The sequence below is a fragment of the Gemmobacter lanyuensis genome, assembly GCF_014652355.1.
In the GTDB taxonomy this organism is placed as follows: Bacteria; Pseudomonadota; Alphaproteobacteria; order Rhodobacterales; family Rhodobacteraceae; genus Gemmobacter; species Gemmobacter lanyuensis.
On record NZ_BMYQ01000010.1, the window covers coordinates 1 to 115343 of the forward strand.

A 115343-nucleotide genomic window follows, 5' to 3' on the forward strand; every position below is an offset into this window, starting at 1 on the left:
CTGAAACGCCGACACCCGAAAAACCAAAAAACAGGGAATAACTGTCGAAGTCCGGGGGGCAGGGGGCGTCTCTCCGGTCTTTTTCGCGTGACGGCGGGCCTCCGCGTGACGGGCGCCGCGGACGAGCCCGAGAGCGGCAAAATGTGCTCCTGCCAGATCCTGGGCGTGTTCATAATCTTTGAGGAGCGGCTGGCTGGAGGGCTGCAACACCCGTTGTGCACCTCGGTTCGCCGAAATCTTCGTGTGCCACGGCGCGACGATAAAATGCAGATGGAGGGCCTCTTCGTCGTAGTCCATCCGCGCATGAACAATCGCTGCGCCAAAATACGTGCGCAGGAAGCTGGGGCCGTGATCTCGGAATGCCGCGATTTTTTCCGGATCCCAGTTCGCGTAGCCCGGCGCACCAAACCATGCAGCGTTTACACTCAGGATGCCCTCTCTGAGCGGCCCCTCTTTCGATGGCGCCCATGGATTGACAGGCCCACGTGCGGCGACTTTTGCGGCCTCTGTGGGGCGCTGGCGTTTCAGGCGTGCGGCGATTTCCGCGGCAAGGTTGGCTTCGGCTGCGCTGCGGATCTCGGCACGCAGTTCTGAAAGCCAGTCAGGGCTGCCGATCAGAGTTTCGTTGCGGTGGCTCACGGCAGGATCGATATGATCGAGCGCTCCGCCCGCACGGTCAGCGTGCATCTTGAACTTCCCGAGGTGGCGCGGAAAAAGGCCTTTGAATCTCAAAACGATGGAATATGGGTTTTCTTTCGATGACATGAATTTGTCCTCCTCTTGAGAACAAATTGGCGTCTTCTTGCAATCAACAACTATTTTTTGCAGCCTTTTCGTGCGAAAAAATATTTTAGCTGCAAGTGCAGTACTTACTAGGCGTTTTGCGGTAAAAATCTCAAGCTGCATCAAGAGAGAAGGGTGTCTGGCATGGCGGTTGGTTTTCCAATCCAAAGACATGCATCTATTTTACGGTCGATATTCAGGGCAATCCCCAAATATCTTTTGTGTCTCAAAGTGGCTGCGCGCCAAGGAGCACCATTTTTATCACATGCTCGAGCATTTTTGCAGGAACCGGGCTCTGCTGAAAACGTGAGCCCGGTAACTGGAGTTGGCCTCACAATAGGAGCCCACAATGCCCCGCAAACTGAACGAACTCAGCCCCGTCGATGTGGCCGTCATCAATTATTTGTACAGCCTCGTCGAGCCCCTCGATTTCAACGAATATCTCCGGATAAAATATCACGCTGAACTCGACGCGGCGTTGCTGTTCATGCTGCAAACCCGCAAGCCCGTCGCACCTGCGTCAACTGTTCTGGAGGAGCTTCTCGTCAAGGCGCTCTCGAAATGGCATCCGAACCCGCGCAGCATCCTCCATCCCGACCTTGCCCACAGAGCCTTCGCAGGGCTCAAAGGGATTGTCGTCTTCGCCAGCGAAGCACTCGCCCTTCACCCTGGTTCCCTGCATAAGGCGATGGCGGAGGCAGCTGCCCTTCAGAAATCAACCGAGATTCCCGTAGAATTGCTCCTGCGTTTGTTGATCCGACATGTGATCTTTGAGCCCGAGGTGGCGGGGCTCGCGAACCCCTACCACGCTCCTGCTGTATGGCGCCCCAAGGATGCTCTCCATGACGAGGATCTCCCCAAGGCGCAGATCTGGGCGTTCGTTCAGGAATCCCTTTGGGACGGGATTGTCGGCATCTCGGAGCAGATGTCCGACGTCGTTATGCGCGGGCAGTATGCTGTGGCTTGGGCCGGAGCGAGGGACAGGTAGCGGGTGGTGGCCGACCGATCTGCCACGGAACGTTCACGCAGCGGCGATCGAAGCCTGTCCCAGCCCCCCGGTGAGGCCATTTCTTGGGTGTAGCTCCATACTAAGGTCCTGCCCTGAGCAAAGGCTGGGGATCGGATCACGATCCTCAAGGACTCTCATTGTGGACTAAAGGCAGCCAAGGGGCAGGGGAGTGCCGGAAAGCGCAATCCTCGCGCTATTGCTGCTGGGGCCAGCATTGAGCGACGAATGATCTTTGTGTCATTCATGCCTCTGCCGACCTCGCAGTGGCAAAAAGAAGCTTCCGGAAACTATGTGAGAGCTATTTAAAAAAGTTCACGGCGCCATCGAGAAATGCCGCCGTGGTCGCCGAGTGGGCCCGATGCAATCTCTTTAGAATCCAAGCGTGGCCAGGTCCTGCCTGGGTTCAAAGTGTTCGGCAAAGAGTTCGCTGATATTGTCTTCCGTTGCCAGCCTTAACAGGTGATCAAGCTCTTCTAGGTCCGTTGTTTCGAAAAACTGCTCTGCTGCTGCCCGATCGAATGTCACCCAGCCGATATGTGAGATATCTGAACTGGCCATGTCGCAGAGATACTCATAACTATGGACCTCGTAGCCTGACACGATGCGGACCATATTATGAACGCCGCCGCGGTAAGACTCGAGGTAGATGTGAAAGACGATCGGATCGGTGCCGGTGACTGGATGTTCTCCGCGAGGCAGGCCAGGCGTCCCTGATTGGGCGGGTCCAAGGCCTTGCAGGAACCTCTGACACGCTTCTTCTGAAATCTTTACTACAAAGGGTAGTGTTTCTTGTTCTTCCATTTTCAATTTACCTTTTAATATGCAGGCGCCATGATGCCCGCATATTAAATATATGCGATCGCGGTATAAAAATGATTAAAAATTACAAAATAAATATTGACTCATGATTATTTTTATATATTAAGGGGGTCATCTTATTTCATAAGGAGATTAAATATGAAAAATGAGATCACGAAAATTCATGAGTCGGTACGTATTGCAATGCGCAGTCATTTCGATGCGGGCAGCCTGAATCACGCCCAGGCGATCGATCTGACGCTTGCATTGTTTGAAGAGTTTGCGATGCTTTATGCGCATAAGGAGGAAGGTGCTTCGGCGTGCCAGCCCGATCTGGAAGAAGCAAAACCAGTTCCTGCGGTCCCGATCGAGGAGTCGGTGAACGATGAGTTCATTGTCTGCCTGAAATGTGGGGGCCGCTTTCAAATGCTGAAGCGTCATCTGCGTGATGCCTATGCAATGACGCCAGATCAATATCGAAACAAATGGGGGCTCCCGTCAAATTACCCCATGACGTCGCCTAACTTTTCGCACAGCAAGGGGCAGACCGCTCGGCGACTTGGTCTGGGGCGGTACAAGAGGTGATGTGTAACAGCCCGGTTGGCACCGCCCGCCTGATGGCAGGGTGATCGTGTAAGGCATGTGCATAACGACTTGTTTTATGCGGGTCTTGTGATGCGTGGGGATATTCTTCGGCTGGAGCGCCGTCGTCGTTGGTGCGGCGAGGAGCAACTTGAGATCGTTTTGTCGGTTGACGTGGGCGGTGCAACGGTGACGCAGGTTGCACAACGGAATGAGGTGACGCGGCAGCGGATTTACGCTTGGCGGCATGCGTTGCAGCAGAAGTGCCTGCTTTCGGCCTTGCCCGAATGTGACCCTGCTGGCTGGAGTGTCTGAACATCTATATATCTGAACGGGCCCATGATGCCTCAAGGGTAGACCCGCCTGCCATTCCAGAGCCATCAGCGCCACAAGGAGGTTTGAAATTCAACACTTCGCTGGTGGGTGTCGTCAGTCCTACTCGTCCAACGTCCGAGCCTGACAGCCAGCAGAGTTTCACAAAGCCTCGGCCGTTCGCGCCGGTGGCTGTTCAAATTTATGGCTCCGGGAACAAACCCGGCATCCAGTCGTTCGCCAACCTCGCCGGGAAGCTCAGCCGCAGAGGCGCGCGTTGGGTGTCGGACTTGAGCGCTCCTACCGCCAGCAGTTCCGCCGTGACCTTTCGCGCCTGGCGGTCGCTGACGCCGAGAAGGCTTGGCACTGCTCTGCGTTCGACCTCGCCGGAGAGTAACGCTTCGCGCATCACGACATCTGCGCCCTTGGCCAGCGTGCCCTTTGCCATCTCACCTTTGCACCAGGTCATGATCCGCTCGCGCAGGCGTTGCGGTTGCATCAAGGTTTCCATGAAACGGACCTGGTCGATGCAGGCGTCAAGGAAGAAGGTTGCGAATTCGGCCAGGCGCTGTTCGGAGAGGTTGCCTCGGCCGTCAGCACCGCCATGGCGGGGTTCGTCGGCAGCCATGAGGCGCTGTTTGTATTCGGCGTCCCTGCGGGCGAGGCCCCGGGCAGCGGACCAGAGGCCATCTGAACCGACGGTATCGCGCAGCATGGCATGTGCGACCATGCGCGAGACGCGGCCGTTCAGGTCAATGAACGGATGGACCCAGACAAGGCGATGGTGGGCGCAGGCTGTGGCGATGATTGCGCCGCTTCGGCCTTGAAGCCCGTACATCTTGCGCATGTGCGCCAGAAGGCGCGGCACAGCGCCGGGGCTGGGGGCGACGTGCTTGCCGACCTGAACGAAGTCTGTACGGAATTCGCCGGGGACAATCGGGATCTCCGTGCCGTCCGGTCTGTGCACGACGAGCAATTCCGGGGGCAGGTTCTGGCAGAAGCGGCGATGGATTTCGCGCAGGCTTTCCAGGGCCAGCGGGTGGTCGGTCAGGCCGCCCGTGTCGATCCAGCTTTGCACCTCGATGTGGGCGACGGCTTCAAGCTGCAGGTTCCGCTTCTCGGTATCGGCGCTGAAATCCTTGTTGAGGGCGCGCTCGATGTCGATCGGGTGGGTGTTGTGGCCCTCGATCAGGTTTGAATAGTAGCAGTTCATCGATCGGACGAGATCGGCCAGCGGCGCGCGGATGCCTTCCGGCAAAGACGATCGCAGCCCTGACGACAGGCTGGCCAGCTCTACGGCCAGGTCGTTCAGAGGGGCCCGATGCTTTGACGCGTCCTCAGGTATTAGCGGCTCTACGATGGTGATCGCTTCGCCCTTGTCTGTTATGGTATCGGTCGACATGGTGCCTCTTGATGCAAGGCTTGTTGGCCCTGTGCGAGTTCCGGTTTGCTTTCCGGATTCGAAAGGGAGTTTATTGCACTTAACCACAGAAAAGTAGATAGAAAATCTCTGAACTTGCCTCAGAGAAAGCCCACTCTGTTCCGCTATAAGTTCCGTTTCGAGTTCCGGTTCTGGAGTGACCCGAAAGCTCATGCCTCTAGTCCAGCTCCCTCAGCGTCGCCTCGTCCGTTCTTCGGCGCAGCACGCGAGGCGCAATCCGCCCTGTTGGTCTTTGCGCTGGAACACTGGCTGCGGGACCAAAGAGCGCTTCTGTCGAAGCACGCCAAGGTCGGCAAGGCGATCGACTATCTGTTGTCGCCCGATCATTGGCCGGGCTTTACGCGGTTCCTCGACGACGGGCGGATCTGCCTTACGAACAATTCCGCCGAACGATCCCTGCGCGGCGGACACCGTGCAGCCTTCAAATCTTCCATGATCGGCACCGAAAAATTGAACAACATCGATCCACAGGCTTGGCTCGCTGATGTCATCGCATTGATATCCGACCTACCAGTATCGCGCTTGCCTGAGTTGCTGCCGTGGCAGTGGACGTCGCAACAGAAAGCCAAGGTCAACGCTATCCGCGGATGATCCGCGTCGATCAGGGCAGCGAGTTCGTCTCACGCGACATGGACCTCTGGGCCTACCAGCGCGGCGGCGTGCTCGACTTCTCGCGTCCAGGCAAACCCACCGACAATGCCTTCATTGAGGCATTCAACGGCTGGTTCAGGGCCGAATGCCTGAACCAGCACTGGTTCCTGACCCTTGCGGATGCAGCGGAAAAGTTGGAGGCTTGGCGTAGATACTACAACGCAGAACGGCCACACGGCGCGATCGGGAATAAGGTGCCGATCGCGCTGACGAAATCGGGGGATGCCACCACCCCGTCACCCTGAGCGAAGCGGCAAAACTCTGGCCAGCAGTGGTCCAAGGTTGGGGGGCAGATCAGTCGGGCTGGCAGGATCGCCGTGCCGTAATGTTCCGCCATCTCGGCATAGGTCCGGTTCAGTCCGGGATCGTAGCGGTCGGGCTTCAGCACGGTCGACTTCAGGTTGTCGGGCACCACCACCTTGGGCACGCCACCCAAGAAGGTGAACAGCCTCACATGGGCACTGATCCAGTCTTCAAGGCCCTCCGAGGCGACCGCTTCGGCATAGGTGTAGTTCGATGCGCCCATCGCGGCGACGAACAGCTTCATGGGCTGCACTTCACCGCTTGCCGGGTCTATGACGTCGATCGTGTCGCCGGCAAAGTCGACGAAGACCTTCTCGCGCCAACATGCGTCTGCCGCATCGTCGGGCGAACCCGCCCTTTCCAGGCGTCGAAATGGGTGCAGAACCATGTGTAGCCAAAGCCTGCCGGATGGGCCGCACGGTATTCTTCCCACAGCAGCATCCGGGTCACCCCGGGACGGCGCAGCTCTCGGTCGATGCTGATCCAATCCGGAACCGGCCGCTCGGGGTCGGGCACGGTTGGCGCTGCGGGAAACAGCAAAAGCTCCAGCCCGTCATCATCGAGACCCTGTGGCAAAGGCCAGGTCAGACCCGCCTGCCGCGCCCGGTGCAGATAAGTCCCCACGCTCGTTTTGCTCAGCCCCAGCGAGGCGGCAACCTGCCGCTCGCTCAGGCCCTGGCCAAACTTCAATGGTAAAACATCGCGTATCCGCCGCATGTTCAGTCGTCCCATCGGTATCCTGCCCCCCTCTCTTCAAGGAGCACAGCTCTATCCTCTCTTTGCCGACCAAGCCTGCCCGCGATGACGCGAAATCGCTGCCCGCGATCGCGCGAAACGGGCGCCCGCCATCATCGGAAATTACTGCCCGCCATCACGCGAAACACGCACCCGGGTAGGGGGCGACTTCACCCTTGGCGCGACATTGACGGACCACGGACCGTTTCGATCCACGCCCCCGGGTAGGGGGCGACATGACGGCCAGTACTTCTTCGATACGGATCACCCGGTGGTTTCGATCCACGCCCCCGGGTAGGGGGCGACTATGTCTATGTCGGCCAGTCCGACCGTGGCTGTGAAGTCGTTTCGATCCACGCCCCCGGGTAGGGGGCGACATGGCAGGCCGATCAGCTCAGCCCCATTGACGGTGTTTCGATCCACGCCCCCGGGTAGGGGGCGACTAACCGACACGACCGCAGCGTCAAGGCAATTCAAGGTTTCGATCCACGCCCCCGGGTAGGGGGCGACCCGGCGGCTGCAATCCCCTCCTGCACCATGATGATGTTTCGATCCACGCCCCCGGGTAGGGGGCGACGTTCCGGTTTGGTATGGATTGCCGTGGGTCGGGTCCGTTTCGATCCACGCCCCCGGGTAGGGGGCGACAACAGCTTCCTGCCGCGCTTCGTCCGACATACACAGTTTCGATCCACGCCCCCGGGTAGGGGGCGACCGTTGTGGGGTGGGCTTGGGTTGCCCGCGTTTGCGTTTCGATCCACGCCCCCGGGTAGGGGGCGACACGGCGGGATATTCGCGGGCAGCAAGCACCCCGGTTTCGATCCACGCCCCCGGGTAGGGGGCGACCGGGCAAGATCGGCAAGTCGGCGACCGATCTGGGCGTTTCGATCCACGCCCCCGGGTAGGGGGCGACCGGATCGTCCAGCCGCGCTGTGCCTGTAGGGTTTTGTTTCGATCCACGCCCCCGGGTAGGGGGCGACGATTGCCTCCTGTTAGCCTTTGGGCAGGCTTTAGTGTTTCGATCCACGCCCCCGGGTAGGGGGCGACCGGCCGTCCTGGCCGTAGATATGCGGACTGGCGAGTTTCGATCCACGCCCCCGGGTAGGGGGCGACCAACCACACCATCATCGTCTCGCACACGTTCACCGTTTCGATCCACGCCCCCGGGTAGGGGGCGACCGGGTGTCGTGGACAGTCCCATCGACTGCCGACCGCGTTTCGATCCACGCCCCCGGGTAGGGGGCGACCTGCGGAAATCTTTAGATACGCGCTGAGGTTTGTTTCGATCCACGCCCCCGGGTAGGGGGCGACCGGTCAGGAACGCACCGCCAGCGGCAATGTCTATGTTTCGATCCACGCCCCCGGGTAGGGGGCGACCACTGCGCTGGAGGCGCGATTACATGGCTTTCGATGTTTCGATCCACGCCCCCGGGTAGGGGGCGACGGCCGGGGGGCATAATGGACAAGCAATGGGCACAAGTTTCGATCCACGCCCCCGGGTAGGGGGCGACTGCGCAGCTGGAATTCGTGCGCTTTGCCGTCGCGGTTTCGATCCACGCCCCCGGGTAGGGGGCGACGGCGCGGGCCAAAAGCTTGGCCTCTTCCATGTCGAAGTTTCGATCCACGCCCCCGGGTAGGGGGCGACCGGGGCCGCCGCGCGCGCCGCCGCCCATTATCAGTTTCGATCCACGCCCCCGGGTAGGGGGCGACTGCCGTACTCCGTGCGGATCAGCACAGCATCGGCAGTTTCGATCCACGCCCCCGGGTAGGGGGCGACCAACGCGCCCCTACGAAACCATTACCCGATCTAAGTTTCGATCCACGCCCCCGGGTAGGGGGCGACATCCGTCCGTATCGCGTGGCCCTGACGTGACCGCGTTTCGATCCACGCCCCCGGGTAGGGGGCGACATCGCAGGCGTTATTGGCTTTTCCCGGTCATCGCAGTTTCGATCCACGCCCCCGGGTAGGGGGCGACGGCTGGTGGCCGCCAGACCCAAGGGCTTTCGCAAAGTTTCGATCCACGCCCCCGGGTAGGGGGCGACACCCCAAGATTTCAACTGATCCCTGACTTCATTGGTGTTTCGATCCACGCCCCCGGGTAGGGGGCGACCGCCTGTGTCTAGAGGTTTGTTTTCGCATCACAAAGCACTTTCGGAATGCGAAAGTACTCGAGACTGGAGGTACACGCCGGACAGGCCATGGTCCGGCTTGAGAAAATCCTACGATTTCAAAGAACTGGCGCGATGCGAACCTCGGCGGGTTCTCAAGCACGATGCAGGTTCGCAGGACTAGATGATCAGCGGACCATTCAGGTCTGTTGCGGGTTTGGCCCCAACGTGTTCGATCTTCCGGGTCCAGTTTGCCCCGAGGTAGTAATAACGCAGGCTATCGACCTCGGGTCTGATGGCGGTCTCGAGACGGTTCTTGAGCTTGGCCCATTGGCCGGGATCAACCTCGATCTCGAACACCGAAAACTGCACACGCTGACCATAATCTTCGCAGGCCTGGGCCACCTTGCGCAAGCGCTTCTTGCCGCCCTCGTCGAGGGTGTTCACGTCATAGGTGACCAAGACCAGCATCTCAGCTCCAGTACCATGGGGGATAGGCGTCAATGTCGCCGCGCAGATGGCGGGCCAGCATCTGGGCCTGAAGGTAGGGCACCAGACCGAAAGGAGCCTTCTCTTGCAGGAAAGGATGGAGGCGTTCTTCGCGTTTGCGGTCTTGCCAGGCGGTCAGCACGAGTTTGCGGGCGTCATCGGTCAGCAGGACGGCCCCGCTTTCGACCCTGCGAAAGTCGGCGGCGCGCAATTGGCGTCGGTTGACCAAAGAAAGTGCCAGACGATCGGCCACGGGCGCGCGCAATTCCTCCATCAGATCCAGTGCAAGGCTTGGACGGCCAGGGCGGTCACGATGCAGGAAACCCACAGCGGGGTCGAGTCCCACGGCCTCTGCGGCCGACCGGCAGTCATGGGTGAGGAGGGTGTACAGAAAGGACAAGAGCGCATTCATCGCATCCAGGGGCGGGCGGCGCGAACGGGTGGTCCAGCGCAGCTCCGGGTCTGGACTGCGGATCAGATGATCGAAAACGGCGAAGTAGAGGTTGGCAGCCTCACCCTCTGACCCGCGCATTTCATCGATGCTTGTATCGGAAAGCTGCACCCTGCGCAGGATCATCGCCATGCGGTCAGTGGCGGTTTCCAGCGCGGCACGGGCTGGCGCATCCATGTCATCGCTATAGTCGCGCAAAGTTCTGCGGATGACGGCGCGCTGGTTGGCCACCTTGCCCAGCACAAGCGACCGCACAATGTCCTCGGCGCTGTCGGCAAGCCGGTACTGGGCGCGGCGCAGCAGCACATTTCCTGAAACTGGCCCTTCAATGCGCGCCTGAAATCGGCCCATCCGGTCCAGAAGGGCGATGGTAATGCCCCGTTCTGCGCATACCCCCATCAAGGCGGGGGAGATGAGGATCGGGCCGAAGGCGACGACCGAGGCCAGCATGTGCAGGGGCACACGGACCTTTTCGGAGCCCTCCACCTCAGCCACCAGGTTTTCGCCGTCTTTCTTCAGCGCGGCGCCTTCTGTGGTGACATAGACGGTGTTCAGAAGCTTTTTCATGGTCCGCCCAAAGATTGGGAAAGCATGCGATCGCGCCAAGCCTTGACCGGGCGGGCAAAGGTTTCCGGGCGGCAGAGTTCATGCAAGGAACAGCCCCGGCAGCGGGATTTGTGCGGGGTTGGGGCGGGGGTCTGGAGCGTGGCGAATACCTGCGCCAAGGCTGCGACCGTCGCTTCCGTCAAACTGCGCAGGTCGGCGTCAAACGGCACCGTTACCCGGCGATGGGTTTCGGCATAGTAGAGCGCACCTTCGGGCACCGGCTGGCCGGTCATCTCTTCAAGACACAAGGCTTGGGCGCAAAGCTGCACTTCATCGGCGCGGTGCAGCTTGGGCTTGCCGCGCTTGTATTCGACCGGAAACGCGCGCTCCCCGGTCGGACCGGGCGAAAACTCCACCAGATCAGCCATGCCTGTCAGGTTGAGCCGGGTCGAGGCAAGCGGCAAAGACATCGCCCGCCGCACCCCGCGACCGCGCCGGGTGCCGCCCTTGTCGGCCACCGCATGCAGGACATCGCCTTCGGCGGTAAAGCGGTTCTCGGCCCAAAGCCGTTCCAGATGGATCAAGGCTGCCTGCCGCAAACAATAAACCGCATGCTGCACCGCCGAGAGGGGGATGGGCTCCGTTTCGGCGGGCAGGTGTGGCATGGCTCAGATCAGGTCAAGGATTTCGACGCCGACGGGCAGGCCCTCGCGGTCGATGGTCACGATATAATCGCTGAACTTGCGGGCAGGGGGAAGGTTGCCCAAACCCTTGTCACCGAGGGAGCGGAAGTCGCCGTCGACATTGCGGCCCACCTTCACCCGATCGAACAGGGCATGGGCAGGGGCATTGCCAAGGGCGTTGTCGTGGCTGAACACGATCAGCTTGCGGGTGGTCATTTCGCCCCGCGCGGCCGAGCGGTCATGTTCGAACATGTTCTTCAGGGCTTCGAACAGCAATTCAAGATCAGCATCGGAAAAGCCGGTGCGTTCGGCGAACTTGGCCGAGATGAAGCCATGCGCCACATAAAGCCCATAGGGCACGATATGCTTGCGACCCATAGTGCGGTTGTCGCTGCGCTGGTCGGTGTCGCCGCCTTCAGCGGCTTTCTTCTTTTCCGCCTCATTGGTGGCGGCCATGCGGGTAACGGTGATTTCCACCGGCAGGATGGGTTCGACCGAATTGGCAAAGGTGATCTGCACCGGGCCCTTGACCTGACCGCAATTGATGCCGGTCGACATCACTGCCCCAAACGTGCGCACGTCGAAGAAGTTCTTGCACATCCAGTCACGCAAAGCATGGGCTTCCGTGTCGTCCTTCGGGTTCAGCTTGGCGTCCTTGGCCGCCTTGGCATCATCGGGGCGCAGGGCCACATAGGCCTGCCGATGCTTTTCGTTCAGGATCGCACCCTCCTGAACATAGATATGATGCCCTGCCTGAGCCTCGCGCGCCAAGTCCACGTAGTTCCTGATCTTGCGCTTCAGGCTGACATCACTGACCAGCCCGTGGTTGGTTTCGGGGTCCAGCCGGGGCAGGTTGCCGGCGTCTGGGTCGCCGTTTGGGTTGCCGTTTGTCACATCGAAAATCAGCACGAAGTCATGGCGGCGGGAAAGCGTAGTCATTGGGCGGACTCCGTCACATTGGGTTCACTGTCATCATGTTTGCGGAAGAAATCGCTGCGTTGATGGTAATAGCCGATGCCGAATAGCGCCTGCTCGTGCGAGGCAAGCGATACCGGAATCGGATCATCGCCGGGTGCCATCAGATCGGTGATGGTCATCAGCAGTTTCTCAAGATTCACCGCCCGACCGGGGCTTTGCTTTTTCAGCTTGGAAAAGTGGTTCTGTGACCCTGAACTGAGGGCGGCAAACACCTTTTGCGGCGTGGCCGAGGCCGAACCATAGAATTTGTCCTTGATCGTGGCGTTGACGTTTCCGCCCAGGGCCGCGCGCTGTACCTCTTCATACACGGCGAACAGCCGCCCAAGGATATACCCCTTGTTGGTATTGGACGGATCAAGCGCCACGGGAACCTCCACTTTCAGATTTCGGATCAGGACAGATTTGACGATGGCCGCGCGCAGCGCGTTGATTTCGCCGTCCGAGCGCATCCGCATCAGCGCGGTTGACAAAAGCGTCATCGGATAGGGCGTGCCGGTCAGGATGGCACGCATCCAGTCGCCGGCGAGATTGGGCGGCACGTTTTCCGATTTGCCCAGGACCGCCAGTTCCCGCAGATAGCGCCACAAGGGCGGCCAGCCCTCGCGCGGGGGCGGGTCCAGTCGGGTATCCTCCACGTAACGCTGATAGTTGGTGGCCACTTGGCCGAAATCGCTTTCCCAATAAAACCGGACCGACAGCCGCGCGGCATTGGGCGCAAGGCCCAGCACATGAAACCGCACGCCTTCGTTCAGGTCGGGGGCAACCTTGGCCAGAGGTTTGCCGCTGCGAATATCCTCCAGCCGCGCGCCGATGGCGCTGGCCGCCAGCTTTTCCTCGGTTTGCTCGTCGAAAAACGCACTGAACAGGCTTTCCGCCGCAAGCGCCTCGGCCTCGGTCGCCTCCGCCCAGAACACGGTTGAGGCATCGCCGATCTGAATGCGGTGGCCGCTGCCCTTCTCCAAGAAGCGATTCAGGGTGGTGGTATAGGCGAAGGTTGCCGCTTCGGACACTGGGGCATTGTCGCCCTGGTCGTGGCCGTAAGAGGTGAAGGCGTCGAGGTTAAAGGACACAAGGCTTGCGCCAGAAGATTGCGCGCCCCAGACGCCCTTGATGGAAGGATGCAGGCGGGCAACCGGTCCGGATTGGCCTGACACCAGACAGATTTTCGCCCCTGACGCCCCTGCAGCACCGATCCTCTGCCACGCTTCACGCGCGGCGGGGCGGTCATGCAGATATCGGTCTCGGTATTCGGTCGACAGGGCGAAAATCAGGTTCTGATCGCGCATATCATCGGGCCAGAGCGGCGGGGTGAAGGCCTCGGGCGTCCAGCTTTGCAGGAAATGGGTCAGGGCCAGAAGGCCTTCGTCTTCGGCGCCCTCCAGCCATTCCAGATGCCGGGCGCTAAAGGTTGCGTGCTCTTCGGCGGTGCGCTTACCTTCGCCTGCAGTCACGCCCAGAACATAGGCGGTCTTGTCCCACAAGAAGTTCGGGGCGATGCCGACGGTGCGTTTCACCGCCTGCGGCACCAGCAGCATACGCGGGCTGCGCTTCTTGTCCGTATTCCGCAAATCCACCACTTCCGCCACCGAACCATCCGGGTTCAGCAGTACGCAGAAGCCGATTTTCTCGGTGGAGAACCCATAGGGCGGGGCGTCGGGCAGGCGGTCATAGGCGCGGGCCAGGGCGGCGAGCAGGCTCATCTGCGTACCTCGGGGCTATCCACGGCGGGCACCTCCATCACGCCGTCGCGCAGGGTGGCGCGGAAGAACAGCGAGGGACGGCCGGGGGCGGCGTGGTCGATGTCCCACAGCATGAAGCCCAGATCGCGCGGGGTGCCAAAGCCGTGCTCGGCGTTGCGTGTGGCCTCGTCGCGGTCGGGTAGGGGGGCACCGGGGGGCACGAGTTCAAAATGCGCGGCGAATTCGCGGGTGCCAAGACAGGGCTGGTGAAAGCATTGCCCGCGTTCGGCCCGGCGCTTGAAGATATCCAGATGCTTGCCTTCGCTATCCTCGGCCCCAGCCTTTGGCGTCAGCTCAAAATGCGCCTCGATCAGATAACGGGGCTGCACCAGTACGGTCGAGGCGCGCTGCTGGCGGTCCTCATCGACCAAAAGTTGCAGGCCTTCCAGATCGCCCCGGTTCATCGCCTGCTTGATCTTGCCTGCCGGGGCCTTGTGGCCCACCTCATTGCGGCGGATCGACTGAAAGCGGATCGGATTCAGCACATGGATACGGTCGATGCGCCAGACAATCGCCGGTTTCCAGTGGATCGCCTCAAGAATGCCCCGCGCGGCGGACGGAGTCATCAGATCATAGGAAACCCGTTCAACCTTCATTTCAGGTCGGGTGAACAGCCCATGCTGCCCCCAGACCTTTAATCGAACACCGTAAGCCATTCTTACACCTCAATATCAGGCCAGATTAATCTTCCAGTAGAATCTGGCAAGAGTAATATTCCCTTGGATTGTGTGTCCTGCCCGATCGAAAGATTGGGCGCCGCTTCAGATCACCCAATTCTCCGCCGCCAGAAACTCGGCCTCTTCCCAGTGCAGGCCGGTGTCGTCGTGATAAAGCGATGGCTCGTCCAGCACGAAGAACTGATCGCAGCGCTGTCTGGGGTCGTGGAAACTGCCCTTGCCGTTCTCGCGCATGAGGTCGCGGGCCTTGAGCGGGATTTGTACGGTGTAAAGCTGCAAGTCGCGGGCGAGTTTACCAGAGGGGATATGTTCAAACCGAAGTTGGCGTACCGATTCTGCCGCCTTGTCATCCTGCGGGATGATCACCGGAACCATCGGGCTGTCGATCATGCGATAGGCCTCAGCGACCGTGCGGAAGGGGAAATCGGTGCTGCGCCCCAGCACGAAACTCTCCGCCATCTTGGCTCCCAGCCGTGCGGGCTGCGCCTTCCAATAGACTTCCTCAAACCAGTCCTGAATCGCGTTGGGGGAGAGCACATCGTCGAACTTGCCCGCCGTTGATCGCATCGCTTTGGCCAGTTGCGCCACCTCGGTCGGGGCTGGGTTGTCGGGAGCTGTGAAGACGGTCAGGGTGCTGTCTTGCCAAGCGCGCTTACCTTCGCGGTTGATGCGGCCTGCGGCCTGCACCACGGAATCCAGGCCAGCCTCGGCCCGCCACCCGATGGGAAAATCGACATCGACCCCAGCCTCCACCAAACTTGTCGCAATCAGGCGGCAGGGTAGGCCAGCCTTCAACCGCTCTTTCACCATCGCCAGAATCCGCCGTCGATGGGCCGGGAATTGCCGTGTGGTCAAGTGAACCAGCCCCTCCAGCCCTTCGGCCTGCGCTTGGCTGTAAAGTGCCAGCGCGTGTTTGCGGCTGTTGACGATCACCAAAGCTTGTGGCTGCGGGCGCAGTGCGGCGATCAGGGCGGGATCGTCCATCATATCGCCCTGCACGATCCGCGCCCGGCGCAGGCGTTTGGCCAACCCGGCAGGGTCCGGTGCCAATTCCCGCCCCTCAAGGGCCAGACCGCCACCTTTCAACTGACGGCTGTCAAAGGCGGGCTGGGTGGCGGTGCAAAGCACGATGCTGCAGCCATAGTGATGCGCCAGCGTGTCGATCATCCGCAGGGTTGGCAGCAAAAGATTGCGCGGCAGGGCCTGCGCCTCGTCCAACACGATCACGCTGCCTGCGATATTGTGCAACTTGCGGCAACGCGAGGGGCGGGCGGCGAACAGGCTTTCGAACAGTTGCACATTGGTGGTGACCACAATCGGCGCGGCCCAGTCCTCCATGGCCAGCCGCAGCTTGTCACGGCCTGCGGCACCGGGCTGTTCCGGCTCGATGGCGGAATGATGTTCCAGCACTATATCTCCGAACATGTCGCGGAACTGCTTGGCGGTCTGGTCGATGATCGAGGTATAGGGGATGGCGTAGATGATGCGGCGATGGCCGTACACGGCGGCATGATCCAGCGCAAAGCCCATCGAGGCCAGCGTCTTGCCGCCGCCGGTGGGCACGGTCAGGGTGAACAGGCCGGGTGGAAGCGGGGCCCGAGCGCGCACGTGAGCCAGGATCTGTGACCGCAGGCGGTTCAGCTCATTGGCATCCGTGAACAGGGCGATGCTGCTGTCAAAGGCCGCTCGGAGTTGCGGCAGCAGTGTGGGCAGGTCAGGCCAGACCCGGTCCGGTTCAGTGCCCTTGAGCCGGGCATAAAACGCCTCGGTATCGCGGAAGTCGGCATCGACCAAGCATGAAAAGACCATGCGAGCGACAACTGACGCGTCAAAGCCGCAGGGGGCCCCATCTCGGATCAATGCCCGAACTTCGCGCGCTGCTGCGGTGAAGTCAGGCTGGCAGGCGTCTTGCACCCACTGCGGGATACGATAATTGTGGTTCGCCAAGCGCTCGGCCATGGAGCTTTCGCCCCTCTGGCGGTCGGGCAAGCCCGCGTGGTGGCCGAGAATGGCGTAGGCCAGCATTTCGGCTGCAGGCCTGAGGGCCTGCGGCGCGCGATCTAGCAGCAGTTTCGCCCCGGCCGTCGAGTGATCCACGCGCTCTTTGGCCCCAGTCAGCATCCGATCAAAGGCCGGGTCATACTTGCCAAGATCGTGATAGGCGCCCGCCATCGCCGCCATTGCCGACAATCTCAGCGGCCGGCCACGCGCATCCGCCAGCGCCGCGGTGCTGGCCAGATGATCTGGCAAGAGCTGCCAGTCCCCTCGATCCTCCTTGATGCCAGAATGGGCGTAGAACCGCTGCTCAGTCAATTGCTGCACCTGATGATGGCGATGTAAGATTATGAAATACAATCAAAGGATGATTTTCGCGCAAAGGCAACGGGAATACTTCGGCACAATTATAATACATAATCTTCATTCTCCGCTTTTCACGTGTAGGCGGGGCACATTCTATTTTTACTTGCGACAAACGTGTAACATCAGAGGGTTATATGGAGGTTTCCGTGCCCCGCTCACACGTCGAACTGAGTCTCGAAGAGCGCAAGATTCTAGGACGCCTGCTCCACCACAAGACTCGCGTTGCCGCAATCGCCCATGTGCTGTCAGGGCATCGCTCGACGATTTATCGCGAGATCCGGTGCAACTGGTGGCACGATGCCGAGGTCCCGCAGGCCGATGGTTATCGGTCGCTGACGGCGCAGAAATTGGCGGCAGATCGTCGCGATCGCAAGCTTATCCGCCATCCCGACCTTCTGGAGGCTGTCGTCGACCGCTTTAAGACGGGCTGGTCACCCGAGGAGATAGCCGGCCGGATGAATGCCGAACCAGGGTCGACGCACCATCTGTGCCAACCTCGTACACTTGGGGTAAAACTCTGCCTCCTCCCGGATTCTCCTGCCATGGCCCGCCCGCACAAACCTGAGCATGAACTGCGAAAAGTCTGGGATGAGCTGCATGTCCCCCCGGCTGAACGCGCCAAGGTAACGGCGACGGCAGTGGCGGCGGGTCATTGCCTTGCAGCACCAGCAGCTTGAGGTCCGGCACGAACTCCGCTGTCTAGCTTCCAGCCACGCCCCGACAAATGACACTGCAGGATGCGTCCGTTTGGACAGTTTGACCCTGACCTCCTTTTTGCAGGACGCTTGTCTATGGATGTCAGCCCGGGCCATTGCGGCCAGGCCCGCACCAAAGCTTTTAAGCAGGAGCACTTTTGTCATGGCGACCGTCACATTCACTGAATCTTTCACCTATTTTCAGGATTGGCCCGGGCAGCTTTTCCGCGGCGATGCACATGCAACAGTCACAACTCGGACCAGCACGCGGTTCGTTTACGAGTTTGGTGCTGGCGCAGGGGAGTTTGCCGACTACCGGGTCGAAGTGACCGGCACAGAGTTCACCTACAACCGCGACGAGCCAATTGGCGGCACCATGAACCGGGTTCGAGTGTTGGATCCGTCAGGAACGGCAATCCTGACCTACAGCAATCTTGGATCGCATCCGATTTCGCGCGACCTCGACCAATTCTACGCCAGCATCTTCGGGACGATGGCGGATGACGGCCAAGGCATCGAGGCCAATCCTTATGTCGCCGCCAGCTTGCTGATGGCTGGAAATGATACGATCACCGGATCGGAGGGCGAGGATGGTCAGGGTGTCATCGGCTTTGACCTTGGTGATGACGTCTACTTCATGCGGGGTGGTGACGATTGGCTCACCGCGGGGATGGGGAATGACACGCTCGACGGAGGGGATGGCTTCGACACCTATACCCTGACGGAAAGCAACTACATCATGGGGGGCGTCGCTTTTCGCGGGGCCACCGTAAACCTGCAGACAGGCATTGCACAAGATCCATGGGGCGGGACAGACACCCTGTCGAATATCGAAGCCGCACGAGGATCGCGTTTTGGGGATGTTCTCATTGGTCAAAACTGGGATCGTTCGAGCCTGATGGGGCTTAGGGGGCGCGACACGCTAGATGGTGGGGCGAATACCTATACGCTATCCGGGGACATCGACGACGATCGTCGTGATGAAGTGCGCTATGATCGCGATGCCAAGGATGGCGGGCGGCGCGGGATTGTCGTCGACCTCGAAACCAATTTTGACAACAACTCGATCACCGGCACGATCCGTGACGGGTTTGGCAATGTGGACAGGGTGCGGGATGTCGAACGTGTCATCGGTACGCGCTTCAACGACAGCTTTGTCGGCTCTCAGGTCGGGAATGTTTTTGCCGGAGGTGAAGGGATCGACAGTTACGACGGGCAGGCCGGGTTCGACAGCCTCAACTTCGATCGGAATACCGGCGACGCCGGGCCGGGCAGCGGGATCGTTGTAAACTTTACCCTGACCTCGGGGCAGATCAGGAACGACGGTTATGGAAATATTGAAACGGCGCGAAACATCGAGAGTATCTGGGGTACCGCGTTGAATGATTGGGTCAAGGGCAACGCCCGCGCAGAGGAATTCTGGCTTTCAGAAGGGCGAGATACCATGATCGGTGGTGACGGCAGTGACCGCTTCGTTTGGGAGTCGACCACCGAGTTCGGCGACGGCGACCGCATCGCCGATTTTCAGGCCACCGGGGCCGGAGCGGACCGCCTGGCATTCGACACCCCAGGGATTGACGCGATGACCACCGAGCTGACGCTGGTCAATGGGCCTGCAGCGGTGGAAGCTGGGGTGGGGACGTTCATCTTTAATAGGGCAAATGACACGCTGTTCTGGGATGCGGATGGCGCAGGCGGCGCCGCGCAGGTCGCGATTGTGGTCTTGCCGGGGGTCAACAGCCTGACATCAGCCAATTTTGACCTCTGGGGATGATACGAGGCATCTGGGCTTTTCAAAAACCGCCATCCATTGACCCAGGTTTGACCCACGCAACAGCGTCCCTGGGGGATACTTGAGGCCATAGGCCGTCGTTGATCTGGGTTATTTCCTGAACACCAAAAAGGAACGTGGCCTGAAGTGCATCGTTGGAATACTCGGCAATTGCCGAAGCTGCGGGCCGTCTTGTTTCCTTCGGGGAATAGGTCGTTGTGTGTCTTGATGGTCTGACAGTCCACGCGGTCCTGCATATGGCGACCATCGAAGCGCTCGATCGAATTTGCATGGCCAATCCGTCTGATGGCTGGTTCACCGCTGTGGATTGCGCCATGAGATCCGTGAGTTCTGTCATGGATTGCTCCAAGCGGACGGACAAAAGCGGACTGGGGGGGTCGCGCGATGCCGCAGCAGCTGACCGGGTTCAGTGATCCGGCTTGACGCCAAGAAGCTCCATCCCCGGCACCGAGGCGGCCTTTCGGTCAAAGGTGGCCGTGGCGCGGCAGCCTGCTGCATGACCGGCCAATGCGACCATCTGGTCGGCAAAGCCCGGACCGCCCTTGCGATAACGGTCGGCGGCAAGCGAGACCCGGTCTGCCGCCTCGATCTGCAATTCCCGCGCCTCCAGCAACCCGTCCAGCGCCCGCGCGATATCGGCCCGTCCCAGATGATAGGCGCGCTCCAACACCCAGACCAACTCGACCAGCACTTCCCGGCTGACAAAGCCAGGCGCGGACTCGGTCAAGCTGCCAATCAGCGCGGTGGCAGCCTCGGCCTGCCCCGCATCGTCCTGCACCAGAAAGCGGACCAGAACATTTGTGTCGAGCCCGAGGGCAGCAGCCGTCGTGGTCATTCCCCGGTCGCACCGCCTGCGATGGCTGCCTCCATCTCGTCCAAAGTGACCACCCGATCGCTCCGTCCCTTGAGAAGCCCGGCCAAGCCCGATACCGGGACACTGCGCACCAGCCGCACCTCACCCCCATCGAGAATGAGATAGCGCACCCGATCACCCGGCGCGAGCTGCAACGCCGCGCGCACATCCTTGGGCAGCGTGGTCTGACCCTTGATCGTTACGGTGGATTCCTGCATCGCGCCCTCCAATTCAAAATGGGTCCGTGCATTACATATTGGATAAACGCATTACAATTTCAAGCCGCCGCAGATGGGTGGCGGGACAGTCAAGACCGGTATCACGGAGCGTTAGCGTTTCGAGGCAGGGCCAGAAATCTGTTGGAAAGCCTCTGCCTGGCCACCGCTGGATATCGCTCTGCTGGGGTTGCGGTGCGATTGTCCGACGACTGTCATGCAAGATTTCGGGCAATGCACTGCAGAGAAAACGCGTGGGAACGGAATTTTCGGCGAGCGCACCAAGCATGGTGCTTCTGTCAAAGGGCCTCCAAGGTCGCGCAGAATCCTGCAGCGTGTCCGAACGCGGAGCTGACATGCCTTTTGCCGGATCGGAGTGCCAGACTGACCAAGAATATCGCAGGCCCTGATCCGCGGCCCCTCCTGCTTGGACTGTTTCCGGTCAGGTCAAAGCGGAAGGCGGCCGGGATTTCGGCATCGAGCCGGAGGGCGGATGGGCGTGCCCGATCAGGGTGGCCGCAAAGCCGCGCACGGCCCAGATGCCATCCGTTTGGATGGATAAAATCTTTATATACTCGGCCGTTGGCAGTTTTGACCACTTGGGAAAAAGTTTACCCTGCGGTTGCTGTGGCAGGTGGTTGACACATCTTGGCCCCGCCACGCCCCGCAGCTTCATCCCGGACGGGTACCCTGAGTGGAACTGAAACCTCCGTGCACCTGCGACGGAAAAAGGAACATCTTTGTGGGCATTTCGATAAAATTGAAGCTGATCGCGACCTTCCTTCTGACCTTTGTTTTGGGGGGCGTGGCGCTGTATGTCGCCTTCAGCAACATGGAACACTACAATGCGGCACTCGACGATATCATCGACCATGACATGCACCGGGTGCTGCTGGTCGAAGATCTGCTGACGCAAGAGCTTATTGTCCAGACGCATGCGCGCGAGGCTCTGATGGAAACCGCGCTGCCGGATTCGGACCGCTTGCCGCATCTGACCGAGGCGATGCAAACCGCCGGGGCCGCCGTATTGGCAAATATCGAAGCACTGCGCCCGATTACTGCATCCGAGGATCTGGATCTGGTTGATGAACTCCAAGCCAGCCACCATGAGCTGGAAGGCATCATCACCCAAGCCATTGCCCTGCGCGCGGCCGGGCAGCGTGCAGCCGCCGGGGACCTGATGCTTCTGGAAGGAAATACAGCCTACGAACATGTGCTGACCGCCGCCCAAGACCTTCGCAAGATCGCGGGTGACGATGTGGAGTCTGCAGAGCTTGTGGTCGATCAGGAATTTGGTGCGGCGCAGCGTGAACTGATCCTGATCAGCCTTGCCGCGGTCACGCTCTCGGCGCTGTTTGCGGGGCTCTTGGTACGCTCCATCGTGCGGCGCCTGTCGCGGACGGTTGCGCTGGCACGCAATGTGGCCGGGGGCGATCTGCGGCAGGTGATCGCGGTGCAAGGCCGAGACGAGATCTCTGACCTGCAACGTGCCGTGAACGAGATGGTGGTCCAACTGCGTGGCATCGCAGGCAGCGTGGCCGAAAGTGTTCGCAGTGTGGCCGCAGGGGCCACGCAGACCGCTGCCACGTCGGAGGAGATGTCGCAGGGTGTGACAGAGCAGGCGTCCTTCTCGGAGGAGGCCTCGGCATCGGTCGAACAGATGGCGGCGGGCCTTCGGCAAGGCGCACAGGACGCGGCCGAGACGGAACGTCTGGCGACCCGGTCGGCCGAGGATGCCCGCGTGGGCGGTGCCGCCGTGGCCGAGGCGGTGGCGGCCATGCAGTTGATTGCTGAACGCATCCAGATCGTGCAGGAAATTGCCCGGCAAACCGACCTGCTGGCCCTGAACGCCGCCGTCGAGGCCGCCCGGGCCGGTGAGCATGGTCGGGGCTTCGCCGTGGTGGCCGATGAGGTGCGCAAACTGGCGGAACGCAGCCAGGTGGCCGCTGTCGAGATTGCCCAGATGTCGACAGCGACTGTGCAATCGGCAGCGCGCGCGGGCAACCTGCTGGAAGGGTTAGTGCCCAATATCGCCGAAACCTCGGGCCTCGTGGCGCGGATCGCTGCGATGATGCAAGAATTGTCGACCGGATCTTCGCAGATTTCGGCAGCGATCCAGCAGCTGGACAAGGTCACACAACAGAACAGTTCTGCGGCCGAGGAGCTTTCGGCGGGGGCCGTGCAATTGGCGGGGCTGGCGGATGAACTGACCGAGGTGGTGGACTTCTTCAAGGTCGATGTCGAGAGCGCGGCACCCGAACCCGCGTCCAGTCACGTTCGTCAAAGTGACCTCGATCCAAATCTGCAGTTGCTTGCTGCATGACACCCGGCACGGGGGCGGGGATCAATCGGCTTTGCCCCTCCCCCGCAGAGGCTGGAACAGCTTTGCAATCGTGTCCTGATCCATGACGAAGCCGTCGGCGGATCGACCTTCAAAAAGAGTATCCGCCAGCGCTTGCTTATGGGCCTGGAGGCGAAGGATGGCCTCCTCGACCGTGCCTTCAGCGACAAGGCGGTAAACGAAGACAGCCTTGGTCTGACCGATACGATGGGCCCGATCCATGGCTTGGCGTTCGACGGCAGGGCTCCACCATGGGCCATAGAGGTGTTGATTTCCACTGCGAAATGATCTGCGGGAAAGGGGCGGTGCACTGGCCCCTGTTTCGACCGGACACCGGAGCAAGACCAGGGAGGCTGATGGCGAGCCGGATACAATTTGCATTCTCAAGCATCTTGTTGGCCAGCGCCAAAGCGTTGCACAGGCCACCCACGACCTAACACCGCCCCCGCCAAACCAAGGGTCACCGCCGCGAGGAGAACATCACCCAGCGTGCAGTGGATAACCGCAAAGCAATCAGGCCAACCGTTCCGGCTGGCCTGATCGTGTAAAGCGGGACATGCGCGCCTTCCTGTAGCAGAGTGTCCACCGCCATGACTGCGCGGTCGCGCAGGGCGGCGCGTCTTCGCGGCGGCAGAGCGGGGGCCGCAGTCATATTGGCGTCAATCTGTTGCGGCGTTTGTCCATGTAGCGCCGCCATCGTCAGAAAAGATCAGCTGTCCCTTCGCGGAAAGCGCCGAAAGGCGGTGCGGGTCGGCATGGGTCGACGCTAGGAACAACAGATAGCCGTCGGGCAGCTCTGGCGACAGCACCGACACCGTGCCCTTCGCATCGATGGACAACAACCCGCGTCCAAGCTCTGCCGCACGCAAAAGACCATCTGCGCCGACATCGACCGACGTGACCGGCGCGCCTGCCGTCACGCCCTGCCACGTCGCGCCCTTGTCCGGGCTTACGAAAAGACCCGCCTCCGTTGCCGCGTAGATCGTGTCGGAATCGGTGTAAGAGGTCGCGATGTCGATCAACTCTCCGGGCGCTTGTCCGGAAACCTCCCAGGTCACGCCGCTGTCGGCACTCCGCTGGACCGTGCCATCATGAATGATGCCGTAGATCACTGCAGGGTCGGCGCGGCTGACCTCCAAATTGTGAAAATCGACAGGCCCGTCGAGACCATCCGAGACATGGGTCCAAGTCGCACCACCGTCATCCGTGCGGATGATGCCGATATTGCCGCCCATCGCCGGATGCCCGCTGGCAAAAGCCTGGCCTGCGTCGCCCGACACGACCGAATACCCCATGAAATCATCCGCAGAGGTGCCTATCCTCGTCGCAGTCCCCGTTGCCAGATCGACGGACCAGAGCCCGTGATGGGAGGCAAGGGTGACACTATCAAGGCCACCCGTTCCCCCGGCAATGCCATGGACATGCGTTGCGTCCAACAAATCGCGCAGCGGGATGGCTTCCTGTCCGATGGCGGGAGAGGCCGCCAGGGCGAGAAGTGCAAAGCGAAGCATGACGGTGTCCTTCCTTAGGCCGAGATAACGAATTCGGTCATCATACCGGTGGCGAGATGCGGCATGTGGTGACAATGAAGCATCCAGCGCGCTGCCTCGCCTGCATCCAGCGCGATACTGACCATGCTCATGGGTGGGATGTGAACGGTATCGCGGATGGCGCCGCTGACCTTGCGCCCATTCAGGGCAACAACCTGGAAATGATGTCCGTGCAGATGCATCGGATGGGCCATCATTGACATGTTGTGAAAGGTCAGCACGACCCGTTCGCCGACGCGCGCCTCGACAGGACGATGGCGGCCCCAGCCCTGACCGTCGATCGTCCAGCGATAGGGCATCATCGAACCGCCGAGCATGAGGTTGTCGATCCGGTCGCTGTTGCGATCAGGCAGCGGCGAAACGGCGCTGAACTTCGCCTCTTGCGACAGGTCTGCCGAGAAAGCGGGATGGGGATCAACCGCCGTATTCGCAAGACGATCCACCCTTGCACCCGGCGTGGCCAGGATGAGCCCCGTGCGTTCGACCGCACCTTCGCGCAGGGCGAGGATCGGAAAGGCGCCACCTTCGGGCGGCAGGTCGAGTTCGAGGTCAAGCCGTTGGCCCATCGCAAGACCGAAGCGCATGCCGCTGACCGGCCGGATCGGATTCCCGTCTGTCGCCACGGCGCGCGCTGACAGCGCCCCGGTATCAAGCCAGAAGACGGTCGCAGCAGCGCCGTTGATGACCCGCAGCAGAACGCGCCCGCCCTTTTCGACGCGCACCACCTCGGGGTCATCCAGTGTTCGGTCATTGGCCAGATAGGCGTCAAAAGCGAAATCGTTCAGGTCCATCATCCCCGTTGGGGCCATATCATGCCCCGACATGTCATGGCCCATGCCTTCCATTGCCGCCCCGCCGGTCATGTCGGCCAGAACCTCTGCGGCGGGACGGAAACTGAGGTCGTGCAGCATGAGCGTCACCTCTTGCCGGTCGGCCGTGAGGTCCTCGGTCCGCCGCACGATCAACGGCGCAGCAAGAAGCTCCATCTCTTGCGCGGGGATATGCGCGTGCATCCAGTGTGTGCCGGGCGTGGCGGCAAAATCATAGGTCCGCCGTTCGCCAACTTGCATGACGGGCCGCGGAGAGTCCGGCACCCCGTCTTGCAGGTTCGGGGGGATCTGCCCGTGCCAATGCAGGATGGTTTCCGTCTCGAGGCCGTTTTCAAGCTCGACGTAGAAGCGTTCGTCAGGATTGAGAAACAAGCCGCTCCGCCCGTTTTCGTCGAGAATGCCTTTCACGGTGATAGCCCGGCCCGCGATGTCGAGTGTCCGCGTCGTCGCCCGCAGGCGCAGGGCGGGCTGGGCTGCAAGCGACCGATGGGGAAGAAGGAGGGCTGCAGCTGATACTGCGCTGGCGCCAAGAAAACCGCGCCTGGATAGAAGTGCCATGGGATTGCTCCGAAAAGATGCGCTGGCGCACCTTGTGAACCTGAAGGGCGAAGGGATCAGGCCAGATATTTCGGAGGTCTTTCATCCGGCGCGGTTGGCCGCGAGGGGGAAAGATGGGCCGCGGTGTCGGGAACCGCAAGCCGGGGTTCGGATACGTCGGTCACGACCAGGGGCGGCAACAGCGCCAAAAGGGCAGTGCAGCCATGTTTGCAAGGTCCGGGCATCGCATCATGGCCGTGATGTGCGATACGAACGCTGGTGTTGGTATCCGCCGCCGCGCCTTGGCGTTCGTGAGACGCCTGTACAAGGTGCGGGACCGGCGCGGAGGAACAAGCTGCCCTCGCATCAAGGCGCAGGCCAAGGCCAAGCGTCATCACCACGATGACAACGAGGCCGAAGACGAGACGTGCGATGATGTCGAACATCTGCCTGGCGCTTTCCTTTCGCACGAACCCGAAGATCACGCCGGAGAGAAACCGGCCTCGGCCAATGCCTTGCGCAACGCTGCTTCGGCAGCCACGGATTCAACTGTGACGAAACCTGCGTTCAAGTCCGCCTCAACCTTGGCAGCGCCATCGACCTCACGAATCGCGGCGACGACACCACGGGCGCAGCCGCCGCACGTCATATTAGGGATATGGAACGCGATCATGGTTATCTCCAATTTCCGGCGCATCTGCTGCGCTATTCCCGAACATGGGGTTTCCACCTGCTGGAAGGTCAAGGGCCGCGGAACAACGCTTCGTGATCGATAACTTTCCCCAAGTCAGGAGGAGTGAGGCGGATTCGTGGGCGAAAAGCATTGACGCAAATCATGTGTGGCGACAGCCGCCGCCGAAGAGGTCGAAATGACGCAGGACAGTCGCCGCAATTAATCAGGTCGGCGCCCCGTCGTTTCGGGAACAGCGATGCAGATCGCGGTCGTCGCAGCAGGCTTACCACCTTGAAACGGATGGGCGCCATCAGGGCGCCCTTTCTTTGTCTGGCACCGATGGCGCGACGGGGCCGAAACGCGTCTTCATGACCGGCCGGGATAAGCACCCGGGCCGGTCAGCGGTGCGGGGCGGGCCATCTCCCAGCCGCGATTTCCGTTGAAGTGGCTGGCACCGTTGCAACCGCCACTATTCACCAAAGCTGGTGAACATGGGGCGCGATCCGCGCCTGATAAAGTCGGCGCAACTCGGCCATGACTTCGGGCGGCAGGGGGGCCAGATCGGCGGCTTGCGCGTTTGCCGTGGCCTGCGCTGCCGTCTTCGCCCCCGGAATGACAACGCTGACCGCCTCTTCCATCAGGATCCAGCGCAGCGCGAATTGCGCCATCGGCAGGCCCTGCGGAACCAGCGCCCGGATCTCATCGACAACCGCCAGCGCAAGGTCGTAGGGCACGCCCGCAAAGGTTTCCCCCTTGTCGAAAGCCTCGCCGTTGCGGTTGAAGGCGCGGTGGTCATCCGGGGCAAAGGCGGTGGCCGCGGTCATCTTGCCGGTCAGCAGCCCCGAGGCCAGCGGCACCCGCACGATCACCGCAATATCCCTGGCCTTTGCTTCGCGGAAGAACAGCCCTGCGGGACGCTGCCGGAAGATATTGTAGATGATCTGCACCGAAACGACACCGGGGTATTCGATCGCCTTCAGCGCCTCTTCGACCTTTTCGACCGAAACACCATAATGCCGGATCTTGCCCGCCTGTACGAGCGCCTCCATCGCCTCGAAAACCTCGGGGCGGTAATAGACATCGGTCGGCGGGCAATGCAGCTGCACCAGATCGAGGCAATCGGTTTCCAGATTGCGGAGCGAACGGTCCACGAAGACCGTCAGGTTTTCTGCATTATAGCCCTCGGCCACATGCGGCGACAGCCGCCGCCCGGCCTTGGTCGCCACGAAGGGGCGCGGGCCACCACGGGTCTTCAAGACTTCGGCGATGATCCGTTCGGACCGCCCATCCCCATAGACATCTGCGGTGTCGATGAAATCGGTCCCCGCATCCAGCGCCGCATGAAGGGCGGCGCGGGCATCGCCTTCGGATACCTCGCCCCAAGACCCACCAATGGCCCAAGCGCCAAAACCGATTTCCGAAACGCTGCGCCCGGTGTGACCAAATTTGCGATGCTTCATCTCTCGACACTCCATCAGGTATCCCCTTGCCGAAACTGATAGCGGTTGCCGGGGCGGAAGGGGCATGGTTTATGATGAGATTGAATCAATCTTGATGTGAACCAAGTTCATAATGGATCGTGCCGACCTTGCCGACCTGCGACTGTTTCTGGCCATCGTGCGGCGGCGCAGCTTCACCGCCGCCGCCATCGAATTCGGCCTGACCCCCTCGGCCGCAAGCCATGCTGTCCGGCGGCTGGAAGGGCGGTTGGGCATCAAGCTGCTGAACCGCACCAACCGGGCCATCACACCGACCGATCTGGGCCGCGATCTGGCCGACAGGCTGGCGCAGGGGTTCGATGCCATTGATGCTGCGGTGCAGGCGCTCGATACCCCCGGGGCGGCAAGCTTTGGCACCCTCCGCATCAACGCTTTCGCCGATGCGGCCCATCTGCTGCTGGCCCCTGCCCTGCCCGATTTTGCGCGGATCTGCCCGCAGGTGAAGCTGACCCTTGTGGTCGAGGATCGCCCCATCGACATCGTGGCCGAGGGGTATGATGCAGGGATCCGCTATGGCCATCTTGTACCCGAAGATATGGTGGCCGTTGCACTGACCGGGCCGCAACGCTGGGTCGTGGTGGCTGCACCGAGCTATCTTGCAGCGCGGGGCATGCCGCGCACCCCCGCCGATTTGCGCGATCACACCTGCCTGCAACTGCTGCTTGGCGATAACTCCAGCTTTCGCTGGGAGCTTGGGGAAGGCGCCGATCAAAAAGCATGGCGCGTGCCCGGCCTGATCACCATCAACGATACGGCCACCACCATCACGGCAGCAAAGGCCGGGCTGGGGTTGGCCTATGTCCTTGAGGCACGCGTCGCCACCGAACTGGCAGACGGCAGCCTGCAACGGGTGCTGGAGGCTTATGCAGCCCCCGGCGATCCGTTCCACATTTACTATGGCAGCCGCCGCCACACTCACCCCGGCCTGCGCGCGCTTATCAACCTGATCCGATCCCGGAACGGTTTGACGCGCCTTTGACAGTCCATCTTGCACCCGTTGCGCCGGAACAGGGTGCTGCCGGCGCTGCGAGATGTGGCGCCCGTCATGCAGATGCACGGCGCACAACAGCGCAACCCCGCGCCAACAGCGGCTGACCCAAGGTTGATTCCCAGCCATCGGAGGCCGGCCTGAACGATTGGGCTGCCGCGAATCAAATTTATAATAGTGATTGAAAATAATGACTTGACGATAGCCATGCGTCCAGAAAATCAAAATTCATAACATCGTTGACAAAGTTCAAATCCCAACTAACTTACATTTGTCGATCAATTCCTGAATATTGATAGATGCCTGTGGGAGGGAGCGAGAATGTCGGCACTGCTGGAGGTCACGGATCTCGTCAAAAGCTTTTCAGGCGTGCCGGCTCTGCGGGACGGCCGGTTCCGCTTGGAACCGGGATCGGTCCATGCGCTTTGCGGCGGGAACGGTGCCGGGAAATCGACCTTCCTCAAGATTGTCATGGGCATCCAACCGCGCGACGGCGGCATGATCCGCAGACGGGGCCAGGAGGTCAGCTTTGCCAGCCCGGCCGAGGCACTTCAGAACGGCATTGCCATCGTCGAACAGGAACTCTCGCCCGTTCCGGCCATGTCGGTGGCCGAGAATATCTATCTGGGCCGCGAACCCGTGGGGCGCTTTGGCCGCATTGATTTCGCCACGCTGAACCGCCAGACGCAGAACTTGCTGGATGGCTTCGGCTTTGCAATCCGGGCCACCGATCTGATGATGGACCTGACCGTCGCGCAGACCCAGTTGGTCGAGATCGCCAAGGCGCTGAGCTATGACGCCGAGGTCATCATTCTGGATGAACCCACCTCGGCCCTGGGCGAGGCCGAGGCCGAACACCTCTTTGCCGCCATCGCCACCCTGAAGGCGCGCGGCAAGGGCGTGATCTATGTCAGCCACCGCCTGTCCGAGATCTTTTCCATCGCAGACAGCTATACCGTGTTCCGCGACGGTCGCTTCGTCCAGACCGGCGCCATGGCCGACGTCACCAAGGATCAGCTGATCCAGCTCATCGTCGGCCGCCCCCTGACCGAGGAATTCATCAAGGAAAACACCCCAGGAACGGAAATCGTGCTTGAGGTGCGCGGCCTGTCTGCGGCGCGCGGAGTGCGGGATGTGTCTTTCACGGCACGACGCGGCGAAATCCTGGGCCTTTACGGCCTGATGGGCGCGGGCCGGACCGAGATTTTTGATCGCCTCTTTGGCCTTTCAGATGTGACCGGGGGCGAAATTTTTGTGGAAGGCGCCCCCGTCGCGCTCCGCAGCCCGGCCGAGGCGATTGCCGCAGGCATCGCCTATGTGACGGAAGACCGCAAAGGCTCGGGCCTCGTGCTGTCAGGCAGCGTGCGCGACAACCTGTGTCTGGCCACGCTGGGGGCATTGTCCCGGGCGGGCGTGATGAATGGCACCGCGGAAGGGGGCGCCGCCGCGCGCATGATTGAGGCACTGAAGATCAAGACGGCAGGCGACGCACTGGGTGTGGCCCAGCTCTCGGGCGGCAATCAGCAGAAGGTCGTCTTGGGCAAATGGTTTCTGACCGCGCCACGCATTCTTCTGCTGGATGAGCCGACGCGCGGGGTCGATGTGGGCGCCAAGCGGGAAATCTACCGCGTGATGTCGGACTTCGCGCGGGGCGGAGGGACGGTGCTGATGGTGTCATCGGAAACCGATGAAATGCTGGGCATGGCGGATCGGGTCATCGTGCTGAAGAACGGCCGGCTGGCCGGCGAACTGGGCCGGGACGCGCTCTCGGCGGAAGGATTGCTGCATCTGGCCGCATGACGCCAGAGGCAGGGGGAGGATATGGATATGGAACTGAAGGCTAAGACACCGGCGGGCGGCAGCCTGTCGGGCGGGCAGATCGTGCAAAGATACGGCATCGTCATCGCACTTCTGCTGGCCTGCCTGACGCTGACCCTGATCAGCGACAACTTTCTGACCACGCGCAACGTGCTGAACGTGCTGCGGCAGACCTCGATCAACGGGGTTCTGGCCATTGGCATGACCTTTGTCATCCTGACGCGGGGCATTGATCTGTCGGTGGGATCGGTCGTGGCGCTGAGCGGGGTGGTCGCGGCCTCATTCGCCACCACATCATCAGCGGGCTTCATTCCCGGCGCCCCCTGGCCTGCGGGCATCGCCATTCTGATCGGGCTTGCCGTGGGGATGGGCTGCGGTGCGGTGTCGGGCGTGATCGTGGCACGCTATCGGGTTCCGGCCTTTGTCGCCACCCTGGGCATGCTGTCGGCCGCGCGCGGGCTGACGCTGCTCTATTCCGGGGGCCGTCCGATCCCCGCGCTGAGCGAGACCTTCCGCTGGATCGGAACCGGCAGCATCCTGGGCATTCCCGTGCCGATCTTCCTGCTGCTGGGCACCTTCGCGCTGGCGCATTTCGTGCTGACCCAGACCCGCTTTGGCCGCCATGTCTATGCCGTGGGCGGCAACCCGCATGCAGCCAAGGTATCGGGGCTGCCCGTGAACCGGATCCGGTTCCTCGTCTATGTGATCTCGGGGGCGCTGGCGGGGCTTGCGGGGATGATCCTTGCCGCGCGGACTGGGTCGGCGCTGCCGCAGGCGGGCATAGCCTATGAACTGGATGCCATCGCCGCAGTGGTGATCGGCGGCACCAGCCTTGCAGGCGGTGTGGGGCGGGTTTCCGGCACGCTGATCGGGGCGCTGCTCATTGGCGTGATGAACAACGGGCTCGATCTGATGGGGGTCGAATCCTACTACCAGCAGGTGATCAAGGGCTTCCTGATCGTGGCGGCCGTGATGCTGGACCAATCCAAGAACAAGCAGGACTGACGTCCCCGGCTTGCCGGCGCGGGCCTGTCGCCCGCTGCCAAAACCACGCGTGATCCATGGGAGGAAAGACGCAAATGACCAAGACGATGTTGATGATGGCAACCGCCTTGACGATGGTGGCCGGCGTTGCGGGCGCACAGGACAAGCCCAAGATCGGGGCGGCTGTCTATGGCCTGAATGCAGAATTCATGCAGATCTGGGCCGAGGCCGCCGAAAACCACCCCGCCGTGAAACAGGGGCTGGTGGAACTGACCGTCTTTGACGGCCGCTATGACGCGCTGGTCCAGCAGGAACAGTTCGAAACGATGATCACCGAGGGCTACAAGGCCATCGTCTTCGTGCCGATCGACATTGAAGCGGGCGCCGCCGCCGTCGATGCCGCCGCTGCCGCGGGCATCCCGGTCTTCGGGTCGAACACCCGCGTGAACAGCGACAAGCTGACGGCCTATGTCGGGTCAGATGATGTGCAGTCGGGCTATATGGAAGCCAAGCATGTGCTGGACAAGATCGGCTGCAAGGGGAATGTCGTCATCATCGAAGGGCCCATCGGCCAGTCGGCGCAGATCCAGCGTCTGGAAGGCAATATGAAGGCGCTGGCCGAATGCCCCGATGTGAAGGTGCTGGAACAGCAGACCGCGAACTGGAGCCGCGCCGAGGCCCAAACCCTGATGGAAAACTGGCTGACCGCCCATCCGGGCGAGATTCAGGGGATCATCGGCCAGAATGATGAAATGGCCCTTGGTGCCATCGAAGCGGTCAAGGCCGCGGGTCTAAAGCCCACCGACTTTGCCATTGCGGGCATCGACGGCGTGACCGACGCGCTGCTGGCGGTCAAGGCGGGCGACATGGCCTCGATCCTGCAGGACGGTCATGCCCAGGCACAGGGCGCGCTGGATCTGGCGATTGCCGCCGTCCTGCCCGACTATCAGCCGATGTCCGAAATCTGGACCCAATACCCGGACATGCCCTGGGCCGACGGCAAGGCCAAGGAATACAACGTGCCGTGGACGCCGGTGACGGCTGAAAACGTGGATGCGCTGCTGGCCACCCGCCAGTAACCGCCACCAACGGCAACCCCCGGGGCCGGGATCCTCCTCGCTCCCGTCCCGGCCCCGGGGGCCTTCCCTTGGGGCAGCAATTTAAAGGAACAGGAACATGGTCACTCCGACTTTCGACTTTTCACTTGCCGGCAAGGTGGCCGTTGTGACCGGCGCGGCCTCGGGCATTGGCGCGGCGATTGCTGCGGCCTTTGCCGCCAAGGGCGCGCGCGTGGCGCTGCTGGACATGAACGGAGATGCCGCCGCTGCCCATGCGGCCACCCTGCCGGGCGCAGCAGGCGCCTTTGCCTGCGACGTGACCGATGCGGCCAGCGTGGCCGGGGCCGTGCAGTCGGTGCAGGCGGCCTTCGGTGCGATCGACATTCTTGTGAACAGCGCAGGCATCGTGGACCTTGCCCCGGCCGAGGATCTGGGCGCCACCGCCTGGAACCGCACCCTTGCCGTGAACCTGACCGGCAGCTTCCTGATGGCGCAGGCCGTGGGTCGCGTGATGATCGCGGCCGGCAAGGGCGGGCGGATCGTCAACCTTGCCTCGCAGGCCGGGTCGGTGGCGATTGAGGGCCATGTCGCCTATTGCGCGTCAAAATTCGGGATCATCGGGGTGACCAAGACCCTGGCGCTGGAATGGGGGCGCCACGGGATCACGGTCAATTCGATCTCGCCCACGGTGGTGCTGACCGATCTGGGCCGCAAGGCCTGGGACGGGCCGAAGGGCGAAGCGATGAAGGCGCAGATCCCCACGGGCCGCTTTGCCGAACCCCATGAAATCGCCTCGGCAGCGGTGTTCCTGGCCTCGGACGAGGCCGCAATGATCAATGGCGCCGACCTGCTGGTCGATGGCGGCTATACGGTGAAGTGAGACGGATATGCAAAGATTCATCAACAACCCCGACGATCTGGTCGATGAAACCGTGGCTGGTTTCGTCAAGGCGCACCGGGATCTGGTGCATCTGGACCCGGCCAATCCGCGTGTCGTGGTGTCTAACGCAGCACCGCAACCGGGCCGCGTCGGCATTGTGACCGGCGGCGGATCTGGGCATGAGCCAGCCTTCATCGGCTATGCCGGGCGCAACATGGTCGATGCAGTGGCGGTGGGCGAGCTGTTTTCGTCCCCCACGGCCAAAAGCTTTGCCGATGCGATCCGGGCGGCCGATGGCGGGGCCGGGGTTGCGGTGCTTTACGGCAATTACGCGGGCGACAACATGAACGTCAAAATGGCGGCGCGCATGGTGGCCAAGGACGGGATCGAGGTGGCCACCGTCGTCGCCAATGATGATGTCTGTTCTGCCCCGGCCGCGGAGCGCGCCAAACGCCGCGGCGTCGCGGGCGAGATCTTCATGTGGAAGATCGGTGGCGCCAAGGCGGCCCAGGGCGCGCCCCTGTCCGAGGTTCAGGCCGCCGCGCAAAAGGCGATCGACGCCTGCCGGTCGGTCGGGGTCGGGCTTGGCCCCTGCACCCTGCCCGGCGTGGGGCATCCGAACTTTCAGATCGAACCGGGCACGATGGAGGTGGGTATCGGCCACCACGGCGAACCGGGCACGCGGGTCGAGGCGCTGAAGACCGCAAGTGAGGTGGCCGACGACATGCTCCGCATCGTGATGGAGGATCACGCCCTGCCGCCGGGGTCGGAGGTTGCGGTGCTGGTCTCGGGTCTTGGGGCCACGCCGGTGAACGAACTTTATGTGCTTTACGACCGGATCGAGGCCGGGCTGACCGCCAAGGGCATGACGGTCCACAAGGCGCTGGTCGGCAATTACTTCACCTCGCTGGAAATGGTCGGGGCAACGCTGACCGTCATGGCGCTGGATGGGGAACTGAAGGCGTTGCTCGATCTTGAAACTGCATCCCCCGCATTGTGAGAGGGCGAAGATGACCGCAATCCAGACCGCAAATCAGGCCAGCATCGTCGAAGAGCTGGCCGAGGTGATCGTCGCCAACAAGGCCTATCTGTCTGAAATTGATGGCAAGATCGGCGACGGTGACCACGGCATCAATATGGCCAAGGGCTTTGGCCGCGCGGCGGAACGCATCCACGGCAAGGAGATGACGCTGGATGCTGCGCTGCTGGTGCTGTCGGATGTGCTGATGTCTGAAATCGGCGGGTCGATGGGGCCGCTGTATGGCCTGATGTTTGAAGACATGGCCGGGGCGCTGGCCGGGCGCGACACGCTGGATGCGGCGGCCTTTTCCGCCATGCTGAACGCGGGTCTGGAAGGCGTGCGCGGCGTCGGCTCGGCCGAGGTGGGCGACAAGACGCTGATGGACACGCTGGTCCCTGCAGTTGGCGCCTTTGACGCGGCGCAGGATCAGGGTTTTGCCGCCGCCCTTCAGGCCATGGTGGCGGCGGCAGAGGCAGGGCGCGACAGCACCCTCGATCTGGTCGCGCGGATCGGCCGTGCCAGCCGTCTGGGCGAACGGTCGCGCGGGGTGCTGGATGCGGGCGCGACCTCCTGCTGCCTGATCCTGACGACCCTTGCCGGGTCGATCCAGCGCCGCATGGCATGACCGCCCTGCACCCGCCCGCTTCGGCCCTTGCGTCGGGGCGGGCTTTGGGGCCAATTGATGGGATGACCGCATTGGACAGCCATCAGATCGTTGATCTTTTCCGCGTGATCGCCCGCCGCCTGGCCGAGGCGCGGGCCGAGCTTGGCGCGCTGGACGGCGCCATCGGCGATGCCGACCACGGCAATTCCATGGCCGATGGCTTTGCCGCCGTGGTGCGCGCCAGCGCCGAGGCCGCGACGCGCGGCAGCGATGTCGGCGATCTTTTCGTCGTGGCAGGCCGGTCGTTTCTGAATGCGGTGGGGGCCACCACAGGCCCGCTTTATGCCAGCGCCCTGTTGCGCGCGGGCCAAAGGTTCGCGGGGCAGAAGACACTGGCCATTGCGGATCTGCCCGACCTGCTGGCCGCCTTTGCCGCCGGAATCTCCGACCGCGGCAAGGCGCGCCCCGGTGACAAGACGATGATGGATGTCTGGGGCCCCGCCGCCCGCGCCGCCGAACAGCCCGGCCCGCCGCGCGACCGGATGGCGCGCGCCTTGCGCGCCGCCGAAGATGGGCGCGATGCGACGCGGACCATGGTCGCCTCGGTCGGGCGGGCCGCGCGTCTGGGCGAACGCAGCCTTGGCCATGTCGATCCCGGCGCCGCTTCGGCGGTGATCGTGATTGCCGCCCTGCAAGAGGGGCTGGCCCATCATCTCGCGCAGGATCGCCCCTGATGGCGCCGCGTCAACCCCACAAGACAGCCGACGCGGACACCCTAACCCCCATGCCGCTGCGCTATGGGGATGATCCGCTGCTTTGGGCGGCTTGGCTTTATTATGAAGAGGGCCTGACCCAAAGCGACATCGCCGAGAAGATGGGCCTGTCGCGCGCCTCGGTGAATGCCTATCTGGCCGATGCCCGCACCCGCGGGATCGTCAATATCGAAATCGCACCGGAAAAGTTCCGCGCCCTGTCAATTGCCCAGGCGCTGCGCGATCATTTCAACCTGCAAGACTGCCTCATCATCCCGACCGAGGGGGATGAACGTCCGCTGATCGCGCGCCTTGGCGCGGCGGGGGCGCAGGTGCTGCGCCGCTTTGTGAAATCGGGCGATACGCTGGCGGTAACCTGGGGGCGCACGGTGCTGGCCCTGGCCGAAGCGTTGGATCATCCGGGGTTGCAGGATGTGCGCGTGGTGCAGGCCACCGGCGGCACAACCGCGAAAATCCCCTGGACGCCCGAGGCCTGCGCTTCGCGTCTGGCCGATGCGCTGAAGGCGCGCAGCATCCCGATTTCTGCGCCGGCCATCGTCACCTCGGCCGAGATGCGTGCCATGCTGATGCAGGAACCCGTGCTGGCCGAACAGCTGGCCATTCTGGCGGAGGCCGACCGCATCGTCATGGGCATCTCCTCGCTGCGGCCGGAAAGCACCATCCACAGCAGCGGCTTTCTGGATGGCGGGGTGCAGCATGCGCATTATCAGGATGCTGTCGGCAGCATCGTGGGCCGCTTTATCGGCGCCCGCGGCGAACCCGTGATCGGCCCGATGCAGGAACGCACCATCGGGATCGAGCTGGAGGCCCTGCGCCGCATCCCCCAGCGCATCGCGGTGGCGGGGGGCGTGGACAAGGTTCCCGCCATTCTGGCCGCGCTGCGCGGGGGCTATGTCAATGTACTGGTGACCGATGTGGTCACCGGGCGGGGCATCCTGACCGCCGAAGGCTATCGTGACACTCCGCGCCGGTCGCCGCCTGCCGACCCAGCACCGCTGACCGCGCGCAGCCATGTGAAAAAGCTCATCAACGCCCCGCAGGATGCGGTGGATGAGGCGCTTCGCGGTGCGCTTCTGGCGCATGAGGATCTGATTGCCGCCCTGCCCGACAGCCCGCGCGCCATCCGCGCGCTGGACGGGCCACGCCCCGGCAAGGTGGGCCTCGTGATTGGCGGCGGCGCCGGGCATGAGCCGGGCTTCTGGGGCTATGTCGGGCGCGGTCTCGCCGATGCGGCAGCAGTGGGGAACCTCTTCGCCTCGCCGCCGCCGGGGCCGATTTTGGCCGCGACGCAGGCGGTGCAGGGGGGCGCCGGGGTTCTTTACATCTATGGGAACTTCTCTGGCGACGTGATGAATTTCGATATGGCCGCCGAGATTGCCAATGCCGAGGGCATTCCGGTGCGATCGGTGGTGACGACGGACGATATCGCCTCCTCGCCGATCGAATCCCGGGCCGCGCGGCGCGGGGTGGCGGGCAATGTGTTCATCTTCAAGATCGCGGGCGCCGCGGCAGATCGCATGATGCCGCTTGAGGCCTGCGAGGCCGTGGTGCGCCGCGCCAATGCCCGCACCTATACGATGGGCCTTGCGCTGGAACCCGGAAGCCTTCTGGAAACGCGCCGCCCCAGCTTTGATCTGGGCCCACATGACATGGAGCTGGGCGTAGGCGTGCATGGCGAACCCGGGGTGGTGCGCCAAAAGCTCGCCTCGGCCGATGAAAGCGCAGATCTGCTGCTGGACCGGATTCTGACAGAGATGGCCCCGCAAGAGGGCGACAGGGTCGCGGTTCTGGTCAATTCGCTGGGCAGCACCCCGGCGATGGAGCTTTACATCATCCTGCGGCGCGTACGCCAAAGGCTGAAGGCGCGCGGGATCATCGTCCACAAAAGCCTGGTCGGGCCGTATTACACCTCGCTCGACATGGCGGGGGTGTCGCTCAGCCTGCTGCATCTGGATGCGGAACTTGCGACCCTGCTGGATGCCCCCTGTCGGTCGGCGGCCCTGACCTTACCCTGACGCGGCGAGGATTTTCTTCACCAGTCCTGCCAGCAGGGGCACGATCTCGGCCGAGAAATACTGGCCGTGGCCGCAGGGCAGCGTATCGACACTATGGGCAGGGTACATCTTTTCCCAGTCCGCATGCGGATCACAACCCGGGCGCAGAAAAGGGTTGCGGTGGCTTGAGGCGCCGAAGATATGGGCCACCGGCACCGCAAGGGGGCCGTGGAAATCCGGGTCGACCGCCAAAAGGACGGGCACCTCACGGCCGCGGGCCAAAAGCCTGCGCGCGACGCCCTTGGCGATATCGGCCCCCTGACAATTCCCCGCAAGCCGGATGGCGCCCTCGGGCCAAAGGGTGTCGATCCGGTCGGCATAGGCATCAGCCAGGTCCTCGATCGCCCGGTCATAGCGGCTTGCCAGAAGGTTGCCCGAACGCAAGGCATGCAAGGACACCCCGGGCGCGCCCAGAATGTCCAATGCCCGCGCCAGGGCAACAGGTTCATGGATGCTCTGACAGATCCACAAGAGCGGGGGCGCATCCGTCTCGGGCCGGAAGGTATGGATCAGATCCCCCAGCGGGCTGCCATGTTCAGACCACGGGCGCACCATCTCGCGCTGCGCCGCAATGATCGGGGCGGGATCCTTGCGACCGGGTTTCTGATAGCCGAACCGCGCAGCCAGCACGGCGGTTTCCGGCGCGATCGCTGCATCTGCGGGCAGACCATGGCCAAGCCCTGCCCGGCCTGGATCAATGCCTTTGCCGCGCCAGAAACTCGGATCGCCCGCGCCGCGACGGCTGCCACGCAGCCCCGTCGACATCCGTTTTTCAGGCTGGTCATGAACATCGAGCATGGCGGGAACGAAGGGCCGCTTGGCAAATTTGCACAGGCGGGTAAGCCACTCGTCCGGGTCAATGACCAGATCTTCGAAATGGATCGTCAGAACCCGGCGGGGGTCAATGTTCTGAACAAACGCCGAAATATTGCAGTAGCTCTCGGTCCAGACGGCCTCGGCAAGGGCGCGCGGGTGATCTACCCTGCCCTGCATCCAGACCTGATCCAATCCCGCCGCGACATGGGACCGGATCGACTCGACCGGATTGCGGCGCAACACGACGTAAAGGGGTTTGCGAAACCGGGTCTCAAGCGCCCCGAGCGCCGAAGGCGACAGGGCGGTATGGGGCGATTTCTCGACGATCCGGCGATCTCCGACCGCATGCTGCAGGTGGTCATAGACCCGCTCTACCGACAGGCGCGCGGCGATGGCGCGGTCAATCCACGCGCGGGCGCTGCCCTCATCCTCGCCGGTCGCTGACATGATCGCCTGCACCAGACCATCCTGAAAGAACCGGAATTTCCCGGAATGGACGCGGGCCCAATCGTCCATCCGCTCATGTGTCAGCAGCCGCAGTTCGGGTGGCGAGAAAAATCCCGGATGCCCCGCAAGGGCCGTGCGCAACAGGGTGGACCCGGCACGCGGCGCACTGAGAATGATTAATGGGCTCGTGTCGCTGCGATCCTGGGTGCGGGGGGCGATCACCGGACCACGCACATCCATCATCTGTGCATCGCGGGCAGCGGCGGGTCGGGCTGCTGCCACCGCCAGGGGGAAAAGGCGGATCGTCATATCGGGAAAGCGTTCGCGGATCGCCAAAGCAAGGCCCGTGGCCGTCGGCGCATCAAAGAGAAGCGGCAGGTGAACCGTGACGCCCAGATGCTGTTCGATACGCAGCATGGTTTCGGTGGCATCAAGGCTTGTTCCACCAGCATCAAAGAAATTCTCAGCCGGGCCAAGGTCGGGGCGGCGCAGCATGCTGCGGAACAACTCCAGCATCCAAGCTTCGAAGGGGTCGAGGGCGACATCGTCGGGGCCACTGGAATGGGACAGCTTGGCCGCGAGGGTGGACGCAAGGTGGCGGCGATTGATCTTGCCGTTCGCGTCCAGAGGCAACTTCTCCATCAGGAAAATCTTTGCCGGCACCTTGGCGCGCGGCAGATGCCGTGCCGCTTCGGCACGAATATCCTCGGGTCGCAAGGGTGCGCCCTCATCCGGCACAACGGCCGCGGCGATGGTTTCGCCCAGAGTGTCATGCGGCAGACCAAAGCACAGACAGGCCTGAACGCCCGGAATACGGCGGATGGCGGCCTCGATCTCGGCCGGGGCGACCGTCTCGCCGCCCATGTTGATCCGGTCGCCGATCCGGCCAAGGACATGCAGGAAGCCATCGGCATCGATCCGCCCCATGTCCCCCGTCCGGAACCAACCGTCATGAAAGACAACGGATCCCGCCGCGTCGCCCACATAGCCTGGCATCACAGTCCGACCGCGGACCCGGATTTCACCGGCCCCGTCCGGGGCGCAGGGCTGATTATCCGGGCCAAAGACCGCAAGCTCATCGGCCACGGGTCGACCGACGGTGCCCTGCCGGGGGTCGCGCGCAGGCACACCCGCGATGATCAGCGCCTCTGACATGCCATAGGCTTCCAGCAGGGGGGCGCCGAAGGCCGTACTGATTTCGGCGCGCAGGCCATCATCCAGCGCGGCAGATCCACAACGCAGGAACCGCAGCCGGGGCTGGTGCAACGAGAGACCACCTTGCCGCGCACGACGCAGGACATCTGCGTAAATCGCAGGAGAGGTCGACACCCAAGTTGGCTGTGCCGCCCGATACCAATCGACAAAATCGGCAGCCGTATATTCCCCCGGCATGATGCTGCAGGCCGCCGCGACCCAAGGTAGATACACCCCCGACACCAACCCATGCACGTGGTTCAGCTGCATGACATTCAGCGTCGCTTCGCCCGGCGCAAGGTCAAGTCCCCGTGCAGCCCGAGAGGTGGCAAGGGCCACCGCCTGATGCCGCACCGGCACGATCTTGGGCAGGCCGGTCGAGCCGCTGGTCGTCAGGTAGAATGCCACATCCTCGGCTTCGGCATGGCGATGCCGCGGCGCAACCGGCCCGGCGCGGCCCTCAATTTCCCACGCCCATGGCCCGACAGACTGGGGCGTCAGCACGGCCGCTCCCGTGGCCGCAATTGCTTCGGCACAGTTGCCAAGGCCTTGGGCATCCGCAATTACCGCCCGAACATCCAGGGCCCGGAAGGCCATGGTGACGACGCCCGCCGACATTGACGGCGCGATGGGAAGGCAACGACAGCTGCCTGCCAAAGCCGTGATCCAGATCGCCGCATCGGCCCGGTTGGAGATCGAAATGGCCAACGCCTCACCCGCCGCGACCCCTGCGGCTGCAACCTGTCGGCGCAACCGCTCGGATAGCGCGTGCAACGCAGCAAAGGTCAGGTGCGGCCGGGACAGATCCCTGACTGCGGCACGTCCACCATGGTGATCAGCCATGCTTTCCAGCTGGTCCAGCGGCAGAAGCTGTTCGGCGGGGGCGAACTCGTCGGTCATGTCAGGTCTCATCCAGAATGCGTCAGGCAGCACCCGCAGCCAGAGGCGGCAGATGCACGTCGATCACGAAAGGGCCGGACCCGGAACAGGCATCTTGCAGCGCAGGACCAAGCGCATCGGTCCTGTCCACACGGCACCCCCGCGCGCCAAGAACGCGGGCAAAGGCAGACCAGTCCAGCCGGTCATCCTCACCAAAATGCCCCATCATCATCGGGTCGTCTGCCAGCCGCGCGAGGCTGGCAAAACCGGCATTGTTCGCCACAAGGTAGATCACCTGTGCCCCAAACCGGACCGCCGTCGCGATTTCCTGTGCCATTTGGCGCATGCAACCATCGCCGGTCACACAGAGGACAGGACGGCCCAGTGTCAACGCAGCCCCGATTGCCGCCGCGATGGCCCACCCCATCGGTGCATGTTCCGCACTTGAATGCACCATCCCGCCGTGGCCCCCCTCCCAAAGACGCGCCAGGCTGCGCCGATGCGTCCCCGCATCCACAAAGACCGGCACCGCTGCGGGCAGATGTTGCTGTGCCGCAGCAATGAAGGCTTCAAACGGGTATGCAGGGTCCGGGCCGGGACGGTGGCAGGCCCCCCGTGGCTGTGAAGATGTCGGATGGGTCTGTAGACGGTCGGCCAATCCATTAAGGGCGCTGTCAAGATCGGGGGTCAGCACCTCTGGGCCGATCCATCGGGGGTCCGCGGCCCCCGGAACGTCGAGGCGCGCAAGGGCCCCGGCCCTTGCCGCCCAATCCACCCCGTCGCGTTGCCCGGGTGCGCCCCCGATGAACAGGATCAGCCCGGCTTCTGCCACCACGCGGTCTGCCGCCGCCAGACCGCCAAGGCCGAAGTGACCCAGATAGTTCGGGGTGCGATCCGGCAAAAGCGCAGATGCCGCAACCGTGGCCACGATGGGGCCGTTCCACCCGTCCAAGAGGCGCAAAAACCCCGGCTTTTCACGCAGCAAGGCAGCGCGGGGTCCAAGCGCCAGGACCGGCACCTCGGCCTTGGCGTGAAGGGCCGCGATCAGGTCAAGGTCAGCATCCATATTCTGATCAAGGCGGAGGCAGAGGTCGCCACCGGGCAGGTCCGTGAAGCGTCTGGCCTGTAGGTCAGCGGGTACCATCAGATGGGCCGGAAGGCCGCGAGCCAGACGATCACGGGCTGCCCACCAGCCCGCGCCATCGGGATCATCCTTCAAGACCCGGCTGTCGCCGCAGGCAAGGGCCATCATCGCGCCATCGCGCGACCCCTCGGGGCCAGTGTCCTGAAACTGGGAAAAGGTCGAGGCCACGGACGATGGCGTGCCGGTCAGGTAGAGGACCGGGGTCCGCTCCAACCGGGCATTGATCGCAGAAGGCAGGGCCTGGGCCATCCCCGGCCCACCGCCTGCCAGGAAGACGGCCGGGCCACCCGTCACACGCGCTGCTCCTTCCGCCATGAACCCGGCGCCAATCTCGGAGACCGTGACGACCGCGCGGGGCATCTGGCGTGCCGACAGGGCGCGGCACAATCCTTCGACCTGGCCCGCCGGCACCGTAAAGACATGCCGCACGCCCAGATCCTGCAGCCGGTCCCATAACCAGTCCGACAGGGTTGCGCCCGTCATGCGCGAAAGCTTCCGCCATTCACGTCGAGGCAGGCGCCAGAGACATAGCCGCTCCCGTCTTGCGCGAAGAAGCACACCGCATCGGCCACCTCTTGCGGCGTGCCGAAACGGCCCACGGGGACATCTTGCAACAAGGTGCGTTGCTCTTCGGGACTGCGCGCATCCCATTTCTGACGGATCCGATCCGTCAGGATCACGCCGGGTGCGACCGTGTTGACGGTAATGCCAGAAGGCCCAAGTTCGCGGGAGAGTTGCCGCCCGAGACCGATCAACCCGGCCTTTGCAGCGGCATAATGGGGGCCGGACAGCCGGCCGGCATCGCGGCCCGCAATCGAAGCGATATTGATGATGCGGCCGAATCCGGCAGCTTTCATCATCGGGACTACGGCGCGGCACAGCGCAAAGGCCGCCTGCAGATTGACATCAACCACCCGCGCCAGATCGGCATCCTCCACATCCTCAAGCCGGTAGGCCTGACTGCCACCCCCTGCATTGTTGACAAGGATGTCGACCGTGCCAAAGCGGTCCGTCACCGCAGCAACCAGGGCCTTGCGGGCATCGGGATCGGTCACATCGCCGCCCAGACCAAGGGTCAGACCCGGCCAGCGATCTTCCAGCTGGCGCTGCGCGGCGACAAGACGGTCCGGGTTTCGCCCCAGAAAGCCTACCGCCACGCCGCGCTCCGCAAAAGCCTCGACACAGGCCAAGCCAATACCTGCCGTGCCCCCGGTCACAATCGCCGTCCGCCTCTGCATCCTTCACCCCGCCTGACCGATGGTCCCTCGACGACATCCATCGCGCCGCGATCCCGACGGCGAGCTAAACGCAACGGGGCCAGTATAGCAGGCTTCGAGACCCCGCAAGCGTCCGTTGACCGCGCGCAGGTCAGCTTTCCGCCTGCGCTGGCCCGTTCCGGTTATCCGTCGCTACGGGCGGGTGATCGGGCGCAGTGACCAACGCGCAGGAAGGATGCGCCCTGCCCCAGATACGAACTGCATCGCGGGCCAGCGTCTTGCGCGCCGATCTGTCAACCACGGCCAGCGCGGCCGCGGGATCGCCGCCGCTTTGCACAAGTGCGCGCGTCCAGATCTTGCGCACGGATCGCGGGCTCCATGGTAGGTCGGCGGCGGCCAGCCAGCGGCGCAAGGATGGTGGCAGGGAATCATAATCGGCCATCGGATTGGCGCGGACCCGTCCGCGGAGGGTAGTATTGAGGTTTCGCCGCATCATAAGGCAGCCCACCGGCACAGGAAGATGCGTCTCATGCGGCAGGCCTATCCCAGCGCGGGAAAGGATCGGGCAAGTCGCGCCAGGCGTCGGGCGTGAAATCTGCCTCGAGCACCAGAGCGGCATCCAGGTCTGCGCGAATGCCGTCCTGATCGAGACCGGCACCGATGAACACCAGCTCTTGCCGCCGATCACCCCAAAGGTCGGTCCATTTTTCCATCACCTGCTGGAGACTTTCAGGATCTCGCGGCCAGCGATCGCGCGGAACCGAGGCCCACCACCGCCCCAATGGTGCGACCGTCGACATAGAACCCGCAAGGCTGAACTCGGCCACCCATTCCGGGCGCGAGGCCAGCCAGAAATGCCCCTTGGCCCGGATCACGCCGGGCAAATCGCCATTCAGCACGGCGTGCAGACGCATCGGATCAAAGGGCTTGCGGGCGCGATAGACGAAAGAGGTGATGCCATATTCCTCCGTCTCCGGGGTGTCGCTGGCAAAGCCGTAAAGCTCTTTCGCCCAGAGCGGGTGTTCCTGCGCGCGCTCGAAATCGAACAGGCCGGTGTCGAAAATCGCAGCGGTATCGACACGGCTCTGATCGGTTTCGATCAGCCGGGCCGCGGGGTTCAGCGCCCGGATGATCTTACGTGCGATCTCGCTGCGGGCGGGGCCTGCATCGGTTATCTTGTTCAGGATCACCACATTGGCAAATTCGATCTGGTCGGTCAGCAGGTTGACCAGCGTCCGACCGTCCTCTTGGCCGAGGGTTTCGCCACGGTCAGCCAGAAAATCGTGGCTGCTGAAATCGGCCGACAGATTCACCGCGTCAACCACGGTTACCATGGTGTCAAGCCGCGCCACATCCGACAGGCTTTCATCTGCCGCATCCCGAAAGTCAAAGGTCGCAGCCACGGGAAGCGGTTCAGCAATTCCGGTCGATTCGATCAGCAGGTAATCAAAGCGACCTTCGGCAGCCAGACGGCGCACCTCGGACAAAAGATCCTCGCGCAGGGTGCAGCAGATGCAGCCGTTGGTCATTTCCACCAGCTTTTCCTCGGCGCGGGACAGCGCCGCCCCCTCGCGGACCAGATCGGCGTCGATATTCACCTCGGACATGTCATTCACGATGACCGCCACGCGGCGGCCATCACGGTTGTTCAGGACGTGGTTCAGCAGCGTGGTCTTGCCGGCCCCCAGAAAGCCGGACAGGACCGTGACGGGAAGGCGGGTGTCGGTCATGGCTTCGATTCGTTATGTGATAATATATCACTCTTAGCCCGAAATGACCCAGCTGACAATCCGGGGAAACACTGCCCAAGGCAGACCATGACACGCGCATGTCACAGGCCCCGAACCGACAAGTCCGGGGCCTGCAACAGACGTTCGACGCTGGCGCCCTCAGGCCCAGTTGTAACGCTGCTTTGCCTCTTTGATCGAAATCAGCTTGCCCTGCACCTCGTCCCAGAGATGCAGCCCGACGGTGCGCAGGCTGTCACGGATCGTCAGGCGCTGGATGCTGGCCAATTCCGCATGATGGCGGATGACCTCGGGCAGGCGGTAGAACGGGATGCGGCTATAGAGGTGATGGACATGATGGATGCCGATATTGCCCGACAGCCAGCGCAAGGGTTGCGGCAGCACATAATGCGAGCTGCCCTCAAGCGCCGCATTGTGCAGATCCCAGTCAGCGCCCTTGGACCAATGCGTTTCCTCAAACTGGTGCTGCACATAGAATAGCCAAACCCCGATGGTTGCGGCGACCACCGATGACGGGAAAAACACCAGCAGCACCGGCCAGATACCGCCGAACCAGACGATCAGCCCCAGCGCGAGCAGGATCACCGCATTGGTGCCCATGGCCGAAGCCCAATAGCGCCAGCCCTGATTCATCAGCCCAAGGGGCAAACGGTTCTGCAGCAGGAACAGATAGCTCGGCCCCACGACGAACAGCACAAGCGGATGCCGGTACAGCCGGTAGAGGAAGCGCCCGAATGTGCTGCGGGCCCGATATTCTTCGACCGTCAGGGTCGTCACATCCCCGATGCCGCGATGATCCAGATCGCCATGATGGGCATGGTGAATGGCATGGGTGCGACGCCAGACAGCATAGGGTGTGAGGGTCAGAACGCCCAGAATGCGCCCGATCCAGTCCTGTGCCCTGCGGTTACGCAGGAATGACCCATGCCCACAATCATGCTGGATAATGAAGATCCGGACCAGAAAGCCCCCGTTCAACGCCCCTAATGCCAAAGCAAGCCACGGGCTGATCCCAATGGCCGCCCAGGCAAGCGCCCAAAGCGCCAGAAACGGCAGCAGCGTCGCGGCCAGTTCGAACAGGCTGCGCGCGGTCGAGGGATCACGGTAACGGGCTAGGACGGAAAGCCATTGGCGCGCCGTACGGGTGACGGCAGGGTCGGTCAGGTCGGTCATCTCGGCTTACAAACTTGGGCCGGAGCACCGGCACGGTGGCAACGAACGGGTGGCGATGGCCATCCGCCTCCATAGCGGCGGGTAACGCGTCGCGCCAAAGTTTGCAACGGTTCAGACGTGCTTGCGATGCCATAAATTGCCGCGCCCCTGCGCCACACCCCCTGTCGGGGCGGAAAGAAGGCCCTGGAGGCGGAAGACCGGACCCCAGGGCATCATGCGACCCACGGCTTTGGGCGCAGCGGCGTCAGGCGCGCCGTGATCAATCGTGGTGTTCGGGCAGCGCTTCGAGCTGGTCTTTCGTCCAGGACGTGACCCCATGCACCTTGCCATCCTCATCGCGCATCAGGTTCAGCTGGTCGATGCTGACAAGGACAGGTTTGGCGCCGATCCCCAGAATGCCGCCAACATCGATCACCACATCGGTGATCGCCCCGGACCCATGCACATGCGACACGGTCCCAATCTTTTCATCCCCTGCCCCATAGATCGGCGCATCGGCAATGATGTCGGCGGTCAGCTCTTGCCGGGTCAGCGGGGTGTGCTTGCTGTGATCCATCAGTCATCCTCCGGTTTGGAACGGCGGGCCAGAATAGGCCGCCTTAACCGGGTGAAACCGCAAGCCTGCCGCGATGTTCCCGGGCCGCCATCGGCAGACCGGCAGTACCCAAGCGATGACGCCGGCTTATGGCTGGACATGGCATCACACTGCCTGTGGTCCCTCAGACGACGCGGTTGCCCTCTGCATCGATCAACAAAGTGCCGTCTTCACTCGCCCAAGGCCCCGGCGGCAGCTGGTCCAGCAGGTCAAGCACCGCCTCTGGCGGACGGCACAGGCGCACCCCCCGCGGGGAGCAGACGATCGGGCGATGAACAAGAACCGGGTGAGCGACCATCGCGTCCAGCAGCTGATCTTCGGTGACATCGGGCGCCGTCAGGCCCAGTTCCACAGCCGGGCTTCTGACCCTGCGCAATGCTTCATGCGCCGTCAGCCCTGCGGCTGCAAAGAGGGCCTGCAACTGCGGACGCGTCCAGCCGGTCGCCAGATAATCAATCACGACGGGTTCATATCCGGCGGCACGGATGATGGACATAACCTTCCGCGATGTTCCGCAGGCGGGATTGTGGTGGAGAACGATCGGGAAGGTCATGGAAATGCTCCATAAAACGGCGATTTTGGCATAACGGGCCATACCCCTTTCAGCGTAGCACAGCCGCGGGGGCAACTGAACAGGCGCCAGCCGCCGACTGTTGCGCGTCCCTTGCCGCCGGGCGATTTTGGCATAGATGCGGGAAAAAGGGCGGGCTATGCTGCTACATCTGCAAGACGTGACAAAGATCTATCCCTCGGCCGAGCTGCCGGTCCTGCGGGGTGTCACGCTGGATGTGGCGGCGGGCGAAATGCTGGCGCTGACCGGGGAATCCGGATCGGGCAAAAGTACGCTTCTGCATCTGATCGGCGGATTGGACAGTGCGAGCAGCGGGACCGTTGCGGTGAACGGGGTCGATCTGACACCGCTGGACGATGCCGGGCGGGCCGCGGTTCGGCGCGGCACGGTGGGGGTGATCTTTCAACAGTTCAACCTGATCCCTTCGCTGACGGTGGCGGGGAATATCGCCTTTCAGGCGCGGCTCGCCGGGTGCCATGATGCGGGGTTTGCCCATGACCTTGCGCTGCGGCTGGGGCTTGTGGACCATCTGACGCGCTATCCCGAACAACTTTCGGGCGGGCAACAGCAGCGGGTGGCGATTGCCCGCACGCTTGCTGCGCGACCGAAGCTTGTGCTGGCGGATGAGCCGACAGGCAATCTGGACGAGGCGACGGCAGACGCGGTTTTTGCCCTAATGTGCGAACTGGTGCGGGACAGCGGGGCCGCGCTGGTTCTTGTCACCCATTCCGGGCGTCTTGCTGCGCGGCTGGACCGCAGGCTGCATCTGAGCGGAGGGCTCTTGTCGTGACGGCGGCGCTGCTTTCGGCGCTTCTGAGCCATTGGTGGCGGAACCCGGTACAACTTTTCACGCTGTTGGCAGGGCTGTCTTTGGGCACCGCGCTCTGGACTGGGGTGCAAGCCATCAACGCCGAGGCGCGCGCCAGCTATGATGACGCCGCGCGCACCCTGGATGAGGGGCAGCTGGCGCAGCTTGCGACGGCCTCGGGCGCGCCGATTTCGGAACAGACTTATGTCGCCCTGCGCCGTGCCGGATGGCTTGTGTCGCCGGTGATCGAGGGGCGCCTGGGAAGCGTGCGGATCATCGGGATCGACCCGCTGACCCTGCCGCGCGATACCGGCGCCGCCCGCATGATGACCGGCGCCGACCTGAGCGGCTTTCTGATCCCACCGGGGCAAATTCTGGCGCAGGCCGAGACATTGAACCGCCTGCCCGACACGGATGCCGCGCGGATCGCCACGCCGGGCGCCGCGCCAGGCGTGGCGATCACCGATATCGGCGTCGCGCAACTGCTGTTGAACCGCGTGGGGCAGATCGACCGGCTGATGGTCACACCGGAGCAGCCGCTTGGGCAGCGCCCCTTGGCCGATGTTGCGCCCGATCTGTTGCTGACAGCCGCGCAAGGCAGCACGGATGTGGCCCGGCTGACCGACAGCTTTCACCTGAACCTGACGGCCTTCGGCCTGCTGTCCTTTGTGGTGGGCCTGTTCATCGTGCACGGGGCCATCGGCTTGGCCTTTGAACAGCGCCGCCCCATGCTCCGCAGTCTGCGGGCCCTGGGAGCCCCCCTGAACCGGCTGATCGCGCTGATGGTGCTGGAGTTGGCAGGCCTGGCGCTTATCGCCGGGGGTGTGGGGATCGCGCTCGGCTATGCCATGGCGGCGGCACTGCTGCCGGATGTGGCAGCAACGCTGCGCGGCCTTTACGGGGCCGAGGTGGCCGGGCAGCTTGTCCTGCGCCCCGTCTGGGTGATCTCGGGCCTTGCCATGGCGCTTGGCGGAACCGCGGCGGCAGCGGCCGGGTCGCTATGGTCGCTGGCGCGGATGCCACTTCTGGCCAGCGCTCTGCCGCAGGCCTGGGGCGCGGCACGCACAGGACGGGCGCAGGTGACATTCGCCTTGGTCTTGCTCGGTCTGGCGGGCGCGCTGACCCAGTGGGGCCAAGGGTTGCTTGCGGGGTTCGTTTTGCTGGGCGCCTTGCTGATCGGCGGGGCACTGTTGCTGCCACCCATCCTGCGCGCCGTCCTGCACTGGGCCGAGGCGCGGGCGCGGGGGCCGCTGGCGCAGTGGTTCTGGGCCGATACGCGCCAGCAGCTGCCGGGGCTGTCTTTGGCGCTGATGGCGCTGCTGCTGGCCATGGCGGCGAATGTGGGGGTTTCGACAATGGTGTCCTCCTTCCGGCTGACCTTCGTGGCCTTTCTGGATCAGCGTCTTGCATCCGAGCTTTATGTCACCACGGCCAACCCGGCTGAGGCGGACAGGGTCTTGAACAGCCTTGAGGGCACGGTCGATGCGGTGTTGCCGCTTTTGTCCATGCGCCAGAGCGTGGCCGGACAGCCGGTGGAGCTTTATGGCGCAAGGGACCATGCGACCTATCGCGACAATTGGCATCTGTTGCAGGCCGTGCCCGACGCGTGGGATGCGCTGGCGCGGGGCGAAGGTGTCCTGATCAACGAACAGCTCTTTCGCCGCGCCGGCTTGGGGCTGGGTGCGCCCGTGCCGCTGGCCCAAGGCGGGGCGCTGCCGGTGCTGGGCATCTACGGCGATTACGGTAACCCGATCGGCCAGATCGTTCTGACGGAAGCGGAATTTCGCGCGCGGTACCCCGAGGTGACAGCCCTGCGTTTCGGTCTGCGGCTTGATCCCGGGCGCGTCCCCGATCTGCGGGCGAAGCTGCAAGCAGATGCCGGGCTGCCCGCCTCCGGTATCGTCGATCAGGCGGCGATCAAGGCCCTGTCACTGGACGTTTTTGAACGGACTTTTCTCGTCACCAGTGCGCTGAACATGCTGACCCTGGCGGTGGCGGGGTTTGCGATCCTGATGGGTCTTCTGACCCTGGCCGCGATGCGCCTGCCACAGATGGCCCCGGTCTGGGCCCTGGGGGTCACGCGCCGCCACCTTGCGCTGCTGGATCTGGGGCGCGCGCTTCTGCTTGCTGCACTGACAGGCGTGCTGGCGCTGCCGCTCGGGCTGGCGCTGGCTTGGGCGCTTCTGGCGATTGTCAATGTCGAAGCTTTTGGATGGCGTCTGCCCATGTCACTGTTCTGGATGGATTATCTGCGGCTGGGGGTTTTCGCGCTGCTCGCAGCGGCCGTCGCGGCGGCCTGGCCCGCATGGCGCCTGTCCCGGATGAAGCCCGCGCGCTTGCTTGGGGTCTTTCGCCATGAGCGTTAGGATCTGGCTGCTCCTTATGCTTCTGGCTGCCCCCCTGACCGGGCTGGCACAGGGCTTTGCCGGGCTTGGATCGCGGGCCGAGGGCTTTGCCCTGCCCAGCCCCGACCGTGTGCTGCAATTCCCGGCAGATCACGGCGCCCATCCCGCGTTCCGAATCGAATGGTGGTATCTGACAGCGAACATGACGGGGCCGGACGGCACGCCCTATGGTCTGCAATGGACACTCTTCCGCTCGGCACTGGCGCCAGAGGATGGCCAGGGTTGGGGGGCGCCGCAGCTTTGGATGGGGCATGCCGCCGTCACCACCCCGACCGCCCATCATGTGACAGAGCGGCTGGCCCGCGGCGGCATCGGGCAGGCCGGGGTCACAGCAGCACCCTTTGCCGCCTGGATCGACGACTGGTCGCTGACCGGTCCAGATTTTGACCACCTGAGGCTGACCGCCTCTGGCCCCGATTTCGCCTATGACGTGAACCTTCAGGCGCGGGGCCCGTTGGTCCTGCACGGTCAGAACGGCTATTCCGTGAAATCCGCGCAGGGGCAGGCAAGCCACTATTACTCCCAGCCGGCCTTTGCCCTGTCTGGCACGCTGCGCCTGGCCGAAGGGGAGGTCAAGGTGACAGGCTCGGCCTGGCTTGACCGGGAATGGTCGTCCCAGCCGCTCGCGCAGGATCAGACCGGCTGGGACTGGTTCTCGCTGTCCTTTGACAGTGGCGACAAGCTGATGGGTTTCGTGCTGCGCGGCGCGGATGACTATACTTCGGCCACTTGGATCGGCGCCGATGGCACGGTCACATCTTTCAAGGACGGCGCGTTCGAGGCCCGCCCGCTGACATGGCACAACGTTGCAGGCAGGTCCGTTCCGGTGGGCTGGCAGGTGCGGCTGCCCATTCGCGGTGTCGATGTCACTTTGCGCGCGGTGAATCCCGATGCCTGGATGGCAACCTCCGTCCCCTATTGGGAGGGGCCGGTGACACTCACGGGCAGCCATGATGGCGTAGGCTATCTGGAGATGACGGGCTATGGCGAATAGGCGCCGCCCGCCCGGCAGCTGAAAAACACTGGACCCGCGGTAAGGGATGGCCGCAGGATAGTGCCGGGCAGCCGTAAAAGGGGGCATCCATGACATTGCAGCGACGTCAGTTGTTGGTGGTGCCACTGGCACTTGGCCTTGGCCTGCGGCAGGCCCGTGCGGGCAGCGCGATCGGCACAACGCTGGGGCTCACGGGGCGGGCGCGGATCAGCCGCGCCGGAATTGAATCCGCACTGCACCCGAAAGACCCGCTGATGGAAGGCGATGACATCCGCACCCTTGCCGCCTCGACTGCGGCGCTGGAACTCTTCCGGGCGACGGAGATCCATCTCGGCCCTGAAACCCGCTTCACCCTTGATCGCTTCAGTGCCGACCTGGGCGGCATTGTCACCATCGGCGGCGCGATGGTTTTTGACCGACCGGATGATCTGCCGAAACTGGACCTGACGGTACAAAGCGCCTTTGGGCAGATCGGTGTACGCGGCACGCGGTTCTTTGCAGGGCCGTCGAAGGGCGTCTACGGTGTGTTTGTGGCCCGCGGCACGGTCGAGGTTTCGGCAGGCGGACAGCGCCGCAGCCTTCAGGCGGGCGAAGGCGTTGACATCGCGGCCCCCGGCGATGCCCCGGGGGCGGTGGCACGTTGGGGTCGCACACGGATCGACGCGGCCTTTGCCTCGGTCGGGCTCAGGCCCTGAGCGTAAACAGCGCAAGGCGCCCAAAGCTGCGGATCTCGACCTCACCCAGCGGGATCAGGTCAGGAACGCGCGCGGCCAGCGCGGGGCCGATGCAGACCTGCGTTCCGAGCTGCTTGTTCGCCTCTTGCAAGCGGGCGGCAAGATTCACCGCAGGACCATGCGCGGTATAATCGATGCGGGTGCCGAAGCCGACATCCCCCAGCACCGCAGCCCCATATTCCAGCCCGATGCGGGTGCGGCCAAAGCCGCCATGTGCGCGGGAAAATGCCTCGGTCGCCGCCAGGAGTTCGGCCGCGCAGGCGACAGCCTTGCCGGGATGGCCGGGTTGATCCAGCGGCGCGTTGAACAAGGCGTGGATGCTGTCGCCCACCAATTTGTCGATCATCCCGCCATGTCTGAGAACGATGCCGCAGGTCAGCCCGAAATAGGCATCCAGACGGGAAACCATCTCTTGCGCGCCCATTTGGGCCGTAGCGGCCGAAAACCCCTCGATATCGGTAAAAAGCGCGGTCACTTCGCGGGTTTCGCCCTCGAGGCGCATCAAGCGTGGCTGTCGGGCAAGGCGGCTGACCAGAGCCGGAGGGAGGAGCTGACCCATGCGGTCGCGCAGCACCCGCTCTGCACGGGCCAGCGCCGCCGCGCGCCCGATCAGGGCGCAGAGCAGCACAAGCGCCAAGCCGAGCGCGGGAAACACCGGGTCGATCAAGACCCCTTGTCGGGTCAGGGCGACAGCTGCGCCCGACCAGAACACCGCCCCGCCAACCGTCAGCAAGGCCGCCCGCAGCGGATCGAGGCGGATCACCAGCAACAGGGTCAGAAGCGCCGTCACTGCGAGGGCGCCACCCTCCACATAGGGCGCAGAACGCGGCCGATCGGGCACCTGCCCCGACAAAAGCGCCGTCACCGCATCTGCCTGAATTTGCACCGATGGCGTCACCGGGCTTGTGGCCGTCGGCCGCAGACCTCCCCGGCTCGGAAGGCTTGACCCGACAAGGATCAGCGCCCCCTCGGGCAGCCGAACCTTGCCCGCCAGCACCGCTGCCGCGGAAACGGTGCGCACCGCCCAATCCGATGGACCTGACGGAAAGACCCGGATCATCCCCGAGGCAGCGGGCACGGACGCCATGTCACCGAGGCGCAGCCAACCGGGCCCGACAAGGGGCATCCGCCCGAGGGCACGACCTGCCATCGCGACCGCAAGGCCGGGCACCGCCTGCCGGTCAACAGCCACCCCGACGGGAACGCGCCGCACCTTCGCATCCGCATCCCCCATCAGCGCCATGGCCGCGATGTCATGGGCCGCAAACTGCGGGCAAGGGATTTCGGCGCCACGCGCAGGCCAAAGCGGAGCTGCACCCGCAGTGCCAAGCCACGGGGCGGGAAGGCGCGGGCCGGGAACGTCTGACAAAAGCAGGCCCAGCACCACGGTCTGGCCTTCAAGCGCGCGCGCCAGATCCCGCGTCGCAGGTTCATCACAGGCCCCGGCGAACAGGATATCGAACGCCATCACCCGCGGGTGCGCCTCGGACAGGCGCGCCACCAGCCGCGCCGTCGCCGCGCGGGTCCATTCGGCACCGGCGTCATCAATGGCGCCGATATCGACAACCCAAATCGGCGCAGCCGTGGGGCCCGGCAGGATGTGGTCAAACAGACGTTCCTGAAGGTTGACCAGCGGCTGAGGCGCCGCTGCCAGAAGCGCCGCTAACCCTGCGACCAGCAGCAGCGTCAGGGCATGCCAGACCCTCATGCCTCGGGCTCGGCGCTGGCAGCCAGCTTCACCGGATCCAACACCCAGACCCCGCCTGACCGCTCGATGGCCCCGGCCGCTTCAAGCATCTGCAGCGCCCGATTGACCTTGGGGCGACTGGCTCCAAGAACAGCGGCAAGTTCGCCCTGCGAAATCTCAAGCCGCAGTACGGCACTTGGAGGAACCTCGGGCCCATTGAGCTGCCGTAGCGTGAACAGCAGAAACCGGGCAAGCCTGGCCTCAAGCTGATACAGGGCAATCCCTTCCAGCTGTTCTGTCGTGTCGCGCAAACGTCGGCAAAAGTAGCGTGCAACCGAAAGACCCAAGGCAGGATGGGCCGCAGCCAAAGCTTCGAAGCGCGGACGGTCGATGATGAAGCCCTCTGTCTTGATCACCGCCGTCGCATCGGCAGAGCGGGCCTCGCCATCGACCAGCGCGAATTCCCCCAGCGTATCGCCCGCCGCAGCATGCCGCAGGATAAGCTCGCGTCCCCCGGGCGCCAGCAGGGTCAGCCGCACCCGCCCCGACACGAGGGCGACCATCCAGTCGCCGGGGTCGCCCCGCTGGAACAAAACCTCGCCGGGCTGCCAGCGATAGGTCCGGGCATGGGCCGACAGGGCGGTCAGGGCGGTCACGTCAAGGCCGGAAAACAGGTCGAATGACCGCCAGAACCCCGGTCTTGTCGCCAGATCGCGCATGTGCCGCTCCCCCTTTGCGTGTGCGCGCATGCTGGCCGCCCCTTCGGCCCCTTGCAAGCCTGTTCCCCGGGGAACAGCGCCCACCCCGCCATCGGAGCAGAGTGAACCCATCGCAACACAGCATCCCGAAAGGATCACGATCATGGCGGACATCATCGGCACCACCGGCTCCAACACCTTGAACGACACATTTACCTTCGGCATCCCCGGCCTGCGGAATGACCGGATTTCGGCCCTGGCCGGGAACGACACCATCACCATTTCGGATGGCGACGATGTCGTTTTCGGGGGCAGCGGCAATGACCGCATCACCGACGGTGCTCTGGTCGGCTTCTTCTCTGGCAATGATGAAATCTTCGGCGAAGAAGGGAATGACACCATCATCGCCGGCGAGGGTCGCGACACGATCAACGGGGGCGCCGATACCGACACGGTGGATTACAGCCGGTCGGGCAGCGGGATCATCGTCAACCTCGGGTCGACCGCCGCACAATCGGGCGGCCTGGCTGCGGGCGACCGCCTGATCAGCATCGAAAACATCGTCGGCACCGCCTTTTCCGATACCGTGACCGGGTCGGGCGTGGCAAACGTGATCCTGGGCCAGGTGGGACATGACCGACTGCTCGGCATGGGTGGCAATGACATTCTGGATGGCGGCAGCGGCAATGACGTGGCCTTTGGCGGCAACGATCAAGACCAGCTGCGCGGGGGCACCGGGAATGATGCGCTCTTTGGCGAACTGGGCAACGACACCCTTTTTGGGGATGAGGGGAATGACTCGCTGGTCGGAGGGCTGCACAATGACCAGATCAACGGCGGCACCGGCAATGATACGCTGGACGGGGGCGACAATGATGACCGCCTTGCCGGAAATACGGGCGCAGACAGCCTGATCGGCGGCACAGGGCAAGACGACCTGTCGGGCGGCACCGAGAACGACACCATCAGCGGCGGCGGCGGCAACGATACCGTGGATGCAGGTGAGGGGAACGATGTGGTGCGCTTTGAGAGCCGCGTCGATGCAGATCATTACGAAGGCGGCGCAGGGATCGACACGCTGGATGCCTCGGCTCTGCCATTGACCTTTGCGGTGCCGGGCGTCTTCAACACCATCGATCTTGTGACCGGCCGCAGCTTCGCCACGACCTTCCACGGCTTTGAAAATGTGACCGGTTCATCCATGGCCGATGCGATCTCCGGCGACGCCGGGGCCAACCGGCTTGACGGTGCGGGAAGCGCCGACCGGCTTGAAGGACGTGAAGGGGCCGATGTCCTGTTGGGCGGGACCGGGTCCGATACGCTGTCTGGCAGCGCGGGGGCAGATACGCTGTTTGGCGGCTCGGACGGCGACCGCATGTCGGGCGGGACCGAAGCTGACCGGCTCGACGGCGACGCCGGGGCTGACCAGCTTGACGGGGATGCAGGCAATGACGTGCTGAATGGCGGCAGTGACAATGACACGCTTTCCGGCGGAGACGATCAGGACAGTGCCTTTGGCGGAGCGGGCAGCGATCTGGTGCATGGCGACGCCGGGAATGATCTGGTATCGGGCGACATCGGCGCCGACATGCTGTTCGGCGACGCAGGGGCAGACCGCGTGTCTGGGGGCGCCGACAATGATACGCTGGATGGCGGCACCGAAAACGACCTGCTGCGGGGCGATGACGGAACCGATATCCTGATCGGGGGCACGGGTGCCGACACGATGGATGGCGGGGCTGGATCCGACAGTTTCGTCTTTGTGACAACGGCAGATTCGCTCAATACCGTCGGGGGAACAGATCACATCGTCCGCTTTGAGGCAGGGCTGGACAAGATCGACCTGACCGCGCTGACGCCTGAGACGGATTTTCACCTGTCCCTCGTGTCGGATGGGGCTGGATCGGTGGTCACCAATCTCGTGAACGGGGCGACAGTGGTCAGTGTGTTCACCAATGGCGATGCAGCCCCGGATCTGGTGTTCCAGATCGACACGCTGGTCGGCACCCTGACCGAGGCTGATTTCCTCTTCTGAACATCCGTTCACAAGCATGCCCCCGGGTTGCGAAACCTGGGGGCACTGGCCTTTGGATGAACCTTCAGGCGGCACCATCCTTCGGAAGCCGCCAGACCAGCACAGTCCCGATGACCTTCAGCCCGCAGGGCAGCACCGCGTAAAGGAAGGTCAGCATGTCAAGCGCGGCAGGGGTGTTCGGCCCGTTTGGTTGAAAGCCGTTCCAGTCCAGCACCGGCATGACCAGGAAGGCCGCAATCGAAAGGCCAAGCTTCCCCGCGAGGGTCCAGACCCCGAAGGCGAGCGAGGCTTGCAGCCCCGCCCGGGCCAGCGCGACCGAAAACATCGCGGGCAGCAACAAGGTCTCGGCACCCAGCGTTGCCCCCGAGATCAGGCAGATCACCGCGAAGGCCGCAAAATCCCCGGCCCCAAGAAAGGCTGAACCCGCAAAGGCCGCAATGGCCAATGGCATCGAGATACCCAAAGTGGCCCTTGGGCCGATCCGACGCGCAATCGCGCTCCAGACCGGAATGCTGAGCCCCGCCCCCAGAAAGAACAAGACCAGAAGCGGCCCCGCCGTCCCCTTCAACGCCAGACGGTCTTCGACGAAAAACAGAAACAGCGTCGAGGTGATCGCGACGGGCAGACCATTGACGAGCCCAAGCGCCAGAAGCCGCACGCCGCCCGCGGCGGCAAGACCGGCCAGCGACAGGCCCTGACCCGCAGGGGGAAGACGCTGCCAGATCGGGCGACAGAGCAGGGCTGCAGCTAGCGCGACAAGGCCAAGGGCCAGGCCGAATGCCGGGTAGCCGGACGCCCCTGCCCCAAGAGCAACCAGCGCGGCGGGCGCGATGGCCGCCAAAAGCACGCCCGCAAGCGCGCCCCCTTCGCGATAGGTGGCGACCACGACCAGTTCGTCGGCGCCAGGTCTGCGCGCGAAGCTCGTGCTGCGGCTGTAGAGCAGGATGCTGCCAAGACTGTAGGCCGTATACAGAAGCAGCAGGGTGACCACGAGGCGCGGGGCCACATCCTCGCCCCGCTCAAGCCCGAAAAGCAAGGGGAACCCGGCAGCAAGCCCCAGTGCAGCTGCCCCGGCAAAGGCCCCTTGGGCGCCGGGCCAGCGATCAATGGCCCAGCCGATGACAGGGTCTTGCAACAGATCGAAAAGCCGGATCGCCAGCAGGATCACACCCAAGGCACCAAGATTGATACCCAGCTCGACCGCCGCAAATTGCGGCAGGTGGATGTAGAGCGGCAACCCCGCAGCAGAGAGCATGAGGGCGTAAAGACCGACCAGCGGATAGGTGAAGGCGCTGCCAACGGGCCCTGCGGGTCCGCAACTGTTGTCTTGTCCCGCCATGCCCCTGCCCCGTCAATTTCCTGCCTTTGACTACGCGGGCGACGGGATTCCGGATCACGCCCTGCCCTGTGGCACAGAGAGGCTCTGCACCCTCAGCGCGGCTGCGCGGCCTGCATCAGCTGTACAAGACGGCCCGGCGGTCTTGGGACCCGGATTGCGAAGGCAGCACACCAGTTGCCACAGGCCCCGCGGGGCGAGATGTGCAAGGGGTGCGCGGCCACCTGGGGGCCGAATTCAGCCGCGTCGGGCGGCTGTGATCGCCGCCACGTCGATCTTCTGCATGGTCATCATCGCCGCGAAGGCGCGCTCTGCCTCTGCGCCGCCGGCGGCAAGCGCATCGGTCAGCACCCGGGGGGTGATCTGCCATGAAATCCCCCACCGATCCTTGCACCAGCCGCATTCACTCGGCTGGCCCCCGTTGGCGATGATCGCATTCCAGTAGCGATCCGTTTCCTCCTGATCTTCTGTCGCGATCTGAAAGGAAAACGCTTCGCTATGTCGGAACGCAGGTCCACCATTGAGACCAAGGCACGCAACCCCGGCCACCGTGAATTCGACCGTGAGCACATCGCCCGCCTGGCCCGAGGGGTAGTCGCCGGGCGCGTGGTGCACCGCGGTCACCGCACTATCGGGAAAGACGCTGGCGTAGAACCGAGCCGCAGCCTCGGCCTCTTTGTCATACCAAAGGCAAATGGTGTTCTTCTGCATTTTGCACTCCTTTCGGTCGGGAACGATACGGGGCGTGGCTTGCCTTCCGGGAGGATCACGCTTCGGGGCCGACCACCGCAAACCAGGCGCCCTGCGGATCTTGCGCGACTGCAATCCAAGCGGGGCCGGGCACCTCCATCGCGTTCTGATGGACGGTGCCGCCCGCCGCCGTGATCGCCGCGGCCTTTGCTGCGACAGAGCCCGAAATGCCGAAATAGGGCAGCCAGACCGGCACGGGCGCATCCCCAAGGCCCATGATCGCGCCGATATCGCCCCCTTTGTGGCGCAGCAGCTGGTAACTGCCCATCGCGCCCATGTCCATCGTATCGCCTTTGGCCCAACCGAAGATCGCGGCGTAAAAGGCAAAGGCGGCCTCGGGGTCGGTCGACATCAATTCGTTCCAGTTCCCATGCCCGATCTTCATCGGATCAAAGGCGCCCTGACCCGCCTCGGCCTTTGCAATCTCCTCTGCGGTCATCTGCGTCAGGTCGGGCTGCAGAAGGCCAAAGACTGCCCCTTGCGGATCGGCCACAATGGCAAAGCGGCCGGTGCCAGGAATGTCCGCAGGGTCGGTCAGGGCCGTCCCGCCTGCCGCCGTAATGTCGGCAACGGTGCGGTCGCAATCATCGGCGGCGAAGTAAATGAGCCAGTTCGGCGGCAGATCGCCGGCCTGACCAACCTTCGACATGATGCCGGCCACCTGCGCGCCAGCGCATCCGGCAAGACGGTAGTCGAACCCCACCATCCCGCTGTCTGAAATCGTCCAGCCAAGGATCTTTGCGTAGAAATCGCCGGCCGCGTCCAGGTCAGTGGTGCCCAGTTCGTACCAGCATGGAGTTCCCTGAAAGCGCATCAACAATCCTTTCCCGTGAAATTGCAGTTTTGGCCGCAAAGGCGCAGCCACCTTCGGAATCGAAATGAATTCGTCACCCATTGCCATCATGCGCCGGTCGGTGGCGCATCGTCTTGTGCATCTGCAGGCCCGCTGACAGAGCGGCGGAAAATGGCCGAGGCCCCTCAGGGCCGCCGCCCCGGTTTCGGCGCGCGCCGTGGGCGGTGCCAGAATGGCTTGATCGCCTCAAGACCCAACATCACGGCCAGCCCCGCGCCCGCCGTGATGATCAGATCATCACGATGCAGCGGTCCGAAGCGGAAGATGTCTTGTGCCGCAGGCAAAAGGTTTGCGGCTGCAAGGATCCCCGCCACCGTGGCAACAACTACAAGCAATGCAGGTTTCGGCCGGTCAAATGCGGCCCGGAGCGAAGCCTTGAACGATCGATTCACGAAGATCAGCGCGACGATCACGATGACCAGCGTGAAGAAGGTCAGGGCGCGCAGTTCGGTTTCGGGCATCGACTGCCGCGCGCCCCAGAACATCACAAGGGTGACGGCGACCAGCGCCACAAGGCCCTGCGTCACGCTCCAGCCGATCAGACCGGGGGAAAAGAGCCGCTCTTCCGGGTCGCGCGGCGGGCGATCCATGATATCGCGTTCCTCGGCTTCGGCCTCGAACACCAGCGAGCAGACAGGATCAATCACCATTTCCAGAAAGGCGATGTGGATTGGCCCCAGTATGACCGGCAGACCGAAAAGCAGCGGTGCGACGGCCAATCCCGCAATGGGCAGATGGACCGCGACGATGAAGCCCACGGCCTTGCGCAGGTTGTCATAGATACGGCGCCCCAGTCGAACCGCCCGCACGATGGATCCGAAATCATCGTCCAGCAGCACGATGGCTGCGGCTTCGCGTGCGACATCGGTGCCACGCCCGCCCATGGCAATGCCAATATGCGCGCTTTTGAGCGAGGGGGCGTCATTCACGCCATCGCCTGTCATGGCGACGATCTGCCCCTGTGCCTTCAGCGCGGTGACGATGCGCAGCTTCTGGTCAGGCATGATGCGCGCAAAAACATCGCCCTGTTTCAGCCGTGCGGCTAGGGCCGCGTCATCTAGCTTGTCCAGATCCTGCCCTGTCAGCGGCGCGTTCCCTGCAAGACCCGCCTCCCGTGCAATGGCCGCGGCCGTGGCGGGATAGTCGCCAGTGATCATCTTGACTGAAATCCCCGCGCGACGACATTCCGCCACCGCGCGCCGGACGCTTTCGCGCAGCGGATCTGCCAACCCCACAAGGCCAAGATAGGTCAGTTGCAAGTCCTGCTGGCGGTCGGGAAGGTCCGCGCCGACCGTGCCCTGCGCAACCGCCAGAACGCGGAGCCCCGACCCCGCCATCGCATCGACCGCCTCCGCCAGCGCCGCGCGCGTCGGGCTTGGCAAGGCGCAGAGCAGCGCGACCGCCTCGGGGGCGCCCTTCGTGGCCACGGTATGCGGCCCGGTTCCGGCGGCACGCCAGACCTGCGACATGGCCAACAGCCCGGGGCGCAGCCCGTAAGAACGGAGCAAAGTCATCCCTGCCGGGTCTTCGCCCGGTGGGGCCGTGTTGTGAAAGGCCTGCTCCATCGGGTCGAAGGGCTGGGACTCGCAGGCAAGCCGACCCATGCGCAACAGGTGAAGGGCGGCGACATCGGCAACCGGCCCTGCATCAAGGTCGAATGACCGTCCGTCCGGTAGGCGAAGCTGACGGATCGCCATGCGGTTCTGGGTCATGGTGCCGGTCTTGTCGCTGCACAGGACAGTTGCCGCGCCCAGTGTTTCGATGGCGGCTGCCCGACGCGTGAGGACCCGCGCACGTGACAGTCGCCAGGCGCCCATCGCCATGAAAATGGCCAATACCACAGGAAATTCCTCGGGGAGCATCGACATGCCGATGGCGATCCCCGCAAGAACCGCCTCCAGCCAGTCGCCCCGCAGATAGGCATAAAGCCCGCCCACCAGCAGGCTGACCCCCGTTCCGGCGATTGCGAAAATGGCGACGATCCTTCGCGTCTGCACATAGAGCCGCGGGCTTTCGGTGCCGATCGTGGCAAGCGAGGTGCCAATCTTGCCGATCTCGGTTGCGGCGCCGGTCGCGGTGACTTCGGCCCGGCCCGTGCCACGCACCACCAAGGTTCCGGAAAACACCATCGGCAGATCGTCGCCCCCCGGAAGAAAAGCGCCCGGCCTAGAGTCGGTGGCAGCACGCTTGCGCACAGGAACCGCCTCTCCGGTCAGCAGGGATTCATCAGCCTGCAGATCCTGCGCCGCCAGAAGCCGCGCATCGGCAGGCACGCGATCGCCTTCCGACAGCAGGAGGAGATCCCCGCGCACGACTTCGCGCCCCGCGATCCGCTGGCGTTGCCCGTCGCGGATGACAAGCGCGCGCGGGCTGCTCAGGTCGCGGAGGGCTTGAAGGACTTTCTCGCTGCGCCATTCCTGCACGAGGGTGATGATGATCGAGAGGCAAGCAAAGATCAGCAGGACCACCGCATCGCGCATGTCCCCCAGCAGGGCGTAGATGACCCCACCCGCAAGTAACAAGGCGAGCATCGGTTCGCGTACCACATCCCGCAGGATGCCGAGGCCTGTCCGATGATCACCGGCAGGAAGTTCATTCGGTCCCTCCGATGCCAACCGCGCCTTGGCCTCTGCGGTGGACAATCCGGAAAATCGGCCGCTGTCTGCTTCGGGATGCTGTGTCATGACCCAAGCAGGTTTGCAGGCTCTGCCCGCCAATACAAGCACGACCGAAGGACAAGACGGGCCGCGCGACCGGCGCCTCTCCGCCCGATCTGTGGCAGACGGATTGTGCAGGGACGCCCCCGGTGACGCTGAAGCGGTGGGGCGGACAGTGACAAGAACTCGACCGGCCAAGGCATACCGGCACTGGATGAGAACAGGGCCTAGGGCAGCGCAGCTTCGGAAATCGGCACCAAGGCATGGGCTGAAGCAGCCGTCCACGGGTTCACTGCGAACGGCTACTTCTGTTCAGATCAGATCGTGAAGGCGTTCCGGAATGCGTCCAGGGCGACCTCTTCGTTGTCCCGGGCAAAGGCCTCCATCCCGACGGGGCCGGAATATCCCATGGCCTTCAGCGCCGTCGCAACGCCGCGGTAGTTGATTTCGCCCGTGCCCGGCTCGCAGCGACCCGGATTATCGGCCACCTGAACTTCACCGATCCAGGGCAGGCATGCTTTACACCACCGGACCAAATCTCCCTCACCGATCTGGGTGTGGTAGAGATCAAGGTTGATGCGCAGCTGCGGGCGATTGACAGCGGAGACAAGCGAAAGCACGGCTTCGGTGGAGCCGAAGGGGCACCCCGGATGGTCGATCGGGTTGAGGTTTTCAAGCGTGAAGACCACCCCCATCTCTTCGCCCAGATCACAAAGACGGTGGAGCGTGTCGCGGGCCACAAGTTCGGCCCCCGGTGCATGCGACCCGATCCGGGGGATCGGAATGCCAATGTCGCCCAACCCAGTGCCATGGAGATTAAGGCGCTGCACCCCAAGCCGCCGCCCCACCGCCGCCGTTTCGCGGGCCGAGGCCAGCAGCATCGCCGCCCCTTCGGCATCGGCCAGCCGCCCTTCCAGATATCCGTTCATGATGGTGAACGTGGCGCCCGTGCGCTGCAGCGCGTCCAGATCATGGGCAGGCCAGTTCCATAAGCCAACGCCGAAACCCATCTCTTTCAATCGGCTGGCGCGCCAGTCGATGGGGCGGTCACGCCACAGCATTTCGGCGCAGGCGGCTAGGGAAAATGTCATCGGCTGGTCCTTCAGGCAGAAAAGGGATCAAGGGGGTGGCCCGGCCGAGGGACCGGACCACCCGGGGCCGAAGCGGTGGAGACGCCCCGGCAGGGAGGGCTTGGTCAGACCGTGCCGCCCAGCGTGCTTTCGAGCTGTGCAAGCTCTTGCCCGCCGGCCATCAGGTCTTGCAGTTGTTCCGAGGTGATCTCGCCCCGGCGGGCGGTGCCCAGTGTCTTGCCCCGGTTCAGCACGGTGAAACGGTCGCCCACGGCAAGGGCATGGCGGACATTGTGGCTGATGAAGACCACGCCAACGCCCTGGGCGCGGACCTTGTCGATGGTGGCCAGCACATTGGCCGTCTGCCGCACGCCAAGCGCCGAGGTGGGTTCATCAAGGATCAGCACCTTGGCGCCGAAATGGACCGCCCGCGCAATGGCCACCGTCTGACGCTCACCGCCCGAGAGGGTGCCGACCGCCTGATCGGGGCCGCGCAGGTTGATGCCCATCTTCTTCATCTCGGCCATGGTGATGGCATTGGCCTTTTCCACGTCGAAGCGGCGGGTCAGGCCCCAGCCCCGCGTCGGTTCGCGCCCCATGAAGAAGTTGCGCGCCACCGACATCAGCGGGATCATGGCGAGATCCTGAAAGACGGTGGCGATCCCCGCCTCCATCGCCGCCCGCGGGCTGGAAAACGACATCGGCCGGCCTTCGAAGGTGATGGTGCCACGGGTGGGCCTGTGGACGCCCGACATCGTCTTGATGAAGGTCGATTTGCCCGCGCCATTGTCGCCCAGAAGGCAGTGGCATTCCCCGGCGCGGACATCGAAGCTCACGCCATTCAGGGCGATCACATTGCCGAAATGCTTTTCGATCTGGTCAAGTTTGATGATGGGTTCGGACATCTTCAGCGCTCCCCCGTCACACGCTTGCGGATGGCATTGTTGAAGATCACGGCCAGAAGCAGCATCCCGCCGAGGAAGACCTGGAACCAGTCCTGATCGAATGAGGTATAGGTCAGACCGATCACGACCATGCCGAAGATCACCGATCCGAAGAAGGCCCCGATGGCCGACCCATAGCCGCCGGTCAGCAGGCACCCCCCGATGACGGCTGCGATGATGGCCTCGAATTCCTTCTGAAATCCGCGCCGGGCATCGGTGGAACCGGCATCCATCACCTGCATAACGGCCAACAGTGCGGCACAGGCGGCCGTCAGCATGAAGAGCGCAATCTTCACATTCCGCACCGGCACCCCGGAATTTGACGCCGCCGTCGCATCGCCCCCGGCGGCAAAGATCCAGTTGCCCGCAGGCGTGCGCAGCAGAACCCAGGTGGCCGCCAGTGCAAGCCCGACAAACCACAGGATTTCGACCGGAATCCCCGGCACTTTGGGCGTGCCGTTGGGGAAGCTCTCGATCAGCCCGGCCTGGGCCAGCCAGGCAAAGAGACCACCAAAGGCATCCCCGGAAAAGAGCGGGGTCAGCAGGTCGCCCTCGACCGCTTCGCGGATGCCGCGCAACTGGGTCGAACCGCCGGTGATCCATTTCAGCCCCACCAGCGACAGACCGCGCAGCATGAACAGCCCCGCAAGTGTCACGATGAACGAGGGCAGCCCCGTTCGCAGCACGATCAACCCGTTCGCCGCCCCGATCAGCGCCGCAAAGGCCAGCGTCACCGGAATGGACAGGATCAGCGGCAAGCCCAGATTGACGACACAGGCGCCAAAGATCATGCCCGCAAAGGCCACCATCGACCCGATCGACAGATCGAATTCGCCGCCGATCATCAGAAGCGAGGCCGCGATGGCCAGAATGCCCAGCTGGGCCGCGGGGCTCAGGAAATTCAGCACACCCGAGAGCGAGAACATCGCCTCGCTCGCCGTGGCCAGAAAGAAGCCGGTGACAAGCACCAACCCGGCGATGGCACCCAGTTCGGGCCGTTTCATCAGACGGGCCAGCAGCGGCTCGGCCTTGATGCGTTCATCGACAGACGCAGTGTCGGTGGTGTTGGTCATGTCCTTCCTCCTCCTTCGGGGCAACAGGGGCGGCGCGCGCCGCCCCTGTCCCTTGCGCTGCGATCAGCGGATGCCCTGCGCCGACAGCTCGACCACCTGGCCGGCCTTGTCGGCGGTGATCAGGTTCGGGCCCGACGGCACATTGCCGCCCGGCATCAGGCCGTAATCGGCGTAAAGCGAAAGAAATGCGACCGGCAGATAGCCCTGCAGGAATTGCTGCTGGTCAATGGCAAAGGCCGCATCGCCCGCCTTGACCGATTCCAGAAAGCTTGCCGACAGGTCAAAGGTCGCCACGCGGATCGCGCCAGATTTGCCGATGGATTTCACCGCGGCCACGGCGGGTTCGCCCGCGGTGCCTGCACCAAGCGCCATGACGGTGTCGATGCCTGGGTCGGCCTCAAGCGCGGCGCGGACCTTGGCCTCGATCTCGGTCGGGTCGTTCGAGGTGGGAAGAACGCTGGTTTCCCCGCCAAAGCCCGCGGCAAAGCCCTTGCAACGCAGATCGAGCGCGACGTTCCCGACCTCCTGGTTGATGCAGATGCCCTTCTTGCCGCCCATTTCCGCCAGCTTTTCGCCCGCGGCGCGGCCGGCGGATTCCTCATCCTGTCCGACATGCAGCAGCGCGCCCAGCGATTTGGACACGTCCGACCCCGAGTTCATCGAGATCACCGGGATCCCCGCCGCCACGGCGCGCTGGATCGACGGCCCAAGCGCATCAGCATCCGGGATCGAAACGACGATCCCATCGGGCGACTGGTTCGCCGCGGCGTCGATCATCTGGGACATGGCGACCATGTCGAAGGTTTCGGGCGAACGGAATTCCACATTTGCCCCGGTGTCCTTGGCGGCCTTTTCGACGCCATTCTTCACGACGGACCAGAAGGGGTCATTCGCCTGGCCATGGGCCACGACGATGATGTCGGCTGCCAGAACCGGCGCAGCCGCAGTCAGGGCGGTTGCCGTCAAAAGGCCCGCGATCAGTTTCTTCATTGGTCTTCCTCCCTGGAAGGTTCATGGAAGGGCGGCGCTCCCCTGCCGCCCCAGTGTCCGGCGGTGCCGGATCGGGTGTCGGGGCGCGTTCAGGCCCCGAGGATCTCAGCCAGCGCCACGGGGGCGCCGGTTTGGGCCGATCGCGTCGCGGCCTCGGCCATGGCAAGGGCTGCGACACCATCTTCCAGCGTGACGGGCAGCGCACCGCCACCGATCACGGCCGTCACGAAGGCCGCCCATTCCGCGGCATAGGCGGGCATATAGCGTTCGAGGAAAAAGTAAGTGGGCTTGGCCCCCACCACCCCTGCCGTCGTCGATTTCACCACGGTGTTTTCCAGCATGTTCTGCGCCTGCAGCAGGCCCTCGGACCCCAGCAGCTCGACCCGCTGGTCATAGCCGTAGACCGCGCGGCGGCTGTTCTTGATCACCGCAATCCGCCCATCGGCATAGGTCAGCGTCACGACCGCCGTGTCCACATCGCCCGCCGCGCCGATGGCCGGGTCTACGATACTGCTGCCCACGGCCGAAACCGTCACCGGCGCCGCCCCCATGATGAAATTCGCCATGTCGAAGTCATGGATCATCATGTCGCGGAACAGCCCGCCCGAGACCTTGATATATGCCACCGGCGGCGGGGCCGGATCGAATGAGGTGATCGACAGAAGCTCGGCCTTGCCAATCTCGCCCCGGTCGGCAGCGGCCTTCAGTGCCGCGAAATTCGGGTCAAAGCGGCGGTTGAAGCCGATCATCACCGGCTTGCCGGTGCCCGCGGCCGCGGTCAGACAGGCCTGGGCGCGGGACAGCGAAAGGTCCACCGGCTTTTCGCAAAGCACCGCCTTGCCCGCTGCCGTCGCACGTTCGATCAGGTCGGAATGGGTGTCGGTCGACGTGGCGATCAGCACCGCATCGATGGCCGGGTCGTTCAGGATCGCGTCGGTCGAACGCGCCTCGGCGCCATATTGTACAGCCAGCTTCCCCGCGGCCTCGGCATTGATGTCCGACACGGCAACAAGGGTCGAACCCGGGTTCGTGGAAATGGCCGTCGCATGGACACCTGCGATCCGCCCTGCCCCAAGCAGGCCTACCTTCAACATCATGATCCTCCCGTAGATGACGTTCCGATTCTCCGGCCCGTGGAATATTCATTCCATATTACTGCACGCGCGTGCAACACTTTTATGCACGCGCGTGCAAATTCCTGCGCCGATCCCCACGAAGCCGCTTGCCACCGATCCCCCCGTTGCTATGGTCGCAGGCTGGAGGACGTGAGGACATGGACGAGCAATCCCGTGAAACCGTGACGGCGGATGACGTCGCTCTCCGTGCCGGTGTGTCGCGCTGGACTGTCGCGCGCGCCTTCAAGAAAGACGGGGTCATCTCGGAAAAGGCCCGCGCCAAGGTCATGGCGGCGTCAGCCGAGCTTGGTTATGTCCCAGACCTTCTGGCGGCATCGCTGGCGTCAGACAGGTCCAATCTTGTCGCCTTGCTGGTCGATGACTTCGACAACCCGCACAAGCTGGTGATGCTGGAACGGCTGACACGGATTCTGCGTGAGGCTGGCTATGGAACCCTGCTCGTCAACATGCTGGGCGAAAGCGACGCGCCGGAAGCGTTGCTGACCGCAAGCCAGCGGAGAGTGGACGCCGCAGTGGTCATCGGCACCCAGTTCGACGAAGGAATCCGCCGCACCGCACTGGGCGCGAAGCGCGTCAAACAGCTTATCATCTTCGCGCGGGCCAGCACCACGCCCGGAACCATTTCCATCGGCTGCGATGACATTGCCGCCATGACCGAAATTACGCGCCACCTGCTCGGGAAGGGCTTCAAGCGCCCACTCTTTCTGGCCGGGCCGAATACCGAGTCAACGCGCCTGATGCGAAAGGACACCTTCCTCAGCGTCTGGTCCGAAGCGCATGGCGCACCGCCGCCTTCGGTCATCCACGTTGCGGATTACAGCATGGCGCTCGCCTGTGAAGCCGTCACGACCTATCTGTCGGATCTGGACGAAACGCTTCGCCCTGACGTCATCGTCTGCGAAAATGACGTCCTGGCCCTTGGGGCCATTGACGCCCTACGCCACAAGCTGGGCTTGGCCGTGCCCGCGGAGGTTGCGGTTACCGGCTTTGACGACGTGGCCCTTGCCGCCTCGCCGGCTTATGACCTGACCACCTATCGCCAGCCGGTAACCGAGATGGCGCACGCCTTGGTGCGGGTGCTTGATAACGGCGGGCGCAATGCGACCGACGTGTTTCTGCCGGGTAAATTCATCAAACGCGGATCGGCCTGACCGGGGCCGGGCTTTCGGTCCGGCTAAGGCTTTCTTTGCCCGACGCGAGGAAGACGAAATCCGTCAGTCGGGCACCCCCCCGCGCACCACAGCCGAAGGTGCCGTGATCACAGCACATGCGACTGCGTCGCGCAACAGCACCAGAAGGCCGAAACCGCAGCGGCACAAGGGCGCATCTGCGGTGCAACGGGCGGTCAGGATAGGGTGGCAAGGCGGTCAATCCCGACCGGCGGCTCCGCCAGAAAAGGCAAAAGGTACAGGCGACGGGCCAAGCCACCGCGCAGGCGGGCAAGTTGCCGGGATTCTCCGGCGATGCGTCGGCGCAGCAGAGGATCGGTGGTCCCGGTGCCCGCCATGGTGCGGTTGATCACCCAGGCCCATGGCTCGATCTGCGCGCGCCGCAGGTCGTCCTGAAGATGCGCCGCTTCCGAAACCGGGGTCGTTTCGGGCAGGGCCACCAGGATGATCTTGGTATAATCCGGGTCCTGCAGACGCATCAGCGGGGTCACAACCCGGCCCGCGGGGCTTGCACCCAGATCGCGGGTCATCTGGCGGTGATAGGCACCTGTGGCATCCAGAAGCAACAGCGTATGGCCGGTCGGCGCAGTATCAACCACGACAAAGGCGCTGCGCGCCTCGTTCACGATGCGGGCGAAGGCGTGGAAGACCGCGACCTCTTCGGTGCAGGGTGAGGCAAGATCTTCCAGCATCAGCGCCCTGCCCGCCTCATCCAGATCGCGGCCTTTGGTCGCCATGATTTTCTCGACATAGCGGTCGGCCTCGGCCACCGGGTCGATGCGATCAACCGTCAGACCTGGCATCGCGCCATCGACCACCAGTGCGACATGGGCGGCAGGGTCGGTCGTGGTCAGATGTACGTCATGGCCGCGCCGGACCAGCCCCACCGCAATGGCCGAAGCGACGGTCGTCTTGCCGACGCCACCCTTGCCCATCACCATGATCAACCCGCGCCCAGCTTTTGCGAAATCGTCGATCAGGGCGTTCAGGCGCGGACCGTCCAGGTCTTCGGCACTGACGGAAAGCGTCGAGGGCGCTTCCTCGGCCGTGAACAGGCGGCGCAGCGCGGCCAGACCCACCATGTCGAAGGACCGCATCGGCACCTGCGCGCGGGGCAGATGGTTCAGATCCGGCGGCAGCGCGGCCAGCACCGCGGCGTGATCACGTGCCAGCCCCGCCGCCGTCGGGTCGGCGCTGTCCGTCTGGAAAACCCCGTTCACCACTAGCATCTGGTTCGATAGCCCCAAAGCCCGCAACTCGGTCGAGGTCCGATCCGCCTCGCGCACCGCACTCCGATCAGGGCGGGTCACAAGGACGATCGAGGTGCGCGCGGGATCGCCCAGGGCCTTCAGCGCGGCGCGGAAGCGGTCCTCTTGCATCTTCAACCCGGAATGTGGACCAAGGCAGGAGGCGCCGCGATCGTTCTCGGCCAGAAAGCCGCTCCAGGCCTTTGGCAGGCTCAGAAGACGCAAGGTGTGACCAGTCGGTGCGGTATCGAAGATCACATGGTCAAAACCCGGCGCACCGTCGGTCAGCAGGCCCACAAAGTCATCGAAGGCGGCAATCTCGATGGTGCAGGCGCCGGACAGCTGTTCGCGGACGGTCGCGCGTTCGTCCTCGGGGGTGGTGGGGTCAAGCTGATCCAGCACGCGGCTGCGGTAATCTTCGGCCGCGCGATCCGGATCGATGTTCATCGCAGACAGGTTCGGCGCGCCGGGAACCGGTGTCGGATGATCACCAAGCGTAACACCCAGCATCTCGTCCAGATTCGAGGCGGGATCGGTGCTGACCAAAAGGACCCGCTTTCCCCGATCGGCCAGATCCAGCGCCACGGCGCAGCTGAGCGACGTTTTCCCCACGCCGCCCTTGCCGGTGAAAAACAGGAAGGCCGTGGGATCGCCAAGAAGCTTTGGTGCGGTCATGGTCGTCTCTCGCAGTTCGTTTCGCACAGTCTGCCCGCGCATCCGAACGCGACGATGACCTGGATCAATCCCTTTTACAAAAGGTTCACTTGGACTGTGACATTATTTCCATTATTCCGGTTTTATGGAAATGATTGCAGCCACCCAAATCTTTGCCGCCCTCGGCCACCCCGGCCGCCTGTCGGTGTTTCGCATGTTGATGCGCCTCGCCCCGCAAGGCGCACGCCCGACCGAGATCGCCCAGACCCTCGGCATGGTGCAGAACACCCTGTCGCATCATCTGGCCGAGCTGGAACGCTGCGGGTTGATCCGGGCAGAACGGCAAGGCCGGTCCCTGTTCTATTCCGTCGATCTGGCCTGCACCGGGGCCTTGGTTGACTATCTGGTCATGGATTGCTGCCGTGGCCGCCCCGCCCTTTGCCAGACCCACCTTCGGAACCTGATCGACATGGATCAAAAATCGTTCAACGTCCTCTTCATCTGTTCGGGCAACTCCGCGCGCTCGGTCTTTGCCGAGGCGCTGCTCCGTGATCTTGGGCAGGGCCAGTTCCGCGCCTTTTCGGCAGGAACGCGCCCGGGTTCGCAGCTGAACCCCTTCGCGCTGGAGGTGCTGGCCCGCAATGGCCATGACACGTCCGCTCTGCGGTCAAAGCATCTGTCGGAATTTCAAACCCCGGATGCCCCGAAGATGGATTTTGTCTTTACCGTCTGCGACACCGCCGCGGCCGAAGAATGCCCGCCCTGGCCCGGACAGCCGATCAGCGGCCATTGGGGGTTGCCCGACCCGGTAAAAGCTACCGGAACCGAGGCAGAAAAGGGGCTGGTTTTCGCGCAGACCTACGCGGCCCTTCGCCGCCGCATCGCGGCCTTCGTCGCCCTGCCTTTTGCCCAGTTGGACCGGATTGCGCTGCAAGCCTCGGTCGATGACCTCTCCCGCGATCCCGCCTGAAGGAACCCGCCATGACACGTATCGCTTTGAACGGCCTCGGCCGCATCGGCAAGCTTGCGCTCCGCGATCTGATCGACACCGGAGCCGGGGGCGAGATCGCGCTGATCAATGATCCATCCGGGACGCCCGAACAGCATGCCCTGTTGATGGAATTCGACTCCGTCCATGGCCGCTGGAGGGCCGAGATCGAGCATGATGCCGAAAGCCTGACCTTGAATGGCGTGCGGGTCCGGGTGACTTCGGCCAAGCGGATCGAAGATCTTCCCTTGGCCGAGATGGGCATTGACGTGGTGATAGACTGCACCGGCGTTTTCAAGACCAAGGCAAAGATCGCACCCTATTTCGCAGCGGGGGTGAAGAAAGTTGTCGTCTCTGCCCCGGTCAAGGACGGCGGCGCCTTGAACATCGTCTACGGGATCAACCATGACGACTACGACCCCAAGATCCATGATGTGGTGACGGCGGCGTCCTGCACAACCAATTGCCTCGCCCCGGTGGTCAAGGTGATCCATGACGGCCTCGGCATTCGTCATGGGTCGATCACCACGATCCATGATGTCACCAACACCCAGACCATCGTCGACCGCCCGGCCAAGGACATGCGCCGCGCACGGTCGGCACTGATGAACCTGATCCCCACGACAACAGGGTCGGCCACGGCAATCACGCTCATTTATCCAGAGCTCAAGGGTCGCCTGAACGGCCATGCGGTACGGGTGCCGCTTTTGAATGCCTCGCTCACCGATTGCGTGTTCGAGGTGGAGCGGGCGACAACGGTGGAGGAGGTCAACGCCCTCTTCCAAGCTGCCACGGATGGCCCCCTGAAAGGCATCCTGGGCTATGAGACACGACCACTTGTGTCCTGTGACTTCACCAATGATCCGCGCTCGTCGATCATCGACGCCCCTTCGACAATGGTGATCAATGGCACGCAGGTGAAGATCTTTGCATGGTACGATAATGAATGGGGCTATGCCTGCCGTCTGGCCGACATCGTCCGCATGGTGTCGGGGTCACTGTGAACAGCCAGATCCAGAGCCTGCGTGCCTATGCGGCGGTGACAGCGGCCTATTGGGCCTTCATGCTTTCTGATGGCGCCTTGCGCATGCTGGTGCTTCTTCATTTCAACGGTCTGGGCTTCAGCCCGGTGCAGCTTGCATGGCTGTTCCTGCTCTATGAACTGGCGGGGATTGTCACAAATCTTGCGGCAGGATGGATCGCGGCACGGTTCGGCCTGGCAGTGACGCTGTGGTCAGGGCTGTTGATGCAGATCGTGGCCTTGGTCGGGCTCGCGCAACTGGATCCGGGATGGAGCATCGGTGCCTCTGTCGTCTTCGTGATGGCGGTTCAGGGGTTAAGTGGCGTGGCCAAGGACCTTGCCAAGATGTCGTCAAAATCGGCGGTCAAACTCTTGGCCCCGAAAGAGGATGGCGGCCTCTTCCGCTGGGTTGCCCTGCTGACCGGATCGAAAAATGCGGTGAAGGGTCTGGGCTTCTTCCTGGGCGCCGCGCTGTTGGCGCTGGCGGGGTTCCAGGGTGCGGTATGGGGGATGGCGGCGGTCCTTTCGGCGATCCTGATCGGGGTCTGGGCCTTCATGCCGGCCGGCCTGCCGATGGGCAGGAAGGACGCCAAGCTTTCCTCGATCTGGTCACAGGATGTGCGGGTTAACCGGCTCAGCCTGGCACGCATGTTTCTATTCGGGGCGCGCGATGTGTGGTTCGTTGTGGGAATTCCCGTCTATTTTCAGTCGATCCTGTCCGACGGAACCCCCGACAGCCGCCGAGCCGCCTTTTTCATCATCGGCAGCTTCATGGCGCTCTGGATCATTGCCTATGGCGCAGTGCAGACTGCGGCACCCAAGCTTTTGGCGACCAAAGGTCGACCCGAGTCTGAAGTCGTCGCCAGGACCATTGCCTGGGCTGGCTATCTGGTGCCGATCCCCTTTGCGCTGGCACTGGCCACAGGGGCGGCGGGCGCCCCGGCCCTGTGGCTGAGCGGTCTGCTCGTGATCGGGCTCCTCGCTTTCGGCTTCGTCTTTGCGGTCAACTCCTCGGTCCATTCCTATCTGATCCTCGCATTTTCCCGGGCAGAGCGGGTGAGCCAGGATGTCGGATTTTACTACATGGCGAATGCAGCCGGACGGCTGATGGGCACGCTCTTGTCGGGCGTCAGCTATCAACTGGGCGGTCTGCCGCTCTGCCTTGGAACCGCAGGGGTGATGGCCGCCTTGAACTGGCTTGCCGCACGCCGCCTGGCCTGAGCCACTGCACCACCCCACCTTGCGCGGCCTGACCGCCCCCCGGTAACAGGCCCGAAACGGGATGAGGCGGGGGGCATGACAGGCAGTTTCGCGGAGCAGGCCAGTGCAGGTCAGAGGTGTAAAAGTGAAACCTCAGCCCCTTGCGGCCATTTTGTCGCGCCGCCGTTTCATGCGTTGTTCCAGCACGGCATCCGAGGCAGCCGTCCCGTCGTGATAGGTGCCAAAGATCTTGTCCAGCGGCACTGTCCCGTCGCCATAATTCACCTCGAAATACTTGTGGTGCAGGTAGTGATTGTAGGTGTGGGTATCCATCAGCTTTTCATCCCCCAGCACGATCTTGTCGAAGCCGATATGACCGACGATCGAACCCAGCCCCGAAAGCTGCAGGTGATAGAGCGCAAAGAGCGGGTGGGCCGGCACCAGTAAATAGAGCAGCGAGCTGGAAAAGAAGAGAAGCTGTTCCACCGGATGCATCGACAAGGAGGACCAGGGGCTCGGGTTGACCGAGTTGTGGTGGACCGAATGGATGTGCTTGTAGAACCAGGGCCAGTGCAGCGGGCGGTGGATGCAGTAGAAATGGAATTCATGCCAGATTGGCACCGCTAGCCACAGCAGGACGAACCAGACCGGATGTGCGGAAAGGCTGCTCCAGGCGCCGATGCCATTGGCATAGCACCACAGGATCATCACCTCATAGGCGGTCCAGATCGGCACGCCCGTGGTGAAGGTGCGGATCGCGCCATCGATCGTCTGGGATTTGAACATGAAGACATCCGACTTGTTCTCGGACGGCCAGCGATGGTTGTATTTGAACTGGTTGCCCTGCTTGCGAAGCACATAGAGCCGAAGCTCCATCGCGCCGAAAAAGATCAGCACGGCCAGGGCATTGCGCCCCAGCAGCAACAGCACCCAACCCGGCGAAAGCGTGGCCAGCGTCTCCAGATCGGGCGTAAGGTAAACCCAATAGACCGTCGCCAGCCCCATGAACGCCAGGTTCCACGGCAGGAAATATCCATTCACGAAGGCGAAGATCTCGGCCGCCGACCAGGGCAAACGGTAGATGGGCGCAATCTTCAACGGTGTCTTCGGGGTCCAATCGCCGCGCTTGTTTCGGGTTCCGTATTTCAGATCATCCATCCCCGCGCTCACTTCTGCCAATAGGTGTCGATGTAGCGTTGCATCTCGGCGCGCATGAAGCGGCCGGATTGGTCGGCCCTGTCTTCCCAGGCGAAGACGCAGGCCGTCATGATCCCGTCAAAGCCGATCTCGGCCAGCGTGCCGAAGAAATCGTCCCAGGGCACCTCGCCCTGACCGATGTTCAGATGCTGATGCACGCGCGCCTGCGTGCCCGGCGGGTTGAGGATATAGCGCAACCCCGAGCTGGCCTTGTGGTTGAACGTGTCCCCGACATGGACATGGGCCAGCACATCGGCACATTCCCGCAGCATGGCGCGCGTGTCATCGCCAAAATAGAAGGTATGCGGCGCGCAGTAGAGGAATTTGACCCGCGGCGAATTCACGGTGCGGATCAGATCGACAGCAGGTTGCAGGGTTTCGACCCAATCCTCGGGATGGGGTTCGATATGCAGGTTGATGCCCTCGCGCTCCAGCAGGGGCACCAGCTCTTCCATCGACCGCCACCAAGCCTCTTCGCAGGTTTCGATCATGCTTCCGGTGTTGCAGCAGTAGCAGGACCCCTTGTCCGGGTGCGGCCCGCGCCCGAATTCGGAGTTCATGGTATCGACCTCCAACTCGACCGCGATCTCAATGGCACGTTTCCAGTGGCGGACGGCGGCCTGGCGTTCGGCCTCGTCATTCGAGGCCCAGCGATACATCGGCAGCAGCGAGGCGATCTTCACATTCTCGGCCGCCAGCGCCGCGCGGAAATCGCGGATGCGGTCAGGAAAGACGCGCGGCGCCTTGAACCACTCCAGAAAATCGGCGCGGGGCGAAAGCTCGATCCAGTCATAGCCCAGCTCGCGCACCTTGCGGGGCAGAGCGACCAGGCTCAGATGGCGGTGCATGAACGGGTCCAGGGCGATACGCATCTTTTCCCCCCGTTCAGCTCAGCGGAACCCAGCTGCCGCCAGCTTCATGGCTGTCGGCGGCCGAATTGATGAAGCGCACCCCGCGCGATCCGGTGTGAATGTCGGGCAGGTTCAGCAGCCCCTCGGGCACGGCTTCGCCTTTGCGGCGCGCGGCCACGGCGATGGCGATTTCACGGTAAAGACTGCCCCAGGCATCCGAGAGGGATTCGCCATGCCCCCGCGGCAGCAGGACCATGCGTTCGGCGGCAGGCACGACACCCGCCCCATGGCCGCGGACGATGATCTGTTCGGGCGCATTGAGGGGGGTGTAGCGCAGGGTTTCGGGGAATTCCTGATCCCACTGCAACCCGCCCTTGTCGCCATAGATGCGGAAGCGCAGGGCGCAGTAATTGCCGGGGGCGGCCTGAGTGATCCACATGGCCGCGGGCGCGCCATTGGCCAGCCGCAGGTTCAGGAAGGCGGTATCCTCCATCGCCTTCGGGGCGCCGCAGACGTGAAAATCGGCGCGTAGATGGGTGACCGTCTGCCCGGTCACAAACTCCAGCATCTGGAAGGCATGCGACCCGATATCTCCCGTGGCCGAAGCCCGCCCGATCCGCGCGGGATCGCGTCGCCAGGCCAGGCTTTTGGAGTTCGGGTCATCCGGCCCCGTCGCCCAATCCTGCGCGTATTCGACCTGAGCCTGCCGCACAGTGCCGATCGCCCCGGCGCGGATCATCTCCTGCGCCTGACGGGCCATCGGGTGGTAGGGATAGGGGTGTGTCACGGCGAAGACGACGCCTGTTTCGCGCTGACGCTGTTCCAGCGCCAGACAGTCTTCCCGCGAAAGGGTCATGGGTTTGTCGCAGATGATGTCGATCCCCACATCCATGAAGGCTTCGGCGATCATGCGGTGCGACCAGTTCGGGGTGCAGATGGCCACGGCCTCGATCCCGTCGGGGCGGGCGGCCTCGGCGCGGGCCATTTCGCGCCAGTCGTCATAGATGCGATCCTCGGCCAGCATCCAGTCGCGCCCCGAGCTGCGCGCCGTTTCCGGGTCCGACGACAGCGCCCCCGCCACCAGATCCCAGCGGTTCGAAAGCCGCGCCCCCGACCAGTGCCACTGCCCCACAAGGGCGCCACGCCCACCCCCGACAATGCCGAGGCGCAGCCTGCGTTCTGCGGGCGGATAGAATTCAGTTCCGGCAAGACCCATTGAAATACCAAGTCCATCTGATTGCGATTGAAGGGAAAAGGGCGGCCTTTCGGCCGCGCTCAGGTGCGGATGACGTGATCCGTCACCTCTTCGATGGTGGTGTCTTCCTTGCGCGCCTCGAAGACCTTGGTGCCGTGGCTCATCACCACGAAGCGGTCGCAAACCTGGAAGGCGTGATAGAGGTTGTGCGTAACCAGAACACTTGAGGTGCCCTCGCGCTTGAGATCGCGGACATAGGCCAGCAGATGTTCGGTTTCGCGCACCGACAGCGCCGAGGTCGGTTCATCCAGCAGCAGGATATTGCGCTTGAAATGCACCGCCCGCGCGATGGCCACGGCCTGTTTCTGGCCGCCAGAGAGAAAGCCCACCTCCTTGTCCGGGTTGTCGATGCCGGAAATCTGCACCGCGCTGCCCAGGATCTGGATCGCCACCTCCTGCATGCGGCGATGATCCATGAACCCCCAGCGGTTCACGAGTTCCCGCCCCAGAAAGATGTTGCGCGTGATCGACATGGAATCGACAAGGGCGATGTCCTGATAGATCGTCTCGATCCCCGCCGCCTCGGAGTCTGATCGGTTGCGGATCTCGGTGCGCTTTCCGTTCACATAGATCTCGCCCGAGGTCGGCGGGTTGATCCCCGAGATCATCTTCACCAGCGTCGATTTCCCGGCGCCGTTGTCGCCCAGAAGACCCACCACCTCATTGCGGCCGATGTGGAAATTCATGTTGTCGAGCGCGGTGAAAGACCCGTAGCGCTTGCAGATGTTACGCATCTCGTAAAGCGGGGTCTCGGTCGGGACCAGGCCAGCACCGGGATGGCCTGCAAGGCCGGCGGGGCGCAGCGGTTCGGTATGCACAGTCATTCGGGCCTCCATTACGCCCTGCCACGGCGGATTGCGGTGTTCATGACGACGGCGATGACGATCAGCGCACCGACGAACATGTCGAAGTAGAAGGCGGGGGCGCGCAAAAGAAGCAGCACGTCCTGAATGGTGAAGACGAGCGCGGTGCCCAGCACGATCCCGAGGATCGAGCCCCGGCCCCCGTTCAGGGCAAAGCCGCCGATGACGCAGGCCGCGATGGTCTGCAGCTCCATCCCCAGGCCGCCGCCCGGCTGGATCGACCCCACGCGGGTCGCCGCGATCACGCCCGACAGTGCCGCCATGAAGCCCGCGATGGCAAAGGCGATGGCCTTGGTGCGGTTGGGATTGATGCCGATGGCCACGGCCGCGTTGCGGTTGCCCCCCACGGCGTAGAAGTGGTTCCCCAGCCGGTGATGATGCAGCAGGAAATAGAACAGCAGCGCAAAGGCCAGGAACCAGATCATCGAGGCATGGATGATCCCCAGCCCGCCACCGAAAAGGGTGGCAAAGGGCTCGGTCGGCTTGAAGCGCAGCGCCGAGGCGCCATGCACCAGCAGCGTCGTGCCCTTCCACAGCAGCATGCCGCCCAGCGTGGTAATGAAGGACGGGATATTGAAGCGCAGCGTGACGAAGGCATGCAACAGCCCGATCGCCACCCCGAGTGTCAGCGCCACGGCCATCGCCGCGAAGGGGGCAAGGGCGCTATGCGGGTCCATGCCGATATCGCCCAGCATGGCATTGGCCAGATTGGCGCAGACGATCGACAGCAGCGAATAGACCGCCCCGACCGACAGGTCATATTCCCCCGCCACCATCAGCACCCCGACGCCAAGCGCCATGATGCCGGGCACCGCGATGGATTTGAGCAGAACCGACAGGTTCGCTGGAAGGAGGTAGCGAAAGCTTTCAGGAAAGAGCAAGGCGCCGATGATGCAGCAGAGCTGCACCAGAACGAACATGACCGCGATCCCGCCTTCGGGGCGGTCACGGACCCAGTCCATGACCTTGACGGTAAGCGGTCGTTTGGCGCGGTCCGAAACGGCGCGGCGGATGTGATCGGATTGCGAATGGATAGGGTCGGAATGGGCTGCTGTCATCTGGCTCACCTGCGTGGGTCTGGTGGAGGGGCGCCGCCGCGCAAACCGTCGCGGCACCCCGTGATGAAGGGGCGGTCAGCGGACCGGACCGGCCCATTCAACGGCCTTTTCAAAGTTGGACTTGTCGATCAGCCCCGTGCCGCCGGTGTCCATCTCGGACGGGTAGAGCCCGTATTTGAGATTGAGCGCGAGCTGGGTCACCGCGTAATAGCCTTGGCTGTAGGGTTGCTGGTCGACGGTGGCCGTCAGCTCGCCGTTCTTGATGTTTTCAAGGATCTCGGACGACACATCGAAACCACCCGCCGGGATCGACATCCCCGCATCGCGGATCGCCTGCACCGCCTGGCTGGTCGGGGTCTGGCCCAGACCGATCACCGCAGCCGTATCGGGATGACCCAGCAGATACTGCGTCATGAGGTTGAGCGCCTGTGCATGGTCATTCCCCGTCCCGAGGATTTCCGAGGTGGCCCCGATTTCATCCAGCGCCTTCTGCACCCCGGCATGACGTTCGACGGCATAGGTGGCCTGCGGCGCCTCGACCGGGGTGAAGACGACATCCCCCTTTTTCAGGCCGTGTTCCGCGATCATGCGCTTGCCCAGCACATAGCCCGCATCAACGAAATTCTGCCCCATGAAGGCCATGCGGCAGGTCGAACCCGGCGCCCCGTGGCGTGAATCATCAATGTTGAAGGTGACGACCGGGATCCCCTCGTTCATCGCCTTGCAGAGAACATCGATATAGGCGTTGTCATCGGCGATGTTCACGGCGATGGCACTGACCTTGTTCGCAATCCCGGTTTCAAGAATGCCAAGCTGGTGCTGTTGGTCCTCTTCGCCAAATTGCACGTCGATGTTCACACCCTGCTGAAGTGCGGCATCCTTGGCGCCGTTCACCACCGCCTCGAAGAACGGGTTGGACGACTGCGACCACGGCACGAATAGGATGTTGATATGGGACCAGTCCTTTTCCTGGGTTTGGGCAAAGCTTGCCCCCGCCCCCAGAACCAAGGTTGTCGCGGCGGCCAATGCGGCGGTCTTGAACTTGTTCAGGCTCACGTTCTTCCTCCCTTGTTTCGGCGATGATCTTCGCCGTTCCCGGAAGCGATGGCTCCGGGTTGTCCCTTTTTTCGACGTCTGGCGGCTCCTCCCGCTGCGGGGGTTTTTCCCCTCGCCAAAGGATGCTGCATTTATTTATGACAATAGTCAATATGTTGCAATTTTTATTGTTATTTCATTTTATAATGCAAAAACAACATATTGCTACGAATTACGAAGCATGGCCACGCGCACCGCGAATCGCATGAAATACAATGTGTCAATTATTGATGATGTTTGGTCTATGATGCGGTTGCCACGACATCACCGGGTAGTCCGCCCAAGTACCGACAGTCCCTGCCCCAAGCCGAGGACCGACGCAGATCGCCCCGATCACAGCGATGGCCGGTGTAAATTTCCGGCCCCTCAGTGGGCTTCAGCGCGATGTGACGCCACGGGCAAAGGCGCGCATCGCCGCCGTCATTGACCCGCGCCGCTGGCAGCGGCAACAAAATCGAGGCTGGCCCGCAGGCGCGCCGCCAATTGGGGATCAGATTGCACCGAGGGGCTGAAAGGCTCCATCGAGACAAACCCGTCATAGCCCGCAGCCCGCAGCGCCCGCAGTTGGCCGATGTTGCCGACGCGATCATCAAGGAAAACGAGCCCGCGGTCGGGTTCATTCAGATCCCCCGGCGCAAGATCGGCGCGCGGAATGCCCGAGATATGGACCAGTCCGATCCGGTCGGGAAACACCGCGCTATCCCCGCAGCGATAATACTGGAACGTGTCGAAGCACAGCTGGTAGACGTCCCATCCATCGACATCGGACACGGCGGCAACCGCCACATCCTGTCGCGTCAGGGTCGAACCGCGCATCCCGAGCGGCTCAACATATCCGATCATCCCGTGATCCATCAGGATCGGACGCAGATTTTGCAGGGCGGTACGAAGGTTGCGTGCGCTCTCCGCCTCTGACCAGCCGTGGCCGGGATCATGCACCGGGCACAGCACCACCCCCGGCGCACCCAGGGCCGCGGCATAGGCGATGATCCGTTCGGCCTCAACGGCCCGAGCGGGCGACCAGTCATTGAAGCGTTGCAGCGCGTTGACCGAGGCGATGGCCAGCCCTGCCCCATCAACCCGCGCGCGGACCTCGGCTGCAGGCGTGCCATCGGCGAATTCGCGGCCTTCGATATCATTGCGGATCTCGACCGCCTGCGCCCCGGCGGCCACCGCAAGCGCAAGGAAGTCCGTCAGCGGCAACTGCGGCGCGCAGGTGCGGTTCAGGGCAAGGCGGAGGGGCATCTTCGAATCCTTCGGTCAAGGCAGATGTCAGCGGTAGAAATCGGGGCGCGGGGCAAGCGTGAGCGACACCTTGCCGCAACCCCCCAATGCCGCCACGATCTGCTCTGCAATGGTCGTTGCAACATACCCATCCCAGGCCGAAGCCCCGACCGGCACCCCTGTCGAAACCGAGCGCACCCAGGCCCCCATCTGACGGCGATAGGCATCCCGGAAGCGTGGCACCCAGTTCTCCGAGTAGCGGTGACCATGCTGCATCGCGCTGTTCGTCAGCATGACCGCAGGTTGGGCCATCTCTACCGTGCCGCTTCGGCCGACGATCTGGGCATGGACGTGATAGCCGTAGCACGCATTCATGAAGACCTCGGTCGAAATCAGTTCGCCCCGCTCCGTCTCTAGCGTGATCAGCAGGGGGTCACGGCCGGGGGCGGCATGAACCATGGCTGAAACGGGTTCGGACCCAAGCAACCAACGACTGATGTCGATCTCATGCACGAAGGAATTGGTGATTGCCATTGCGCCGGTGAACCAGTCTGGCGCCCCGGCGTTGCGGTGAGTGTTGTGCAGCAGCACGGGTGGGCCGATCAGCCCATCCTCGGTGCTGCGCTTCATGTCGCAATAGGCGGGATCGAAACGCCGCATATAGCCCACCTGCAAAAGCCTGCGCCCAACGCCCGCCTCCGCGTTGACGATCTGCAGGGCTTCCCCGGCCGTCAGGGCAAGCGGTTTTTCGCACAAGGCCGGTTTACCCGCCGCAAGACAGGCCAGCGCCAGCCCCGCATGTGTCGCGTCGGGCGATGCAATGACCACCGCCTCGACCCGGTCCGAGGCGATCAGCGCGAAGGGATCGTCAAAGACATCTGCCCCCGCGGCCAGCGTGCGGGCCCGCGCAGCATCGGCGTCGCAAATGGCCACCACCGCAGCCCCCGCGGTTTCCTCGCGCAAGAGGCGCAGATGTTCGGCCCCCATCACGCCCAGACCGATGACCCCGACCTGCAGGGTCATTGCACATCCCTCCAGCGCTGGTCGCGGCTGCTGGTCTGGATCGCTTCCACCAGCGTCTGGATGCGAAGCCCCTTGCGGAAGTTGAAAGGCTCTGCCGTCTTGCCTGCAATGGCATTGACATAGCCTGCAACCTCGATCGCCTTCAGATCGTTGAAGCCCAGCTGATGGCCCGGCGCGACACAGAAGAGGCCATAGGGCGCATGGTCCGGCCCCGCCTCGATCCGGCGGAACCCCTGCCGACCTTTGGCATCGGCGGTGCTGTAGTAGTGCAGGACGTTGAAGTGTTCCTGGCTGAAGGCGAGCGCGCCCTTGGTGCCGTAGATTTCAAAATCATGCTGCATCTTGCGCCCGGTGGCGATCCAGTTGCCCTCTATGCTGCCGGTCGCGCCGTTTTCAAACCGCAGGAAGGCGCGGCCCACATCATCGGTCACCACCTCGCGCCGCCCCCCTTTGCCATCAGGGCGGGTCGCGATCATGGTGACGCAATCGCCCATCACGCGGGTGATCGGGCCACAAAGGAATTCGGCCGTGGCAAGGGCGTGGCTACCGATATCGGCCAGCGCCCCGCCCCCGGCGGGATCATGGCGAAAGGTAAAGGCGCCCTCGGCATCGGCCATGTAATCTTCGCAATGGATGCCGCGATAGCCGCGGATTTCCCCCAGTTCGCCTGCGGCGATCATCTCACGTGCAAGGCCGATCATCGGGTTGCAAAGGTAGTTGAACCCGACTTGCGTCTTCACGCCCGCCGCCTCGGCCGCCAGCGCCATTTCCCGCGCATCTGCCGCAAGGGGGGCCAGCGGTTTTTCGCAATAGACATGCTTGCCCGCCCGGATCGCGGCCAGCGACATCTCCTTGTGCAGGGCATTGGGGGCGGTGATGTCCACGACGTCGATCTCGGGGTTGTCGATGATGCGCCGCCAGTCAGCGGTGGCATGGGCAAAGCCGAAGGCCGCCGCCGCCCGGGCCGCCGCTTCCGGGGTGATATCGGCCACGGTATGCAGCTCAAGCTCATAGGGCAGGTCGAAGACGCGAGGAGCCGAGGCAAAGCCGAAAACATGGGTCTTGCCCATGAAGCCCGTGCCGATCAGGCCGATACGCAGTTTGGGTTTGGTCATTTCACATCTTCCCGGCGGGCGATCCCCGCACGATTGACGACAAGCGCGGGATCAAGCTGCCCCGCAAAGAAATCGAGCACGTTCTGCACCGAATGCACGGCAAGCCGCTCGGCGCCCTCGGCTGTCAGCCCGCCGATATGGGGCGAGAGCAGCACCTGGTCGAACGCCAGAAGCGGATGGTCCGGCGCAGGCGGTTCATCGTCAAAGACATCAAGCCCCGCCGCCCCGATACGCCCCGCGCGCAGCGCCGCAGCCAGTGCGGCTTCATCGACGATCCCGCCCCGCGCGGTGTTGACCAGCACGGCACCGGGCTTGACCCGCGCAAGCTCGACCGCTCCGATCACCGGGCGGTCAGCGCGGGGCATATGAACCGAGATCACATCCGCCTGCGCCAGCGCATCCGCCAGATCGCCGACCGGGCGGACCGGCCCCGGGGGCCAGCCCTGCCGTTCCAGCCAGGGATCATGGGCAATGACGGTCATGCCAAAGGCCGCGGCCAGACCCGCAAGATGGCGCCCGATGCGACCATAGCCCAGCACCAACAGCGTCTTGCCCCGCACCTCGGCCGCCTCGAGCCGGTTGCGCCACCCCCAGAATGCGGGGTCGCGCACGGCCCTGTCGGCACGCAGGACGCGCTTGGTGGCGGCCAGGATCATCATCATCGCATGCTCTGCCACGGCCACGGTGTTCACATCGCCCACCACGGCCAGCGCGATCCCCCGCGCCTCAAGGGCGGCTACATCGACGGCATCGAACCCCACCCCGTGGCGCGAAACGATCTTCAGCCGCCCGGCCTCGGCGATGGTCGCGGCACGCAGCGGTTGGGTCCGCAGGATCAGCGCATCTGCCGCCCCGATCCGCGCGGCGTAAGAGGGTTCAGAAACCTCCTCGACCAGATCGAACGTCACGTCCGGGGAATCCTGCAAGAGGCGCAGGCCCGAAGGGTGGATCTGGCCTGCGACCAACACATGCGGCATCAGTAGCCCCCCTTTTCATTCGGGCGCGCGATGCCCTCGGTGGCCTTGCGGAACCCTGCCACGGCAGCCCCGGCGGCAGCGGCCAGAAAGCGGCTGTCCCCCCCGACGGTGGTCAGATCAAACCCCCAGCCGATGGCGCGGGCGGCATATTCCGGCGTGCCGCAATGCAGGCCCGCGCGCAGACCATGGGCGCGACAGGCGGCAACGATGGTCTGCAGAGCGGCGATCATTTCCGGCTCTTCCCGGTCGAAGCCGGGCGCAAGCCGCCCCTGAGTGAGCGAGAGCGTCAGATCTGCCGGACCGACATACAGCCCGTCCAGACCCGGCGTGGCGGCAATGGCGTCAAGGTTCGCCATGCCCTCGGCGGTTTCAATCATGGCAAAGGCAAGGATCTGGTCATTGGCCTCGGCCGCGTAATTCGCACCGGCGGCAAAGGACACGCGCGTGGGGCCGAAGCTGCGCTGCCCCAGCGGCGGATAGCGCAGATAGCTGACAAACCGGGCTGCCTCTGCAGCCGTGTTCACCATGGGGCAGATGATGCCATAGGCCCCGGCGTCCAGCGCTTTCATGATGATGCCGGGTTCCAGCCAGGGCACGCGCGCCATCAGCGTGGCCCCGCTCGCGCGCATTGCCTGGAACATGGGCAAGAGGGCGCTGTAATCCAGCGCGCCGTGCTGCATGTCGATGGTCAGGCTGTCAAACCCCTGCGCCGCCATGATTTCTGCCGTGAACGGATTGCCGATGCTGCACCAGCCGTTCAAGGCGGGCCGTCCCTCGGCCCAGATCTGTTTCAACCTGTTCGGGATCATGCCCACACCATTTGGCTGGATTTCACATCAAGGTAATCGCGGATGCCTTCGGCCCCGCCTTCGCGGCCCATTCCGGAATGGTTGGTGCCGCCAAAGGGGGCTTCCGAGGCCGCCATGGCGAAAGAATTGATCCCCACCATCCCCGCCTTCAGCCCCGCGACCATGCGGCGCGCGCGGGCCGGGCTGCGGGTGAAGGCATAGGCAGACAGGCCCATGTCGCTGGCATTGGCGCGGGCCAGCGCCTCATCCTCGGTCCGGAAGGCGCTGATCGCGGCGATGGGGCCAAAGTTTTCTTCGGCCATGACCGGCATGTCATCGGTGCAATGCGTCAGCACGGTGGGTTCAAAGAAATGGCCGGTGTTGAAGCCCGGCGCCCTTTGCCCGCCCGTCGCCAGCTGCGCCCCCGCCGCCAGCGCCCCGGAAACGATACGCTCCATTTCCGCCAGACGCCCCGCATTGATCAGCGGCCCCATGCCCACCGCAGGGTCCAGCCCATCGCCCAGCCGGATCGCCCGCGCACGGCGGACAAAGCCTTCGACAAAGGCATCCTGCAGGCTCTCATGCACATAAAACCGGTCACCCGTGACGCAGACCTGCCCGGCATTGGCGAATTTCGTCGGCACGCACAGGTCAAGCGCCGCCTCCAGATCGCAATCCTCATGCAGGATGACCGGGGCATTGCCGCCAAGCTCCATCGACACCTTTTTCAGCGTCGCCGCCGCATCGCGGATCATCTGCTGGCCCACGCGGGTCGATCCGGTCAGGCTGACCTTGCGGACCCGCTTGTCAGCCATCAGCGGCGCATAGGTCGCGGCGGTGGGGCCGATGATCAGGTTGACTGCACCGGCGGGCAGGGTTCCCGCGCGGATGCAGTCAACCATCACCATCGCCACGCCCGGTGTCTGCGAGGACGGGCGCAGGATGACCGAACAGCCTGCCGCAAGGGCGGGAGCGACCTTGCGCGCAATCAGGGCTGCCGGGAAATTCCAGGCGGTGAAGGCCGCCACGATGCCGACGGGTTCATGATGCACCTCGAACCGCCCGTTCGGCACGCGGCTTTCGACGATGCGGCCATAGATGCGGCGGGCCTCTTCGGCATACCAGCGGAACTGATCGATGCTGAGACCCCATTCCCGGCCCGCCTGGGCGATGGGTTTCCCCGTCTCGGTCGAGATCATGCGCGCCGCCTCATCGGCGCGGCGGGTCATTTCATCGGCGATGCGGTGCAGGGCCTCGGCGCGGTCGAAGGCCGGGGTGGCTGACCAGACGGCAAGGCCCCTTGCAGCCGCCTCGATCGCGGCGGCGGTATCGGCTGCGGATGCCACCGGGCATTGACCCAGGGGCTGTTCCGTCACGGGGCTGAACACCGGCGCCGTGGCCCCGCCGCTCGCCGCGCACCAGGTGCCACCGATGTAAAGCCCGAACCCTGCGTAGATCACCTTGCATCCTCCCGATTCATCTTATGCAATATTCATTGCCAATAACATCTATTGTCAACTTATAATGCTCACCATTATGGTCACGACGCATATCGAGGGAGGAGGCATCATGGAACGCTCGACGATTCGCCTGACGATGGCGCAGGCGCTGGTGCGCTGGTTGACAGTGCAATTCACCGAAATTGACGGCCAGCGCGTGCCGCTGTTCGGCGGGGTGTTCGGGATTTTCGGCCATGGCAATGTGACCTGCCTGTCCGAGGCGCTGGAGGGCGTGCAGGATCGCCTGCCCACTTGGCGGGGGCAAAACGAACAGTCCATGGCCTTGGCGGCCATCGGCTTTGCCAAGGCCAAGCGGCGGCGGCAGATCATGGTGGCGACATCATCCATCGGGCCGGGCGCGCTGAATATGGTGACGGCGGCGGGAACGGCCCATGCCAATCGCCTGCCGGTGCTGTTGATTGCGGGCGATACCTTCACCAACCGCCTGCCCGACCCGGTGCTGCAGCAGCTTGAGCATTTCAACAACCCCACCCTCACCGCCAATGACGCCTTCAAGGCAGTGACACGTTACTGGGACCGCATCACCCACCCCGCGCAGATCATCAGCTCACTCCCGCAGGCGGTGTCGGCCATGCTGGACCCGGCAGATTGTGGCCCCGCCTTCATCGGCCTGCCGCAGGATACGCAGGAAATTGCCTTCGACTATCCGGTTGAATTCTTTGAAGACCGCCTGTGGCGCATCCCCCGCCCCCGCGCCGACCGTCAGGCGGTGATCGAGGCTGCCGCCCTGCTGCGGACGGCGCAAAAGCCGCTGATCGTCTCTGGCGGGGGCGTGCGCTATTCCGGGGCCGAGGATGCGCTCGCCCGCTTTGCCGCCGCGCGCGGCATCCCGGTGGTGGAAACCATCGCGGGGAAAGGCGGGCTGACGCATTACCACCCGGTCCATGCCGGGCCGATCGGGATTGTCGGCTCCACCAGCGCCAACAGCCTTGCGGCAGAGGCGGATGTGATCCTGGCCATCGGAACGCGGTTGCAGGATTTCACCACCGGATCATGGACGGCCTTCGCGCGCGACGCCCGCTTCATCGCCATCAATGCCGCGCGCCATGATGCGGTCAAGCATCGGGCGCTGGCGGTGCAGGGCGATGCGCTGGAAACCATCGGGGATCTGGATCAGGCGCTGGGATCCTGGGTTGCCCCCGCCGCTCACCTGCCCCGCGCCAAGGCCCTGTTTGCCGAATGGGATGCGCTGCTCGACAGCCATCAGGCGCCGACCAATGCGCCGATCCCAACCTATGCCCAGGTGGTGCAAGTGGTGAATGCGGCCGCGGGCGAGACGGATACCCTGATTTCCGCCGCTGGTGGCATCCCCGGGGAAGTGGCGAAGGGGTGGCGCGTCAAGGCGCCCAATACCTTCGATCTGGAATTCGGCTTTTCCTGCATGGGCTATGAAATTGCCGCGGGCTGGGGCTGCGCCATGGCGCAGGACGGCCCCGGCGCCGCCGGCGGCACCCCCATCGTAATGCTGGGCGACGGCACCTACATGATGATGAATTCCGACATCTATTCGGCCGTCCTTTCGGGCCACAAGATGATCGTCATCGTCTGCGACAATGGCGGTTATGCCGTGATCAGCCGCTTGCAACAGTTCAAGGGCGTGCCGGGTTTCAACAATCTGCTCAAGGACTGCCGTATCCAGACCCCCGAGAACCCGCTGCATGTGGATTTCGCTGCCCATGCTGCCGCCATGGGTGCGGCAACACGCCAGTGCCACAGTCTTGCAGATCTGGCCGCAGCACTCCAATGGGCCAAGGGCAATGACCGCACCACAGTTCTGTCCATCGTGACCGATGCCTATGCCTGGGTGCCGGGTGATGCTGATTGGGATGTGGGCGTCCCCGAGGTGTCGGAACGCGACAGCGTCCGGCAGGCCCGCGCCCAGCAAGATGCCATCCGCGCCAAGCAGCGCATCGGAATTTGAACGAGGGTTACAAAGATGAAAGCAAAACTTGGCATCGCCCCCATCGCCTGGTGGAATGATGATCTGGCGGAACTGTCCGATGACGTGAGCCTTGAGGAATGCCTCCGCCAGGCTTCGGTCGCGGGGTTCACCGGCATGGAAACCGGGCGCCGCTTCCCGATGGACATGGCCGAACTTGGCCCGATCCTGTCAAGATATGGCATTTCCGTCTGCGGGGGCTGGTTTTCCGGTCTTCTGCTTGATGGCGATCTTGAAGCCGAAAAGGACCGCATCGCCCAACAGCTTGCGTTCTTCAAGGCGGCGGGGGCGCCCTGCATCGTCTATGGCGAAACGGCGCGCAGCATTCAGGGGGTGAAATCGGCGCCGCTGGCCACGAAACCCTGCCTGACCGAGGCCGAAATGGCCGCCTATGGCCGCAAGATCAGCGACTTCGCCGATTGGTGCGCCGGTCAGGGGATGCCGATCAGCTATCACCACCATATGGCCGCTGTCGTGGAAACCGAGGCCGAGCTGGACCTGCTGATGAAACATTCCAGCGTGCCCTTGCTGTTCGATGCCGGGCATATGGCCTTTGCGGGCGGTGACAATCTGCGCGTGATCGACACCCATCACGCGCGCATCACCCATGTTCACACCAAGGACATCCGCCGCGCCGTGGTCGATGGGCTGGACCGTGGCCGCGAAAGCTTCCTTGACGCCGTGGTGAAGGGCGCTTTCACCGTTCCGGGCGACGGAAGTCTGGATTTCGAGGCCATCGTGAAGGCCTTGGCCGCCAAGGGCTATCTGGGATGGTTCGTGGTCGAGGCGGAGCAGGACCCCAAGGTCTCGCCGCCGCTGGACATGGCGATCAAGGGCCATGCCGAGCTGCTGCGGGTGATGGCGGCCGCGGGATATGAGGTGGTGCAATGAACCGGATGGATGGCAAGATCTGCGTCATCACCGGGGCGACGCAGGGCCTCGGGGCGGCGATTGCGCGGCGCCTTGCGGCGGCGGGGGCCGAGGGGATCATCATCACCGGGCGCAATGCCGAACGGGGCGCCCGGGTCGCGCGCGAGATTGCCGAAACCCACGGCATTGCGGCGCATTTCCTGCGCGCCGATCTTGCACGGGTCGAGGATTGCCGCGCCGTCCTTGCCAAGGCCGACCGCCTGTTCGGCCGGGTCGATGTGCTGGTGAATGCCGGGGCATCGACCACGCGGGGGACCATTCTGGACACTTCGCCCGAAACCTTCGATGCGCTGTTCGCCACCAATGTCCGCGGCCCCTATTTCCTGATGCAAGAGGCGATCCGCCTGATGATCGCCAAGGGAACGTCAGGGGCCATCTGCAACATCGGCTCGATTTCCGCGCTGGCCGGGCAGCCCTTCATCAACGCCTATTGTGCGACCAAAGGGGCGCTGACCACGCTGACGGCAAATACCGCCTTCTCCGTCATGGCAAACCGCATCCGCGTGAACCAGCTGAACGTGGGCTGGATGGCGTCAGACCATGAACGCGCCCTGCAGGCCGAAAGCGGCGACCCGGACTGGGAAGCGAAAGCCGCTGCCGCCCTGCCCTTCGGTCGTCTGGTAGACCCCGCCGAGGCCGCGCGGGCGGTCAATTATCTGGTCTCCGACGACGCCGGGCTGATGACCGGCGCCATCGTGAATTTCGACCAGTCGGTCTGGGGGGCGGTGTCCGAAGGGATGCCGGTGCCCAAGGGGCCGATGCAGGTCTGACGCGAGGCGCGGGGCCGATCAGGGCCCCGTCACCACCGGAATGCGCGGGTCGCGGCTGTTCTTCTGCAGCCGCGACGCCAGCGCCACGCAAAGCGCCTGCGCCAGACACATCGGCGCCGCCAAACTGCGCGAGAAGGTGTATTCGTGTTCCGGCACCGCAAACAGCACGCGCGCAAGCTTGGCATAGGGCGACAGGGTGCTGTCGGTCAGCGCAAGGATCGGCACGCCGCGCCCGGCGGTTTCCTCGGCCACGTTCACGACCTCGGTCGCATAGAAGCGGAACGAAACGACAAAGAGCATATCCTCGGGCCGGGCCACCTTGGCCATATGCGTGGCAAGACCGCCACCGGGATCAAGCAAGACCGTGCGCTTGCCCAGCATCGTCAGCACATAGCGCAACAGCTCGACCACCGGGACGGACCGCAGCTGGCCCAGCAGATAGACCGTATCCGCCTGTTCCAGAAGCTCGGCCGCGGCGGCAAGACTGGCCGGATCAATCGTGGCCAGCAGATCCTGCAACGAGGCGACATCGCGGGTGACAAGATCGGCAAGAAAGCCAAGCTCTCCCTCTTTCGCGCCGCCCAGTTCCGCCTCAAGCGCGCGGACCCGGGCATCGAACCCCGGCGCCGCGGTCGAAAGCCGCCGCTGGAACACGGCCTGCAATTCCTTGAATCCTTTGTAACCGAGCGATTGGGCATAGCGCACAAAGCTTGAGGCATGGATGCCGCATTTGGCCCCGATCGCATTGACCGACAGCACCGCCACATCATTGGGGTTCTGCGTCAGGTAAAGCGCGATCTTCTGATAGGACTTGCTCATGTCCTCATAGCGATCATGGATCAGCTTGATCAGCTCTTCATAGCTTTCGGGCGGGCGGTACGACATCGGCAATTTCCTTCAAAGCAGGCAAAAACCCGCCCGACCATCGAGCATGCTGCACAGAAGTTTGTCAATCACATCGCAATGCACCGATCACTGCATGGCGCGGCACCAATGGGGATGAACTGCGGCATCCCGCCCAAGAACGATGGTTTTGACCTGCCCTGCAGTCGGCATTCAGGCCATCCGATCGGGCGAGGGCAGCACTTGACCACCCCCGCCAATCCGGAAAGGCAGTAACCTATGTCGCCAGCCCGGCCGTGAAGGCGTCAAACTCTTCCGCTGGCATCGCGACGTTATGCTGGGGCTGCGGATAGGCGCCCGTATTCACATCCGCCACGAATTCCCGGAATGCCGCGATCCGCTCGGCTTGAAGGCGGGCATATTCGGCTGCGAAATTGCGGTAGGTCTTGGCGTGGCGCGGCTTGTGACCGTCGGTGCAGCCCAGCACATCTTCGGCAAACAGGTATTGCGCATCAGCCCCCGGCCCCGCCCCCATCCCCAGCATGATCATGGGCGTATTCTGAGAGATGAAGGCGCCCAGACGATCGGGCACGACCTCAAGCTCTGCCCCGAAGCAGCCGATCGCCTCAAGTTGCTTCACATGGTTCCAGACGGCCCGGGCTTCGGTCGCGGTCTTGCCCACCGCACGCCAGCCAGTCCAAGTGATGTAAGACGGGATCAGACCGACATGGGCAACAACCGGAACATGGTTGTCGCAGAGCACTTTCTGAATATCCAGAGATGCGGCGCAATAGAAACAATCACCCCCCATCGCTGTGAAGTGGAAGGCCGCGCGCAGATAATCTTCGGCGGTCGAAAGATGCCGCCCCTCGAACTTGCCCCATCCGCCGAAAGGCAGCCCGACCTGCACGAAGCAGCGCCCTGCGGCCTCGCGCATCTCGGGGGTGAAAAACCGGCCTTCGATGGAAAGCATATCGATCCCCGCCGCATCCGCCGCCGCCGCCTCTTCCGGCGTGGTGACATAAAGCATGGAAATCTTCTGGCCCCGCGCCTTCATGGCGCGGATGTCGTGGACAGTCGGGCGGTTTGCCTTGTGGACCATGATTTATCCCTTTCAAACAGTGAATGCAGTACGGAAAGCCGTGAGGGCAGCATCCTCGTCGCCTTGGGCGAAGGCTTCCAACCCGACCGGGCCGGAATAGCCCATCGCCTTCAGGGCAAGGGCCACAGCGCGATAATTGATCTCGCCGGTGCCGGGTTCGCAGCGGCCAGGGTTGTCGGCGACCTGAACTTCGCCAATCCAGGGCAAGCAGGCGCGGCACCAGCGGATCAGATCCCCCTCGCCGATCTGGGTATGATAGAGATCAAGATTGATGCGCAGCTGCGGGCGATTAACGGCCGACACCAAGGATAACACCGCCGCGGTAGAACCAAACGGGCATCCCGGATGGTCAATCGGATTGAGGTTTTCGAGGGTGAAGACCACCCCCAACTCCTCGCCCAGATCACACAGACGATGCAGCGTATCGCGCGCCACCAGTTCGGCGCCCGGCGCATGCGACCCGATCCGGGGGATCGGGACACCCATGTCCCCCAACCCTGTGCCATGCAGATTGAGCCGTTGGACCCCAAGCCGCCGCCCCACCGCCGCCGTTTCGCGGGCCGAGGCAAGCAGCATCGCCGCCCCTTCGGCATCGGCAAGGCGCCCTTCGAGATAGCCATTCATGATGGTGAAGGTGGCACCGGTGCGTTCCAGCGCCACAAGGTCATGCGCGGGCCAGTTCCAGAGGCCCACGCCAAAGCCCATGTCCTTCAAACGGCTGGCGCGCCACGCGATGGGGCGATCACGCCAGAGCATCTCGGCGCAGGCAGCAAGTTGAAAGGTCATTTCAGATCTCGATCAGAACGCGGCCGGCCTCAACCTTGGTCGCATAGGTACGCAGGTTGTTGCAGGCGGGCGGGGTTTCGACCTCGCCCGTGATGAAATTGAAGATCGACGAATGTTTCGGGCATTCGATGGTATTCTCCACCACCAGCCCGTCGCAGAGGTGAATATCCTCATGCGTGCAAAGGCCATCGGTGCAGAAATACCCATCTTCGTGGTTGCGGTAGATCGCGAAAGTGCGCCCGCCATGGTCAAAGCGGATCACGTCTTCGGCGTCGATGGCGTCGGTGGCACAGGCATCAATCCAGGGCATGGTCGTTCTCAGATCGCTTGGGGTTTGTAATCGGCAGGGGCCTTAGGCATCACGCCTTGCAGAAGGGTGACGGATTTCTCCAACCCTTCCAGTGAGTTGAGCAAGACATCCTCATGCTCGATCGAGAGCCAGCCGTCATAGCCCGCCATCTTCAGCCGATAGCAGAACTGGCGCCACCACTCCTCGCCATGGCCGAAACCGAGGGTGATGTAGGACCAGCTCCGCGCCGGAATATCCATGAGCGAGCCATTCTCCAGCAAGCTGGTGGTGGCCTGCACGGGGGCGTTGAGGAAGGTGTCCTTGGCATGGACATGATACAGCGCATCCCCCAGCGCCTCGGCCGCGATCAGGGGATCGGCGCCCATCCAGAACAAGTGGCTTGGGTCAAGGTTCGCGCCCACCACCGGCCCGACCGCCGCCCGCAGCTTCAGAAGCGAGGGCACGTTATAGACGCATTGGTTGCCATGCAGCTCCAGCGCGATACGCTCCACCCCGCAGGACTGTGCCAGCGCGACGATCTCGGACCAGAAGGGCAGCAGCCGGTCCTCCCATTGGTAGCGCAAGATCTCTTGCGTTTCGGGCGGCCAGCTGGACACGACCCAGTTCGGCATCAGATCCTTGGCCGATCCGGCAGGCAGGCCAGACATGGTGCAGACGGTCTTGATACCCATTTCGCCCGCGATGCGGATGGTATCTTTCAGCCCCTCGCCCTGTGCCGGATCGGTCGGGTGCAGGGGGTTGCCGTTGGCGTTCAGACTGATGACCTCAAGCCCACGATCCGAGAACGACTGAAGGAACTGCTTTTGCCGCGCGGCATTGCCCAGCATCCCCTTCAGATCGAAATGGGGGGCGGTGGACCAGCCGCAGGTATTCACCTCAACCCCGCTGACACCCATGCGGGCGGCGTGGGCCAGCATGGCCTCAAAGGACAGTCCACCCAGGCTGTCGGAAACGAACCCCAGCTTCATTTGTAGAACTCCGGCTTTTGCATCATCTGGACGGGTTGCTTCTGGCCGCTGGTCAGCGCCCGCACCCCGGTTTCGGCCACCACGGCAGCGGCATAGCCGTCCCAGGCGCTGGACCCGATTTCGGGGAAGACCCCGGTTTCGGCAAAGCGCAGGAAGGCGCGGTTCTGGCGGCGATAGGCTTCGGCGTAACGGCTGCGCCAATCGGCATCATAGCCCGTGGATTGCGCCATCGCCTGATCCATCCGGGTATAGGCGACGGGGTTCATCGCAATCGACCCACCCTCGCCCACCAGCTCGGCGCGGACATCATAGCCATAGGCCGCATTGTTGTTGATCTCGATATTGACGATCTGGCCATCGGTGGTTTCCAGCACCATGACCACAGGGGCGACCCGCGCATCGCTGCGCCGGGGTTGCCAGGCGGCGATGCTGGCATATTCGCAGCCCAGCACATGGCGGACCACGTCAAATTCATGCGGTGCGGAATTGGTGATGGCCATGGCGCCGGTGAAATCGGCGGCGGGGGTTTCCACATTGCGGTGGAAGTTGTGCATCATCAGCGCGCGGCCGATCCGGCCTTCGGCCAAGGCGCGGCGCATTTCGACATAGGATTGATCGTAGCGGCGCATGAAGCCCAGTTGCACGAAGCGGCGCCCGGCCGCGATTTCCGCCTCCATCACGCCCAGACATTCCGCCGAAGATTGCGACAGCGGCTTTTCGCACAGCACAGGCTTCCCCGCCCGGATCGCGGCGAGTGAGAGCGGCGCATGGGTGAAATCGGGGCTGGCCACGATCACGGCATCCACATCGGCGCGGGCGATGACCCCCTCGGGGTCATTGGCCACATCGGCGGCACCCGTGGCATCGGCCACGCTGCGGGCGCGGGTGGCATCCATGTCGCAGATGACCTGCAGCCGGGTTCCGGGCAGATCCTCTGCCACTATCTTTGCGTGGTCGGCCCCCATTAGGCCCGCCCCGATCACCGCTATCCGCATGATTTTATTCCGATTTTCTATTCCAGAGGGTCAAAGGGCGATCGGGGCCGAGGCCGGCCCCGATCTGTCGCATCATCAGGCAGCGGGGGCTGCGCTGACGGGGGAGGCGGGGGCGCGATGAAGGGCGCACCTCCGCAGGGAGTCAGGCGTGGCGTCGTTCCTGTGCATCGATCGAGGCTTCGAGATCGGCCATCGTCTCGCCCCCGGCCATAAGATCGGTGATCTCTTCACGGGTTTTTTCGCCCCGGCGGAAATCGGCAGCAATCGCGCCGCGGATCAGAACGGCGAAATGGTCGCCCACGGCCATTGCGTGCATGACCTGATGGGTGATGAAGATCACCGCGAGGCCCCGGCGCTTGGCTTCGTTGATGATCCGCAGCACATGGGCGGCCTGTTTCACGCCAAGCGCCGCGGTAGGTTCGTCCAGGATCAGGACGCGCGCGCCGAAATGTACGGCGCGGGCAATGGCCAGCGACTGGCGCTCCCCGCCCGACAGGCCGCCGACCAGGCGGTCGCCATCGTCAATCCGGGTGATGCCGAAATCACGCACTGCCTTGACCGCGATGTCATTGGCCTTTTTGCGATCAAAGATGCGGAAGGGCCCCCAGCCCTTGGTGGGTTCAACCCCCACAAAGAAGCTGCGTCCGATGGACATCAGCGGGAAGGTGCCGCCAAATTGGTGGACCGTGGCGATGCCCCGTTCGGCGGCATCGCGCGGCGTGGCAAAGCTGACCTCGGCGCCGTCCATCAGGATCTTGCCGCGCGTCGGCTGATGCACCCCGGCCAGCGTCTTGATCAGCGTGGACTTCCCGGCGCCATTGTCACCCAGCAGGCAAAGCACCTCACCCGCGTGGACCTTGAGGCTGATCCCATGCAGAACGTCGATGGGGCCAAAGGACTTGTCGACGGACTGAAGTTCCAGAACGGGGGCTGTATGGACCATTTCCATTACTTCGTGCCTTTCTTGCGGATTGCGGTCATGGCCAGCTTGCGGAAGCTTTCGTTCATGCCGACGGCGATGAGCAGCGTGACCCCGATGATGAGGTTCGACCAGTTCCGGTCGATCTGGGTGAAGTAGATGCCCTGGCTTACAATCGCGAAAGTCAGGGTGCCGAAGAAGATGCCGAAGACAGACCCGAACCCCCCGGTCAGCAGGACCCCTCCCACCACCACGCTGACGATGGCGTTGAAGATGTAACCCATGCCACCCGACACTTGGGCCGAGTTGAACTGGATGGTCTGGCACATGCCGACGAAGGCCGCCGCAATCGCCGAAACCATGAAGAGGCCGATGGTCAGCTTGCGGGTGGGGATGCCGGCGTTGCGGGCCGAAACCTTGTCGCCCCCCATGGCAAAGACCCAGTTTCCGATGGGCGAGAGGTGCAGGAAGGCCGCGAAGACCAGCGTCAGCCCCAGCCACCACAGGATGATCACCTGATGGCTGCCGCCGATCAGCTGCCCGAAGGCCAGCTTGGCCCATGGCGGCGCTTCAAGCGCGACGCTGACACTGTCTGTCAGAAAGACCGAAACCGACAGCACGATCCCTTGCAGGGCAACCAGCGTCCCCAGCGTCACGATCAATGAGGGCACCGTGGTATTGACGGTCAGCAACCCGTTGACCAGCCCCACCAGTACACCCACGCCCACCACGGCAAGGATCGCCACCCAGATCGGTAGCCCGTAGTATCCCGAGATGATGGCCGTCACCATCGACCCCGCCGGGATCATGGCGCCGATCGAGATATCCATCTCGCCCGCGATCATCAGGATCCCCACCGGGATCGCGATGATGCCCAGGTTCGCTGCAAAGTTCAGCCAGCTGGCCGCACCAAAAAGCGTGACGACATTGACGCCGCCGAACAGGATGTAGAACCCGACCACAGCAATCAGGCTGACGATGGACCCGGCGGCCGGGCGCCGCAGGAATGCGCTCAGAACAGACATGGCGCCCTCACTTCTTCTTGGCGGCATAGCTCAGCGCGATGGCGCGGAACTTGTCGTTGGACAGGACGGCCAGCAGCAGCAGCGCCCCGATGATGATCGAACCGACATTGGGATCGAGCCCGGAATAGAAGATGCCCTGGTTCACGATGCAGAATGTCATGGTGCCGAAGAGGATGCCGATCACCGATCCCGCGCCCCCGGTCAGGCTGACGCCGCCGATCACCACGCACATGATGGAGTTGAAGATGAAGGATGATCCTGCCGCAACCTGGGCCGAGCCGAAGGTCACGACCTGCGTCACGCCCACAAAGGCGGCAGCAAAGCCCGACATCATGTAAAGTTGGATGGTCACGCGGGCCACGGGGATGCCTGCATTGCGGGCGCTGTCACGGTCGCCGCCGATGGCGAATACCCAGTTTCCCCAGGGGCTGACATGCAAAAGCGCCAGCACGATCAGCACAAACCCGGCCCACCACAGGATGCCGATCTGGAACATGCCCCCGAAAGCCGCCCCAAAGACGGATTTCGTCAGCGCATCCGGCACGACGAATACCCCGGTTGATCCAGCAATCAGGATGGTCAGGCCCAGCGTCAGGCCCATGACCGCGAACATCGTGCCGATGGTGATGATCAACGACGGGATTGTCGTGCGTGTGACCAGAAGGCCGTTCACCAGCCCGACCGCCAGCCCCACACCCAGCCCGCCAGCGACCCCGATCCAGAGCGGCAGGTCATAATGCCCTGACAGGATGGCAACGGTCAGGCTCGAGGCCGGGAGAACCGACCCGACGGAAATATCCAGCTCGCCCGCGATCATCAGAAGGCCGACTGGCAGGGCGATGATCCCCACCTCGGCCGCCATGTTCAGCCAGCTCGACCAGCCCGGCGCGCCGAGAAAGACCTTGCCGCCCAGAACGGCAAAAATGATATAGACCACGACGAGCCCGAGGAAGGCCCCGCTCTCTGGTCGGCGGGCAAGACGGCCCAGGCTTCCGCCCGCCGCGCCCCTTGAAATGTCTTGTGACATGGGTCCCCCCTCCATCCGGCGCGGGCCGGAAGTCCTTGCGTCAAAAAGGGCCGCCCGGTTTTGCCGGACGGCCCACGTCATACTGTGATCAGCGCGTGCCCTGCTTGGCGCCGGCGATGGTCGCTTCAATGTTCGAGGCATCGACGATGCCCGGCCCGGTCAGGATTTCGCGGGTGGGGATGGTCAGACCGTAGTTCACGTAACCATTCAGGATCGACACGGCATAGAAGCCCTGCTGATAGCCCTGCTGGTCGATGGCGCAGGCCTGCGCGCCGCTTTGGATGTTGGTCAGGATCGCTTCGTCGAAGTTGATCCCGCAAAGGCCCACGGCCTCTCCCTTGCCCGCCTGCGCGATGCCCTGCACCGCACCCACGGCATCAAGGTTTGCGGTGGTGAAGACGGCGTCAATCTCGGGATTTTCCAGCAGATGGGCACGAATGGCCTGGGCCACGGCGGTCACGTTGCCCTGGGCGGTTGCGGGCAGCGGCAGGACCGAACCCTTGCCCCCGGCCGCGGTGATGCCTTCGACAAAACCGTTGCAGTAATCTTCGATATTGGCCGCGCCGGGCAGCGAGTTGATGCAGACGCCGTTCTTCTTGCCCGCCTTGCCGAGGTATTCCCCGCCCGCGACACCCGCCTTGTAATCGACCGCGCCGACATAGTTCATCGCGCCCAGACGATCTGCGGCCTCGATGCCGCCTGCGTTGTAGATCACCAGCGGGATGCCGGCATCAACCACGGCCTTGAAGGCCGGGTCCATCGCCTCGGGCACCCAGTCCGGGCCGACGATGGCGGTGGCGCCCTGATCGATGGCCTGACGGATCAGCTCGGCTGCATCGACGCCGAGGTTGTCGTAGTTCTGCGGGCCCAGCCAGGTGACGCTGCCGCCCTGCGCCTCGACCACTTTCCCCGCATCTTCGGCGCCGCGCTTGACGATGGACCAGAAGGGATCATCGGGCTTGCCCCCGATCACGAAGATCTTTGCGCCTTCAGCATAGGCCATCCCGGCCCCAAGGGTTGCAAGCGCTGTGGCTGCAAGCAGATTGGTCAGTTTCATGGTGGGTCTCCTCCCCGTTATGGCCGCGCGGCATCATCCGCTGCGCGGTTGTTTGATCTGGTTGTTCGGATGGGCGCGCCTTTCTCCCCTGCGCGCTCACTCGGCGGCGATCTGTCCGGCTTTCCTGGCGTTCGCACGCTCTTTCTTTTTGCGGAAGCGTTCCTTCATGCGCTCGTCAGCGTCCTTGGTGCCGTCGTGCCAGGTGCCGAACCACTTATCGAGCGGAATGACCCCATCGCCGCCATAGTTCACCTCAAAATATTTGTGGTGCAGGTAGTGGGTGTAGGCATGGCTATCCATCGCCTGCCCTTCGGTGATTTCCAGCTTGTCAAACCCGATGTGACCGACAATCGCGCCATAGGCCGTGCTGGTCAGCTGGAACAGCGCCACCAAGGGGTTGGACGGGATCAGCAGATGCCAGGCCATTTCGGCGAAGAACAGCGTGGCCTCGACCGGGTGCATCGACATGGACGACCAGGGGCTTGGGTTGATCGAGTTATGGTGAACCGAATGGATATGGCGATAAAGCGCGCCCTGATGGATCAGCCAGTGGATGCAGAAGAAATGCACCTCGTGGATGGCGGGGGCAAGAAAGACCAGCACGACCAGCCACAGCCAGTGATCCTCGGGCGATAGCCAGATGCCATAGCCATTGGCAAAGGCCCAAAGCACCGCCGATTCCACCAGCGTCCAGAGCGGGATCGAAATCAGGAACGTCCGCAGGAAGTTGTCGATGTTCTGGCTTTTGAACCAGAAGACGTCCGACGGATTTTCGGCCGGGAATTTGTGGTTGTATTTGAACCGCGTACCCTGCTTGCGCTTGACGTAATAGAACAGCTCGACCGAACCATAGAGCAGGAAGATCCCCGCGCTGTTCACTGCATGCAGCCAGAGCATCCAATCCCAGGAGAAGGTCTTCATCACCTCGAAATCGGGCAGGACCAGAAACCAGTAGGCCAGCGTCACCGCCATGAAGATGGTGTTGTGCGGCCAGATATATCCGACAAGCCAAGCGCCCATGCTGCTGAATTTGCCAGTCCAGAACGGCGCAATCTCCAACGGCTTGTGGGGCGTCCAATTGCCGCGTTTGTCACGGGTTCCGAATTTCAGATCGTCCATTGCGGCCTCCGGTCCTTCAAAATTCGAGTCGCTGCTTTGCGTGGAAAATTCATACCATTGACAAAATTTCCGGCATAAACATTTCATAATGTAAGACGCATTTCCCCTCTTTTCCTTCTTTTTGACATCGCAAAAAATGAAGGAATCCGTCAGGAGACAGACATGGCACGCAGAGCGACAATTCAGGACCTTGCCGAAAAGGCTGGCGTCAGCGTCTCAACGATCGATCGCATTCTGAACGGCCGGGACAATGTCCGCACCAAGACGGCGGAACGTGTTCTTGCCGCGGCCGAAGAGCTTGGCTTTTACGCCCTGCCCGCCCTGCGCCAGCGCCTGCAATCGAACAAGCCCAGCGTGCGACTGGGTTTTCTGCTTCAGCAATCGCACCGGGCTTTCTACCGCTCTATCGCCGAGGCGCTGCATCAAGCCGCCGCCGCCGCTTCCGATCCGGTGGACATCATCGTCGAGCATATGAACGACCTGTCCCCCGAGGCAGTTGCCGACCGCATCCTGCACATGGGGGAAAGGGTGCAGGCCCTTGCCGTGGTGTCAGCCGAACATGCCCGCGTTGCCAATGCGATAGAGACGCTGGCCGCGAAGGGGGTTCCCACCTACGGCCTTATTTCGGAACTCACCGCCGCCTGCGGGACCGGCTATTTTGGGCTGGACAACTGGCGCGTGGGGCGTACGGCGGGCTGGGCCATCGCGGGCATGTGCAAACGCGCCGGGCCTGTCGGCATCGTTGTCGGGAACCACCGTTACCGATGTCAGGAACTCAATGAATCCGGCTTTCGGTCGTACTGTCGCGAACTCGCCCCGCACTTCACCTTGTTGGAACCCGTCCAGACCTTTGAGGACAATGCGATTGCACGGGACGTGACCGAACACCTTTTGAAACGTCATCCAGATCTGGTGGCGCTTTACGTCGCGGGCGGGGGGATGCCGGGCGCATTGGAAGCCCTTCGTGCGTCTGGCCGTGCCAAGGAGATCGTGACTGTTGGAAACGACATGACCGCACATTCACGCATCGGTCTGATCGACAACATCATCACGATGGTCTTCGCCCATCCGGTCCAACGTCTGGCCGCGGAAGCGATCCATCATATGCAAGCAGACTTGGCAAACGCCGCCGCACCCGGGAAGCGTTTGCTTGGCTTTGACATTTTCGGGCCCGAAAACCTTTGATCGCTGCCCGCCAGCAACCTTGCCTCATCCAGCCCAAACCGCCGCAGGTCATCGCCAAAGAGCCCCTTAACGGGGGGCGTCGCCTCAAATCACAACAGGCCAGAGTCGTCGACGGTCTGGGGACGATCGGCTGCAAAACGATCCAGGGTGAAGGTGGTCGCCTCTGCGGGCAAAGCTGCACCGGCGGCCCATGCGGCGGCCAATTCGCCGGTGGCACAGGCCGCCATGGTTCCGTGGCCGGAGAGGGCCGCCGCCATGAACGCACCTTGCGGACCCATCGGGCCGATCAGGGGCCAGTTGTCAGCAGTGCGCGTGTAGTAGCCGCCATAGTGGTGCATCTGCCGCGGCAGCCGACCAACATAACCGCGAAGTCCCGGGTTGAGACGTGACGCGCCGCGCAGGACAATTTCCGGGAAGTTCGGGTCCAGGGTCGGTGTCCAGGAGACCTCTTCCGGAGCCGCGTTGTATGCCCAACCCAATTTGACCCAGCGTCCGTGATCGCCGCCGTCGGGGCGGCAATGGATCGCGCCCGGCATGGGGCCAGCCAGCCGCGCCAGCATGGCATCCTTCAGCAAGGCTTCACGCTCCTCAGCTGTCCAGTCGATCTGCTGACCGTCCAGATCAATCGCAAAGGGCATCCTGCGCGGGATCACCCCGTCCACGTCCGGGAAGGCGATTTTCTGCTGCACCACGTTTTGGATCGGGAGGGTGATATCCAGCATCGCCGCGATCTGCCCTGCAAACGGGCCCGCCGCGTTGATGACCCGTTCCGCCTGCACCGCGACCATCCCCTCCCGACCCGAGAGCGAGAGCGTGAACCCTTCGGCTGTCTGGGCAATGGCCCGCACCATGCCGGTGATCCGCGTCCCGCCTTGGGCTGCCACTTGTTCCAACATGATCTGCCCCAGTTGCTGCCCGGCAATATCCCCGGCACGGCGCACATGGATCACATGTTTTATCGAAGGATCGAAATGGGGGAACTGCGCCCGCATCTGCGCGGGATTCGACAGGATGTCAAAGCCGATCGGGGCTGCCCGCCAATCGGATGAGAGAGGTGGACGATAGCCGGGCGCAAGGGGCCCGTCATGCACGCGAAGCTCGGCTGCGCCCTCGAACGCGTGGTCGATTTTCTGCAGCTCGGCCCCGATGTCATCGGCACGGGTGGCCAGAAGATACCCCCGCCGCGTCATCGCGATGCGATTGTCGGTCTGGCCCGCGATCTCTTCCATCAGGTCAAGGCTACGCGACATGAAGCGCACCATGCAGGGGTGCGGCCACCAGTCCCGATAGTTTTCGCCCGATTGCGCCGAGGTAAACCCCATCGGCTGCCCTTGATCGATCAGGACGACATCGGTGACGCCATGGTTGCGCATAAGGTAGTAGGCTGTCGCAATCCCAAGATTGCCTGCGCCGATAATGGCGGTTCCGGTGCTGAAATTGATCATCTGCCTGTCTTGTCTCTGTCAGGATCTGCCGGAGTCAGGGGGCACACAGGTCGGCGGCCGGCAGACACTGACCGGTTTGGACCAAGGCACCCCTGCCCGAAGAACATGCTGACGGGGGCCAAAGACCCCCGGCTGGAGCGCCAGTCCGTTCACAGGACCGACATGATCGTTCGCAGGGTGACTGCGCCAATGATCCGCCCCGCTGCGTCGATGACATTCGCGGCACTGGCGGCGGCATCGGACAGCACCTTGACCGCGTCCTCCAGCATCATCTCGGCGGGCACCTGTGGCAAAGCGGACTCGCTTGCCGGTTCGATCACGCTGGCGACACGGATATAGCGTCCGCGGTTCACGTCCTTGATGAAGCGTTGGATATAGTCATCGGCGGGGTTGAGGAGGATGTCCTGACTATTGCCCTGCTGGACGATGGAGCCATCCCGGAGGATGACGATCTGATCCCCGAGGCGCAGGGCCTCGTCGAGGTCATGGGTGATGAAGACGATGGTCTTGCCCAATTCCTTCTGCAAATCCAGCAACATGGTCTGCATGTCGGTGCGGATCAGCGGATCGAGCGCCGAATAGGCTTCATCCATCAGAAGGATCGAGGTGTCATTCGAAAGCGCACGCGCCAGACCCACGCGCTGCTGCATGCCCCCCGAAAGCTCGTTCGGATAGCGGTTCTCGAACCCTTTCAGGCCGACCCGTTCGATCCAGCGGAGGCCGGTGGCGCGGGCGGCGGCGGCATCGACCCCCCGCACCTCAAGCCCGAAGGTCACGTTGTCGATGACGGTTCGATGCGGCAGCAGGGCAAACTTCTGGAACACCATTGCGGTGCCGGTGCGACGGAAGTCGCGCAGCTCCGTCTCGGACATTTCCAGCACATTTTGCCCACCGATCACGATCTCGCCCCAGGTGGGTTCGATCAGGCGGTTGATGTGGCGGATCAGCGTCGATTTCCCCGACCCCGACAGCCCCATGATCACCTGGATCTTGCCGGCAGGCATGGAAATGTTGATGTCGTTCAACCCGAGAATATGGCTGTGCCGTGCACCGAGCTCTTCCTTCGACATGCCGCGCCGGACCGCCTCGACATGGGCCTCGGGATGGGCGCCGAAGATCTTGTAGAGATTGCGGATTTCGATGGAGGTCTGGCTTTTAGTCATGGCTTGCGCCCCGGTGCTTCTGCAGCCGGCGGCCATAGGCCTGGCTGATGCGGTCGAAGATGATGGCGATGCCGACGATGGCGAAGCCGTTGAAGATGCCTTGGGTGAAATACTGGTTGGCAATGGCCTGCAGCACATTCAGGCCCAGCCCCTGCACCCCGATCATCGAGGCGATGACCACCATCCCCAGCGCCATCATGATGGTCTGGTTGATGCCCGCCATCACGGTCGGAATGGCCAGCGGCATCTGCACCTTCCAGAGCTTTTGCGACGGTGAGCAGCCGAAGGCATCGGCAGCTTCCAGCATTTCCTTGTCGACCAGGCGAATGCCCAGATCGGTCAGGCGGATGATCGGCGGCACGGCATAGATCACCACGGCGATGAAGCCCGGCACCCGCCCAATGCCCAGAAGCATGACCACCGGGATCAGATAGACAAAGGGCGGCATGGTCTGCATCACGTCCAGCGCCCCCTTCATGCCCGCGCCAAGGCGCCGGTAGCGGTTCATGACGATGCCCAGCGGAATGCCAATGGCGACCGAAAAGATCGTGGCCGACAGGACAAGCGAGATGGTCTTCATCGAGTCGACCCAAAGCCCCAGCAGCCCGATCACCGCCAGCGTGGCGACAACGCCCGCCACCTCGGCCCATCTGCGCGACGCAAACCACGCCAAAGCGCCGGCGGCGATCACGATCAGGGGCCAGGGCGCATTCGCCATGACATTTTCAAAGAAGATCAGGACCTGCAGCAGCGGATAAAAGAAGTCTTCGATGGACTGCCCATAGCTGCGCGTCAAAGCCTTGAGCGATCCGTCAATGGCCCGCTTCGCCGTCAGCAACCAGTCCGGGTCCAATTGCGGAAATTTGAGTAACCAGTCCATACGCTCCCCCGCGTTGGCGGCATGTTCCAGAGGGTCAGGGAACATGCGGTCGAAATCGAAAAGGCGAAGGCCGCGCCCAGCGAAGCCTTCGCCCGCTTCCGTCAGGCGTCAGAGCGCCGCCTTGATCTTGTCAGCGACATCGGCAGGAACCCATTTCGTCCAGACGTCCGGCATGTTTGCGAGGAACCACTTGGCCCCCTCCTCGCCATTGGCCTGATTGTCCGTCATCCAGGCCATGACCTGGCTGACTTCAGCCTGGGTCCAAGAGCGCTTGCCAAGGTAGTCCTTGACCGCCGGATCCATAGCCTCGGCAAAGTCCTTGCTGGCAAGCGTCTTCACCTCGGCCGGCGCCCAGTAATTGGGCTTCGGATCCGGGCAATCCTGAACGCTGGTGCAGCGCGCCCACTCGGCCGCGTCATGCGCACCTTCGAGGCGGATCATCGGATACTTGACGAGCAGCGAGGTGGGCGCCCAGTAGGCAGCGATGAAGCCCTGCTTTTGCTCATAGGCCTTGGCGATCGCACCATCCAGCGCGGCAGCGGAACCCGAGGGAACCAGCGTGAAGCCCTTGTTGTCAAGGTCCAGCGCCTTGTAGAGCTGCGCGGTCACCACGGTGTCACCCCAGCCCTGCGGGCCTTGGATCACGCCGCCTTTCGAGGCATCTTCCGGGGCGGGGAACAGCTCGGGATGGGCGACGGCATCGTCGACCGTCTTGATTTCGGGATGGGCCTCAGCGACATAAGTCGGGATGTACCAGCCTGAAACCGTCCCATCCGAGATCGCGAGGCCAACTTCGGCTACGCGACCTTCGGCCTCGCCCTTGACATAGACGCCACCCAGAAGACTGGGGGTGGTTTCCGAGGCAAGGTCCGGCTGGCCCTTTTCGATCATGGCGGTGATCGTCGGGACAGTATCGCCCGCCACGATCGACGCGTTACAGCCATAGCCTGCATTCAGGATGATCTGGTCAACGTTGGACAGGGCTTCAGAGGATTGCCAGCTGAACGCGGCAATCGTGACATCACCACATTCGGCGTAGACCGCGCTGCCGCCCAGCATGGATGCCGTGAAAGCAGCCGAAAGAAGCAGTTTCTTCATAGGGTTTCCTCCCGTTGATGTTTGTTTTTCTTGATAAACCGGTGCTGCCTTACGGCCTTGGGCGCCGGTTCTTTTGGCTTTTGGACACGATGCCCTGCTTGCTACGACTTCCGTCCACTTCGCGTTCGAAGACGGCTGAAGACATATCAAACAGCAGACTACGCAAGATCAGGGGTGGGCGGCGTGGCCAGATCCTTGCCGGCCCTTGTGACGTGGAGCACCCGAATCAAACATATCCCCGTAAACCTTATCGTATACTATTATTGATTCAAGTATTCTTTTTGGCAATCAGGCATCTCCAGGTGCCGGTCTACACATGGCAATCATGTGCCTAAACAGCCCCACGGCACGCAGGCGGCATGAGCCGCCTGCCACGAGGAGCAACAGGCGTGCAGGGGCGGTGCCCACAGGGCCCGTCCGCCTGAAAACGACAGCTTGTTAGGTGTCAGCCGCGCCGAAAGACTGGGGTCAGTTCCGCCGTCAATTGGCGGTATTCGGCGAGCATGGATGTATAGAGATCTTTGCGCGCGGGATCGGGGGCATAGGTCCGCTCCGCTTCGGCCAGTCGTGTTGCAGTGTCTTCTACCGAGGTCCAGATTTTTGCGGCCACCCCCGCCAGAATGGCGGCACCAAGGCAGGCGGCGTAATCGGTGGTCTTCATGGTCCGGAGGGAAAGGCCCGCGGCATCGGCCTTGATCTGGCACCAGACCGGGCTTTTGGCACCGCCGCTGAGCGCGCGGATTTCGTCGACCTCGACGCCAAGGGCGCGCGTGGCCTCGATCATGCGCAAAAGAACCATGGTCACCCCTTCCATGATGCCACGGGCAAAGTGATCCTTGCCATGCGCCAGGGTCACATTCAGGAACACCGCCTTGGCATGGCTGTCGCTGTCGGGCGGACCGGACCCCTGCAGGTGGGGCAGGACGCGCAGGCCATCGGCCCCCGGCGGCGTGCGTGCGACAGCGGCATCGATGGCAGCATAGGCATTGGGGCCGCCTGCCGCCTCCTGCGCCATTTCGGCCGCACAGAACGTGTCACGGAACCAGCGGATTGCCATGCCGCCAGTCGAAAAGGCGTGGATCATATACATCCCGGGCAGGCCCGAAGCGAAGCAGGGCATCTGGCCCGAAGGGTCGATGACCGGGCGATCCGCCATGGCGACCGAGGTCAACGCGGCGCCGGTGCTTTCCGAGAAGATCCCGGGCCGGACATTGCCCACCCCGATGGCACCGCAGGCCTGATCCAGCGCCCCAAGACAGATCAGCGTATCAGGGCCAAGTCCGAAGGCCGCCGCTGCCTCGGCCGTGATGCGCCCCACAGCCGAACCGGGCTGCCGGATCTCTGGCAGCTGGGCTTCGGCTATACCCAGAAGGTCCAGCATTTGCGGCCAATAACGGCGGGTATTGATATCCCAGAGCATCGTCGAACAAAGAAGACTGTCCTCCGACACGAGCTGTCCGGTCAAAAGCTGGATGAAGTAATCCTCGATCAGCGCAAACTTCGCTGTCGCCGCGAAAGCTTCCGGCTCGTTTTCCTTCAGCCAGAGGATCTTCGATGCCGGCCACAGCGCCGACATGCCAACCTGGCCGGTCGTGCGGTGGATCAGCTCCCGGCCAAGCTGCGCCTCGATCCGCTCGGCCTGGGCATTGGCGCGGGTGTCCATCCAGACGATGGCATTGCGCAGCGGTTCACCCGTGTCGTCCAGCAGGAAAAGTGTCTCGCCCTGCGCCGAGATCCCGAGCGAGACGATGGCATCACGGTCTACGCCCGCGTCCTGAATCGCCCCGGCGACCGCTGCCTTGAAGGCAGCGACATAGGTGGGCGCATCCAGCTCCACGATCCCGGAGCTGGGGGTCAGAAGATCATATTCCTGCGTGTGGCTGCCCGAAAGCCGCCCGTCCGCATCGAAGATCGCCGCCTTGATGGCGGTGGTCCCGATGTCGATGCCGATGACATGCGCCATGATCAGAACTCGCTCGGTGCAAGGCTGAAGGAGATCAGCGCGACATCCAGCCCGATATTGGTGAGCTGATGCGGGATCGTCGGCGGAACGAAGACGGCATCGCCCGGGTTCATCTCGTGATAGACCTCGCCTACCCGCAGAAGGACATTGCCCTTCACGCAGAAGAACACCTCATGGCTGTTGGGGTGGCCCGGATCGACCGCCCCCGTCTGGCCGGGGTTCAGCTGCGAGGTGCCGAAGGTCAGCTGTTCGGATTTGAAGTAGAACCGAACGACCTCCGGCCCCTCCATGATGATCCGGGCATCGGATTGGTGCTTCAGCTCGCTGGTCATCGTCGTCTTGAGTTCGCTGGTCATGGGGGTCTCCAGGGTCAGATGTCGGCCATCGCGGCCAGGACGGCTTGCAGGTTGGTGCGGAAGTCTGCACCCGGTAGGAAGCGCCCCTCAAAGAGCGCGCTGCCCATGGTGAAAGCAAAAGGATTGATTTCGTTGACGATCTCCAGCCGCTCACGGCTTGAGATGCTGCCTGCGATGATCACCGGCAGATCCGTGGCCGCCACCACCGCCTTGGCCAGCGCCACGGGCTCTCCGCCCGCGTGGCGCCAAGCCACGAGGTCGAGGCCATGGACGCGCCCTTCAAGGGCCGTGGCGGCGGCGACGATCTCGTCAATTGATCCGCGCAGGGTGACGGGGCTTCCGTCCACATCACCGAAGAAGGGGAAATAGCGGATGGGCTTGTCAGCGAGGTACTCTGCCACCGACGGATAGAACAGCGTCCCCGTCAGGTAGTCAAAGCCGAGCTCGACCGCCATCCGGGCGTTTTCGAGGCAGGAGGCCTCGTTATAGGTCACCACCTCAAGCACCGTGGTCTTGCCATGCGACTTCATCAGCGCAACCAGTTCGCGCGTGGCGTCCGGCGTGATGCCCACGTTCTTGAAGCCCCAGAAGGTGACGGGCAAGTCGGCCGAGGCCAGAAAGACCTCACGTGCATCGGCGACGGTCACGTCGTTCAGCGTCAGCATGACGATCAAATTGGATTTCATGATCTCTCCAGTTTGGGGCTAGCCTTCTCGGCCCGCCCGGAATTCCTGCCAGCGGATGACGGCAGAGGCGCCGATCGTGGTGAAAGGTTCGGGCGGCAGCCGGTTCGGCCCCGGCACGGCCATGAAGGCACGCAAGGCCTCGGACGGCTGCCCGGTGGCAAGGTCCACCGCCATGATGCCCGCCAGGGTGCTTTTCACCGTTCCAAGCCCGTTCTCGCAGCATGCCGAAAAGAGCCCCTCTTCGACCTCTCCGAAGGCGGGGGCATGGTTGCGGCTCAGGCACAGCCGGCCACCCCAGGTATGCTCGAACGCCAGCCCCGCCAGATCGGGAAAGCGCGCCGCAAAGCCCTTGCGATGGGACCGCGCAAAGCGGTCGAGCGCGGCCTGGCTGGTCTCGAGGCTGGGATTGCAGCTGAACCGGCTGCGAAACACGATGCGCGAAGCCCGGCCATCGGTCACCTTGCGCACCGTGGCCCCCATCGGATCGGCAGGCAGCAGCGCCCAGCGGTCACGCCCGGCCTGCCCTTCGAAGGCGGCTGTCATCGAGGCATAGGTAAAGACATGCAGCAGCCGCCCCCGGAAAAAGCCGAAGTTCTGGATATGGCCATTGACCGCCAGAATGACCTTGGGTGCCGAAACCGTGCCCCCCGGCGTCCGCGCGCGCCAGACGGGCCCGGCGCGGGTCAGCTCCACTACCGGGCTGTCTTCGTAAATCTGGACCGCGGGGCGCAATCCGGCCGCATAGGCATGGACGAAGCGCGCCGGGTCGATCAGCACCGTCCCCCCGGTGTAAAAGCCGCTGCGGTAATAGGTGCTGCCGGTCAGATCGCGCATCTGGACGGCATCCAGAATCTCATAGGCTTCGCCGATCTCGGAAAGGCCTCGGGCGAAGGCGGCGTTCTGCGCTTCCCCGTTTTCACTGGCGGCGGCGTTGATCTTGCCGCAGGGATCGAAGACATGCGGGGCCATGCCATAGTCCTCGGCCGCCCCACGGGAATAGTCGATGGCGAGCCGGTTCAGCGCCATCTCGGCCCGGATCTCGGCCGCGTTGCCCGTCGCATATCCCCCGGTCGAGACATTGTGCGGCACGTCGATCATATAGCCGGAGTTGCGCCCCGCGGGCCCCAGCGCCAGCCGTGTCGCATCCAGCATCACGATCCGGGCGCCGGGGCAGCGCTGCGTCAGCCGCCGCGCCGCAGCCAAGCCGCCAAAGCCCGCGCCGACGATCAGCCAATCGGCGGCCACATCCTGCGACAGCTTCTCTGGTGGAAAGGCGCGCTCGGCGAGCGCCTCCCACCCCGATCGCGCCATATCGACCGGCAGCTTGCGGACGGTGACCATGGGTTAGGCCTTCTTCGGCCAGGTCGCCAGCACCTGCGCGACATCGGCCCTAAGCTTGGTGACCACCGCCTCGAAACGGGCGCCTTCTTCCTCGGTCAGGGCGCTCAGCGGCTTGCGGGCATAGCCGGCGGGCAGGCCGATCATCCGGCAGCCGTGCTTGATCTTGGGGACGAACTTTCCGTCCGTCTCCAGCAGATCCATCAACGGCATCATCGCCCCCATCAGGGCGCGGCCCTTGGCAAAGTCATTCTCGACGACGCAGGCCTGCCACAACGCAATATTCTCGGCAGGCAGGAAGTTCGCCGGCCCGCAGACCCAGCTGCGCGCGCCCCAAGCAAAGAACTCCAGCGCCTGATCATCCCAGCCGCAGGACAGCGCAATATTGGGGAACTTCAGCGCCAGAAGGTGGATGCTGTCGGTCGACCCCGTGCTTTCCTTGATCCCCTTGAAGTTCGTGGATTCGCTGACGCGGCGGAAGAAATGCTCGCCCATCTGGACGCCCATCCGCACCGGATAGTTATAGAGCATGATCGGCAGCCCCGCCGCCTGATCGACGGTCAGCGCATGGACCGCATTTTCCTCTTCAGTGGGCATCGCATAGGGGGGCGAGGTCACGAGGATCGAATCTGCCCCGATCTCGCGCGCGTGTTTGGCGTAGGTCACCGAATCCTCGGTGCGGATCGACCCCGTGCCCACCATCATCGGCAGGCGGTTGCCAATCACCTTGCGGGCGAAGGCCGCGATCTCGAACCGCTCCTGCATGCTCTGGGCGTAATATTCGCCGGTCGAGCCCGCGATGATGATGCCATGCACCCCCGCCGCGATCTGCGCCTCGAGGATCTCCGCATAGGCCTTGTAATCCACCGCGCCATCCGCACCATAGGGTGTCATGACAGGGGTCTGAATGCCGTCAAAAAACATCCAATGCTCCATTGTGATTGATCGAGCCCGCTGGTCTCGTGACAAACCTTCCCCGATCATGCAGGCAGCACTGCTTGCATGGCTGGGAACGACGCCCGAATCATTTACCGCGGGTGGCGATAGGGGCATTATAACAAATGTCGAAACTCAGTCGAACATTATTATGATGAAGAAGGTGCGCCGATGAAGACTGCTGAAACCGACACACAGGAGCCGGGCGCGAAGAAGAAAGCTTCGCTGGCCGATATTCTGCGACGGCGCATTCTGACGATGGACATGGAACCCGGCGCGATTATTGACGAGGTCGCCATCGGCGAGGAATTCGGTCTCTCGCGTTCGCCCGTGCGGGAACAACTGCGCCAGATGGCGGGGGAAGGCTATGTCGAGCTGGAACCGAACCGCCCCCCCCGCGTGACGGGGATGAGCTATCATGCCCTGCGGGAATTCTATCTGGTCGGCCCGATGATCTACATTGCAACGACCCGGCTTGCGGCGGAAAAGGCGACGCCCGCCGATGTGGCGCGACTGCGGCGCGTGCAGGCCGATTTCCGCAAGGCGATTGCCGAAAAGGATGTCGAAGAACGCGTCGTGGCAAACAACGAATTCCACCTGCAGATCGGCGTGATCGCCCGCAATGACTATCTTCTGCCCAGCCTGCGGCGGCTTTTGATCGACAATGGGCGGATCGGGCGGACCTTCTTCCGCAACAGCCCCGAAGCGATGGGGCAGAGCGATTCCGCCTGCGAACACCACGACCAGATCATCGACGCCATCGAACGGCACGATCCGAATGCCGCCGAAAGCGTGATCCGCGCGCATTTTGAACTGTCACGCAAGGACATGGCCGATTACGCCGTGCCCGAGGGCATGAACCTCGCGCCGCTGTGACCGTCAGGTATTGCGGCGGATCAGCTTGGCGGCAGTTTCCTTGCGTGTGGTCTGGATGTGCTGACGCAGAAGGCTGACCGCCTTCTGCGTGTCATGGGCGATGCAGGCCTCGAGGATCGCGGTATGTTCTGCATGCGGGCGTTCCAGCCCGGTGGTTTCCGTGACCAACAGGCGCATGACGGGGCCGATGCGTGCGCGCAGATCGTCGATCATCTGCAACAGGGGCGCATTGCCGCAGGGTTCATAAAGCACTTGGTGGAAGCGGAGGTTGAGCGCGCTCCAGGCCTCGACCGTCTTTTTCTGTCCATAGGAATTTATGATCTCGCGCGCTGCGGCGATGTCGCTGTCGATCATCTGCGGCACCGCCAGTTCCAGTGCCTTGCATTCCAGTGCTTCGCGGATGTCGAGAAGGTTCAGCACCTCTTGCGCCGAAAGCTCGCGCACGATGGCGCCCTTGTTCTTGCGGAACAGGACGAAACCATCGACCTCCAGCCGCAACAGGGCCTCGCGCACGGGGATCTTGCTGACGCCGTGCTGGCGGGCGATCTCATCTTGGCGCAGGGGTTCACCGGGGGCCAGTTCCCCCGCGATGATCGCCGACTTCAGCGCATTGTAGACCGGATCTGCGGTCAGCTGTTCGTCTTTCATCTCGTTCATCTCTGACGCCCCATGACTTGATCGTAGCCGATCCCTCCCCAAGAGATGCAATCATCGGCGCTTGGCCGTCAACATGCATCGCGGGGGGCGGCCCCTTCTGCACCGGGAGCATATCGTGCAGAAGGGACCGGTCGCCGCTTCAGATGATGCCGCGTTCGGGCAAAGGTGTGCCCTCGGCGATGCGCTTCCAGCCGAAGCGGGTCAGATCCAGCGTTTCGTAACGGCCCTTCAGGATCAGCTCGGCCATTGCCAGACCGCAGCCCGGCGCATGCATCAGCCCGTGGCCCGAGAAGCCCGCCAGCATGTGGAAGTTGCCAAGCCCGTCAGCCCCCGGCCCGATGATCACGTTGCCGTCCAGATCATTCTGGTCATAAAGCCCGGGCAGCGTCGATTTGCACTTGGTCCGCTCGAACTTCGGGAAGCGATGGGCCAGCGCCGGCCAGACCACGTTTTCGAAATAGTCGTGATCAGGTTCCATATTGTAGGCGCGGGGTTCGGCCAGCGTCGGGACTCCCCCGGAATACCCTTTGCCCTCGGGGCGGAAGGCCAGCCGTTCGGGGTCCTTCAGATAGGGCAGCGGCTCGATCTCTTCCTCGCATTCGAAATAATGCTCAAAGCGGCGCAGCGGCTCGATCGGGGCTTTGAAGCCCAGCATGGTGCAGATTTCCTTGGCCCAGGCGCCGGCGGCGTTCACGTAATGCGTGGCCTCGACCCTCAGGCCCGAGGCACAGACCGCCGCCGTCACCTGCGCGCCCTGCCGCTCCATCGCGGTGACATCCTCGGCCACGAATGCAGCACCCAGGGATTGGGCCTTTTTGCGGAAGCCCATCAGCACGGCATAGGGATCAAGCCAGCCATCATCGGGCGAATGTACCGCTGCGCCCAGATCGCCCACATACATCGAGGGGAATTTGTGCTTGATCTCATCCGGGGTCAGCCAGACGACATTGCAACCCATCGACAGTTCCGTGTCGTAATTGGCCTTCAGCATATCAATCGCCGAAGGCGGCACGATGAAGATATACCCGCCTTTCTTGAACCCGATCTCGGCCCGCTGGCCGTTCACCGCCATGGTATCGGCAAAGGTTTCGAAGAAAGGGATCGAGAAGTTCGACAGCGCGATGTTTTCGGGCAGCGAAAACAGCCGCCGCACCCCGCCGGACGCGCGGGGCGTCGAGGCGATGGCATAGGTCGGGTCGCGTTCGATCACCGTGACCGAGACGCTGGGGTCCATGGTTTTCAGATAATAGGCAACGGCAGCCCCGATGGCCCCGCCGCCGATGATGGCGACATCGGTTTTCATGTTCGTCCTCACAGGAATTTCTCGGTCATCATCTTGGTGCGCAGATAGGCATCGAGCCCCTCGATCCCGCTTTCGGCGCCATAGCCGGATTCGTTCACCCCGCCGAAGGGGGTTTCGGCCTCATGCACTGAGGTATGGTTGACCCCCACCACCCCGGCATCAAGCGCCGCCCCCGCACGGGCGATGGTGCCCGGATTTTGCGAAAATACATAGGCCGCAAGGCCATAGGGCAAGGCATTGGCCCGGCTGATCACCTCATCGAATGTCTCGAAGGGGGTAAAGGCCGCGATGGGACCAAAGGGCTCTTCGGTCATCACCCGCGCGGTTTCGGGCACATCGGCCAGCACGGTGGGCGCGTAGAAATAGCCCTTGCCCGGCAGGGCATGGCCCCCGAGGCACAGTTTGGCGCCCTGCTCCACCGCATCCTCGACCAGCTCTGCAATCGCGGCGCGACGGCGTTCCGTGATCATGGGGCCCATCTGCGACCCCGGCGTGGCCCCATCGCCGACCTGCACCTGCCGCGCACGTTCCACAAACGCCGCGACGACCTGATCATAGACCGCGCGGGCGACGAAGAACCGCGTGGGTGAGGTGCAGACCTGACCCGCGTTGCGGAACTTGGCTGCGACCAGACGTTCGACCGCATGGGGAATATCGGC

At 63.4% G+C, this 115343-nt stretch carries 103 protein-coding genes, 3 pseudogenes and 1 CRISPR repeat array (1 of these 107 running past the window's edge); of the genes and pseudogenes, 31 read left to right on the top strand and 75 right to left on the bottom strand.

Annotated features, from left to right (window positions below):
• Window positions 1-957, bottom strand: a 957-nt coding sequence (locus IE101_RS14280; protein WP_229804186.1) for a plasmid recombination protein, incomplete at its 3' end; no start/stop codon positions are given.
• Window positions 958-1132: 175 nt separating this feature from the next.
• Here IE101_RS14280 and IE101_RS14285 point away from each other — a divergent pair.
• Entirely contained in the window at window positions 1133-1771 is a 639-nt protein-coding gene (locus IE101_RS14285; RefSeq protein WP_189634530.1) for a hypothetical protein, read from the top strand.
• A gap of 390 nt (window positions 1772-2161) precedes the next feature.
• Here IE101_RS14285 and IE101_RS14290 read toward each other — a convergent pair whose 3' ends face one another.
• Window positions 2162-2593: a hypothetical protein gene (locus tag IE101_RS14290; RefSeq protein ID WP_189634531.1), complete on the bottom strand. Its 432-nt coding sequence runs from the start codon at window positions 2591-2593 to the stop codon at window positions 2162-2164.
• 156 nt (window positions 2594-2749) lie between these two features.
• Here IE101_RS14290 and IE101_RS14295 point away from each other — a divergent pair, with 156 nt between their 5' ends.
• On the top strand, window positions 2750-3175 hold the full coding sequence (locus tag IE101_RS14295) for a Ros/MucR family transcriptional regulator (protein WP_189634532.1): 426 nt from the start codon (window positions 2750-2752) through the stop codon (window positions 3173-3175).
• A gap of 90 nt (window positions 3176-3265) precedes the next feature.
• Entirely contained in the window at window positions 3266-3487 is a 222-nt protein-coding gene (locus tag IE101_RS14300; RefSeq protein WP_189634533.1) for a transposase, read from the top strand.
• Window positions 3488-3686: 199 nt separating this feature from the next.
• Here the strand turns inward: IE101_RS14300 and IE101_RS14305 are convergent, their stop codons facing one another.
• Window positions 3687-4886, bottom strand: a complete 1200-nt coding sequence (locus IE101_RS14305; protein ID WP_189634534.1) for a Fic family protein — start codon at window positions 4884-4886, stop codon at window positions 3687-3689.
• Between the two features lie 237 nt (window positions 4887-5123).
• Between IE101_RS14305 and IE101_RS14310 the strand changes: the two are divergent.
• Window positions 5124-5516 (top strand): annotated as a pseudogene (locus IE101_RS14310) (IS66 family transposase); the annotation flags it as partial.
• Window positions 5504-5821 (top strand): annotated as a pseudogene (locus IE101_RS14315) (integrase core domain-containing protein); the annotation flags it as partial. The pseudogenes IE101_RS14310 and IE101_RS14315, both read left to right, overlap by 13 nt.
• 53 nt (window positions 5822-5874) lie before the next feature.
• On the opposite strand, the pseudogene istA reads toward IE101_RS14315, so the two are convergent.
• From istA to cas3, 8 genes and pseudogenes are all read right to left on the bottom strand, one after another.
• Window positions 5875-6617: pseudogene (istA, locus tag IE101_RS14320) on the bottom strand (IS21 family transposase); the annotation flags it as partial.
• Window positions 6618-6818: 201 nt separating this feature from the next.
• Window positions 6819-8722: direct repeats of the CRISPR family, unit length 32 nt; unit sequence GTTTCGATCCACGCCCCCGGGTAGGGGGCGAC.
• Between the two features lie 178 nt (window positions 8723-8900).
• Complete coding sequence (gene cas2 / locus IE101_RS14325; RefSeq protein WP_189634535.1) at window positions 8901-9191, bottom strand: CRISPR-associated endonuclease Cas2; 291 nt, start codon at window positions 9189-9191, stop codon at window positions 8901-8903.
• 1 nt (window position 9192) lies between these two features.
• Window positions 9193-10227, bottom strand: coding sequence for a type I-C CRISPR-associated endonuclease Cas1c (cas1c, locus tag IE101_RS14330; protein ID WP_189634536.1), 1035 nt, complete (start codon window positions 10225-10227; stop codon window positions 9193-9195).
• Window positions 10224-10871: a CRISPR-associated protein Cas4 gene (cas4, locus tag IE101_RS14335; protein WP_189634537.1), complete on the bottom strand. Its 648-nt coding sequence runs from the start codon at window positions 10869-10871 to the stop codon at window positions 10224-10226. Before cas4 ends, cas1c begins: the two co-directional genes overlap by 4 nt.
• 3 nt (window positions 10872-10874) lie before the next feature.
• Complete coding sequence (cas7c, locus tag IE101_RS14340) at window positions 10875-11828, bottom strand: type I-C CRISPR-associated protein Cas7/Csd2 (RefSeq protein WP_189634538.1); 954 nt, start codon at window positions 11826-11828, stop codon at window positions 10875-10877.
• Entirely contained in the window at window positions 11825-13567 is a 1743-nt protein-coding gene (gene cas8c, locus IE101_RS14345) for a type I-C CRISPR-associated protein Cas8c/Csd1 (protein WP_189634539.1), read from the bottom strand. Before cas8c ends, cas7c begins: the two co-directional genes overlap by 4 nt.
• The gene (gene cas5c, locus IE101_RS14350; RefSeq protein WP_189634540.1) at window positions 13564-14262 is read right to left on the bottom strand and encodes a type I-C CRISPR-associated protein Cas5c; all 699 of its coding nucleotides are present in this window, start codon (window positions 14260-14262) and stop codon (window positions 13564-13566) included. Before cas5c ends, cas8c begins: the two co-directional genes overlap by 4 nt.
• Before the next feature lie 105 nt (window positions 14263-14367).
• The gene (gene cas3, locus IE101_RS14355) at window positions 14368-16596 is read right to left on the bottom strand and encodes a CRISPR-associated helicase Cas3' (protein WP_189634541.1); all 2229 of its coding nucleotides are present in this window, start codon (window positions 16594-16596) and stop codon (window positions 14368-14370) included.
• Window positions 16597-16778: 182 nt separating this feature from the next.
• On the opposite strand from cas3, the gene IE101_RS14360 reads away from it, so the two are divergent.
• Entirely contained in the window at window positions 16779-17321 is a 543-nt protein-coding gene (locus IE101_RS14360; RefSeq protein WP_189634542.1) for a helix-turn-helix domain-containing protein, read from the top strand.
• A gap of 181 nt (window positions 17322-17502) precedes the next feature.
• Window positions 17503-19113 carry a hypothetical protein gene (locus IE101_RS14365; RefSeq protein ID WP_189634543.1) on the top strand — a complete coding sequence of 537 codons (1611 nt, stop codon included), beginning with the start codon at window positions 17503-17505 and terminating at the stop codon, window positions 19111-19113.
• Window positions 19114-19132: 19 nt separating this feature from the next.
• Here IE101_RS14365 and IE101_RS14370 read toward each other — a convergent pair whose 3' ends face one another.
• The 3 genes from IE101_RS14370 to IE101_RS14380 all read right to left on the bottom strand — a co-directional run bounded on the left by IE101_RS14370 (window position 19133) and on the right by IE101_RS14380 (window position 20202).
• Window positions 19133-19468: a hypothetical protein gene (locus tag IE101_RS14370; protein WP_189634544.1), complete on the bottom strand. Its 336-nt coding sequence runs from the start codon at window positions 19466-19468 to the stop codon at window positions 19133-19135.
• Between the two features lie 69 nt (window positions 19469-19537).
• Window positions 19538-19966 carry a type II toxin-antitoxin system VapC family toxin gene (locus tag IE101_RS14375; RefSeq protein WP_189634545.1) on the bottom strand — a complete coding sequence of 143 codons (429 nt, stop codon included), beginning with the start codon at window positions 19964-19966 and terminating at the stop codon, window positions 19538-19540.
• Window positions 19963-20202: an AbrB/MazE/SpoVT family DNA-binding domain-containing protein gene (locus tag IE101_RS14380; protein ID WP_189634546.1), complete on the bottom strand. Its 240-nt coding sequence runs from the start codon at window positions 20200-20202 to the stop codon at window positions 19963-19965. Before IE101_RS14380 ends, IE101_RS14375 begins: the two co-directional genes overlap by 4 nt.
• A 739-nt stretch (window positions 20203-20941) precedes the next feature.
• Between IE101_RS14380 and IE101_RS14385 the strand changes: the two genes are divergently transcribed.
• Window positions 20942-22522, top strand: coding sequence for a methyl-accepting chemotaxis protein (locus tag IE101_RS14385; RefSeq protein ID WP_189634547.1), 1581 nt, complete (start codon window positions 20942-20944; stop codon window positions 22520-22522).
• 21 nt (window positions 22523-22543) lie between these two features.
• Here the strand turns inward: IE101_RS14385 and IE101_RS14390 are convergent, their stop codons facing one another.
• The 6 genes from IE101_RS14390 to IE101_RS14415 form a co-directional block, all read right to left on the bottom strand.
• A complete protein-coding gene (locus IE101_RS14390; protein ID WP_189634548.1) occupies window positions 22544-22762 on the bottom strand; it encodes a DEAD/DEAH box helicase in 219 nt (72 codons plus the stop codon).
• 437 nt (window positions 22763-23199) lie between these two features.
• Entirely contained in the window at window positions 23200-24051 is an 852-nt protein-coding gene (locus IE101_RS14395) for a WD40/YVTN/BNR-like repeat-containing protein (RefSeq protein ID WP_189634549.1), read from the bottom strand.
• A gap of 14 nt (window positions 24052-24065) precedes the next feature.
• Window positions 24066-25478 (bottom strand): multicopper oxidase family protein, encoded by a 1413-nt coding sequence (locus tag IE101_RS14400; protein WP_189634550.1) that lies wholly within the window; start codon window positions 25476-25478, stop codon window positions 24066-24068.
• A gap of 56 nt (window positions 25479-25534) precedes the next feature.
• A complete protein-coding gene (locus IE101_RS14405) occupies window positions 25535-25903 on the bottom strand; it encodes a hypothetical protein (RefSeq protein WP_189634551.1) in 369 nt (122 codons plus the stop codon).
• Between the two features lie 35 nt (window positions 25904-25938).
• Entirely contained in the window at window positions 25939-26130 is a 192-nt protein-coding gene (locus IE101_RS14410) for a heavy-metal-associated domain-containing protein (RefSeq protein WP_229804190.1), read from the bottom strand.
• 473 nt (window positions 26131-26603) lie between these two features.
• Window positions 26604-27590: an aldo/keto reductase gene (locus IE101_RS14415; protein WP_189634552.1), complete on the bottom strand. Its 987-nt coding sequence runs from the start codon at window positions 27588-27590 to the stop codon at window positions 26604-26606.
• Window positions 27591-27702: 112 nt separating this feature from the next.
• Between IE101_RS14415 and IE101_RS14420 the strand changes: the two genes are divergently transcribed.
• The 9 genes from IE101_RS14420 (at window position 27703) to IE101_RS14460 (ending at window position 37770) form a co-directional block, all read left to right on the top strand.
• On the top strand, window positions 27703-28608 hold the full coding sequence (locus IE101_RS14420; protein WP_189634553.1) for a LysR family transcriptional regulator: 906 nt from the start codon (window positions 27703-27705) through the stop codon (window positions 28606-28608).
• A 330-nt stretch (window positions 28609-28938) separates the two neighbouring features.
• Window positions 28939-30417, top strand: coding sequence for a sugar ABC transporter ATP-binding protein (locus IE101_RS14425; protein ID WP_189634554.1), 1479 nt, complete (start codon window positions 28939-28941; stop codon window positions 30415-30417).
• Between the two features lie 27 nt (window positions 30418-30444).
• A complete protein-coding gene (locus IE101_RS14430) occupies window positions 30445-31440 on the top strand; it encodes an ABC transporter permease (protein WP_229804191.1) in 996 nt (331 codons plus the stop codon).
• 74 nt (window positions 31441-31514) lie between these two features.
• Entirely contained in the window at window positions 31515-32498 is a 984-nt protein-coding gene (locus IE101_RS14435; protein WP_189634556.1) for a substrate-binding domain-containing protein, read from the top strand.
• Between the two features lie 97 nt (window positions 32499-32595).
• A complete protein-coding gene (locus IE101_RS14440; protein ID WP_189634557.1) occupies window positions 32596-33357 on the top strand; it encodes a GolD/DthD family dehydrogenase in 762 nt (253 codons plus the stop codon).
• Window positions 33358-33364: 7 nt separating this feature from the next.
• Complete coding sequence (locus IE101_RS14445) at window positions 33365-34357, top strand: dihydroxyacetone kinase subunit DhaK (protein ID WP_189634558.1); 993 nt, start codon at window positions 33365-33367, stop codon at window positions 34355-34357.
• A gap of 10 nt (window positions 34358-34367) precedes the next feature.
• Window positions 34368-35003 (top strand): dihydroxyacetone kinase subunit DhaL, encoded by a 636-nt coding sequence (dhaL, locus tag IE101_RS14450; protein WP_189634559.1) that lies wholly within the window; start codon window positions 34368-34370, stop codon window positions 35001-35003.
• A 62-nt stretch (window positions 35004-35065) separates the two neighbouring features.
• Window positions 35066-35716 carry a dihydroxyacetone kinase subunit DhaL gene (gene dhaL, locus IE101_RS14455; RefSeq protein WP_189634638.1) on the top strand — a complete coding sequence of 217 codons (651 nt, stop codon included), beginning with the start codon at window positions 35066-35068 and terminating at the stop codon, window positions 35714-35716.
• Window positions 35716-37770, top strand: coding sequence for a bifunctional sugar-binding transcriptional regulator/dihydroxyacetone kinase subunit DhaK (locus tag IE101_RS14460; protein WP_189634560.1), 2055 nt, complete (start codon window positions 35716-35718; stop codon window positions 37768-37770). The genes dhaL (IE101_RS14455) and IE101_RS14460 overlap by 1 nt, the downstream gene beginning before the upstream one ends.
• Here IE101_RS14460 and IE101_RS14465 read toward each other — a convergent pair.
• The 8 genes from IE101_RS14465 to arsC all read right to left on the bottom strand — a co-directional run bounded on the left by IE101_RS14465 (window position 37762) and on the right by arsC (window position 47575).
• Window positions 37762-41166, bottom strand: coding sequence for an AMP-binding protein (locus IE101_RS14465; RefSeq protein ID WP_189634561.1), 3405 nt, complete (start codon window positions 41164-41166; stop codon window positions 37762-37764). The genes IE101_RS14460 and IE101_RS14465 overlap by 9 nt on opposite strands.
• Window positions 41167-41188: 22 nt before the next feature.
• The gene (locus IE101_RS14470; RefSeq protein WP_189634562.1) at window positions 41189-42772 is read right to left on the bottom strand and encodes a thiamine pyrophosphate-binding protein; all 1584 of its coding nucleotides are present in this window, start codon (window positions 42770-42772) and stop codon (window positions 41189-41191) included.
• Entirely contained in the window at window positions 42769-43527 is a 759-nt protein-coding gene (locus IE101_RS14475; RefSeq protein WP_189634563.1) for an SDR family NAD(P)-dependent oxidoreductase, read from the bottom strand. Before IE101_RS14475 ends, IE101_RS14470 begins: the two co-directional genes overlap by 4 nt.
• 130 nt (window positions 43528-43657) lie before the next feature.
• Window positions 43658-44125 (bottom strand): DUF6525 family protein, encoded by a 468-nt coding sequence (locus IE101_RS19790; RefSeq protein WP_308429876.1) that lies wholly within the window; start codon window positions 44123-44125, stop codon window positions 43658-43660.
• Window positions 44034-45236 carry a GTP-binding protein gene (locus tag IE101_RS14480; RefSeq protein ID WP_189634564.1) on the bottom strand — a complete coding sequence of 401 codons (1203 nt, stop codon included), beginning with the start codon at window positions 45234-45236 and terminating at the stop codon, window positions 44034-44036. The genes IE101_RS19790 and IE101_RS14480 overlap by 92 nt, the downstream gene beginning before the upstream one ends.
• Before the next feature lie 159 nt (window positions 45237-45395).
• Complete coding sequence (locus tag IE101_RS14485) at window positions 45396-46427, bottom strand: fatty acid desaturase (RefSeq protein ID WP_189634565.1); 1032 nt, start codon at window positions 46425-46427, stop codon at window positions 45396-45398.
• Between the two features lie 259 nt (window positions 46428-46686).
• Window positions 46687-46983 carry a PRC-barrel domain-containing protein gene (locus IE101_RS14490; RefSeq protein ID WP_189634566.1) on the bottom strand — a complete coding sequence of 99 codons (297 nt, stop codon included), beginning with the start codon at window positions 46981-46983 and terminating at the stop codon, window positions 46687-46689.
• Window positions 46984-47146: 163 nt separating this feature from the next.
• On the bottom strand, window positions 47147-47575 hold the full coding sequence (gene arsC, locus IE101_RS14495; protein WP_189634567.1) for an arsenate reductase (glutaredoxin): 429 nt from the start codon (window positions 47573-47575) through the stop codon (window positions 47147-47149).
• A gap of 157 nt (window positions 47576-47732) precedes the next feature.
• Between arsC and IE101_RS14500 the strand changes: the two genes are divergently transcribed.
• From IE101_RS14500 to IE101_RS14515, 4 genes are all read left to right on the top strand, one after another.
• Window positions 47733-48383: an ABC transporter ATP-binding protein gene (locus tag IE101_RS14500; RefSeq protein WP_189634568.1), complete on the top strand. Its 651-nt coding sequence runs from the start codon at window positions 47733-47735 to the stop codon at window positions 48381-48383.
• Window positions 48380-50767 (top strand): FtsX-like permease family protein, encoded by a 2388-nt coding sequence (locus IE101_RS14505; protein WP_189634569.1) that lies wholly within the window; start codon window positions 48380-48382, stop codon window positions 50765-50767. Before IE101_RS14500 ends, IE101_RS14505 begins: the two co-directional genes overlap by 4 nt.
• Window positions 50757-51800: a lipocalin-like domain-containing protein gene (locus IE101_RS14510; RefSeq protein ID WP_189634570.1), complete on the top strand. Its 1044-nt coding sequence runs from the start codon at window positions 50757-50759 to the stop codon at window positions 51798-51800. The genes IE101_RS14505 and IE101_RS14510 overlap by 11 nt, the downstream gene beginning before the upstream one ends.
• Before the next feature lie 89 nt (window positions 51801-51889).
• Window positions 51890-52495 (top strand): FecR domain-containing protein, encoded by a 606-nt coding sequence (locus IE101_RS14515; RefSeq protein ID WP_189634571.1) that lies wholly within the window; start codon window positions 51890-51892, stop codon window positions 52493-52495.
• Here IE101_RS14515 and IE101_RS14520 read toward each other — a convergent pair.
• Window positions 52485-54242 (bottom strand): adenylate/guanylate cyclase domain-containing protein, encoded by a 1758-nt coding sequence (locus IE101_RS14520; protein ID WP_189634572.1) that lies wholly within the window; start codon window positions 54240-54242, stop codon window positions 52485-52487. The two genes, IE101_RS14515 and IE101_RS14520, sit on opposite strands and share 11 nt — an antisense overlap.
• Entirely contained in the window at window positions 54239-54970 is a 732-nt protein-coding gene (locus tag IE101_RS14525) for a Crp/Fnr family transcriptional regulator (protein ID WP_229804192.1), read from the bottom strand. Before IE101_RS14525 ends, IE101_RS14520 begins: the two co-directional genes overlap by 4 nt.
• Window positions 54971-55082: 112 nt before the next feature.
• On the opposite strand from IE101_RS14525, the gene IE101_RS20005 reads away from it, so the two are divergent.
• The gene (locus tag IE101_RS20005) at window positions 55083-56954 is read left to right on the top strand and encodes a calcium-binding protein (protein ID WP_189634574.1); all 1872 of its coding nucleotides are present in this window, start codon (window positions 55083-55085) and stop codon (window positions 56952-56954) included.
• Between the two features lie 64 nt (window positions 56955-57018).
• On the opposite strand, the gene IE101_RS14535 is transcribed toward IE101_RS20005, so the two are convergent.
• From IE101_RS14535 to iolG, 9 genes are all read right to left on the bottom strand, one after another.
• Entirely contained in the window at window positions 57019-58293 is a 1275-nt protein-coding gene (locus tag IE101_RS14535) for an MFS transporter (protein WP_189634575.1), read from the bottom strand.
• 234 nt (window positions 58294-58527) lie between these two features.
• Window positions 58528-59001 carry a VOC family protein gene (locus IE101_RS14540; RefSeq protein WP_189634576.1) on the bottom strand — a complete coding sequence of 158 codons (474 nt, stop codon included), beginning with the start codon at window positions 58999-59001 and terminating at the stop codon, window positions 58528-58530.
• Window positions 59002-59056: 55 nt separating this feature from the next.
• A complete protein-coding gene (locus IE101_RS14545; protein ID WP_189634577.1) occupies window positions 59057-59854 on the bottom strand; it encodes a VOC family protein in 798 nt (265 codons plus the stop codon).
• A gap of 164 nt (window positions 59855-60018) precedes the next feature.
• Entirely contained in the window at window positions 60019-62577 is a 2559-nt protein-coding gene (locus tag IE101_RS14550) for a cation-translocating P-type ATPase (protein ID WP_189634578.1), read from the bottom strand.
• Window positions 62578-62867: 290 nt separating this feature from the next.
• Window positions 62868-63641: a TIM barrel protein gene (locus IE101_RS14555; protein ID WP_189634579.1), complete on the bottom strand. Its 774-nt coding sequence runs from the start codon at window positions 63639-63641 to the stop codon at window positions 62868-62870.
• A 104-nt stretch (window positions 63642-63745) separates the two neighbouring features.
• Window positions 63746-64525: an ATP-binding cassette domain-containing protein gene (locus IE101_RS14560; RefSeq protein WP_189634580.1), complete on the bottom strand. Its 780-nt coding sequence runs from the start codon at window positions 64523-64525 to the stop codon at window positions 63746-63748.
• Window positions 64526-64527: 2 nt separating this feature from the next.
• Window positions 64528-65637, bottom strand: coding sequence for an ABC transporter permease (locus IE101_RS14565; RefSeq protein WP_189634581.1), 1110 nt, complete (start codon window positions 65635-65637; stop codon window positions 64528-64530).
• Between the two features lie 63 nt (window positions 65638-65700).
• Complete coding sequence (locus IE101_RS14570; RefSeq protein WP_189634582.1) at window positions 65701-66627, bottom strand: sugar ABC transporter substrate-binding protein; 927 nt, start codon at window positions 66625-66627, stop codon at window positions 65701-65703.
• A gap of 89 nt (window positions 66628-66716) precedes the next feature.
• The gene (iolG, locus tag IE101_RS14575) at window positions 66717-67721 is read right to left on the bottom strand and encodes an inositol 2-dehydrogenase (RefSeq protein ID WP_189634639.1); all 1005 of its coding nucleotides are present in this window, start codon (window positions 67719-67721) and stop codon (window positions 66717-66719) included.
• Between the two features lie 179 nt (window positions 67722-67900).
• Here iolG and IE101_RS14580 point away from each other — a divergent pair, with 179 nt between their 5' ends.
• Complete coding sequence (locus IE101_RS14580; protein WP_189634583.1) at window positions 67901-68914, top strand: LacI family DNA-binding transcriptional regulator; 1014 nt, start codon at window positions 67901-67903, stop codon at window positions 68912-68914.
• Between the two features lie 194 nt (window positions 68915-69108).
• On the opposite strand, the gene arsA is transcribed toward IE101_RS14580, so the two are convergent.
• The gene (gene arsA, locus IE101_RS14585; RefSeq protein ID WP_189634584.1) at window positions 69109-70854 is read right to left on the bottom strand and encodes an arsenical pump-driving ATPase; all 1746 of its coding nucleotides are present in this window, start codon (window positions 70852-70854) and stop codon (window positions 69109-69111) included.
• Between the two features lie 124 nt (window positions 70855-70978).
• Here arsA and IE101_RS14590 point away from each other — a divergent pair, with 124 nt between their 5' ends.
• The 3 genes from IE101_RS14590 to arsJ are packed head-to-tail and all read left to right on the top strand — an operon-like array spanning window position 70979 to window position 74063.
• Window positions 70979-71803 (top strand): metalloregulator ArsR/SmtB family transcription factor, encoded by an 825-nt coding sequence (locus IE101_RS14590; protein ID WP_189634585.1) that lies wholly within the window; start codon window positions 70979-70981, stop codon window positions 71801-71803.
• Between the two features lie 11 nt (window positions 71804-71814).
• Window positions 71815-72825, top strand: coding sequence for an ArsJ-associated glyceraldehyde-3-phosphate dehydrogenase (locus IE101_RS14595; protein ID WP_189634586.1), 1011 nt, complete (start codon window positions 71815-71817; stop codon window positions 72823-72825).
• 59 nt (window positions 72826-72884) lie between these two features.
• Window positions 72885-74063 carry an organoarsenical effux MFS transporter ArsJ gene (gene arsJ, locus IE101_RS14600; RefSeq protein ID WP_229804208.1) on the top strand — a complete coding sequence of 393 codons (1179 nt, stop codon included), beginning with the start codon at window positions 72885-72887 and terminating at the stop codon, window positions 74061-74063.
• A 132-nt stretch (window positions 74064-74195) separates the two neighbouring features.
• Here arsJ and IE101_RS14605 read toward each other — a convergent pair whose 3' ends face one another.
• The 12 genes from IE101_RS14605 to IE101_RS14660 all read right to left on the bottom strand — a co-directional run bounded on the left by IE101_RS14605 (window position 74196) and on the right by IE101_RS14660 (window position 86948).
• The gene (locus IE101_RS14605) at window positions 74196-75140 is read right to left on the bottom strand and encodes a sterol desaturase family protein (protein WP_229804194.1); all 945 of its coding nucleotides are present in this window, start codon (window positions 75138-75140) and stop codon (window positions 74196-74198) included.
• 68 nt (window positions 75141-75208) lie between these two features.
• Window positions 75209-76111 (bottom strand): sugar phosphate isomerase/epimerase family protein, encoded by a 903-nt coding sequence (locus tag IE101_RS14610; protein WP_189634589.1) that lies wholly within the window; start codon window positions 76109-76111, stop codon window positions 75209-75211.
• A 13-nt stretch (window positions 76112-76124) separates the two neighbouring features.
• Window positions 76125-77306: a Gfo/Idh/MocA family protein gene (locus tag IE101_RS14615; protein WP_189634590.1), complete on the bottom strand. Its 1182-nt coding sequence runs from the start codon at window positions 77304-77306 to the stop codon at window positions 76125-76127.
• 59 nt (window positions 77307-77365) lie between these two features.
• The gene (locus IE101_RS14620; RefSeq protein ID WP_189634591.1) at window positions 77366-78169 is read right to left on the bottom strand and encodes an ATP-binding cassette domain-containing protein; all 804 of its coding nucleotides are present in this window, start codon (window positions 78167-78169) and stop codon (window positions 77366-77368) included.
• Window positions 78170-78180: 11 nt separating this feature from the next.
• Window positions 78181-79266 (bottom strand): ABC transporter permease, encoded by a 1086-nt coding sequence (locus tag IE101_RS14625; protein ID WP_229804195.1) that lies wholly within the window; start codon window positions 79264-79266, stop codon window positions 78181-78183.
• Between the two features lie 75 nt (window positions 79267-79341).
• The gene (locus IE101_RS14630) at window positions 79342-80322 is read right to left on the bottom strand and encodes a substrate-binding domain-containing protein (RefSeq protein WP_189634592.1); all 981 of its coding nucleotides are present in this window, start codon (window positions 80320-80322) and stop codon (window positions 79342-79344) included.
• A gap of 459 nt (window positions 80323-80781) precedes the next feature.
• Window positions 80782-81606, bottom strand: a complete 825-nt coding sequence (locus tag IE101_RS14635) for a TIM barrel protein (protein WP_189634593.1) — start codon at window positions 81604-81606, stop codon at window positions 80782-80784.
• A gap of 27 nt (window positions 81607-81633) precedes the next feature.
• Window positions 81634-82608, bottom strand: a complete 975-nt coding sequence (locus IE101_RS14640) for a Gfo/Idh/MocA family oxidoreductase (protein ID WP_189634594.1) — start codon at window positions 82606-82608, stop codon at window positions 81634-81636.
• Window positions 82605-83723 carry a Gfo/Idh/MocA family protein gene (locus IE101_RS14645; RefSeq protein WP_189634595.1) on the bottom strand — a complete coding sequence of 373 codons (1119 nt, stop codon included), beginning with the start codon at window positions 83721-83723 and terminating at the stop codon, window positions 82605-82607. Before IE101_RS14645 ends, IE101_RS14640 begins: the two co-directional genes overlap by 4 nt.
• Window positions 83720-84700 carry a hydroxyacid dehydrogenase gene (locus tag IE101_RS14650; protein WP_189634596.1) on the bottom strand — a complete coding sequence of 327 codons (981 nt, stop codon included), beginning with the start codon at window positions 84698-84700 and terminating at the stop codon, window positions 83720-83722. Before IE101_RS14650 ends, IE101_RS14645 begins: the two co-directional genes overlap by 4 nt.
• Window positions 84700-85509 carry an HpcH/HpaI aldolase family protein gene (locus IE101_RS14655; protein WP_189634597.1) on the bottom strand — a complete coding sequence of 270 codons (810 nt, stop codon included), beginning with the start codon at window positions 85507-85509 and terminating at the stop codon, window positions 84700-84702. Before IE101_RS14655 ends, IE101_RS14650 begins: the two co-directional genes overlap by 1 nt.
• Window positions 85506-86948 carry an NAD-dependent succinate-semialdehyde dehydrogenase gene (locus IE101_RS14660; RefSeq protein WP_229804197.1) on the bottom strand — a complete coding sequence of 481 codons (1443 nt, stop codon included), beginning with the start codon at window positions 86946-86948 and terminating at the stop codon, window positions 85506-85508. Before IE101_RS14660 ends, IE101_RS14655 begins: the two co-directional genes overlap by 4 nt.
• Before the next feature lie 109 nt (window positions 86949-87057).
• Here IE101_RS14660 and iolD point away from each other — a divergent pair, with 109 nt between their 5' ends.
• The 3 genes from iolD to IE101_RS14675 are packed head-to-tail and all read left to right on the top strand — an operon-like array spanning window position 87058 to window position 90647.
• Window positions 87058-88929 carry a 3D-(3,5/4)-trihydroxycyclohexane-1,2-dione acylhydrolase (decyclizing) gene (iolD, locus tag IE101_RS14665; RefSeq protein ID WP_189634598.1) on the top strand — a complete coding sequence of 624 codons (1872 nt, stop codon included), beginning with the start codon at window positions 87058-87060 and terminating at the stop codon, window positions 88927-88929.
• 15 nt (window positions 88930-88944) lie between these two features.
• Complete coding sequence (gene iolE / locus IE101_RS14670) at window positions 88945-89838, top strand: myo-inosose-2 dehydratase (protein ID WP_189634599.1); 894 nt, start codon at window positions 88945-88947, stop codon at window positions 89836-89838.
• On the top strand, window positions 89835-90647 hold the full coding sequence (locus tag IE101_RS14675) for an SDR family oxidoreductase (protein ID WP_189634600.1): 813 nt from the start codon (window positions 89835-89837) through the stop codon (window positions 90645-90647). The genes iolE and IE101_RS14675 overlap by 4 nt, the downstream gene beginning before the upstream one ends.
• An 18-nt stretch (window positions 90648-90665) precedes the next feature.
• On the opposite strand, the gene IE101_RS14680 is transcribed toward IE101_RS14675, so the two are convergent.
• The 11 genes from IE101_RS14680 to IE101_RS14730 form a co-directional block, all read right to left on the bottom strand.
• The gene (locus IE101_RS14680) at window positions 90666-91532 is read right to left on the bottom strand and encodes a MurR/RpiR family transcriptional regulator (RefSeq protein ID WP_189634601.1); all 867 of its coding nucleotides are present in this window, start codon (window positions 91530-91532) and stop codon (window positions 90666-90668) included.
• Window positions 91533-91767: 235 nt separating this feature from the next.
• Window positions 91768-92592 carry a 3-methyl-2-oxobutanoate hydroxymethyltransferase gene (locus IE101_RS14685; protein WP_189634602.1) on the bottom strand — a complete coding sequence of 275 codons (825 nt, stop codon included), beginning with the start codon at window positions 92590-92592 and terminating at the stop codon, window positions 91768-91770.
• Between the two features lie 12 nt (window positions 92593-92604).
• Window positions 92605-93378, bottom strand: coding sequence for a TIM barrel protein (locus IE101_RS14690; RefSeq protein WP_189634603.1), 774 nt, complete (start codon window positions 93376-93378; stop codon window positions 92605-92607).
• 1 nt (window position 93379) lies between these two features.
• The gene (locus IE101_RS14695; protein ID WP_189634604.1) at window positions 93380-93688 is read right to left on the bottom strand and encodes a MocE family 2Fe-2S type ferredoxin; all 309 of its coding nucleotides are present in this window, start codon (window positions 93686-93688) and stop codon (window positions 93380-93382) included.
• An 8-nt stretch (window positions 93689-93696) separates the two neighbouring features.
• A complete protein-coding gene (locus tag IE101_RS14700) occupies window positions 93697-94656 on the bottom strand; it encodes a sugar phosphate isomerase/epimerase family protein (protein WP_189634605.1) in 960 nt (319 codons plus the stop codon).
• Window positions 94653-95651, bottom strand: a complete 999-nt coding sequence (locus IE101_RS14705; protein WP_189634606.1) for a Gfo/Idh/MocA family oxidoreductase — start codon at window positions 95649-95651, stop codon at window positions 94653-94655. The genes IE101_RS14700 and IE101_RS14705 overlap by 4 nt, the downstream gene beginning before the upstream one ends.
• A 142-nt stretch (window positions 95652-95793) precedes the next feature.
• Entirely contained in the window at window positions 95794-96594 is an 801-nt protein-coding gene (locus tag IE101_RS14710; RefSeq protein ID WP_189634607.1) for an ATP-binding cassette domain-containing protein, read from the bottom strand.
• Window positions 96595-96599: 5 nt separating this feature from the next.
• Window positions 96600-97595, bottom strand: coding sequence for an ABC transporter permease (locus IE101_RS14715; RefSeq protein ID WP_189634608.1), 996 nt, complete (start codon window positions 97593-97595; stop codon window positions 96600-96602).
• Between the two features lie 7 nt (window positions 97596-97602).
• On the bottom strand, window positions 97603-98622 hold the full coding sequence (locus IE101_RS14720; RefSeq protein ID WP_229804199.1) for an ABC transporter permease: 1020 nt from the start codon (window positions 98620-98622) through the stop codon (window positions 97603-97605).
• A gap of 88 nt (window positions 98623-98710) precedes the next feature.
• Window positions 98711-99679: a substrate-binding domain-containing protein gene (locus IE101_RS14725; protein ID WP_189634610.1), complete on the bottom strand. Its 969-nt coding sequence runs from the start codon at window positions 99677-99679 to the stop codon at window positions 98711-98713.
• A 96-nt stretch (window positions 99680-99775) separates the two neighbouring features.
• Window positions 99776-100798, bottom strand: coding sequence for a sterol desaturase family protein (locus tag IE101_RS14730; RefSeq protein ID WP_189634611.1), 1023 nt, complete (start codon window positions 100796-100798; stop codon window positions 99776-99778).
• A 162-nt stretch (window positions 100799-100960) separates the two neighbouring features.
• Between IE101_RS14730 and IE101_RS14735 the strand changes: the two genes are divergently transcribed.
• Complete coding sequence (locus IE101_RS14735) at window positions 100961-101983, top strand: LacI family DNA-binding transcriptional regulator (protein WP_189634612.1); 1023 nt, start codon at window positions 100961-100963, stop codon at window positions 101981-101983.
• Between the two features lie 89 nt (window positions 101984-102072).
• On the opposite strand, the gene IE101_RS14740 is transcribed toward IE101_RS14735, so the two are convergent.
• The 9 genes from IE101_RS14740 to IE101_RS14780 form a co-directional block, all read right to left on the bottom strand.
• Window positions 102073-103428 (bottom strand): NAD(P)/FAD-dependent oxidoreductase, encoded by a 1356-nt coding sequence (locus tag IE101_RS14740; RefSeq protein WP_189634613.1) that lies wholly within the window; start codon window positions 103426-103428, stop codon window positions 102073-102075.
• A gap of 149 nt (window positions 103429-103577) precedes the next feature.
• Window positions 103578-104591 carry a quaternary amine ABC transporter ATP-binding protein gene (locus IE101_RS14745; protein ID WP_229804201.1) on the bottom strand — a complete coding sequence of 338 codons (1014 nt, stop codon included), beginning with the start codon at window positions 104589-104591 and terminating at the stop codon, window positions 103578-103580.
• Complete coding sequence (locus IE101_RS14750; RefSeq protein WP_189634615.1) at window positions 104584-105471, bottom strand: ABC transporter permease; 888 nt, start codon at window positions 105469-105471, stop codon at window positions 104584-104586. The genes IE101_RS14745 and IE101_RS14750 overlap by 8 nt, the downstream gene beginning before the upstream one ends.
• Before the next feature lie 108 nt (window positions 105472-105579).
• Window positions 105580-106569, bottom strand: coding sequence for a glycine betaine ABC transporter substrate-binding protein (locus IE101_RS14755; RefSeq protein ID WP_189634616.1), 990 nt, complete (start codon window positions 106567-106569; stop codon window positions 105580-105582).
• 445 nt (window positions 106570-107014) lie between these two features.
• Window positions 107015-108532 carry a xylulokinase gene (locus tag IE101_RS14760; RefSeq protein WP_189634617.1) on the bottom strand — a complete coding sequence of 506 codons (1518 nt, stop codon included), beginning with the start codon at window positions 108530-108532 and terminating at the stop codon, window positions 107015-107017.
• Window positions 108533-108534: 2 nt separating this feature from the next.
• Complete coding sequence (locus IE101_RS14765) at window positions 108535-108888, bottom strand: cupin domain-containing protein (protein WP_189634618.1); 354 nt, start codon at window positions 108886-108888, stop codon at window positions 108535-108537.
• Between the two features lie 14 nt (window positions 108889-108902).
• The gene (locus IE101_RS14770; RefSeq protein ID WP_189634619.1) at window positions 108903-109574 is read right to left on the bottom strand and encodes a hypothetical protein; all 672 of its coding nucleotides are present in this window, start codon (window positions 109572-109574) and stop codon (window positions 108903-108905) included.
• A gap of 18 nt (window positions 109575-109592) precedes the next feature.
• Entirely contained in the window at window positions 109593-110915 is a 1323-nt protein-coding gene (locus IE101_RS14775) for an NAD(P)/FAD-dependent oxidoreductase (RefSeq protein WP_189634620.1), read from the bottom strand.
• A gap of 3 nt (window positions 110916-110918) precedes the next feature.
• Window positions 110919-111836, bottom strand: coding sequence for a dihydrodipicolinate synthase family protein (locus IE101_RS14780; protein WP_189634621.1), 918 nt, complete (start codon window positions 111834-111836; stop codon window positions 110919-110921).
• A 183-nt stretch (window positions 111837-112019) separates the two neighbouring features.
• Here IE101_RS14780 and IE101_RS14785 point away from each other — a divergent pair, with 183 nt between their 5' ends.
• On the top strand, window positions 112020-112724 hold the full coding sequence (locus IE101_RS14785; RefSeq protein ID WP_189634622.1) for a GntR family transcriptional regulator: 705 nt from the start codon (window positions 112020-112022) through the stop codon (window positions 112722-112724).
• A 3-nt stretch (window positions 112725-112727) separates the two neighbouring features.
• On the opposite strand, the gene IE101_RS14790 is transcribed toward IE101_RS14785, so the two are convergent.
• From IE101_RS14790 to IE101_RS14800, 3 genes are all read right to left on the bottom strand, one after another.
• Window positions 112728-113381, bottom strand: a complete 654-nt coding sequence (locus IE101_RS14790) for a GntR family transcriptional regulator (RefSeq protein ID WP_189634623.1) — start codon at window positions 113379-113381, stop codon at window positions 112728-112730.
• 139 nt (window positions 113382-113520) lie between these two features.
• Window positions 113521-114684, bottom strand: coding sequence for an NAD(P)/FAD-dependent oxidoreductase (locus IE101_RS14795; protein WP_189634624.1), 1164 nt, complete (start codon window positions 114682-114684; stop codon window positions 113521-113523).
• Between the two features lie 8 nt (window positions 114685-114692).
• Window positions 114693-115343: the 3' portion of an NAD-dependent succinate-semialdehyde dehydrogenase gene (locus IE101_RS14800; protein ID WP_189634625.1), read on the bottom strand. The gene runs 786 nt beyond the window's last position; only the last 651 of its 1437 coding nucleotides appear in the window; the start codon falls outside the window, past its right edge; its stop codon occupies window positions 114693-114695.

Coding starts and splice junctions, on each gene's coding strand:
- IE101_RS14615 (WP_189634590.1), bottom strand. CDS start 77,306: ATGGGTCTTGCCGGAACTGAATTCTATCCGCCCGCAGAACGCAGGCTG.
- IE101_RS14465 (WP_189634561.1), bottom strand. CDS start 41,166: ATGACCGACGAGTTCGCCCCCGCCGAACAGCTTCTGCCGCTGGACCAG.
- IE101_RS14425 (WP_189634554.1), top strand. CDS start 28,939: ATGTCGGCACTGCTGGAGGTCACGGATCTCGTCAAAAGCTTTTCAGGC.
- IE101_RS20005 (WP_189634574.1), top strand. CDS start 55,083: ATGGCGGACATCATCGGCACCACCGGCTCCAACACCTTGAACGACACA.
- IE101_RS14375 (WP_189634545.1), bottom strand. CDS start 19,966: ATGACCACGACGGCTGCTGCCCTCGGGCTCGACACAAATGTTCTGGTC.
- IE101_RS14695 (WP_189634604.1), bottom strand. CDS start 93,688: ATGCCCTGGATTGATGCCTGTGCCACCGACGCCATCGACGCCGAAGAC.
- IE101_RS14650 (WP_189634596.1), bottom strand. CDS start 84,700: ATGCCGCATGTGTTGGTCGCAGGCCAGATCCACCCTTCGGGCCTGCGC.
- IE101_RS14520 (WP_189634572.1), bottom strand. CDS start 54,242: ATGAGGGTCTGGCATGCCCTGACGCTGCTGCTGGTCGCAGGGTTAGCG.
- IE101_RS14285 (WP_189634530.1), top strand. CDS start 1,133: ATGCCCCGCAAACTGAACGAACTCAGCCCCGTCGATGTGGCCGTCATC.
- IE101_RS14700 (WP_189634605.1), bottom strand. CDS start 94,656: ATGAAGCTGGGGTTCGTTTCCGACAGCCTGGGTGGACTGTCCTTTGAG.
- IE101_RS14715 (WP_189634608.1), bottom strand. CDS start 97,595: ATGTCTGTTCTGAGCGCATTCCTGCGGCGCCCGGCCGCCGGGTCCATC.
- IE101_RS14690 (WP_189634603.1), bottom strand. CDS start 93,378: ATGACCTTTCAACTTGCTGCCTGCGCCGAGATGCTCTGGCGTGATCGC.
- IE101_RS14370 (WP_189634544.1), bottom strand. CDS start 19,468: ATGACAGAACTCACGGATCTCATGGCGCAATCCACAGCGGTGAACCAG.
- IE101_RS14595 (WP_189634586.1), top strand. CDS start 71,815: ATGACACGTATCGCTTTGAACGGCCTCGGCCGCATCGGCAAGCTTGCG.
- IE101_RS14570 (WP_189634582.1), bottom strand. CDS start 66,627: ATGAAGAAACTGATCGCGGGCCTTTTGACGGCAACCGCCCTGACTGCG.
- IE101_RS14535 (WP_189634575.1), bottom strand. CDS start 58,293: ATGGCGGGACAAGACAACAGTTGCGGACCCGCAGGGCCCGTTGGCAGC.
- IE101_RS14300 (WP_189634533.1), top strand. CDS start 3,266: ATGCGTGGGGATATTCTTCGGCTGGAGCGCCGTCGTCGTTGGTGCGGC.
- IE101_RS14645 (WP_189634595.1), bottom strand. CDS start 83,723: ATGACCAAACCCAAACTGCGTATCGGCCTGATCGGCACGGGCTTCATG.
- IE101_RS14380 (WP_189634546.1), bottom strand. CDS start 20,202: ATGCAGGAATCCACCGTAACGATCAAGGGTCAGACCACGCTGCCCAAG.
- IE101_RS14440 (WP_189634557.1), top strand. CDS start 32,596: ATGGTCACTCCGACTTTCGACTTTTCACTTGCCGGCAAGGTGGCCGTT.
- IE101_RS14525 (WP_229804192.1), bottom strand. CDS start 54,970: ATGCGCGCACACGCAAAGGGGGAGCGGCACATGCGCGATCTGGCGACA.
- arsC (WP_189634567.1), bottom strand. CDS start 47,575: ATGACCTTCCCGATCGTTCTCCACCACAATCCCGCCTGCGGAACATCG.
- IE101_RS14580 (WP_189634583.1), top strand. CDS start 67,901: ATGGACGAGCAATCCCGTGAAACCGTGACGGCGGATGACGTCGCTCTC.
- IE101_RS14685 (WP_189634602.1), bottom strand. CDS start 92,592: ATGGTCCACAAGGCAAACCGCCCGACTGTCCACGACATCCGCGCCATG.
- IE101_RS14400 (WP_189634550.1), bottom strand. CDS start 25,478: ATGGCACTTCTATCCAGGCGCGGTTTTCTTGGCGCCAGCGCAGTATCA.
- IE101_RS14550 (WP_189634578.1), bottom strand. CDS start 62,577: ATGACACAGCATCCCGAAGCAGACAGCGGCCGATTTTCCGGATTGTCC.
- IE101_RS14395 (WP_189634549.1), bottom strand. CDS start 24,051: ATGCTTCGCTTTGCACTTCTCGCCCTGGCGGCCTCTCCCGCCATCGGA.
- IE101_RS14610 (WP_189634589.1), bottom strand. CDS start 76,111: ATGCGTATCGCCCTGGACCCGTTCATGCACCGCCATCTGAGCCTGGTC.
- iolD (WP_189634598.1), top strand. CDS start 87,058: ATGGAACGCTCGACGATTCGCCTGACGATGGCGCAGGCGCTGGTGCGC.
- IE101_RS14725 (WP_189634610.1), bottom strand. CDS start 99,679: ATGAAACTGACCAATCTGCTTGCAGCCACAGCGCTTGCAACCCTTGGG.
- IE101_RS14625 (WP_229804195.1), bottom strand. CDS start 79,266: ATGACAGCAGCCCATTCCGACCCTATCCATTCGCAATCCGATCACATC.
- IE101_RS14765 (WP_189634618.1), bottom strand. CDS start 108,888: ATGACCAGCGAACTCAAGACGACGATGACCAGCGAGCTGAAGCACCAA.
- IE101_RS14435 (WP_189634556.1), top strand. CDS start 31,515: ATGACCAAGACGATGTTGATGATGGCAACCGCCTTGACGATGGTGGCC.
- IE101_RS14745 (WP_229804201.1), bottom strand. CDS start 104,591: ATGACTAAAAGCCAGACCTCCATCGAAATCCGCAATCTCTACAAGATC.
- cas2 (WP_189634535.1), bottom strand. CDS start 9,191: ATGCTGGTCTTGGTCACCTATGACGTGAACACCCTCGACGAGGGCGGC.
- IE101_RS14620 (WP_189634591.1), bottom strand. CDS start 78,169: ATGACTGTGCATACCGAACCGCTGCGCCCCGCCGGCCTTGCAGGCCAT.
- IE101_RS14510 (WP_189634570.1), top strand. CDS start 50,757: ATGAGCGTTAGGATCTGGCTGCTCCTTATGCTTCTGGCTGCCCCCCTG.
- IE101_RS14640 (WP_189634594.1), bottom strand. CDS start 82,608: ATGACCCTGCAGGTCGGGGTCATCGGTCTGGGCGTGATGGGGGCCGAA.
- IE101_RS14405 (WP_189634551.1), bottom strand. CDS start 25,903: ATGTTCGACATCATCGCACGTCTCGTCTTCGGCCTCGTTGTCATCGTG.
- IE101_RS14755 (WP_189634616.1), bottom strand. CDS start 106,569: ATGAAGAAACTGCTTCTTTCGGCTGCTTTCACGGCATCCATGCTGGGC.
- IE101_RS14490 (WP_189634566.1), bottom strand. CDS start 46,983: ATGGATCACAGCAAGCACACCCCGCTGACCCGGCAAGAGCTGACCGCC.
- cas7c (WP_189634538.1), bottom strand. CDS start 11,828: ATGACTACGCTTTCCCGCCGCCATGACTTCGTGCTGATTTTCGATGTG.
- IE101_RS14730 (WP_189634611.1), bottom strand. CDS start 100,798: ATGGACGATCTGAAATTCGGAACCCGTGACAAACGCGGCAATTGGACG.
- IE101_RS14480 (WP_189634564.1), bottom strand. CDS start 45,236: ATGACCGACACCCGCCTTCCCGTCACGGTCCTGTCCGGCTTTCTGGGG.
- IE101_RS14540 (WP_189634576.1), bottom strand. CDS start 59,001: ATGCAGAAGAACACCATTTGCCTTTGGTATGACAAAGAGGCCGAGGCT.
- arsA (WP_189634584.1), bottom strand. CDS start 70,854: ATGACCGCACCAAAGCTTCTTGGCGATCCCACGGCCTTCCTGTTTTTC.
- IE101_RS14445 (WP_189634558.1), top strand. CDS start 33,365: ATGCAAAGATTCATCAACAACCCCGACGATCTGGTCGATGAAACCGTG.
- IE101_RS14360 (WP_189634542.1), top strand. CDS start 16,779: ATGGAGGTTTCCGTGCCCCGCTCACACGTCGAACTGAGTCTCGAAGAG.
- dhaL (WP_189634559.1), top strand. CDS start 34,368: ATGACCGCAATCCAGACCGCAAATCAGGCCAGCATCGTCGAAGAGCTG.
- IE101_RS14555 (WP_189634579.1), bottom strand. CDS start 63,641: ATGACATTTTCCCTAGCCGCCTGCGCCGAAATGCTGTGGCGTGACCGC.
- IE101_RS14675 (WP_189634600.1), top strand. CDS start 89,835: ATGAACCGGATGGATGGCAAGATCTGCGTCATCACCGGGGCGACGCAG.
- IE101_RS14475 (WP_189634563.1), bottom strand. CDS start 43,527: ATGCAGAGGCGGACGGCGATTGTGACCGGGGGCACGGCAGGTATTGGC.
- IE101_RS14680 (WP_189634601.1), bottom strand. CDS start 91,532: ATGTCGTACCGCCCGCCCGAAAGCTATGAAGAGCTGATCAAGCTGATC.
- IE101_RS14735 (WP_189634612.1), top strand. CDS start 100,961: ATGGCACGCAGAGCGACAATTCAGGACCTTGCCGAAAAGGCTGGCGTC.
- dhaL (WP_189634638.1), top strand. CDS start 35,066: ATGACCGCATTGGACAGCCATCAGATCGTTGATCTTTTCCGCGTGATC.
- IE101_RS14770 (WP_189634619.1), bottom strand. CDS start 109,574: ATGAAATCCAATTTGATCGTCATGCTGACGCTGAACGACGTGACCGTC.
- IE101_RS14415 (WP_189634552.1), bottom strand. CDS start 27,590: ATGAAGCATCGCAAATTTGGTCACACCGGGCGCAGCGTTTCGGAAATC.
- IE101_RS14485 (WP_189634565.1), bottom strand. CDS start 46,427: ATGACCGACCTGACCGACCCTGCCGTCACCCGTACGGCGCGCCAATGG.
- IE101_RS14500 (WP_189634568.1), top strand. CDS start 47,733: ATGCTGCTACATCTGCAAGACGTGACAAAGATCTATCCCTCGGCCGAG.
- IE101_RS14305 (WP_189634534.1), bottom strand. CDS start 4,886: ATGTCGACCGATACCATAACAGACAAGGGCGAAGCGATCACCATCGTA.
- IE101_RS14470 (WP_189634562.1), bottom strand. CDS start 42,772: ATGACGGGCGCAACCCTGTCGGACTGGTTATGGGACCGGCTGCAGGAT.
- IE101_RS14565 (WP_189634581.1), bottom strand. CDS start 65,637: ATGACCAACACCACCGACACTGCGTCTGTCGATGAACGCATCAAGGCC.
- IE101_RS14295 (WP_189634532.1), top strand. CDS start 2,750: ATGAAAAATGAGATCACGAAAATTCATGAGTCGGTACGTATTGCAATG.
- IE101_RS14720 (WP_229804199.1), bottom strand. CDS start 98,622: ATGTCACAAGACATTTCAAGGGGCGCGGCGGGCGGAAGCCTGGGCCGT.
- IE101_RS14290 (WP_189634531.1), bottom strand. CDS start 2,593: ATGGAAGAACAAGAAACACTACCCTTTGTAGTAAAGATTTCAGAAGAA.
- IE101_RS14390 (WP_189634548.1), bottom strand. CDS start 22,762: ATGGATCGGGCCCATCGTATCGGTCAGACCAAGGCTGTCTTCGTTTAC.
- IE101_RS14705 (WP_189634606.1), bottom strand. CDS start 95,651: ATGCGGATAGCGGTGATCGGGGCGGGCCTAATGGGGGCCGACCACGCA.
- IE101_RS14785 (WP_189634622.1), top strand. CDS start 112,020: ATGAAGACTGCTGAAACCGACACACAGGAGCCGGGCGCGAAGAAGAAA.
- IE101_RS14655 (WP_189634597.1), bottom strand. CDS start 85,509: ATGATCCCGAACAGGTTGAAACAGATCTGGGCCGAGGGACGGCCCGCC.
- IE101_RS14590 (WP_189634585.1), top strand. CDS start 70,979: ATGGAAATGATTGCAGCCACCCAAATCTTTGCCGCCCTCGGCCACCCC.
- cas1c (WP_189634536.1), bottom strand. CDS start 10,227: ATGAAAAAGCTTCTGAACACCGTCTATGTCACCACAGAAGGCGCCGCG.
- arsJ (WP_229804208.1), top strand. CDS start 72,885: ATGCTTTCTGATGGCGCCTTGCGCATGCTGGTGCTTCTTCATTTCAAC.
- IE101_RS14460 (WP_189634560.1), top strand. CDS start 35,716: ATGGCGCCGCGTCAACCCCACAAGACAGCCGACGCGGACACCCTAACC.
- IE101_RS14410 (WP_229804190.1), bottom strand. CDS start 26,130: ATGATCGCGTTCCATATCCCTAATATGACGTGCGGCGGCTGCGCCCGT.
- IE101_RS14780 (WP_189634621.1), bottom strand. CDS start 111,836: ATGTTTTTTGACGGCATTCAGACCCCTGTCATGACACCCTATGGTGCG.
- IE101_RS14710 (WP_189634607.1), bottom strand. CDS start 96,594: ATGGTCCATACAGCCCCCGTTCTGGAACTTCAGTCCGTCGACAAGTCC.
- IE101_RS14515 (WP_189634571.1), top strand. CDS start 51,890: ATGACATTGCAGCGACGTCAGTTGTTGGTGGTGCCACTGGCACTTGGC.
- iolG (WP_189634639.1), bottom strand. CDS start 67,721: ATGTTGAAGGTAGGCCTGCTTGGGGCAGGGCGGATCGCAGGTGTCCAT.
- IE101_RS14635 (WP_189634593.1), bottom strand. CDS start 81,606: ATGCCCCTCCGCCTTGCCCTGAACCGCACCTGCGCGCCGCAGTTGCCG.
- IE101_RS14560 (WP_189634580.1), bottom strand. CDS start 64,525: ATGTCCGAACCCATCATCAAACTTGACCAGATCGAAAAGCATTTCGGC.
- IE101_RS14430 (WP_229804191.1), top strand. CDS start 30,445: ATGGAACTGAAGGCTAAGACACCGGCGGGCGGCAGCCTGTCGGGCGGG.
- IE101_RS14790 (WP_189634623.1), bottom strand. CDS start 113,381: ATGAACGAGATGAAAGACGAACAGCTGACCGCAGATCCGGTCTACAAT.
- IE101_RS14795 (WP_189634624.1), bottom strand. CDS start 114,684: ATGAAAACCGATGTCGCCATCATCGGCGGCGGGGCCATCGGGGCTGCC.
- cas8c (WP_189634539.1), bottom strand. CDS start 13,567: ATGAGCCTGCTCGCCGCCCTGGCCCGCGCCTATGACCGCCTGCCCGAC.
- IE101_RS14420 (WP_189634553.1), top strand. CDS start 27,703: ATGGATCGTGCCGACCTTGCCGACCTGCGACTGTTTCTGGCCATCGTG.
- iolE (WP_189634599.1), top strand. CDS start 88,945: ATGAAAGCAAAACTTGGCATCGCCCCCATCGCCTGGTGGAATGATGAT.
- IE101_RS14760 (WP_189634617.1), bottom strand. CDS start 108,532: ATGGCGCATGTCATCGGCATCGACATCGGGACCACCGCCATCAAGGCG.
- IE101_RS14775 (WP_189634620.1), bottom strand. CDS start 110,915: ATGGTCACCGTCCGCAAGCTGCCGGTCGATATGGCGCGATCGGGGTGG.
- IE101_RS14365 (WP_189634543.1), top strand. CDS start 17,503: ATGGCGACCGTCACATTCACTGAATCTTTCACCTATTTTCAGGATTGG.
- IE101_RS14545 (WP_189634577.1), bottom strand. CDS start 59,854: ATGCGCTTTCAGGGAACTCCATGCTGGTACGAACTGGGCACCACTGAC.
- IE101_RS14740 (WP_189634613.1), bottom strand. CDS start 103,428: ATGATCAATTTCAGCACCGGAACCGCCATTATCGGCGCAGGCAATCTT.
- cas5c (WP_189634540.1), bottom strand. CDS start 14,262: ATGGCTTACGGTGTTCGATTAAAGGTCTGGGGGCAGCATGGGCTGTTC.
- cas4 (WP_189634537.1), bottom strand. CDS start 10,871: ATGCCACACCTGCCCGCCGAAACGGAGCCCATCCCCCTCTCGGCGGTG.
- IE101_RS19790 (WP_308429876.1), bottom strand. CDS start 44,125: ATGCCGCTCTGGTGCTCGAGGCAGATTTCACGCCCGACGCCTGGCGCG.
- IE101_RS14750 (WP_189634615.1), bottom strand. CDS start 105,471: ATGGACTGGTTACTCAAATTTCCGCAATTGGACCCGGACTGGTTGCTG.